The 112136-nt window shown below is 71.0% G+C and carries 111 protein-coding genes, 3 tRNA genes, 4 pseudogenes and 2 riboswitches (2 of these 120 cut by a window edge); of the genes and pseudogenes, 76 read left to right on the top strand and 42 right to left on the bottom strand.

All coding sequences use genetic code 11. The features are described 5' to 3' along the window. The 8 genes from shc to OG331_RS10700 form a co-directional block, all read left to right on the top strand. Window positions 1-1009: the 3' portion of a squalene--hopene cyclase gene (shc, locus tag OG331_RS10735; protein ID WP_406194397.1), read on the top strand. It extends 1007 nt beyond the left edge of the window; only the last 1009 of its 2016 coding nucleotides appear in the window; its start codon lies beyond the left edge, outside the window; it ends in the stop codon at window positions 1007-1009. Continuing rightward, window positions 1009-1650, top strand: a complete 642-nt coding sequence (locus tag OG331_RS10730) for a 1-hydroxy-2-methyl-2-butenyl 4-diphosphate reductase (RefSeq protein ID WP_406194394.1) — start codon at window positions 1009-1011, stop codon at window positions 1648-1650. Before shc ends, OG331_RS10730 begins: the two co-directional genes overlap by 1 nt. A gap of 5 nt (window positions 1651-1655) precedes the next feature. After that, window positions 1656-2678, top strand: coding sequence for an adenosyl-hopene transferase HpnH (hpnH, locus tag OG331_RS10725; RefSeq protein WP_362381989.1), 1023 nt, complete (start codon window positions 1656-1658; stop codon window positions 2676-2678). A 4-nt stretch (window positions 2679-2682) separates the two neighbouring features. Continuing rightward, complete coding sequence (gene ispG / locus OG331_RS10720; protein ID WP_406194390.1) at window positions 2683-3864, top strand: flavodoxin-dependent (E)-4-hydroxy-3-methylbut-2-enyl-diphosphate synthase; 1182 nt, start codon at window positions 2683-2685, stop codon at window positions 3862-3864. A gap of 31 nt (window positions 3865-3895) precedes the next feature. Continuing rightward, entirely contained in the window at window positions 3896-5896 is a 2001-nt protein-coding gene (gene dxs / locus OG331_RS10715; protein WP_406194387.1) for a 1-deoxy-D-xylulose-5-phosphate synthase, read from the top strand. After that, window positions 5893-7278: an aspartate aminotransferase family protein gene (locus OG331_RS10710; RefSeq protein ID WP_406194384.1), complete on the top strand. Its 1386-nt coding sequence runs from the start codon at window positions 5893-5895 to the stop codon at window positions 7276-7278. Before dxs ends, OG331_RS10710 begins: the two co-directional genes overlap by 4 nt. Window positions 7279-7355: 77 nt before the next feature. Continuing rightward, on the top strand, window positions 7356-8012 hold the full coding sequence (locus OG331_RS10705) for a helix-turn-helix domain-containing protein (RefSeq protein ID WP_406194381.1): 657 nt from the start codon (window positions 7356-7358) through the stop codon (window positions 8010-8012). After that, window positions 8009-8131, top strand: a complete 123-nt coding sequence (locus OG331_RS10700; RefSeq protein WP_328420865.1) for a DUF6126 family protein — start codon at window positions 8009-8011, stop codon at window positions 8129-8131. The genes OG331_RS10705 and OG331_RS10700 overlap by 4 nt, the downstream gene beginning before the upstream one ends. 72 nt (window positions 8132-8203) lie before the next feature. Here OG331_RS10700 and OG331_RS10695 read toward each other — a convergent pair whose 3' ends face one another. Continuing rightward, on the bottom strand, window positions 8204-9001 hold the full coding sequence (locus tag OG331_RS10695) for a tyrosine-protein phosphatase (RefSeq protein WP_406194378.1): 798 nt from the start codon (window positions 8999-9001) through the stop codon (window positions 8204-8206). Window positions 9002-9207: 206 nt separating this feature from the next. On the opposite strand from OG331_RS10695, the pseudogene OG331_RS10690 reads away from it, so the two are divergent. From OG331_RS10690 to OG331_RS10680, 3 genes and pseudogenes are all read left to right on the top strand, one after another. Beyond that, window positions 9208-11089 (top strand): annotated as a pseudogene (locus tag OG331_RS10690) (alpha-galactosidase); the annotation flags it as partial. 307 nt (window positions 11090-11396) lie between these two features. Next, window positions 11397-11554: riboswitch (cyclic di-AMP (ydaO/yuaA leader) on the top strand. A 4-nt stretch (window positions 11555-11558) separates the two neighbouring features. Continuing rightward, window positions 11559-12506, top strand: a complete 948-nt coding sequence (locus tag OG331_RS10685; RefSeq protein ID WP_406194376.1) for a LysM peptidoglycan-binding domain-containing M23 family metallopeptidase — start codon at window positions 11559-11561, stop codon at window positions 12504-12506. A 263-nt stretch (window positions 12507-12769) separates the two neighbouring features. Continuing rightward, a complete protein-coding gene (locus OG331_RS10680; RefSeq protein WP_406209905.1) occupies window positions 12770-13555 on the top strand; it encodes an SGNH/GDSL hydrolase family protein in 786 nt (261 codons plus the stop codon). A gap of 97 nt (window positions 13556-13652) precedes the next feature. Here OG331_RS10680 and OG331_RS10675 read toward each other — a convergent pair whose 3' ends face one another. Both OG331_RS10675 and OG331_RS10670 read right to left on the bottom strand, forming a co-directional pair. Then, window positions 13653-14273, bottom strand: coding sequence for a TetR/AcrR family transcriptional regulator (locus tag OG331_RS10675; RefSeq protein ID WP_406194374.1), 621 nt, complete (start codon window positions 14271-14273; stop codon window positions 13653-13655). A gap of 71 nt (window positions 14274-14344) precedes the next feature. Further along, entirely contained in the window at window positions 14345-15523 is a 1179-nt protein-coding gene (locus tag OG331_RS10670) for a Glu/Leu/Phe/Val dehydrogenase dimerization domain-containing protein (protein WP_406194372.1), read from the bottom strand. Between the two features lie 194 nt (window positions 15524-15717). On the opposite strand from OG331_RS10670, the gene OG331_RS10665 reads away from it, so the two are divergent. From OG331_RS10665 to OG331_RS10640, 6 genes are all read left to right on the top strand, one after another. Then, a complete protein-coding gene (locus OG331_RS10665; RefSeq protein WP_406194369.1) occupies window positions 15718-16893 on the top strand; it encodes an MBL fold metallo-hydrolase in 1176 nt (391 codons plus the stop codon). Between the two features lie 644 nt (window positions 16894-17537). Continuing rightward, window positions 17538-19754, top strand: a complete 2217-nt coding sequence (locus OG331_RS10660) for a sensor histidine kinase (protein ID WP_406194368.1) — start codon at window positions 17538-17540, stop codon at window positions 19752-19754. 92 nt (window positions 19755-19846) lie between these two features. Continuing rightward, on the top strand, window positions 19847-20281 hold the full coding sequence (locus OG331_RS10655) for a roadblock/LC7 domain-containing protein (protein WP_328877892.1): 435 nt from the start codon (window positions 19847-19849) through the stop codon (window positions 20279-20281). 2 nt (window positions 20282-20283) lie between these two features. Beyond that, on the top strand, window positions 20284-20655 hold the full coding sequence (locus OG331_RS10650) for a DUF742 domain-containing protein (RefSeq protein ID WP_328430358.1): 372 nt from the start codon (window positions 20284-20286) through the stop codon (window positions 20653-20655). Beyond that, entirely contained in the window at window positions 20633-21232 is a 600-nt protein-coding gene (locus OG331_RS10645) for an ATP/GTP-binding protein (protein ID WP_369274774.1), read from the top strand. Before OG331_RS10650 ends, OG331_RS10645 begins: the two co-directional genes overlap by 23 nt. Before the next feature lie 62 nt (window positions 21233-21294). Then, entirely contained in the window at window positions 21295-21873 is a 579-nt protein-coding gene (locus tag OG331_RS10640) for a GAF domain-containing protein (protein WP_406194363.1), read from the top strand. A 24-nt stretch (window positions 21874-21897) separates the two neighbouring features. Here OG331_RS10640 and OG331_RS10635 read toward each other — a convergent pair whose 3' ends face one another. Further along, the gene (locus tag OG331_RS10635; RefSeq protein ID WP_406194361.1) at window positions 21898-22506 is read right to left on the bottom strand and encodes a GPP34 family phosphoprotein; all 609 of its coding nucleotides are present in this window, start codon (window positions 22504-22506) and stop codon (window positions 21898-21900) included. A 270-nt stretch (window positions 22507-22776) separates the two neighbouring features. Between OG331_RS10635 and tdh the strand changes: the two genes are divergently transcribed. From tdh to OG331_RS10590, 9 genes are all read left to right on the top strand, one after another. Then, window positions 22777-23805, top strand: a complete 1029-nt coding sequence (tdh, locus tag OG331_RS10630; RefSeq protein WP_406194359.1) for an L-threonine 3-dehydrogenase — start codon at window positions 22777-22779, stop codon at window positions 23803-23805. A gap of 38 nt (window positions 23806-23843) precedes the next feature. Then, window positions 23844-25037: a glycine C-acetyltransferase gene (locus tag OG331_RS10625; protein ID WP_406194356.1), complete on the top strand. Its 1194-nt coding sequence runs from the start codon at window positions 23844-23846 to the stop codon at window positions 25035-25037. Window positions 25038-25074: 37 nt separating this feature from the next. Then, window positions 25075-25977, top strand: a complete 903-nt coding sequence (locus tag OG331_RS10620; protein ID WP_406194353.1) for a LysR family transcriptional regulator — start codon at window positions 25075-25077, stop codon at window positions 25975-25977. Between the two features lie 46 nt (window positions 25978-26023). Beyond that, window positions 26024-26662 carry a helix-turn-helix domain-containing protein gene (locus OG331_RS10615; protein WP_406194351.1) on the top strand — a complete coding sequence of 213 codons (639 nt, stop codon included), beginning with the start codon at window positions 26024-26026 and terminating at the stop codon, window positions 26660-26662. After that, window positions 26659-27171 carry a GNAT family N-acetyltransferase gene (locus OG331_RS10610; protein WP_406194348.1) on the top strand — a complete coding sequence of 171 codons (513 nt, stop codon included), beginning with the start codon at window positions 26659-26661 and terminating at the stop codon, window positions 27169-27171. The genes OG331_RS10615 and OG331_RS10610 overlap by 4 nt, the downstream gene beginning before the upstream one ends. A 116-nt stretch (window positions 27172-27287) precedes the next feature. After that, complete coding sequence (locus tag OG331_RS10605) at window positions 27288-27770, top strand: DUF1877 family protein (protein ID WP_406194346.1); 483 nt, start codon at window positions 27288-27290, stop codon at window positions 27768-27770. A 69-nt stretch (window positions 27771-27839) separates the two neighbouring features. Further along, window positions 27840-28199, top strand: a complete 360-nt coding sequence (locus OG331_RS10600) for an MmcQ/YjbR family DNA-binding protein (protein WP_406194344.1) — start codon at window positions 27840-27842, stop codon at window positions 28197-28199. Window positions 28200-28230: 31 nt separating this feature from the next. Next, window positions 28231-29553: an MFS transporter gene (locus OG331_RS10595; RefSeq protein ID WP_406194342.1), complete on the top strand. Its 1323-nt coding sequence runs from the start codon at window positions 28231-28233 to the stop codon at window positions 29551-29553. A gap of 99 nt (window positions 29554-29652) precedes the next feature. After that, window positions 29653-29726: transfer RNA gene (locus OG331_RS10590), tRNA-Pro, on the top strand. 77 nt (window positions 29727-29803) lie between these two features. Here the strand turns inward: OG331_RS10590 and rox are convergent. The 6 genes from rox to OG331_RS10560 all read right to left on the bottom strand — a co-directional run bounded on the left by rox (window position 29804) and on the right by OG331_RS10560 (window position 36356). Then, the gene (gene rox / locus OG331_RS10585; protein WP_406194340.1) at window positions 29804-31231 is read right to left on the bottom strand and encodes a rifampin monooxygenase; all 1428 of its coding nucleotides are present in this window, start codon (window positions 31229-31231) and stop codon (window positions 29804-29806) included. A gap of 64 nt (window positions 31232-31295) precedes the next feature. Then, the gene (locus OG331_RS10580; protein ID WP_406209902.1) at window positions 31296-31823 is read right to left on the bottom strand and encodes an NUDIX hydrolase family protein; all 528 of its coding nucleotides are present in this window, start codon (window positions 31821-31823) and stop codon (window positions 31296-31298) included. Between the two features lie 42 nt (window positions 31824-31865). Continuing rightward, the gene (locus tag OG331_RS10575) at window positions 31866-33038 is read right to left on the bottom strand and encodes an amidohydrolase family protein (protein ID WP_406194338.1); all 1173 of its coding nucleotides are present in this window, start codon (window positions 33036-33038) and stop codon (window positions 31866-31868) included. A gap of 1 nt (window position 33039) precedes the next feature. Then, window positions 33040-34443: a glutamine synthetase gene (locus OG331_RS10570; RefSeq protein WP_406194336.1), complete on the bottom strand. Its 1404-nt coding sequence runs from the start codon at window positions 34441-34443 to the stop codon at window positions 33040-33042. A 78-nt stretch (window positions 34444-34521) separates the two neighbouring features. Then, entirely contained in the window at window positions 34522-35331 is an 810-nt protein-coding gene (locus tag OG331_RS10565) for an SAM-dependent methyltransferase (RefSeq protein ID WP_406194334.1), read from the bottom strand. 158 nt (window positions 35332-35489) lie between these two features. Next, a complete protein-coding gene (locus OG331_RS10560; protein ID WP_406194331.1) occupies window positions 35490-36356 on the bottom strand; it encodes a hypothetical protein in 867 nt (288 codons plus the stop codon). A gap of 237 nt (window positions 36357-36593) precedes the next feature. On the opposite strand from OG331_RS10560, the gene OG331_RS10555 reads away from it, so the two are divergent. The 7 genes from OG331_RS10555 to OG331_RS10525 are packed head-to-tail and all read left to right on the top strand — an operon-like array spanning window position 36594 to window position 43547. After that, window positions 36594-37235, top strand: a complete 642-nt coding sequence (locus OG331_RS10555; protein WP_406194329.1) for a helix-turn-helix domain-containing protein — start codon at window positions 36594-36596, stop codon at window positions 37233-37235. A 52-nt stretch (window positions 37236-37287) separates the two neighbouring features. After that, entirely contained in the window at window positions 37288-38652 is a 1365-nt protein-coding gene (locus OG331_RS10550) for a M24 family metallopeptidase (protein ID WP_406194327.1), read from the top strand. After that, window positions 38652-39629: a thiamine pyrophosphate-dependent dehydrogenase E1 component subunit alpha gene (locus OG331_RS10545; RefSeq protein WP_406194324.1), complete on the top strand. Its 978-nt coding sequence runs from the start codon at window positions 38652-38654 to the stop codon at window positions 39627-39629. Before OG331_RS10550 ends, OG331_RS10545 begins: the two co-directional genes overlap by 1 nt. Continuing rightward, entirely contained in the window at window positions 39617-40597 is a 981-nt protein-coding gene (locus OG331_RS10540) for an alpha-ketoacid dehydrogenase subunit beta (protein WP_406194322.1), read from the top strand. Before OG331_RS10545 ends, OG331_RS10540 begins: the two co-directional genes overlap by 13 nt. A gap of 36 nt (window positions 40598-40633) precedes the next feature. Then, window positions 40634-41986, top strand: coding sequence for an amidohydrolase family protein (locus tag OG331_RS10535; RefSeq protein ID WP_406194319.1), 1353 nt, complete (start codon window positions 40634-40636; stop codon window positions 41984-41986). Beyond that, window positions 41983-42858 (top strand): cupin domain-containing protein, encoded by an 876-nt coding sequence (locus OG331_RS10530; protein WP_406194316.1) that lies wholly within the window; start codon window positions 41983-41985, stop codon window positions 42856-42858. Before OG331_RS10535 ends, OG331_RS10530 begins: the two co-directional genes overlap by 4 nt. Further along, a complete protein-coding gene (locus OG331_RS10525; protein ID WP_406194313.1) occupies window positions 42855-43547 on the top strand; it encodes an SDR family oxidoreductase in 693 nt (230 codons plus the stop codon). Before OG331_RS10530 ends, OG331_RS10525 begins: the two co-directional genes overlap by 4 nt. Before the next feature lie 39 nt (window positions 43548-43586). Here the strand turns inward: OG331_RS10525 and OG331_RS10520 are convergent, their stop codons facing one another. From OG331_RS10520 to OG331_RS10500, 5 genes are all read right to left on the bottom strand, one after another. Next, complete coding sequence (locus OG331_RS10520) at window positions 43587-44405, bottom strand: SAM-dependent methyltransferase (RefSeq protein ID WP_406194311.1); 819 nt, start codon at window positions 44403-44405, stop codon at window positions 43587-43589. Between the two features lie 50 nt (window positions 44406-44455). Beyond that, window positions 44456-45103, bottom strand: coding sequence for an endonuclease (locus OG331_RS10515; protein ID WP_406194309.1), 648 nt, complete (start codon window positions 45101-45103; stop codon window positions 44456-44458). Further along, window positions 45100-45432: a DUF3140 domain-containing protein gene (locus OG331_RS10510; protein ID WP_406194307.1), complete on the bottom strand. Its 333-nt coding sequence runs from the start codon at window positions 45430-45432 to the stop codon at window positions 45100-45102. Before OG331_RS10510 ends, OG331_RS10515 begins: the two co-directional genes overlap by 4 nt. A gap of 67 nt (window positions 45433-45499) precedes the next feature. Beyond that, window positions 45500-45982 carry a Dps family protein gene (locus OG331_RS10505; protein ID WP_406194304.1) on the bottom strand — a complete coding sequence of 161 codons (483 nt, stop codon included), beginning with the start codon at window positions 45980-45982 and terminating at the stop codon, window positions 45500-45502. A gap of 126 nt (window positions 45983-46108) precedes the next feature. After that, on the bottom strand, window positions 46109-46927 hold the full coding sequence (locus OG331_RS10500) for an alpha/beta fold hydrolase (RefSeq protein WP_406194301.1): 819 nt from the start codon (window positions 46925-46927) through the stop codon (window positions 46109-46111). A gap of 132 nt (window positions 46928-47059) precedes the next feature. Here OG331_RS10500 and OG331_RS10495 point away from each other — a divergent pair, with 132 nt between their 5' ends. Continuing rightward, window positions 47060-48247 (top strand): thiolase family protein, encoded by a 1188-nt coding sequence (locus OG331_RS10495; RefSeq protein WP_406194299.1) that lies wholly within the window; start codon window positions 47060-47062, stop codon window positions 48245-48247. A gap of 66 nt (window positions 48248-48313) precedes the next feature. Next, window positions 48314-49087, top strand: coding sequence for a sulfite exporter TauE/SafE family protein (locus OG331_RS10490; RefSeq protein WP_406194296.1), 774 nt, complete (start codon window positions 48314-48316; stop codon window positions 49085-49087). A gap of 11 nt (window positions 49088-49098) precedes the next feature. Here OG331_RS10490 and OG331_RS10485 read toward each other — a convergent pair. Further along, window positions 49099-49908: pseudogene (locus OG331_RS10485) on the bottom strand (HAD-IIA family hydrolase); the annotation flags it as partial. A 53-nt stretch (window positions 49909-49961) separates the two neighbouring features. After that, window positions 49962-51413 carry a hypothetical protein gene (locus OG331_RS10480; RefSeq protein WP_406209899.1) on the bottom strand — a complete coding sequence of 484 codons (1452 nt, stop codon included), beginning with the start codon at window positions 51411-51413 and terminating at the stop codon, window positions 49962-49964. Window positions 51414-51615: 202 nt separating this feature from the next. Here OG331_RS10480 and OG331_RS10475 point away from each other — a divergent pair, with 202 nt between their 5' ends. Continuing rightward, entirely contained in the window at window positions 51616-52362 is a 747-nt protein-coding gene (locus OG331_RS10475; protein ID WP_406194294.1) for a cobalt-precorrin-6A reductase, read from the top strand. On the opposite strand, the pseudogene OG331_RS10470 reads toward OG331_RS10475, so the two are convergent. The 3 genes and pseudogenes from OG331_RS10470 to OG331_RS10460 all read right to left on the bottom strand — a co-directional run. Then, a pseudogene (locus OG331_RS10470) lies at window positions 52352-52588 on the bottom strand (hypothetical protein); the annotation flags it as partial. The gene OG331_RS10475 and the pseudogene OG331_RS10470 sit on opposite strands and share 11 nt — an antisense overlap. A gap of 85 nt (window positions 52589-52673) precedes the next feature. Then, on the bottom strand, window positions 52674-53447 hold the full coding sequence (gene cobF, locus OG331_RS10465; RefSeq protein ID WP_406194291.1) for a precorrin-6A synthase (deacetylating): 774 nt from the start codon (window positions 53445-53447) through the stop codon (window positions 52674-52676). An 83-nt stretch (window positions 53448-53530) separates the two neighbouring features. Continuing rightward, window positions 53531-54052 (bottom strand): DUF309 domain-containing protein, encoded by a 522-nt coding sequence (locus tag OG331_RS10460; protein ID WP_406194289.1) that lies wholly within the window; start codon window positions 54050-54052, stop codon window positions 53531-53533. A gap of 112 nt (window positions 54053-54164) precedes the next feature. Here OG331_RS10460 and OG331_RS10455 point away from each other — a divergent pair. The 6 genes from OG331_RS10455 (at window position 54165) to OG331_RS10430 (ending at window position 58377) form a co-directional block, all read left to right on the top strand. Then, a tRNA-Pro gene (locus tag OG331_RS10455) sits at window positions 54165-54238 on the top strand. Window positions 54239-54378: 140 nt separating this feature from the next. Next, on the top strand, window positions 54379-54810 hold the full coding sequence (locus OG331_RS10450; protein ID WP_406194287.1) for an HIT family protein: 432 nt from the start codon (window positions 54379-54381) through the stop codon (window positions 54808-54810). A 144-nt stretch (window positions 54811-54954) separates the two neighbouring features. After that, window positions 54955-55662, top strand: coding sequence for a hypothetical protein (locus OG331_RS10445; protein WP_406194284.1), 708 nt, complete (start codon window positions 54955-54957; stop codon window positions 55660-55662). A gap of 104 nt (window positions 55663-55766) precedes the next feature. Beyond that, window positions 55767-56429, top strand: coding sequence for an NUDIX domain-containing protein (locus tag OG331_RS10440; RefSeq protein WP_406194281.1), 663 nt, complete (start codon window positions 55767-55769; stop codon window positions 56427-56429). Between the two features lie 112 nt (window positions 56430-56541). After that, complete coding sequence (locus tag OG331_RS10435; RefSeq protein ID WP_406194278.1) at window positions 56542-57528, top strand: aldo/keto reductase; 987 nt, start codon at window positions 56542-56544, stop codon at window positions 57526-57528. Window positions 57529-57573: 45 nt separating this feature from the next. Beyond that, on the top strand, window positions 57574-58377 hold the full coding sequence (locus tag OG331_RS10430; RefSeq protein WP_406194276.1) for a DUF427 domain-containing protein: 804 nt from the start codon (window positions 57574-57576) through the stop codon (window positions 58375-58377). Here OG331_RS10430 and OG331_RS10425 read toward each other — a convergent pair. The 6 genes from OG331_RS10425 to iolC are packed head-to-tail and all read right to left on the bottom strand — an operon-like array spanning window position 58367 to window position 65375. After that, window positions 58367-59152 carry a GntR family transcriptional regulator gene (locus OG331_RS10425; RefSeq protein WP_406194274.1) on the bottom strand — a complete coding sequence of 262 codons (786 nt, stop codon included), beginning with the start codon at window positions 59150-59152 and terminating at the stop codon, window positions 58367-58369. The genes OG331_RS10430 and OG331_RS10425 overlap by 11 nt on opposite strands. Window positions 59153-59175: 23 nt before the next feature. Continuing rightward, a complete protein-coding gene (locus tag OG331_RS10420) occupies window positions 59176-60669 on the bottom strand; it encodes a CoA-acylating methylmalonate-semialdehyde dehydrogenase (RefSeq protein ID WP_406194272.1) in 1494 nt (497 codons plus the stop codon). Between the two features lie 42 nt (window positions 60670-60711). Beyond that, window positions 60712-62589: a 3D-(3,5/4)-trihydroxycyclohexane-1,2-dione acylhydrolase (decyclizing) gene (gene iolD, locus OG331_RS10415; RefSeq protein ID WP_406194269.1), complete on the bottom strand. Its 1878-nt coding sequence runs from the start codon at window positions 62587-62589 to the stop codon at window positions 60712-60714. 11 nt (window positions 62590-62600) lie between these two features. Further along, on the bottom strand, window positions 62601-63488 hold the full coding sequence (gene iolB, locus OG331_RS10410) for a 5-deoxy-glucuronate isomerase (RefSeq protein WP_406194267.1): 888 nt from the start codon (window positions 63486-63488) through the stop codon (window positions 62601-62603). Between the two features lie 14 nt (window positions 63489-63502). Beyond that, window positions 63503-64381, bottom strand: a complete 879-nt coding sequence (locus OG331_RS10405; protein WP_406194265.1) for a deoxyribose-phosphate aldolase — start codon at window positions 64379-64381, stop codon at window positions 63503-63505. Window positions 64382-64415: 34 nt separating this feature from the next. Beyond that, window positions 64416-65375: a 5-dehydro-2-deoxygluconokinase gene (gene iolC / locus OG331_RS10400; RefSeq protein WP_406194263.1), complete on the bottom strand. Its 960-nt coding sequence runs from the start codon at window positions 65373-65375 to the stop codon at window positions 64416-64418. Window positions 65376-65672: 297 nt separating this feature from the next. Here iolC and OG331_RS10395 point away from each other — a divergent pair, with 297 nt between their 5' ends. The 5 genes from OG331_RS10395 to OG331_RS10375 are packed head-to-tail and all read left to right on the top strand — an operon-like array spanning window position 65673 to window position 70634. Beyond that, window positions 65673-66689, top strand: a complete 1017-nt coding sequence (locus OG331_RS10395; protein ID WP_362383238.1) for a sugar ABC transporter substrate-binding protein — start codon at window positions 65673-65675, stop codon at window positions 66687-66689. Next, on the top strand, window positions 66689-67768 hold the full coding sequence (locus tag OG331_RS10390; RefSeq protein ID WP_406194261.1) for an ABC transporter permease: 1080 nt from the start codon (window positions 66689-66691) through the stop codon (window positions 67766-67768). Before OG331_RS10395 ends, OG331_RS10390 begins: the two co-directional genes overlap by 1 nt. A gap of 5 nt (window positions 67769-67773) precedes the next feature. After that, window positions 67774-68682, top strand: coding sequence for an ATP-binding cassette domain-containing protein (locus OG331_RS10385; protein ID WP_406194258.1), 909 nt, complete (start codon window positions 67774-67776; stop codon window positions 68680-68682). Between the two features lies 1 nt (window position 68683). After that, window positions 68684-69586, top strand: a complete 903-nt coding sequence (locus OG331_RS10380) for a sugar phosphate isomerase/epimerase family protein (protein WP_406194254.1) — start codon at window positions 68684-68686, stop codon at window positions 69584-69586. Between the two features lie 25 nt (window positions 69587-69611). Then, window positions 69612-70634 (top strand): Gfo/Idh/MocA family protein, encoded by a 1023-nt coding sequence (locus OG331_RS10375; RefSeq protein WP_406194251.1) that lies wholly within the window; start codon window positions 69612-69614, stop codon window positions 70632-70634. Between the two features lie 54 nt (window positions 70635-70688). Here OG331_RS10375 and OG331_RS10370 read toward each other — a convergent pair whose 3' ends face one another. Genes OG331_RS10370 through OG331_RS10355 form a run of 4 tightly spaced genes read right to left on the bottom strand, consistent with a single transcriptional unit; the run spans window position 70689 to window position 74724 of the window. Continuing rightward, window positions 70689-71711, bottom strand: coding sequence for a Gfo/Idh/MocA family protein (locus OG331_RS10370; RefSeq protein ID WP_406194248.1), 1023 nt, complete (start codon window positions 71709-71711; stop codon window positions 70689-70691). Continuing rightward, window positions 71708-72712, bottom strand: a complete 1005-nt coding sequence (locus OG331_RS10365; RefSeq protein ID WP_406194246.1) for a Gfo/Idh/MocA family oxidoreductase — start codon at window positions 72710-72712, stop codon at window positions 71708-71710. The genes OG331_RS10370 and OG331_RS10365 overlap by 4 nt, the downstream gene beginning before the upstream one ends. Before the next feature lie 58 nt (window positions 72713-72770). After that, window positions 72771-73547 carry an SDR family oxidoreductase gene (locus OG331_RS10360; protein WP_406194244.1) on the bottom strand — a complete coding sequence of 259 codons (777 nt, stop codon included), beginning with the start codon at window positions 73545-73547 and terminating at the stop codon, window positions 72771-72773. A gap of 16 nt (window positions 73548-73563) precedes the next feature. Then, the gene (locus tag OG331_RS10355; RefSeq protein WP_406194241.1) at window positions 73564-74724 is read right to left on the bottom strand and encodes a phytanoyl-CoA dioxygenase family protein; all 1161 of its coding nucleotides are present in this window, start codon (window positions 74722-74724) and stop codon (window positions 73564-73566) included. Between the two features lie 107 nt (window positions 74725-74831). Here OG331_RS10355 and OG331_RS10350 point away from each other — a divergent pair, with 107 nt between their 5' ends. Both OG331_RS10350 and OG331_RS10345 read left to right on the top strand, forming a co-directional pair. Further along, a complete protein-coding gene (locus tag OG331_RS10350; RefSeq protein WP_406209896.1) occupies window positions 74832-75860 on the top strand; it encodes a LacI family DNA-binding transcriptional regulator in 1029 nt (342 codons plus the stop codon). Window positions 75861-75926: 66 nt separating this feature from the next. Then, on the top strand, window positions 75927-76544 hold the full coding sequence (locus OG331_RS10345) for a TMEM175 family protein (protein ID WP_406194239.1): 618 nt from the start codon (window positions 75927-75929) through the stop codon (window positions 76542-76544). Window positions 76545-76553: 9 nt separating this feature from the next. Here OG331_RS10345 and OG331_RS10340 read toward each other — a convergent pair whose 3' ends face one another. Then, window positions 76554-77711, bottom strand: coding sequence for a Gfo/Idh/MocA family protein (locus tag OG331_RS10340; protein WP_406194236.1), 1158 nt, complete (start codon window positions 77709-77711; stop codon window positions 76554-76556). Between the two features lie 133 nt (window positions 77712-77844). On the opposite strand from OG331_RS10340, the gene OG331_RS10335 reads away from it, so the two are divergent. After that, window positions 77845-78849, top strand: a complete 1005-nt coding sequence (locus tag OG331_RS10335) for a LacI family DNA-binding transcriptional regulator (protein ID WP_406209893.1) — start codon at window positions 77845-77847, stop codon at window positions 78847-78849. Here the strand turns inward: OG331_RS10335 and OG331_RS10330 are convergent. Then, window positions 78839-79183, bottom strand: a complete 345-nt coding sequence (locus OG331_RS10330; protein WP_406194233.1) for a cupin domain-containing protein — start codon at window positions 79181-79183, stop codon at window positions 78839-78841. The genes OG331_RS10335 and OG331_RS10330 overlap by 11 nt on opposite strands. Before the next feature lie 201 nt (window positions 79184-79384). On the opposite strand from OG331_RS10330, the gene OG331_RS10325 reads away from it, so the two are divergent. The 7 genes from OG331_RS10325 to OG331_RS10295 all read left to right on the top strand — a co-directional run bounded on the left by OG331_RS10325 (window position 79385) and on the right by OG331_RS10295 (window position 85626). After that, the gene (locus OG331_RS10325) at window positions 79385-80035 is read left to right on the top strand and encodes a GntR family transcriptional regulator (RefSeq protein WP_406194231.1); all 651 of its coding nucleotides are present in this window, start codon (window positions 79385-79387) and stop codon (window positions 80033-80035) included. A gap of 72 nt (window positions 80036-80107) precedes the next feature. Further along, the gene (locus OG331_RS10320) at window positions 80108-80860 is read left to right on the top strand and encodes a PIG-L deacetylase family protein (RefSeq protein ID WP_406194228.1); all 753 of its coding nucleotides are present in this window, start codon (window positions 80108-80110) and stop codon (window positions 80858-80860) included. Beyond that, window positions 80857-81567 (top strand): 4-carboxy-4-hydroxy-2-oxoadipate aldolase/oxaloacetate decarboxylase, encoded by a 711-nt coding sequence (locus OG331_RS10315; RefSeq protein WP_406194225.1) that lies wholly within the window; start codon window positions 80857-80859, stop codon window positions 81565-81567. Before OG331_RS10320 ends, OG331_RS10315 begins: the two co-directional genes overlap by 4 nt. Beyond that, on the top strand, window positions 81564-82673 hold the full coding sequence (locus tag OG331_RS10310) for a 4-oxalomesaconate tautomerase (protein ID WP_406194222.1): 1110 nt from the start codon (window positions 81564-81566) through the stop codon (window positions 82671-82673). Before OG331_RS10315 ends, OG331_RS10310 begins: the two co-directional genes overlap by 4 nt. Beyond that, window positions 82670-83620, top strand: a complete 951-nt coding sequence (locus OG331_RS10305; protein ID WP_406194220.1) for a catechol 2,3-dioxygenase — start codon at window positions 82670-82672, stop codon at window positions 83618-83620. Before OG331_RS10310 ends, OG331_RS10305 begins: the two co-directional genes overlap by 4 nt. A gap of 129 nt (window positions 83621-83749) precedes the next feature. Then, window positions 83750-85117 carry an MFS transporter gene (locus OG331_RS10300; protein WP_406194218.1) on the top strand — a complete coding sequence of 456 codons (1368 nt, stop codon included), beginning with the start codon at window positions 83750-83752 and terminating at the stop codon, window positions 85115-85117. 158 nt (window positions 85118-85275) lie between these two features. Then, the gene (locus OG331_RS10295) at window positions 85276-85626 is read left to right on the top strand and encodes a hypothetical protein (RefSeq protein WP_406194216.1); all 351 of its coding nucleotides are present in this window, start codon (window positions 85276-85278) and stop codon (window positions 85624-85626) included. A 40-nt stretch (window positions 85627-85666) separates the two neighbouring features. Here OG331_RS10295 and OG331_RS10290 read toward each other — a convergent pair whose 3' ends face one another. Further along, window positions 85667-86599, bottom strand: a complete 933-nt coding sequence (locus OG331_RS10290; protein WP_406194214.1) for an alpha/beta hydrolase — start codon at window positions 86597-86599, stop codon at window positions 85667-85669. A 175-nt stretch (window positions 86600-86774) separates the two neighbouring features. On the opposite strand from OG331_RS10290, the gene OG331_RS10285 reads away from it, so the two are divergent. Continuing rightward, window positions 86775-86848: transfer RNA gene (locus OG331_RS10285), tRNA-Pro, on the top strand. Window positions 86849-86933: 85 nt separating this feature from the next. On the opposite strand, the pseudogene OG331_RS10280 reads toward OG331_RS10285, so the two are convergent. From OG331_RS10280 to OG331_RS10250, 7 genes and pseudogenes are all read right to left on the bottom strand, one after another. Next, window positions 86934-87062, bottom strand: a pseudogene (locus OG331_RS10280) (site-specific integrase); the annotation flags it as partial. Between the two features lie 231 nt (window positions 87063-87293). Then, window positions 87294-88232, bottom strand: a complete 939-nt coding sequence (locus tag OG331_RS10275) for an ABC transporter permease (RefSeq protein ID WP_406194212.1) — start codon at window positions 88230-88232, stop codon at window positions 87294-87296. After that, complete coding sequence (locus tag OG331_RS10270; RefSeq protein WP_406194210.1) at window positions 88219-89016, bottom strand: ABC transporter ATP-binding protein; 798 nt, start codon at window positions 89014-89016, stop codon at window positions 88219-88221. The genes OG331_RS10275 and OG331_RS10270 overlap by 14 nt, the downstream gene beginning before the upstream one ends. A 36-nt stretch (window positions 89017-89052) precedes the next feature. Then, a complete protein-coding gene (locus tag OG331_RS10265; protein ID WP_406194208.1) occupies window positions 89053-90159 on the bottom strand; it encodes an ABC transporter substrate-binding protein in 1107 nt (368 codons plus the stop codon). 108 nt (window positions 90160-90267) lie between these two features. Further along, window positions 90268-90369 carry a putative leader peptide gene (locus tag OG331_RS10260; RefSeq protein ID WP_363034319.1) on the bottom strand — a complete coding sequence of 34 codons (102 nt, stop codon included), beginning with the start codon at window positions 90367-90369 and terminating at the stop codon, window positions 90268-90270. 86 nt (window positions 90370-90455) lie between these two features. Further along, window positions 90456-92417 carry an FAD/NAD(P)-binding protein gene (locus OG331_RS10255; RefSeq protein ID WP_406194205.1) on the bottom strand — a complete coding sequence of 654 codons (1962 nt, stop codon included), beginning with the start codon at window positions 92415-92417 and terminating at the stop codon, window positions 90456-90458. Then, window positions 92414-93412 carry an amino acid ABC transporter permease gene (locus tag OG331_RS10250; RefSeq protein WP_406194202.1) on the bottom strand — a complete coding sequence of 333 codons (999 nt, stop codon included), beginning with the start codon at window positions 93410-93412 and terminating at the stop codon, window positions 92414-92416. The genes OG331_RS10255 and OG331_RS10250 overlap by 4 nt, the downstream gene beginning before the upstream one ends. 547 nt (window positions 93413-93959) lie before the next feature. Between OG331_RS10250 and OG331_RS10245 the strand changes: the two genes are divergently transcribed. The 5 genes from OG331_RS10245 to OG331_RS10225 all read left to right on the top strand — a co-directional run bounded on the left by OG331_RS10245 (window position 93960) and on the right by OG331_RS10225 (window position 98932). After that, window positions 93960-95096: an LLM class flavin-dependent oxidoreductase gene (locus tag OG331_RS10245; RefSeq protein ID WP_406194199.1), complete on the top strand. Its 1137-nt coding sequence runs from the start codon at window positions 93960-93962 to the stop codon at window positions 95094-95096. Beyond that, the gene (locus OG331_RS10240; protein ID WP_406194196.1) at window positions 95093-95608 is read left to right on the top strand and encodes a GNAT family N-acetyltransferase; all 516 of its coding nucleotides are present in this window, start codon (window positions 95093-95095) and stop codon (window positions 95606-95608) included. The genes OG331_RS10245 and OG331_RS10240 overlap by 4 nt, the downstream gene beginning before the upstream one ends. Further along, complete coding sequence (locus OG331_RS10235) at window positions 95605-96561, top strand: ABC transporter substrate-binding protein (protein ID WP_406194194.1); 957 nt, start codon at window positions 95605-95607, stop codon at window positions 96559-96561. The genes OG331_RS10240 and OG331_RS10235 overlap by 4 nt, the downstream gene beginning before the upstream one ends. A 19-nt stretch (window positions 96562-96580) precedes the next feature. Continuing rightward, complete coding sequence (locus OG331_RS10230; protein ID WP_406194192.1) at window positions 96581-97345, top strand: amino acid ABC transporter ATP-binding protein; 765 nt, start codon at window positions 96581-96583, stop codon at window positions 97343-97345. A 294-nt stretch (window positions 97346-97639) separates the two neighbouring features. Beyond that, window positions 97640-98932 carry a sulfite oxidase gene (locus OG331_RS10225; RefSeq protein WP_406194189.1) on the top strand — a complete coding sequence of 431 codons (1293 nt, stop codon included), beginning with the start codon at window positions 97640-97642 and terminating at the stop codon, window positions 98930-98932. A gap of 40 nt (window positions 98933-98972) precedes the next feature. On the opposite strand, the gene OG331_RS10220 is transcribed toward OG331_RS10225, so the two are convergent. After that, window positions 98973-99917, bottom strand: coding sequence for a LysR family transcriptional regulator (locus OG331_RS10220; RefSeq protein ID WP_406194187.1), 945 nt, complete (start codon window positions 99915-99917; stop codon window positions 98973-98975). 137 nt (window positions 99918-100054) lie between these two features. Here OG331_RS10220 and OG331_RS10215 point away from each other — a divergent pair, with 137 nt between their 5' ends. The 8 genes from OG331_RS10215 to OG331_RS10180 all read left to right on the top strand — a co-directional run bounded on the left by OG331_RS10215 (window position 100055) and on the right by OG331_RS10180 (window position 107537). Beyond that, window positions 100055-100135, top strand: coding sequence for a putative leader peptide (locus OG331_RS10215; protein WP_351078001.1), 81 nt, complete (start codon window positions 100055-100057; stop codon window positions 100133-100135). Between the two features lie 185 nt (window positions 100136-100320). Next, on the top strand, window positions 100321-101451 hold the full coding sequence (gene sfnG / locus OG331_RS10210) for a dimethylsulfone monooxygenase SfnG (protein WP_406194184.1): 1131 nt from the start codon (window positions 100321-100323) through the stop codon (window positions 101449-101451). A 46-nt stretch (window positions 101452-101497) separates the two neighbouring features. Continuing rightward, entirely contained in the window at window positions 101498-102715 is a 1218-nt protein-coding gene (locus OG331_RS10205) for an acyl-CoA dehydrogenase family protein (protein WP_406194181.1), read from the top strand. A gap of 11 nt (window positions 102716-102726) precedes the next feature. After that, complete coding sequence (gene ssuE, locus OG331_RS10200; RefSeq protein ID WP_406194179.1) at window positions 102727-103284, top strand: NADPH-dependent FMN reductase; 558 nt, start codon at window positions 102727-102729, stop codon at window positions 103282-103284. Continuing rightward, window positions 103281-104477, top strand: coding sequence for an SfnB family sulfur acquisition oxidoreductase (locus tag OG331_RS10195; RefSeq protein WP_406194176.1), 1197 nt, complete (start codon window positions 103281-103283; stop codon window positions 104475-104477). Before ssuE ends, OG331_RS10195 begins: the two co-directional genes overlap by 4 nt. Before the next feature lie 41 nt (window positions 104478-104518). After that, window positions 104519-105670 (top strand): LLM class flavin-dependent oxidoreductase, encoded by a 1152-nt coding sequence (locus tag OG331_RS10190; RefSeq protein WP_406194173.1) that lies wholly within the window; start codon window positions 104519-104521, stop codon window positions 105668-105670. Between the two features lie 150 nt (window positions 105671-105820). Then, window positions 105821-107026 (top strand): acyl-CoA dehydrogenase family protein, encoded by a 1206-nt coding sequence (locus OG331_RS10185; protein ID WP_406194171.1) that lies wholly within the window; start codon window positions 105821-105823, stop codon window positions 107024-107026. Between the two features lie 52 nt (window positions 107027-107078). After that, entirely contained in the window at window positions 107079-107537 is a 459-nt protein-coding gene (locus tag OG331_RS10180; RefSeq protein WP_062713929.1) for an Rrf2 family transcriptional regulator, read from the top strand. A 75-nt stretch (window positions 107538-107612) separates the two neighbouring features. On the opposite strand, the gene OG331_RS10175 is transcribed toward OG331_RS10180, so the two are convergent. Continuing rightward, window positions 107613-108353 carry a class I SAM-dependent DNA methyltransferase gene (locus OG331_RS10175; protein WP_406194167.1) on the bottom strand — a complete coding sequence of 247 codons (741 nt, stop codon included), beginning with the start codon at window positions 108351-108353 and terminating at the stop codon, window positions 107613-107615. Window positions 108354-108532: 179 nt separating this feature from the next. Here OG331_RS10175 and OG331_RS10170 point away from each other — a divergent pair, with 179 nt between their 5' ends. From OG331_RS10170 to OG331_RS10150, 5 genes are all read left to right on the top strand, one after another. Further along, window positions 108533-110134, top strand: a complete 1602-nt coding sequence (locus OG331_RS10170) for an FAD-binding oxidoreductase (RefSeq protein WP_406194165.1) — start codon at window positions 108533-108535, stop codon at window positions 110132-110134. Window positions 110135-110226: 92 nt separating this feature from the next. Beyond that, window positions 110227-110325, top strand: coding sequence for a putative leader peptide (locus OG331_RS10165; protein WP_406194162.1), 99 nt, complete (start codon window positions 110227-110229; stop codon window positions 110323-110325). A gap of 72 nt (window positions 110326-110397) precedes the next feature. Beyond that, window positions 110398-111297 carry a glutathione S-transferase C-terminal domain-containing protein gene (locus OG331_RS10160; RefSeq protein ID WP_406194160.1) on the top strand — a complete coding sequence of 300 codons (900 nt, stop codon included), beginning with the start codon at window positions 110398-110400 and terminating at the stop codon, window positions 111295-111297. 66 nt (window positions 111298-111363) lie between these two features. Next, a riboswitch (SAM riboswitch) is annotated at window positions 111364-111471 on the top strand. 30 nt (window positions 111472-111501) lie between these two features. Next, a complete protein-coding gene (locus tag OG331_RS10155; protein ID WP_187284659.1) occupies window positions 111502-111651 on the top strand; it encodes a hypothetical protein in 150 nt (49 codons plus the stop codon). Between the two features lie 176 nt (window positions 111652-111827). After that, on the top strand, window positions 111828-112136 hold the start of the coding sequence (locus OG331_RS10150; protein WP_406194157.1) for an amino acid ABC transporter permease. It continues 675 nt past the right edge of the window; the window shows 309 of its 984 coding nt (coding positions 1-309); it begins with the start codon at window positions 111828-111830; its stop codon lies beyond the right edge, outside the window.

Below are 112136 nucleotides of genomic sequence, written 5' to 3'. Positions count from 1 at the left end.
CCCGGTCTGGGACACCTGCCTCGCGACCATCGCGCTGGCCGACGCGGGTGTGCCCGCCGACCATCCGCAGCTCGTCAAGGCCGCCGACTGGATGCTGGGCGAGGAGATCGTCCGGCCCGGCGACTGGGCGGTCAAGCGTCCCCAACTTCCCCCGGGCGGCTGGGCGTTCGAGTTCCACAACGACAACTACCCCGACATCGACGACACCGCCGAGGTGGTCCTGGCGCTGCGCCGGGTCAAGCACCACGACCCGGAGCGGATGGAGCGGGCGATCGGGCGCGGGGTGCGCTGGAACCTCGGGATGCAGTCGAGGAACGGAGCGTGGGGCGCGTTCGACGTCGACAACACCAGCCCGTTCCCCAACCGGCTGCCGTTCTGCGACTTCGGGGAGGTCATCGACCCGCCGTCGGCGGACGTCACGGCCCACGTGGTGGAGATGCTGGCCGTCGAGGGCCTCGCCCACGACCCGCGCACCCGGCGCGGCATCGAGTGGCTGCTCGCCGAGCAGGAACCGGACGGCTCGTGGTTCGGGCGCTGGGGCGTCAACTACGTCTACGGCACCGGATCCGTCGTACCCGCCCTGGTGGCGGCCGGCTTCCCGGGCTCGCACCCGGCGATCCGCCGCGCGGTGAGCTGGCTGGAGTCCGTCCAGAACGACGACGGCGGCTGGGGCGAGGACCTGCGCTCCTACAAGTACGTCAAGGAGTGGAGCGGCAAGGGCGCCTCCACGGCCTCGCAGACCGCGTGGGCGCTGATGGCGCTGCTGGCGGCGGGGGAGAAGGACTCCAAGGCCGTCGAGCGCGGCATCGAGTGGCTCGCCGCCACCCAGCGGGAGGACGGTTCCTGGGACGAGCCGTACTTCACCGGCACCGGCTTCCCCTGGGACTTCTCGATCAACTATCACCTCTACCGGCAGGTCTTCCCGCTCACCGCACTCGGCCGGTACGTCCACGGGGAGCCCTTCGCCGAGAAGCCCAAGGCATCTCTCGCCGAGGTCAAGGTGAGCTGATGACCCCACAGCCCGCCCCGGCCCCGCTGCTGATCGCCTGCGCGCTCGGCATCGAGCAGTTCGCCCTGCGCACGAGCGACCGCGGCGGTGCCGGCGGGCCCGTCACCGTGCTGCGGACCGGCATGGGCCCCCGGGCGGCCGAACGCTCCGTCACCAGGATCCTGGCCGACCCGGCCCTCAGCGATGCCGCCGTGCTCGCCACGGGGTTCTGCGCGGGGCTCGCCCCCGGTATGCACCCCGGCGATCTGGTCGTCGCCGAGGAGACCCGGGATCCGGGTGGAACCATTCCGTGCGTCGGGACCGACCTACTCGTCAAAGAGCTCGCGCGGACCATTCCGGGCCGCACCGTCCACACCGGACCCCTCACCGGCTCCGATCACATCATCCGTGGTCAGGAACGGTCCGATCTGCTCTCGACCGGCGCAATCGCGGTCGACATGGAATCGGCGGCCACGCTCCTGAGCGCCGTGCGCGCGGGCGAGCGCCCGGTTGCGGCCGTCCGGGTGGTCGTGGACGCTCCAGAACATGAACTCGTCCGGATCGGCACGTTGCGCGGTGGAATATCGGCTTTCCGCGTCCTTCGTTCCGTTCTACCCGCATTCTTTGAATGGCACCGTTCTTTGCTGCTCCCCAGGAGGTGAGCCAGATGGCCATGCCGCTGCGTCAGTCCATCAAGGTCGCTACTTATTTGGCCGAACAAAAGCTCCGCCGGCGGGACAAGTTCCCGCTGATCGTCGAACTGGAACCGCTCTTCGCCTGCAACCTCAAGTGCGAGGGCTGCGGCAAGATCCAGCACCCGGCCGGAGTACTCAAGCAGCGCATGCCGGTGGCCCAGGCCGTAGGGGCCGTGCTCGAATCCGGTGCGCCGATGGTGTCCATCGCCGGCGGTGAGCCGCTGATGCATCCGCAGATCGACGAGATCGTGCGGCAGCTGGTGGCCAAGCGGAAGTACGTCTTCCTGTGCACCAACGCCCTGCTGATGCGCAAGAAGATGGACAAGTTCAAGCCCTCGCCCTATTTCGCCTTCGCCGTGCACATCGACGGCCTGCGCGAGCGCCACGACGAGTCCGTGGCCAAGGAAGGCGTCTTCGACGAGGCCGTGGAGGCGATCAAGGAGGCCAAGCGGCGCGGCTTCCGGGTCACCACCAACTCGACCTTCTTCAACACCGACACCCCGCAGACCATCATCGAGGTGCTCAACTTCCTCAACGACGACCTCAAGGTCGACGAGATGATGATCTCGCCCGCCTACGCCTACGAGAAGGCCCCCGACCAGGAGCACTTCCTCGGCGTCGAGCAGACCCGCGAGCTGTTCAAGAAGGCCTTCGCGGGCGGCAACCGCAGGAAGTGGCGGCTCAACCACTCGCCGCTGTTCCTCGACTTCCTCGAGGGCAAGGTCGACTTCCCGTGCACCGCGTGGGCGATCCCGAACTACTCGCTGTTCGGCTGGCAGCGCCCCTGCTACCTGATGAGCGACGGGTACGTCCCGACGTACCGCGAGCTGATCGAGGACACCGACTGGGACAAGTACGGCCGCGGCAAGGACCCGCGCTGCGCCAACTGCATGGCGCACTGCGGCTACGAGCCCACCGCCGTCCTCGCCACCATGGGCTCGCTCAAGGAGTCGCTGCGCGCCATGCGCGAGACGGTCTCCGGAAACCGGGAGTGACGCCATGACCGCCATCTCCTTGGGCGTTCCCGAGGTACCCGTCCGGCCGATCGCCGAGCGGCGTGTGTCGCGGCAGATCCAGGTCGGCCCGGTGGCGGTCGGGGGCGGTGCCCCTGTGTCGGTGCAGTCGATGACGACGACGCGTACGTCGGACATCGGCGCCACTCTCCAGCAGATCGCGGAGCTCACGGCTTCCGGTTGCCAGATCGTGCGCGTGGCGTGTCCGACGCAGGACGACGCGGACGCGCTCGCCACGATCGCCCGCAAGTCCCAGATCCCGGTGATCGCGGACATCCACTTCCAGCCGAAGTACGTGTTCGCGGCGATCGAGGCCGGCTGTGCGGCGGTCCGCGTGAACCCCGGCAACATCAAGCAGTTCGACGACAAGGTCAAGGAGATCGCGCGGGCGGCCAAAGTCCACGGCACGCCGATCCGCATCGGCGTGAACGCCGGCTCGCTGGACCGCCGTCTGCTCCAGAAGTACGGCAAGGCGACGCCGGAGGCCCTGGTCGAGTCGGCGCTGTGGGAGGCGTCGCTCTTCGAGGAGCACGATTTCCGGGACATCAAGATCTCGGTGAAGCACAACGACCCGGTCGTGATGGTCGAGGCGTACCGGCAGCTCGCCGCGCAGTCCGACTATCCGCTGCACCTCGGCGTGACGGAGGCGGGCCCGGCGTTCCAGGGCACGATCAAGTCGGCCGTGGCCTTCGGGGCGCTGCTGTCCCAGGGCATCGGCGACACCATCCGCGTGTCCCTCTCGGCCCCGCCGGCCGAGGAGGTCAAGGTGGGCATCCAGATCCTGGAGTCCCTGAATCTCAGGCAGCGGCGGCTGGAGATCGTGTCCTGCCCGTCGTGCGGGCGTGCGCAGGTCGACGTCTACAAGCTGGCCGACGAGGTCACGGCGGGCCTGGAGGGCATGGAAGTGCCGTTGCGGGTCGCCGTCATGGGGTGTGTGGTGAACGGCCCCGGTGAGGCGCGGGAGGCGGACCTGGGGGTCGCCTCCGGCAACGGCAAGGGCCAGATCTTCGTCAAGGGCGAGGTCATCAAGACCGTCCCCGAGTCCAGGATCGTCGAGACGCTGATCGAAGAGGCGATGAAGATCGCCGAGCAGATGGAGCAGGAGCAGGACGGGGCCGCATCGGGCGCCCCCACCGTCACGGGGAAACCGGCAGTGACGGTGAGTTGAAGCTAGGCACGGACCGAGAGGGGGCCCGAGCGTGACGATTCTGGAGAGCATCCGGGGACCACGCGACCTGAAGGCGCTGTCCGAGGCGGAACTCGGTGACCTGTCCGACGAGATCAGGGAGTTCCTGGTGCACGCGGTCGCCAGGACCGGTGGACATCTCGGGCCCAATCTGGGGGTGGTGGAACTAACCATCGCGCTCCACCGGGTCTTCGAGTCACCGGTCGACCGCATCGTCTGGGACACCGGTCACCAGAGCTACGTACACAAGCTTTTGACGGGGCGTCAGGACTTCTCCAAGCTGCGCGGCAAGGGCGGCCTGTCCGGCTACCCGTCACGCGAGGAGTCCGAGCACGACATCGTCGAGAACAGCCACGCCTCCACCGCGCTCGGCTGGGCCGACGGCCTCGCCAAGGCACGCCATGTGCAGGGCGAGAAGGGGCACGTCGTCGCGGTGATCGGCGACGGGGCGCTGACCGGCGGCATGGCCTGGGAGGCGCTCAACAACATCGCGGCCGCCAAGGACCGGCCGCTGATCATCGTCGTCAACGACAACGAGCGCTCGTACGCGCCCACCATCGGGGGCCTCGCCAACCACCTGGCCACCCTGCGCACGACCGACAGCTACGAGAAGGTCCTGGCCTGGGGCAAGGACGTACTGCTACGGACACCGCTGGTGGGCAACACGATCTACGAGTCGCTGCACGGCGCGAAGAAGGGCTTCAAGGACGCCTTCGCACCGCAGGGCATGTTCGAGGACCTGGGTCTGAAGTACGTCGGCCCGATCGACGGGCACGACATCGGCGCCGTCGAGTCCGCGCTGCGGCGGGCCAAGCGCTTCCACGGGCCCGTGCTGATCCACTGCCTCACGGAGAAGGGGCGCGGCTACGAACCCGCCCTCGCCCACGAGGAGGACCACTTCCACACCGTCGGGGTGATGGACCCGCTGACGTGCGAGCCGCTCGCGGCGTCCAACGGACCGTCCTGGACGTCGGTGTTCGGCGACGAGATCGTGCGGATCGGCGAGGAGCGCGAGGACGTCGTGGCGATCACGGCGGCCATGCTGCATCCCGTCGGGCTCGGCAAGTTCGCGGAGCGGTTCCCGGACCGGGTCTGGGACGTCGGGATCGCCGAGCAGCACGCGGCCGTGTCGGCGGCGGGGCTCGCGACGGGCGGGCTGCACCCGGTCGTCGCCGTCTACGCGACCTTCCTGAACCGCGCCTTCGACCAGCTGCTGATGGACGTCGCGCTGCACGGGTGCGGGGTGACCTTCGTACTGGACCGGGCCGGCGTCACGGGCGCCGACGGGCCGTCCCACAACGGCATGTGGGACATGTCGATCCTCCAGGTCGTGCCGGGGCTGCGGATCGCCGCGCCGCGCGACGCCGACCAGCTGCGGGCGCAGCTGCGGGAGGCGGTGGCCGTCGACGACGCGCCCACGCTGGTGCGGTTCCCCAAGGAGTCGGTCGGACCGTCGATCCCGGCGGTCGACCGGGTGGGCGGCCTGGACGTGCTGCACCGGGACGAGGGCGAGCCGGAGGTCCTCCTGGTTGCCGTCGGCGTGATGGCGCCGGTGTGCCTCCAGGCCGCCGAACTGCTCCAGGCACGCGGCATCAACTGCACCGTCGTCGACCCGCGTTGGGTCAAGCCGGTCGACCCCGCTCTCGCGCCGCTCGCCGCCGAGCACCGGTTGGTGGCCGTGGTCGAGGACAACAGCCGCTCGTCCGGAGTCGGCTCCGCCGTGGCGCTCGCGCTGGGCGACGCCGAAGTCGACGTGCCCGTAAGGCGGTTCGGCATCCCGGAGCAGTTCCTCGCGCACGCCAAGCGGGGCGAGGTGCTCGCCGACATCGGGCTCACGCCCGTGGAGGTCGCCGGACGGATCAGCGCGAGCCTCGCGCTCAAGGAGGCCGAGGGCGGCCACGGCGGTCGTACCGGCAGCGACCGGGGTCGTGCCGGCGGTCATGACGGTCGTGCCGTCGTACCGGCCAAGAAGAAGGCAGCCAAGGGGAAAGCAGTCAAGGAGAAAGCCGAATGACCACGGAGTTCGACCTCGGCCGCCTCCTCGCCGAGCGCGGAGCCGAGCGCTACGAGCTGCACTCCAAGTACCTCAACCACCAGCTCCCGCGCATGCTGCACACCATCGGCTTCGACAAGGTCTACGAGCGGGCCGAAGGCGCGTACTTCTGGGACGCGGACGGCGACGACCACCTGGACATGCTCGCCGGGTTCGGGGTGATGGGCCTGGGGCGCCACCACCCCGTCGTCCGCAAGGCGCTGCACGACGTCCTCGACGCCCAGCTCGCCGACCTCACCCGGTTCGACTGCCAGCCGCTGCCCGGGCTGCTGGCCGAGAAGCTGCTCGCACACAGCCCGCATCTGGACCGGGTGTTCTTCGGCAACAGCGGTACGGAGGCGGTGGAGACCGCGCTGAAGTTCGCGCGGTTCGTCACCGGCAAGCCGCGCATCCTGTACTGCGACCACGCCTTCCACGGGCTGACCACCGGCTCGCTGTCGGTCAACGGCGAGTCCGGCTTCCGGGACGGCTTCGCCCCGCTGCTGCCCGACACGGCCGTACCGCTCGGCGATCTCGACGCCCTGGCAAGGGAGTTGAAGAAGGGCGACGTGGCCGCCCTGATCGTCGAGCCGATCCAGGGCAAGGGCGTGCACGAGGCCCCGCCCGGCTATCTGCGGGCCGCCCAGGAGCTGCTGCACCAGCACAAGGCGCTGCTCATCGCCGACGAGGTGCAGACGGGGCTCGGCCGGACCGGCGACTTCTACGCCTATCAGCACGAGGACGGTGTCGAGCCGGACCTGGTGTGCGTGGCCAAGGCGCTCTCCGGCGGATATGTACCGGTGGGCGCCACCCTCGGCAAGGACTGGATCTTCAAGAAGGTCTACTCGTCCATGGACCGCGTGCTGGTCCACTCGGCGAGCTTCGGGTCCAACGCACAGGCCATGGCCGCCGGGCTCGCCGTGCTGTCCGTCATCGAGGACGAGCAGATCGTCGCGAACGCGCGGGCGACCGGGGAGCAGCTGAGGTCCCGGCTCGCGGCACTGACCGACAAGTACGAGCTGCTCGCCGACGTCCGCGGCCGGGGCCTGATGATCGGCATCGAGTTCGGCAGGCCCGACTCGCTGAAGCTGCGGAGCCGCTGGACCATGCTGCAGGCCGCGCGCAAGGGCCTGTTCGCGCAGATGGTCGTCGTACCGCTGCTGCGGCGGCACCGGATCCTCACCCAGGTCTCCGGGGACCACCTGGAGGTGATCAAGCTGATCCCGCCGCTCATCATCGGCGAGCGCGAGGTGGACCGGTTCGTCGACGCCTTCACGGACGTGATGGATGATGCCCACAGTGGGGGCGGGCTGATGTGGGACTTCGGCAAGACCCTGATCAAGCAGGCGGTCGCCAACCGCTGACACCCGGGGCCACGGGCATTTTTGCCTCTGAGACAAGAAGTTTGCCATAGAGGCAATACTCCGGCTGAATGGAGAGCATGAGCTCTCCCGAGACCGAGCCAGAGCCCGACAGTGGGGTCGCGGCCAAGGCTGATGCGACCGGGCTGGTCGATGCCCTGCCCGCCGTCGCGCCCCAGCTGCGCGCGCTGCGCCGCCGTGCCTCCCTCACGCTGGAGGCCGCGGCCCGCTCGGCCGGCCTGTCGCCCGCGCACCTCTCCCGCCTGGAGACCGGGCAGCGTCAGCCCTCGCTGCCGATGCTGCTCGCGCTCGCACGCATCTACGGTACGACCGTCTCCGAGCTGCTCGGCGAGACGGTCGCCGACCGGGACGCCGTGGTGCGTGCCGCCGACATGGAGCCGACCGCGGCCGGCGGCTGGACGTACTGGCAGGCGGGCGCGTCAGGGCGTGGGATGCAGGCTCTGCGCGTCCACGTGCCGTACGGCTCGCAGGGCGACATCGTGCGCGTGCATCCCGGCGAGGAGTGGCTGCACGTCCTCAAGGGGCGGTTGCGGCTGCGCCTCGGGGACGCCACGCACCGGCTCGCGCCCGGCGACAGCGCGCACTTCGACTCGCTCACCCCGCACCGGATCGCCGCCCTCGACCAGGACGGGGTCGAGCTCCTGTTCGTCCACACCCTGCTGCAGAGCCCCACGGCCACGCTGTGTCTGGGCCCCACCCCTGGAGAGACGCCATGAGCGACATGGAGGAGAAGTTCCCGCGAGCCCTGTGGGTGCGGCTCATCATCTACATCGCGGTGGGGCACGTCTTCGCGGCGTTCATCTACCTGCTCTTCGAGATGGGCGCGCAGCAGTAACCGGGCGGAAGCAGCCGGGGCGGAGGCCGCGCGGCGTGTTCACACAGCGCGTGCGCCGCCGGCCGCCCGGCGTCAGTCGAGCAGACGTTCCCGCAGCCGCTCCCGGGTCTCCGGGGTGAGCCCGAGGCCCTGCTCCAGGTAGGTGTCGACGCCGCCCCACGCCTCGTCGATCGTGTCGAAGGCCGCCGTCAGATACTCGGCCCGCGCGTCGAACAGTGGGCTGAGCAGCTCCATGACCTCCGGCGAGTACGCCGAGGCGTCGCTGCCGCTGCGGCGCACCTTGTAGCGGCGGTGCTTGGCGTTGGACTCCAGATAGTCGGCGACGACCGCCTCGCGCTCGACGCCGAGGGCGAGCAGCGTCACGGCGATGGACAGGCCGGCGCGGTCCTTGCCGGCCGCGCAGTGCATCAGGGCGGGGACGCTGTCCTGCGCGAGTGAGTGCAGCACCTGGGAGTGCTCGGCGGTGCGCTCCTTGATGATCATGCGGTAGGAGGCGATCATCCGGTCGGCGCCCTTGCCGTCGGCCAGGATCTCGCGGAGCTGGTCCAGGTTGCCGTCCCGGACCATCTTCCAGAACTCGGCGCCGTCCGCGGGGTCCGACAGCGGCAGGTTCACATTGCGCACGCCCCGCAGCTCCACATCGGCGCCTTCCAGCTTCTGGTCGGCCGCGTTGCGGAAGTCGAAGATCGTGTGCAGCCCCAGGGTGTCGAGGAAGGCCGCGTCGTCCTCGGTCGCGTGCGCGAGGTGGCCGCTGCGGAACAGAACCCCGTGCCGCACCCGCCGTCCGTCCACCGTCGGCAGTCCGCCCACATCACGAAAGTTGCGAACTCCGGCCAGCTCGGGCTCGGTCGACGGGATCTGCTGCGTCACGGGGGCTCCTCCCAGTCGGCCCCGTCGACGCGGCTCGGCGATGCGGCCGACGGGGTGCGCACTCGACGATACGACATGCCTTCCTGGGCCAATGAGTTGTCCACAGGCGTTGCCCCGGGGCCGCTCGAACCTTGATGATGTTGGTACTTGGTGGCACCTGTTCGTATCTGTTTTAGATCTGTGAGGGCTTGATGCTGGAGATCTCCGACGGTCGCGAGGAGTATCCGGTCGAGGGCGGCCCCGCTTCGTACGGCCCGCCCTGTCCATGCGTACCGACGGGCGGCGTGGCACCGAGTGGGGTTTCGAGCGGTACGAGACCGAGGGCGACGAGCTGCGGTTGCGCTTTCGTGACGGCGGGCTGGACGTCACCCTGCACTACCGGATGCGCGCAGACGTCGTGGAGCGCTGGGTCACCCTGGACAACCAGGGGCCCGCCCTGGAGCTGCTGCGCGCCGACTCGGCCGCCTGGACGCTGCCCGACGGGAGAGCGGGCGGTTGTCCCAGCTGCACGGCCGCTGGGGTGCCGAGTCCCGGCTTGCGCAGGGTCCCCTCACCTGCGGCGAGAAGGTCATCGGCAGCCGCCGCGGACACACCGGGCATCAGCATCTGCCCTGGGTCGCGCTCGACACGGACGCCACCGAGGAGCGCGGCGAGGTCTACGGCTGCGCTCTCGGCTGGTCGGGATCCTGGCGCATCGCCGTGGCGCAACTCCCCGACGCGCGCGTGCAGATCACCGGCGGCGTCGGATACGACGACTCCGGCTTGCTGCGCCTCGCGGCGGGGGAGTCCTTCACGACGCCCGTCTTCGCCGGCGTGTGGAGCGACGGCGGCTTCGGCGGGGCCAGCCGCGCCTGGCACGCGTACCAGCGCGCGTACGTGGTCCCGGACGCGGACCAGGACCGGCCGGTGCTGTTCAACTCCTGGGAGGCGACGGAGTTCGACATCTCCGAGGAGCAGCAGAGTCTGCTCGCGCGGCGGGCCGCGGCCGTCGGCGTCGAGCTGTTCGTCGTCGACGACGGCTGGTTCGGGAAGCGCACCAGCGACCGCGCCGGGCTCGGCGACTGGACCCCCAACCCCGACCGCTTCCCGTCCGGGCTCAAGCCGCTCGCCGAGTACGTGCACGCACTCGGCATGCAGTTCGGCATCTGGGTCGAACCAGAAATGGTCAATCCGGACAGTGAGTTGTATCGAGCCCATCCCGAATGGGTTCAGTACTAAACGGGACGAAAGCGGACGGAACTTCGCAATCAACTCGTACTGAACCTCGCGCGCGACGACGTCCAGGAGTACCTCTGGGAGCAGCTCGACGGGCTCCTCTCCAGCGCCCCGATCGACTATGTGAAGTGGGACTTCAACCGCTGCTTCGCCGACGCCGGCTGGCCCGGTGAGGCATACCCGCAGCACCTGTGGGTCGACCATGTGCGGGCCTTGTACGGTCTGCTGGACCGGCTGCGCGCCGCTCACCCCGGCGTCGCCTTCGAGTCCTGCTCGGGCGGTGGAGGACGGATCGACCTCGGCGTACTCAGCCGTACCGACCAGGTGTGGACCTCGGACAACACCGACCCCCTCGACAGGCTCGCGATCCAGCACGGCTTCAGCCAGATCCACCCGGCGAGGGTCATGGCCGCGTGGGTCACCGACAGCCCGAACGCCATGCTCAACCACCGGGCCGCCTCCCTGCGCTTCCGGTTCGTGAGCGCCATGGCTTGCGTGCTCGGCGTCGGCGGCGACCTCACCCGGTGGACCGAGGAGGAGCTCGCCGAGGCGCGGGAGTGGGTGACGCTCTACAAGGAGATCCGGCCCCTGGTGCAGCGCGGCGACCTGTATCGGCTGCGGCCTCCGAAGGGCGGACTGAGTGCGGTGCAGTACGTGCTCGGTGACGAGACGGTCGTCCTGGCCCGGCTCCAGGCCCAGAGCTACGGCGAACCCGCCCCGGCCCTGCGGCTGCGCGCCCTCGACTCGGCAGCATCGTACGAATGCCTTGAAACGGGCGAAGTTCACCGAGGGGCGGTATTGGTGCATCACGGACTTCATACCGGCCTGCGGGGCGACCTTGATGCGACGGTTATCCGACTGCGTCGCATCTAGGGGTTCTGTCCGAATTGGCGCCTTCATTCCAACTCGCTCTGGAGTAAAGGGAGCTGGAGAAGTGTCACGTGAGGAGCGTCATATTCGTGACCGTGCGTCGCTCGTCATGTTCACGTAATTCACATGCTTTTCGAGGGGTTTTGAGTCCGGAGACGTCCCCATAATTTACGGAGTGTGACCGGTAATTCCCAGAAGGGATCAACAGGAACGCATTCGGGCGGAACCCCTCACTTGTTCCCGTGCGTCTTCCTCGCTTACGTTCCACACCAATCCGGACGGACGCCTAATCCTGCCGCCGACCGGATCCCGCGCTAACTCACCCGTACCCGGCAGGAGCGGGGGACCCACAGGTACAACCGCCTGTTCCGGTCTCCGGAACGGCTTGGGGTCAAGTCGCGTCCCGACGCGACCGGGCATCTCCAGCCCGCACCCGACAGCTCACCTCGCAGGCGCCGGAGAGGAATTCGCCATGCCCGCGAAGGGTAAGCATCGCCGCCCGAAGTCCCTGCGCTTCACCCGCTCCATCGCCGTCGCCGGAACCGGTGGCGCCGCTCTCGCTCTCCCGTTCATCGGGGCCGCCGGCGCCCACGCCGCTCCCTCTCAGCCCGTTTCGGAAAAGGCCGTTCAGTCCGCTCCGGTCGCCGAGAAGAAGGCCGAGAAGAAGTCCACCGACAAGAAGGCGGACGCGCGGACCTATTCGGTGAAGGTCGGCGACTACCTTGCGAAGATCGCCGACGACCAGAACGTCAGCGGTGGCTGGAAGAAGCTCTACGCCGACAACCGTGAGGCCGTCGGCGCGGACCCGGCGCTGATCCACCCGGGTCTCAAGCTCACCATCGGCGGCAAGAAGGCCGAGACGAGCGCCCCCAAGCCGTCGTCCGCGCCGTCCTCCTCCGCGCCTTCGAAGTCGTCCTCGGACACGACCGCCTCGAAGTCCTCGGCGTCCAAGTCCGCCGCGTCGAAGACCACCACGACCGCGCAGAGCGCCGAGAACACCAGCGCCTCCAGCGGCTTCTCCGCCCCCCTCGACGGCGCCACCCTCGGCACCGCCTACAAGGTGGCGGGCAGCATGTGGTCCAGCGGCTACCACACCGGCGTCGACTTCTCCGCCCCCACCGGCACCCCCCTGAAGGCGGTCGGCGCGGGCACCGTCGTCTCGGCCGGCTGGGGCGGCGCGTACGGCAACCAGGTCGTCATCCAGCTCGCCGACGGCCACTACGCCCAGTATGCCCACCTGTCCTCGCTGTCCGTCTCCAGCGGCCAGTCCGTGACGGCGGGCCAGCAGATCGGGCTCTCCGGCGCGACCGGCAACGTCACCGGCCCGCACCTCCACTTCGAGATCCGCACCACCCCGGACTACGGCTCGGACCTGGACCCGGTCGCCTACCTGCGCTCGAAGGGCGTCTCCATCGGCTGACGCCCGCCGCGGAACCCCCTGCCTGACACGCTGCCGAAGGCCGGACCCAGATCCCCGGGTCCGGCCTTCGGTCTGCGCGCACACGGCTGTATGGCGGTTGCGCCCACAACAGCCCTGATCGGAGGGTTATTCCACCTTTGGTGAACACTTTAGGAGTGGCTTATCTCACCGCTCGTCAACCCCGTCCTACGGTCGCGTAGGTCACATTCGAAGGTGAATCATGGGCCGATGTGGCAGACGATTCGAAGAGTGACAGCAGATCAGTGATCGGGTCGTACGTTGCGGTGGGGGACAGCTTCACCGAGGGCGTCGGCGACCCCGGCCCCGACGGGGCGTTCGTCGGTTGGGCCGACCGGTTCGCGGTCCTGCTCGCGGACCGACGACCCGAGGGCGACTTCAACTACACGAACCTCGCCGTGCGCGGCAAACTGCTCGACCAGGTAGTCGAGGACCAGCTTCCGAAGGCCGTCGAACTGGCCCCGGACCTGGTCTCGTTCTGCGCGGGCGGCAACGACATCATCCGGCCCGGCACCGACCCCGACGAGGTCGCCGAGCGCTTCGAGCGGGCGATCGCCCGGCTCACCTCCGAGGTCGGCACCGTCATGGTGACGACCGGGTTCGACACCCGTGGCGTGCCCGTGCTGAAGCATCTGCGCGGCAAGATCGCCACGTACAACGGTCATGTGCGGGCCATTGCCGACCGGTACGGCTGTCCGGTGCTCGACCTGTGGTCCCTGAAGACCGTTCAGGACCGCCGGGCCTGGGACCACGACCGGCTCCACCTGTCTCCCGAGGGGCACACGCGTGTGGCGCTCCGCGCCGGCCAGGTACTCGGCCTGGAGGTCCCGGCGGACCCGGACCAGCCCTGGCCGCCGCTCCCGCCCCGCGGCACGCTCGACATCCGCCGCGACGACGTCCAATGGGCCCGCGAGTACCTGGTGCCCTGGATCGGGCGGCGCCTGCGGGGCGAGTCGTCGGGGGACCACGTCACGGCCAAGGGCGCGCTGTCCCCGGACGACATCAAGATGCGGATCGAATCAGTGGCTTGAGAGCGGTTCGCAAGCGACCTGTCAGCGGGTTCGCGGGTGACGTGCCGGTGTGGGCCGTACCGACGTGTGATCGGTACGGCCCACACCTACGCCGGCGTCAGCGTGACGACGCCGTCAACGCCTCCCGCTCCAGCCCCAGTTCCCGGGCGAGCGCCTCGTCCACCCACTCCTGGGCACGCGCGCGTGAGACCGCGCCGCGGTACGACGTCATCTGCACGGCGAGCCCGTCGAGGAGAGCCGTCAGGCGCAGGGCCGCGCCCATGGGGTCCGGGCAGCGGAACTCGTCCGCGGCCACACCCTCCGCGATGACCTCGGCGAGGGCCGCCTTCCACTGCCGGTCGAGGTCCCGCGTGACCTGCTGCAGCGCGGGCTCGCGCAGCGCCGCCGCCCAGCCCTCGATCCACAGCCGCCAGCCCTTGGCCTGGCCGGTCGGCGCGTACCAGCGCACGGCCGCCCGCAGCCGGCGCAGCGCTGTCGTACGACGTCCGAGGACCCGTCGCAGACGGGCCAGGTCGTCCTGCGCCGCGTGCGTGAACGCGGCGGCGACCAGCTTCTCCTTCGTGGCGAAGTGATAGAGCACCAGCGCGTTGCTCACCCCGAGCGCCGCGGCCACGTCGGCGATCCTGACCGCCGCGACGCCCCGCGCCTCTATCTGCTCCACGGCGGCACGCAGCAACTCCTCACGCCGCTCCGCCACGCTCAACCGCACTCTTGCCACCCGGCCACCCTAAAGCCTTGCCGCCGGCAGCTCCCGGGCCGCGGTCGAGTCGGGTCCCGGGGCCCTTGCCGTCACCGGAGTTGGCCGAACCGCTCGGCGATCACCGGCAACCGGTCCTCAGCGATGGCGTGCGCGGCGGCCCGAGGTGTCGTCCCGTCGGTCTCCGCGCGGGCCAGGGTGAGGTCGGTCAGGGCGCGCATCGAGCGCCGCGTGTGGGCGAACGCCTCGTCCGCGTCCGGGCCGACGTCGCCGAACAGCGTCCACCACCACCAGGCGTTCGTGGCCGAGTTGACCACGACGTCCGGCAGCACGGTGACGCCCCGCACGGCCAGCAGCTCCTCCGCCTCCGGCCGTACGGGCATGTTGGCCGCCTCGGCGATCCAGCGAGCGGTGATCCGCCCCTGGTTGGCGGCGTCGATCACATAGGAGACGGCTGCCGGGACCAGCACCTCCGTCTCGGCCGACAGCCAGGCGTCGCCCGGCAGTTCGCGGTCGCCGGGCCGCAGCGCCGCGCGGTCGACCGTGCCGTACGCGTCCCGTGCCGCCAGCAGCGCCTCGATGTCGAGGCCCGCCGGGTTGGCGATCGTGCCCTTGATGTCGGCGACGGCCACGACGGTGAGCCCCGCGCGCGTGAGGAAGCGCGCAGTGGCCCCGCCCATGGTCCCGAGCCCCTGCACGGCGGCGCGCGTCCTCCAGTACGGCACACCGGCCCGGTCCAGGGCGGTGAGCACCGCCTCGGCGACTCCGCAGCCGCCGACCAGCTCGTCGAGCCCGATGCCGTCCACCTCGACCGCGAACGCGTCCGCGAGCCGCGTACGGGCGCCGGCCTCGTCGCCGAGCAGCGGATACACGGCCTGGACGGACGACACGAGCCCCGCCTCGGCGGCCGCCCGGTCCACCACGTCCTGGGAGAGCCCGAGGTCCTCGCCCGTGGTCCAGAGGTTCTCGATGTAGGGCCGCATGGTCCGCAGATAGCGCACCAGAACCCCGTACGCCTCCGGATCGCGCGGATCGCAGTCGATGCCGCCCTTGGCGCCGCCCAGGGGGATGTACCGGGCCTCGGGGTCGTAGTGCAGGGCTTCCTTCATGCTCATGCCGCGGGCGAGCCCGGTGACCTCGTCGAGCGTGCAGCCCGGCCGCATGCGCAGCCCGCCGCTGGACACGCCACGCACCAGCCGGTCGATGACCAGGAAGCCCTGACGGCCGGTGACGTGGTCGGTCCAGGTGAGCGACAGCAAGGGCGTGGTCATGAGGTCTCCGAGGTGGGGGAGGGAGGGCGAGCCAGGGCCGCGTGCCGCGCGCGGCTACTGAACGAGGGGTCAGTATCCGAGAGTGGGTGAGGACATGTCAATGTGGGGTGCCCGGGATTAGGACCGGGGGCGTCCTGGGTTGTCGGAGGGGCCGACCATAATGGAATTTCTCACCGACTCCACCTGGAGGTACCGTGGCCGGTTTCCGTTTCCCGAGCTCCGGGCTGCGTGCCCTGCGGCCCGAGGCCTTCGGGGTGGACCCGAGCGGTGAGCGCATGGCGCGCATCCGCAGATCACCGAACTTCCGGGACGGGGTCTTCCAGAACCCCGGTGGCGCCGCCCGGACCAGACCGTCCGGTTCGATGCTGGAGTTCGCCAAGGTCTTCTTCGACCGGGACACCCGGCCCCACCGCGTCCCCAAGGGCACGGTGCCGGTGCACCCCACCACCTACGCCGACCTGGCGAAACCGCCCGTCGACGGGCTGCGCCTGACCTGGATGGGGCACTCCAGCGTCCTCGCGGAGATCGACGGCCACCGCGTGCTCATCGACCCCGTGTGGGGCGAGCGCTGCTCACCGTTCCCCTTCGCCGGGCCCAAGCGGCTGCACCCCGTGCCGCTGCCGCTCGCCCAGCTCGGCCCTGTCGACGTCGTCGTCATCTCCCACGACCACTACGACCACCTCGACCTGCCCACGATCAAGGCACTGGTCGGCACGGACACACTCTTCGCCGTACCGCTCGGCGTCGGCGCCCACCTCGAACACTGGGGCGTCTCGGCCGACCGCGTGCGTGAGCTGGACTGGCACGAGACGACGAAGGTCGGCGGACTCAGCCTGACGGCCACCCCCGCACGCCACTTCTGCGGCCGGGGGCTGCGCAACACGCAGCACACGCTCTGGGCGTCCTGGGTCATCGCCTCGGACGAGCACCGGATCTACCACAGTGGGGACACCGGCTACTTCGACGGCTTCACGGACATCGGCACCGAGTACGGCCCGTTCGACGCGACGATGATCCAGATCGGCGCCTACTCGGACTTCTGGCCCGACATCCACATGACGCCGGACGAGGGCGTCCGCGCCCACCTCGACCTTCAGGGCGGGGACCCGACCGTGGGCGTCATGCTGCCGATCCACTGGGGCACCTTCAACCTGGCGCCGCACGCATGGGCGGAGCCGGGGGAGTGGACGATGCGGGCCACGCACAAGGCCGGGGTCACGATGGCGGCACCGCGCTGCGGCGAGCCGTTCGAACCGGCCTCGATGCCGCCCCTGACTCCGTGGTGGCGCGAGGTGGCCGAGACGCCCGCCGAGGGATGGCCGACGTGGCCGCCGGTCGCTTCGGGGCCGGACGGGGCGGCGGTCGTCTAGCGCGGCTTCTGTCCAGGGCCGGCCGCCCTGTCGCAGCGCCCGCCGCAGTGCCGGGCGCCGCAGTGCCGGGCGCCGCAGTGCCGGGCGCCGCTGCGGCGTCCGGCGAGACGGTGCGGGCGGTCAATGGCTCCGTGCGCTCTTGCGGGACGGTTCGCGCGGGGCGTGCGTGAGTGCGGTGGGGCGCCCGCGGAGCTTTGTGCGCCGCTACTGCCCGTGACGCTTTGGGGGGTGGACGTGCGGGCGCGCGGGGTGCCGAATCGTCCCGGCCAGGGGGGCCGGGGCGGGCAAGGGCGTGGGAATCGGGTGTCGGCGCGGCGTCCGGCGTACGCAGTGCCCCGCAGTCCGGCTTTTTATCGTGACCACTTCTGACCAGGTCCGATCGTTCGATTTCCGCTTGTGGGCGAACGGTGGGGCCGGTTATCGGTCTGTCGTACGAGACCTCATACCAGAGCGGGACGCTGCCTGCGGGACTTTGTCAACTGCCCACCGCACTTGATGCGGAGGCGACTACTGTCAGTGTCCGTCGGGCGACGCGGAGCCGAATTCGTCGGTTCTGTCGACCGACATCGCGATGGCGCACGCCCCGGGCCGCGCAGACCGCGCGCATCCCAGGCCCCGACCGACGGACCAGTACGAGGACCCCGATGTCTCATCTCCGCGCCCCGGCCGCACGCGCTGACCGCCGTGAGGGCGGGCGGCACGGGCGCCCGGCCGCCCGCACCGCAACCGCGCTGCCCGAGACCCACATACGGCCCCAACTGCTGCGTCTGGCCGTGCTTCCGCCGGTCGCGGTGACCCTCAGCGCCCTCGCGGCCGTGCTGTTCGTCGTGCGGTCCACCGGAGTGAGGCCGAGCCTCACCCTGTGGTGCGTGCTCGCCGGAGCGGTCTCGGTGACCCTGGCGGGCATCCTGATCGCCGCGGTGGCCGCCAACCGCACCGCCAGGTCCGTGAACGACCGCATCGGTGCACTGCGCCGCAGGAGCGCGCGCGGCGAGGCCGATCTGCGGGCCCTCGTCGAGACCCTGCGGCGTGGCGAGGCGCCGCCGAAGCGCAGGCAGCGCAGCGGACCGCCCGACGGCGCCGACGACTTCGAACTGCTCGCCGCCGATCTGGCCCGCGCCCAGGACGGGGCCGTCACCGCCGTCGTCCAGGCCTCCCAGCTCTCCAGCCAGGCGGGCAGCGAACAGAAGCTCGAGGTCTTCGTCAACCTCGCCCGGCGTCTTCAGTCCCTCGTGCACCGCGAGATCTCCATCCTCGACGAGCTGGAGAACGAGATCGAGGACCCCGATCTCCTCAAGGGCCTCTTCCACGTGGACCACCTCGCCACGCGCATCCGCCGCCACGCCGAGAACCTCGCCGTGCTCGGCGGAGCCGTCTCCCGTCGGCAGTGGAGCAACCCGGTCTCCATGACCGAGGTGCTGCGCTCCGCCATCGCCGAGGTGGAGCAGTACTCGCGGGTCAAGCTCGTGCCGCCGATCGACGGCACCCTGCGCGGGCACGCCGTGGCCGACGTCATCCACCTGCTGGCCGAACTGGTCGAGAACGCCACGGTGTTCTCCGCCCCGCACACCCAAGTGCTGCTCCGCGCCAACCTCGTGACCTCGGGGCTGGCCGTCGAGGTCGAGGACCGCGGGCTCGGCATGCCGGTCGGCGAGCAGAACCGGATGAACGCCCTGCTCGCCGACCCCGACCAGGTCAACGTCGCCAGCTTGCTGGCGGACGGGCGCATCGGGCTGTTCGTCGTCTCGCAGCTCGCCAAGCGGCACGGCATCCATGTGCGCCTGCAGACCAACATCTACGGCGGTGTCCAGGCCGTAATCGTCGTGCCGCAGGGGTTGTTGGGGGCGGAACCGGGGGCTCGCGGAGTCGCGGAGCGGGCGCCGGAGCCGCAGGCGGTGGCGGTGCCGGGCACAGCCGTACCGCCGCATGCCCCGTCGCCGGCACGCCCGCAGCAGCCGCGTCCGCCACAGACGCCGGTGCCACCGCAGCAGTACGGGCAGCATGCGTCGGCCGCGTCGGAGGGCGGGCAGCGAGGTGCGGCCGAGGCGTCAACGGGCGCTCCGCGTCGGCGGCAGCCGCACGCCGGCGGGGTGGGCGCGGCCTCCGGAACGAACGGCACCGGGCCGGCACCGCTGCCCGTCCGCGGCGCCCATGCGGAGCGGGCCAACCCCGCGGAGGCCCTGCCCGGCATCAGGCCCGACGAGCGTGGCCGCGTCGAGGAGAACTCGGCCGCGCCTCTGGCTCCGCGCACCGGACCCGTCCGCGGCACCATGGGCAAGCCCCAACTGCCCCGACGCCGCGCCCAGGAACACATCGCCCCGCAACTGCGTGACGGCCCCACACCGCGCCAGGAGTCCGACCAGCTCGCCGGACACGACCCGGGGCTGATGGCGGCCTTCCAACGGGGTGTCGGGCTCGCGGAGACACAGCAGCACATGGAGTCGGCACACATGGAGTCGGCACACGTGGAGGCGCCGCACATGGAGTCGGCCCACACCGCCGTCACACAGGGCACCACGTCCGCCTACACCCCCTCTCCGCACCACGCCTCCGACACGACGTCGTCCGACCCGGACCCCACAACCGGGGCTCACACGTCCCCCGAGCACACCCGCCTGGAGTCCGTGCGCCCGGTGCCGATCCACCTGGAGCCGACGAGCCTCGACGCGGGGCGGCCGCAGTCCACACACCTGCGCCCGCCGGGCCTGGATGGACTGCACGAAGACGTGACACCCATGACCCCCCGTCCCTCCATGGACGTATCGCCCATGGACCCGGCCCACACCACCGAGAGGCAGCCCGGGTCCGCGCCCGGCGCCGACCACACCCCCTGGCACGACGGGAGCGCACCAGCCGGATGACCACGTTCATGACCAGTTCGACGTCCGCCTGGAAGTCCACCCCCACCCCCAGCGCTCCCGCTGACCTTCGTACCTCAAGGAGTCGATCCATCATGGCGAGCGAAGCGCAGACCGCCCATGTGTCCGATCTCGACTGGCTGATGAGCGGCCTCGTGCAGCGCGTACCGCACACCACCAGTGCGGTCCTCCTCTCCTGCGACGGGCTCGTGAAGTCGGTTCACGGCCTCGACCCGGACAGCGCGGACCACATGGCCGCCCTCGCGTCCGGCCTGTACTCCCTCGGCCGTAGCGCCGGCGTCCGCTTCGGCGACGGCGGAGAGGTGCGCCAGGTCGTCGTCGAGCTCGACTCGACCCTGCTCTTCGTGACCACGGCCGGCTCCGGCACCTGTCTCGCCGTGCTGGCCGGCCGCGAGGCCGACGCGGCCGTGCTGGGCTACGAGATGGCGATGCTCGTCAAGAGCGTCCGCCCCTACCTGGTCACCGCTCCCCGGCAGCACTCCGTCGAACCCTCGGCGTTGAGGCCTTGAACGTGACGGCGGCCGGTGACGGGCCCTGGCTCGACGACGCGGCCGGACGGCTGGTGCGCCCTTTCACGGTCAGCAACGGCCGTACCCGACCCACCATCGCGCTCGACCTCATGTCGCAGGTCATGGCCACCGGGGCGACCCCCCTCGGCTACCTCGGCCCCGAGCACGAGCAGGCGCTCGACCTGTGCCGCGGCCCGGTGTCGGTCGCCGAGGTCGCCGCCCATCTGAAGCTGCCGGCGGTGGTCACCAAGGTGCTGCTGTCGGACCTCGTCGACTGCGGGGCGGTCACCACCAAGCCCCCCGAGTTCCACCACAACCCGACTGACCGGGCCCTTCTGGAGGCAGTGCTCGATGGACTACGACGACAGCTCTGACCCCTTCCCCACCGCGCTGAAGATCTTGGTGGCGGGAGGGTTCGGGGTAGGGAAGACGACCTTCGTCGGCGCGGTGAGCGAGATCGCGCCGCTCAGTACGGAGGAGCTGCTCACCACGGTCAGCGCCGCGACCGACAGCCTTGAAGGGATCGAGAACAAGGTCGAGACGACGGTGGCCATGGACTTCGGCCGCATCACGCTCGATCCGGAACACGTCCTGTATCTCTTCGGCACGCCCGGACAGGAGCGGTTCTGGTTCATGTGGGACGAACTCTCCGAGGGTGCGCTCGGCGCGGTCATCCTCGCCGACACCAGGCGACTGGAGGAATGTTTTGCCGCCGTCGACTTCTTCGAACAGCGGGGCCTCGGATTCATCGTCGCGATCAACGAGTTCGACGGCGGCTACCGGTACGACCCGGAGGAGGTCCGAGCCGCGATCGACCTCGACCCGCAGGTCCCCGTCGTCCGTTGTGACGCCCGGATCTCCAGCTCCGGTGTCCAGACCCTGCTGACCCTGGTCCGGCACCTCATCGCTCACACGCCGGCACCCGCGCCGAGCCACGGCGCCCACATGTGACAGCCGCAACACACCAGCACGGAGCCGCATATGACGTACGCCCACAGCGACGGAATCCGCCCATGAGCTACGGCCCACCCCATCCGGTCGCTCGCCTGCTGCTCACCCCCGAGGACAAGGAGGCCCCCGCCCGCGCGCAGCGGTTGCTTCGCATGGGCCTGGGGGAACACCCCGATCCGGCCCTTGACGTCTTCGCGGACCATCTGGCCGAGCACACCGGGGCGCCGTACGCCATGGTCAACTTCATCGGCGAGAACCGTCAGTTCTTCGCCGGCCTGCATGTGCGGCATGCCGTGAACCTTGCCCGCGCCGACGAGAACAAGCCCCAGCTGGGCCGCCATATGGAGCGCGACCATGGGTTCTGCCCCCATGTGGTCGTCCGACGCAAGGCGCTGGTCCTGGAGGACGTCCGCGACTACCCGCGATTCGCCGGGAACCCGATCGTGGACGAGTTCGGCATCCGCTCCTATCTGGGCGCCCCGCTCATCGACAGCACGGGGATGGTGATCGGCACGGTGTGCGTCGTCGACGTGGAGCCGCGGCCGTGGGGGAGAGCCGGACTGGAGAGCATCAAGGCGTCGGCGGCGGACCTGGTCACCCGGCTGGAGCGGCGGGAGGCCGACGGGCTCCCGCTGCTGTGACTGCTCCCGGTCCGGGAGGGGCGGCTAGAAACCCCGCCACACGTTGTCGAACGCGGCATCCTCGATCCCCCGCCGCTGCCGTACGGCCTCCAGCTCCACGACCGCGTTGCCGACGGCGGCCAGCACGGTCGTGACCGTCTCGTCGGTGAGGTCGTCAGCGGCGTCGGCCGGCATCTCGTGCACCCCGGCGGCGGCAGCCAGGGCCGCGAGGACGGGATCGCCCGACGCCCAGCGCTCCTCGGCCTGCTGCCGGGCCGCCGAGTCGACCGGCACCGATCGCCCGGCCCGCAGCGAGATCCGGTGGCCCCGCGGCCGGGCCGTGAGCCCCAAGCTCTCCAGTTCCGCGCCATAGGCCGAGGAAAGCCCGCGCCCCCGGCGCCACAGCCAGTCCTCGACCGACTCGTACGGCTCCTGCCGTACGAGTGACGAGGCGGCCTCGTCCAGCAGCCGGTCGCCCGTCGGGGCCTGCGCGCTCGGCGCGATGCGTTCGTCGCCGTCGAGGACGAGAGCCCCGGCATCGAGGAGGTCGAACACTTCGGCCGCCGCGAGCGCGAGCGACAGTTCGCCCTGCTCCACGGGGTGGTCGGGTGCCATGTCCAGCGCGACGATCGCGAGGTCACGTGCGGTGTTCATGAGCGACTCCAGGTCAGTCGGCCGAGTACGGGCGTGAGCACCGGGACCGGCCGCGACGGCGGCCCGGGGCACTACCTCGATTGTCACCGCCCGGAGGGTGTCAGGGGCCGCGAGTGGCGGGTGTGAAGGAAAGCTGTGACGCTGCTTAAGAAATCCTCGATGGACCGAGGCGCCGCCGTACGGCAGATTGCTAGGCGATTCCACCCCCCTCCCCGCCCGCGGGTGCCTTCGGCATGTCCGCGGCCGGGACTCACCGTCAGGAGCCGTTGCGTGAAGGCGCTGGTCAAGGAGAAGGCGGAGCCCGGGCTGTGGCTCGCGGACGTCCCGGAGCCGGCCGTCGGACCGGGCGACGTACTGATCAAGGTGCTGCGCACCGGCATCTGCGGCACCGATCTGCACATCCGGTCCTGGGACGGCTGGGCGCAGCAGGCGATCCGCACCCCGCTCGTGCTCGGGCACGAGTTCGTCGGCGAGGTCGTGGAGACCGGCCGCGACGTCACGGACATCGCCATCGGCGACCGGGTCAGCGGTGAGGGCCATCTGGTGTGCGGCAAGTGCCGCAACTGCCTGGCCGGCCGCCGCCATCTGTGTCGTGCCACGGTCGGCCTCGGCGTCGGACGCGACGGCGCTTTCGCCGAGTACGTCGCCCTGCCCGCCACCAACGTGTGGGTGCACCGCGCACCCGTCGACCTCGACGTGGCCGCGATCTTCGACCCGTTCGGCAACGCCGTGCACACCGCGCTGTCGTTCCCGCTGGTCGGTGAGGACGTCCTGATCACCGGTGCGGGCCCCATCGGCCTGATGGCGGCGGCCGTGGCCCGGCACGCGGGTGCGCGCAATGTCGTGATCACCGACGTGAGCGAGGAACGGCTGGAGCTGGCCCGCAAGGTGGGCGTGAGCCTCGCGCTGAACGTGGCGGAGGAGACCATCGCCGACGGACAGCGCGAACTCGGGCTGCGCGAGGGCTTCGACATCGGCCTGGAGATGTCCGGCCGGCCCGAGGCCATGCGCGACATGATCGCCAACATGACGCACGGCGGCCGTATCGCCATGCTCGGCCTGCCGGCGCAGGAGTTCCCGGTCGACTGGGCCCGCATCGTCACCTCGATGATCACCATCAAGGGCATCTACGGCCGTGAGATGTTCGAGACCTGGTACGCCATGTCCGTTCTGCTGGAGGGCGGCCTCGACCTGGCCCCCGTGATCACCGGCCGGTACGGCTACCGCGACTTCGAGGCGGCGTTCGCCGACGCGGCGAGCGGCCGCGGCGGCAAGGTCATCCTCGACTGGACCTCGTAACTCCCTTTCGGCGAAGGCATTTTAGGAGAGCTTCCCTCATGTTCGACTCCGTGCGCGACGACCTGCGCGCCACCCTCGACGAGATCCGCGCCGCCGGCCTGCACAAGCCCGAGCGCGTCATCGACACCCCGCAGTCCGCGACCGTGAACGTCGCCGCGGGCGGCCGTCCCGGCGAGGTCCTCAACTTCTGCGCCAACAACTACCTCGGCCTCGCCGACCACCCCGAGGTGATCGCCGCCGCGCACGAGGCCCTCGACCGCTGGGGCTACGGCATGGCGTCGGTGCGCTTCATCTGCGGCACGCAGGAGGTGCACAAGGAGCTGGAGGCGCGGCTCTCCGCGTTCCTCGGCCAGGAGGACACGATCCTGTACTCCTCCTGCTTCGATGCCAACGGCGGCGTGTTCGAGACGGTCCTCGGCCCGGAGGACGCGGTGATCTCCGACGCCCTCAACCACGCGTCGATCATCGACGGCATCCGGCTGTCCAAGGCCCGCCGCTTCCGGTACGCCAACCGCGATCTGGCGGACCTCGAGCGGCAGTTGAAGGACGCGTCGGACGCCCGGCGCCGGCTGATCGTCACCGACGGCGTCTTCTCCATGGACGGCTATGTGGCACCGCTGCGCGAGATCTGCGACCTCGCCGACCGCTACGACGCCATGGTCATGGTCGACGACTCGCACGCGGTCGGCTTCGTCGGCCCCGGTGGCCGCGGCACGCCCGAGCTGCACGGCGTCATGGACCGCGTCGACATCATCACCGGCACCCTCGGCAAGGCCCTCGGCGGCGCGTCCGGCGGCTACGTCGCGGCCCGCGCCGAGATCGTCGCCCTGCTGCGTCAGCGCTCACGCCCGTACCTCTTCTCCAACACCCTGGCCCCCGTGATCGCGGCGGCCTCCCTCAAGGTCCTCGACCTGCTGGAGTCCGCGGACGACCTGCGCGTCCGGCTCACCGAGAACACGGCGCTGTTCCGGCGCCGGATGACGGAGGAGGGCTTCGATATCCTCCCCGGCGACCACGCCATCGCGCCCGTGATGATCGGCGACGCGTCCAAGGCCGGCCGGCTGGCGGAGCTGCTGCTGGAACGTGGCGTGTACGTGATCGGCTTCTCGTACCCGGTCGTGCCCCAGGGTCAGGCCCGCATCCGCGTCCAGCTGTCCGCCGCGCACTCGACGGACGACGTCAACCGTGCCGTGGACGCCTTCGTAGCGGCCCGGGCGGAACTGGAAGGCTGACCTCCGGTCCACTCCGGACCTTGCGATAATCGATCCCATGATCGAAGCGCGGCGGCTCCACATCCTCCGTGCGGTGGCCGACCACCGCACCGTGACGGCGGCTGCCGCCGCGCTGTATCTCACGCCCTCCGCGGTCTCCCAGCAGCTCGCGGCCCTGGAGCAGGAGACGGGCCACCGGCTGGTGGAGCGCGGCGCGAAGGGCGTACGGCTGACGCCGGCCGGTGAGATCCTGCTCAGCCACACCAACGCCGTCCTGGCCCAGCTGGAGCGCGCGGAGGCCGAGCTCGCGGCATACAGCTCGGGCGCGGCCGGCACGGTCACCGTCGCCTCCTTCGCGACCGGCATCGCCCTGGTCGTCGCGCCCGCGGTGGCCCGCCTCGCCGGGACGGCCCCCGGCATCCGCATCCGCGTCCAGGACGCCGAGGGCGACGCCAGCCTGCCGATGGTGCTGGACCGGCAGGTCGACATCGCGGTGGCCGTCGAGTACCGGGGGGCGCCGCCCGCCGACGACCCCCGCCTCGCGCACGTACCGCTGTACGCCGAGCCCTTCGACGCGGTCGTCCCGGTGAGCCACCGGTTGGCCGGCGCGGCCGAGGTCCCGCTCGCGGAGCTGGCGAAGGACTCGTGGATCGGCCAGTACCCCGGCAATCCCTGCCACGACGTGGTCGTCCTGGCCTGCGAGAACGCCGGTTTCCAGCCCCGTCTCGAACACTCCTCGGACGACTTCCGCGCGGTCGTCGCCCTCGCCTCGGCCGACGCGGGCGTCGCGCTCGTACCGCGCTCGGCGCTGCGCGGCATGGACCTCACGGGGGTCGTCGTGCGGCCCGTGGACGGAGTGGCGCCCACGCGCCGGGTGTTCGCGGCAGTGCGCCGGGGCGCGGAGGAGCACCCGTTGATCAAGCCGGTGCTGGACGCGCTCGGGGAGGTCGCGGGGGAGTGAGGCTCCCGCAACACCGCTGTTTCATATCTGGGATAGCGTCCCGGATATGAAACGGAAGAGTTCCGGCGGTGGTGCAGCCCAGGGCACGGCTGAAGCCCCGGGCACGGTCGAAGCCCAGGACACCGCCTTGGACGCGGTCGACGCCCGCCTCGGTGCCCGTCTGGCCGAGCTGCGGGCCGAACGCAACTGGTCCCTCGGTGAGTTGGCGGAGCGCAGCGGCATCAGCCGCTCTACCCTGTCCCGCGCCGAGCGGGCGGAGATCAGCCCCACCGCCTCGCTGCTGAACCGCCTGTGCCACGTCTACGGCCGGACCATGTCCCAGCTGCTCAGCGAGGTCGAGTCCGAGCCCGCGCTGCTGATGCGGGCGGCCGAGCAGCCGGTGTGGGAGGACCGTTCCTCCGGGTTCGTACGACGGTCCGTGTCGCCGCCGCACGCCGGGCTGCGCGCCGAACTCGTCGAGGGCCGGCTCACCGAGGGTGCCGACATCGCGTACGACCGGCCGCCCGTACCGGGACTGGAGCAGCACATCTGGGTGCTGGAGGGGGCCCTCGATGTGACGGTTCAGGAGGCCGAGCACCATCTCGACGCCGGGGACTGTCTGCGGATGCGGGTGTGGGGGCCCACGCGGTTCCGGTGCGCGGGGCCCGGAGCGGTGCGGTACGTGCTGGCGGTGGTGCTGCCGTGATCGTGACACGCCTGGACGAAGGCCAACTGCTGGGCCAGGTAGGGGACTTGGCCGACCTGCTGGTGGACACCGTGGAGGACGGGGCATCCGTCGGGTTCCTGGCCCCTCTTGGCCGTACGGCCGCCATGGGCTGGTGGAAGGAGCGCGCGGCCGCCGTGGCCGCCGGGCAGTGGGCGGCGTGGGTGGCACGCGAGGGCGAGCGAACCGTCGGCACGGTCAGCCTGGCCTTCCCCGACAAGCCCAACAGCCGCCACCGGGCCGAGCTCGTCAAGCTGATGGTGCACCGGGACGCACGGGGCCAGGGGCTCGGCCGCAGACTCCTGACGACCGCGGAGGAGGCGGCGATCCGGGCCGGGATCACCCTCCTCCACCTGGACACGGAGACCGACAGCCTCGCCGAGCGGTTGTACGGCGCGGCCGGCTGGACCCGGGCCGGGGTGATCCCGGACTACGCGGCGAACCCGGACGGAGCGCTGCGGCCGACGACGATCTACTTCAAGCACCTCTGACCGATCGCCCCGTTGTCAGTGCCGCGTGGAACACTCCCCCTCGTTGATCGACCACGGGGCGATCAATGGTTTCGAAAGCGGCCGAACAAGCAGTGCACCAAGGGGGATTGCCTGTCATGGGCGTCAGCATTTCATTCATCAGCGCAACGACCGAGGAGCTGGACCGGGCGGCGAAGGACCCGGATTGGGCAGATCAATGCCTGTCCGAGCTGTACGGCGAGAACTTCCCGATGCCGGACCGTCCCTACGGAGGCCCGGACAAGGCGTTCGGCGGGCTCCAGTTCCTGTTCGACGAGGCCGAGGTGGGACTGGAGTTCGTGATGGACGGGTTCCAGATCCGGGACGACGGCAGCCTGTTCGGGTGGGACGCGGAGCAGATCGACAGCGTGGCACGGGAGCTGCGGGCCACCCCGTGGGAACGGCTGGCGGCCCACTACGACCCGGAGCGGATGGCGCAGGAGAATGCGTACCCCAACATGTGGAAGTTCGACCCCGAGGGGCAGCTGGAGTGGCTGGAGGGGGCCTACGAGGAGCTTGTCGCGTTCTTCGGAGCGGCGGCCGACCGCGGCCTCGGAGCGTTCATGACCTTCAGCTTCTAGGGCCTCCTGACGGTCGGACCGACCCCGCTCACCAGGTGGTTGTCAGTGGCAGCCGCTACCGTGCCTGTCATGCCGGATGCCGAAGACGTACGCCGTATCGCCCTGTCCCTGCCGGATACGACGGAGAAGATCGCCTGGAGCATGCCCACGTTCCGGGTCGCGGGCAAGATGTTCGCCACGCTGCCCGAGGACGAGACCTCCATCGCCGTGCGCTGTCCCAAGGAGGAGCGCGACGAACTGGTGCTGGCCGAGCCGGACAAGTTCTGGATCGCCGACCACGAGGCGCAGTTCGCCTGGGTGAGGGCTTGGCTGTCCGCCCTGGACGACGAGGGCGAACTGCGCGACATCCTCGCCGACTCCTGGCGCCAGGCGGCACCGTCGAGCCTGCTGGAGGCGCACCCCGAGTTGGGGCCGCCGACAGGAGAGTGAGACCAGTGAGGCATTGTCCGTGCCCCATGTCATGACCGGAAGGCGCAAGCGGATGAAAGGGCGGGCCGGATCACATCCGGTGTGGTCGCGGGACTTCGGCCTGTTCTTCGTCGCCCGGGCCGTCGCCCAACTCGGCGACACCATGCTGCCGGTGGCCCTCGCCGCGGGCCTGCTGCAGCACGGGTACGGCGCCGGAGCCGTCGGCCTCGCCCTGGCCGCGACGTCCGCCGCCTTCGCAGGGCTCATCGTCTTCGGCGGGGTCATCGCCGACCGTTTCAGCACCCGCAAGCTGATGATCGGCGCCGACCTGGTCCGCCTCGGCACCCAGTCCCTGGCCGCCGTGCTGTTCTTCACCGGGCACGTCGTGCTGTGGCAGATCTGCGCGATCGGCTTCGTCAACGGCGCGGCGGGCGCCGTGTTCCAGCCCGGCGTCGCCGGCACAGTGCCCCGGCTCGCCGCCGACGTCCAGGGCGCGAACGGCGCCATACGCGTCGCCGAGGCCGTGGCCCAACTCGCCGGACCGGCCCTCGCGGGTGTGCTCGTCGGTTTTGCGTCACCCGGCGGCGTGTTCGCGGCCCACGCGACCACGTACGCGGTGAGCGCCCTGTGCCTCCTGCTGCTCCGCCTGCCCCCACTGGTCCGCCCGCCCGGCCATCGCGCAGGCCGCGGACCCGGAGCCTTCCGGGCGGATCTGGCGGAAGGCTGGCGGGAGTTCAGATCCCGCACCTGGCTCTGGGGCGTCATCGTCATCTGGTGCGTCTACATGATCGCCGTATGGGGCCCGACCGTCCCGCTCGTGGCGACGGAGGTCGTCCAGCAGCACGGACCGCGCGCCTACGGCCTGATCAACTCGGCCCTCGGTGCGGGGACCGTCGTGGGCGGCCTGCTCGCGCTGCGGCTGCGCCCGCGCCGCATGCTCCGCGCCGGCGCGATCGCGCTCTTCGCCTTCGCCGGCTTCCCCATGACGGTCGGCGCCGGCCTCGGCGTTGCGGCCATGGCGGCCGGAGCCGCTGTCGCCGGGGCGGGCATGGCCTTCTGGAGCGTGATGTGGGCGACCAGCGTCCAGACCCAGGTCCCGGCCGACGTCCTCAACCGCATCCACGCGTACGACGTGGCGGGCTCCCTGGCGATGATGCCGGTCGGCCAGGCCCTCGCGGGCCCGGCCGCGGCGACCATCGGCACGGACCACGTGCTCCTGGTCGCCGGAGGCATGAGCCTCGTCGTCGTGGCCGCCCTGCTCACCGTGCGTCCGATCCGTGACCTGGTGAGGGCCGACACCCCGACGACGATGGGGCCGGCCCCGTCTCCAGCCCCGGCCGCGACGGGCGAGGGCGTGTGCCCCGAGCGGATCTGAAGCGGCCGGACGCGCGGAAACGAGTGCGCGACCACCGACCCGAGTGCGGTATTGTTTCCATGCACGTTCGGCCGGGGGAAACCCCAGGTCAGACGGCACCGGGACGTGGCGCAGCTTGGTAGCGCACTTGACTGGGGGTCAAGGGGTCGCAGGTTCAAATCCTGTCGTCCCGACGGTGCGAAGGGTCTTCGCAGGCGAGAGCCTGCGGGGGCCCTTTTTCGCTGGGTTTCCCGGTGGCCCGGCCGGGCACTCAGCCGGCGGCGGCGCCGAACCACCTCGGCAGATGGCCGAGCAGCTCCTGCTGATCTTCGCCGGCCCAGGCCACATGGCCGTCCGGCCGCAGCAGCACCGCGGGCACGTCCAGTTCCTCGCAGGCGTCGACGACGTGGTCGACGCGATCCGACCAGCCCGCCAGTGAGAGCCGGCCCGTCCGGTCGAGCAGGAGTCCGCGGCCGCCGCGCATCAGCTCGTAGAGGCGGCCCTGCTCCAGCTTCACGTCCCGCAGCCGTCGGCCGAGCAGTTCGTGGCCCTCGCCGAAGTCGTAGTGGACGCCGATCGCGGTGATCTTCTCGATCAGGTAGCGGTTCACGTCCTCGAAGTCCATCAGCTGCGACACCAGCCGGCGCACCGACTGCGGACCCGGTTCGGTGGACATCAGGTGCATCTGCGCGCGGGTGTTGTCCAGCACGTCGGCCGCCACCGGGTGCCGTTCGCTGTGGTAGCTGTCCAGCAGCCCGTCCGGTGCCCGGCCGCCCAGCTCGGCGGCCAGCTTCCAGCCGAGGTTGAACGCGTCCTGGATGCCCAGGTTGAGGCCCTGACCGCCGGTCGGCGGGTGGATGTGCGCCGCGTCGCCGGCCAGCAGCACACGGCCGGACCGGTAGCGCTCGGCCTGCCGGGTGGCGTCGCCGAAGCGGGACAGCCAGCGCGGTGAGTGCACGCCGAAGTCGGTGCCGGCGACCGCCCTCAGCTGTTGCCGGACCTCCTCGAAGGCCGGCGGGACCGACCGGTCCTCGGCCAGCCCCTCGGCGGGCACGACGACGCGGTACACACCGTCCCCGAGAGGCATGAAGCCGAACCGCTTCTGGGTCTTGCGGACTTCGGTCATCACGGAGACCAGCGTCTCCTGGGGTACGGCCACCTCCATCTCGCCCAGCAGCGTCTCCACCGTGGCGGGCTCGCCCGGGAAGCCGATGCCGAGCAGCTTGCGCACCGAGCTGCGGCCGCCGTCACAGCCGACGAGGTAGCGCGAGCACAGCCGGGTGCCGTCGGCCGACTCGACGGTCACACCGTCGTCGTCCTGGCTCAGCCCGACCAGCTCCCAGCCGCGGCGGACCTCGGCGCCGGCCGCGGTCGCGTGCTCGGCCAGCAGACGGTCGGTGATGGTCTGCGGGATCCCGAGGGTGTACGGATGCGCGGTGTCCAGCCCGTCGGGCCAGGGCTTGTCGATGCCGGCGAAGAAACCGCCGACCTGGTACTGCCGCCCGTGCGCGAGGAACCGCTCCAGCAGACCGCGCTGGTCCATCACCTCGATGCTGCGCATGTGCAGCCCGAGCGAGCGGACCACCCTGGTCGGCTCCGCCTCCTTCTCCAGCACGAGCACGTGCACGCCGTGCAGCCGCAGCTCGCCGGCCAGCATCATGCCGGTCGGTCCGCCGCCCACAATGATCACGTCGATCATCACAACACTCATTTCCGCAGGTACTGGCTTCGGCCGGAGGTTCTGCGGTGGGCGCACGCCGGGGTCAGATCACGCAGCCCACATGCGCCAGCGCCTGCTTCAGCAGCACCCCGTGTCCGCCCGGCATCTCGCTCTGCACCGCCGGGGACAGTGCCTCCTGCGGGCTGAACCAGACCAGGTCGAGCGCGTCCTGGCGGGGGCGGCAGTCGCCGGTGACCGGGACGAGGTAGGCGAGCGAGACCGCGTGCTGGCGCGGGTCGTGGTACGGCGTGACGCCGTGCGTCGGGAAGTACTCCGCGACGGTGAAGGGCTGGAGGGACGTCGGGACCCGGGGGAGGGCCACCGGGCCGAGGTCCTTCTCCAGGTGCCGCAGGAGGGCGTCGCGGACGCGCTCGTGGTGCAGCACGCGGCCGGAGACGAGGGTCCGGCTGACCGTTCCGTCCGGTCCGATGCGCAGCAGCAGGCCGATGCTGGTGACCTCACCGCTGTCGTCGACCCGCACCGGCACGGCCTCGACGTACAGGATCGGCATGCGCGCGCGTGCCATCTCCAGCTCGTCGGAGGACAGCCAGCCGGGCGTGGTCTCGGTCATGTCAGACATTGCTTGATCATACTTTCCGGGAATTGCGAACGCTCAGTCGCGATGCGGGCGGGGCTCGTGGGCGGGGTCGGGGTCGGGGGCGGGAAGTCCGTAGAGGCGGCGGGCGTTGTCGCCGGCTGCCCACGCCGCGATCCGCAGCGCGTCCGGCAGGCTCAGTTCGTCGGCGTCCACCCGGTCCTGGAGCAGTTCGCCCAGGCCGCGACGGAACGCCAGCGCGCCGAGCTGGTAGAACTCCGCCAGACCATACGCGTCGGAGCTGTACAGCAGCTTGCGGAACGGGGTGATCTCCAGCGCCTCCGCCAGGATCGCCCGGGACCGCGCGGGGCCGACGTGGTGCAGGGTGAGGCCCACGTCGAGATACACCTCCTCGAAGACAGCCGCCAGAAAGGCGGCCTGGCGCTGGTAGGGCCAGCAGTGCAGGAGCAGCACGGGAATGGTGCCCTTGATCAGGTGCAGCCAGTCCGTCAGGTGCGTCGGGTCCACGCGGTGCAGCCGGATGTCGGTGTCGCCGAACCCGGTGTGGAGCTGGAGGGGGCGCCCCAGGTCGACCGCCGTCCACAGCAGATGGCGTACCAGGACCGGGTCGGCCAGCCGGCCGCCGTTCTCCAGCCACTGCCGGGCCGCCGCGTTGACCAGCGTGTCCGAGGGGCGCGCCGGGTTCAGGTCGAAGCCGGTCCGGTAGGCGGCCACCGACTTCACTGCCACCACGCCCGGACGCCGTACGGCCTCCTCGGCGGCCGTACAAAAGGCGGTGGCGTAGGCGTCCGGTTCCACTCCCTGTGCCGCCACCGCCTCGGCGACCGCCTCCAGCCGTACGACCTCGTACGCGGTCGCGTCGGCGGTCTCCGCCAGCTCCCGGGGCGTGGTGAGTGGCTGCGGGGTGTAGCCCGTGTCGACGCAGAACATCTCCGTTCCGGCGGCGGCCAGCAGCCGTCGGTCCACCTCGCGCCGGCCCAGCTCCGCACGCCGGGCCAGATACGCGTCGGCGGGGGCGTGCCGCGGCAGATCCAGCAGGGGCGCGCAGTGGCGGCGTACGGCCACGCCGGCCGGGGTGTCGAAGGAGGAGATGCCGGGCCAGGGCTCGGCCTCGGTGAGCAGGGACTCGAAGCCGTCCCGGTCCAGGTCGGCGGTGACGATCCCGTGGCAGTGGTGGTCCACCAGCGGCAGCGCCGCGAGCGCCTCGTGGACCGGCCCTGTGGCGCCCACGTCAGTACTTCCAGCGGTACGCGGCCGCGACCTGGTCGTCGTCCAGCCCGGCGACGGCATCGACCTCGCCTCGCCGTACGGCGATCACGGCGTCGGCGAGGACCGGGCCCAGCGCGGCCCGCAGCGGCTCGTTCGTACGGAACTCCTCCACGGCCTCCGCGAGCGAGGTCGGCAGCCTGCGGACACCTCGGGCGGCCGCGTCCCGAGCGCCCAGATGTGCCGGATCGCCGGTGATCTCCTGCGGCAGCCGCGCGCCGGACGTCAGTCCGTCCAGCCCGGCGGCGATCAGGCAGCCCAGGGCGAGGTACGGGTTGGCGGCCAGGTCCACCGGCTTGACCTCCAGGTTGGCGGCCTCGGCGCGATGGCCTGCCGTGCCGGTGACGACGCGCAGCCCGGCCTCCCGTGTCTCCCGGCCCCACGCGGTGAACACGCCGGCCCACTGCGAGGGCCTGAGCCGCAGATGGCTCGCCGGGCTCGGCGCGGTCACGGCCGTGAGGGCGGGGAGGTGGGCGAGGATGCCGGCCGCGAAGGACTCGGCCTCGGGCCGCATGCCGTGGCGGCGGTCACCGCCCGCGTGCAGATTGACCCCCTCGCGCCAGGCGGAGAGGTGGACGTGGCCGCCGTTGCCGACGCCCTGCCCGAGGACCGCCGGGGCGAAGGACACCGCGAGGCCGTGGCGCCGCGTCACCGCCCGGATGGTCTGCCGCACCAGCACACTGCGGTCGGCCGCCGCCACCGGATCGAGCGCGGCCACCGACAGCTCGAACTGCCCGGCCGCGTACTCCGGATGGAACTGGTCGACCTCCACGCCCTGCCGCGCGAGCGCCGCCAGCAGTTCGGCGGCGCAGTCGCTCAACTCGACCTGGCGGGCGGCGCTGTATGCCGGCCCTGAGGCCGCCGGCACGAACTCACCCTCGGGACCCGGGGGTTGGGCGACCGCCCACTCGATCTCGATGCTCGCCTTGAAGGTGACGTCGTGCTGCTCGGCGGCCTCCAGGACCGTTCTTCGCAGGAACGTACGGCTGCACGCGGGATGCCGCTCGCCCTCCTGCGTGATTCGGTCGACCGGCGCCCACGCCCAGCCGGGCTGCGCGGACAACTCCACCAGCAGGTCGAGGTCGGGGTAGAGGCGCAGGTCGCCGTCCGGGGAGCCGAGGACGTCCGTGGTGACGATGGAGTCGCCCGCCAGGAAGGTGTCGAACACCGGCGACATCCCGACGCCCCAGGCCGCCGCGGAGGCGAGCTTCGCCGTCGGGATCGTCTTCACCCGGGCGATGCCCGCCGTGTCGACGTAGGACAGGACGATCCCGTGCACGCCCCGCCCGGACAGCTCGTCGCTCAGCGCGCCCGCCCGCTCGACGTCACCCGGACGCCCGCCCGGGACGGGATCGGCAAGGGTGGTCATACGGTCTCCTCGACGAGCTCGGCCGGTCCGTGCCGATCCGTTCCGGTCCGGGTCGGCACGTGTGGTCCCTGCTGGGCGTCAGGGTTTCACGGCGACCCCGCCGTACTGCGGCACCGCGGCGGGAGCGTCGGGGGCGCGCCACTGCGAGCAGGACACCATGCCCGGCTCCAGCAGCTCCAGCCCTTCGAAGAAGGCGGCGATGTCCGAGCCGCTGCGGGCCGTGATCGGCGGCGTGGCGTTCTCGTTCCAGAACTTCATCGCCGGGATCTGGCCCTCGCCGCCGAGCTCGGAGTCGAACGTCGGGTGCGTCAGGACCAGGTGGCTGCCGGAGGGAACCGCGGCCAGGACGCGCCGTACGATCTCGCGGGCCTTGTCGTAGTCCAGGACGAAGTTGAGGATGCCCAGCATCATCACCGCGACCGGTTCGGTGAAGTCCAGGGTCTGCGAGGCGCGTTCGACGATGGCGTCGGGGTCGTGCACATCGGCGTCGATGTAGGCGGTGACGCCCTCGTGGGTGCCGGTCAGCAGCGTGCGGGCGTGCACGAGCACGATCGGGTCGTTGTCGACGTACACGATCCGTGAGTCGGGGGCGACGCGCTGGGCGATCTCGTGGGTGTTGTCCGCCGTCGGCAGTCCGGTTCCGATGTCCAGGAACTGCCGCACGCCCTGCTCCTCGGCCAGGCAACGCACCGCCCGGCCGAGGAAGTCGCGGTCCGCGCGGGCGATGTCCCGGATGATCGGGAACATCCCCGCGACATGCTCGCCGACCTGCTGGTCGACCTCGTAGTTGTCCTTGCCGCCGATCCAGTAGTTCCACACGCGCGCGTTGTGCGCCACACCGGTGTTCAGCCTCGCCGACCCGCCCGACGGGGTGTGGCCATCACTCACGACTCGTCCTCTCCTCGCACGCACGACCGAAACCGGCCATCGCCGCCATTGTGCCGCTCCGTTGATCACGCTGTCCCGTGAATCGGCAGAGCCGGGAGGGCGGTTGGGGCGGGCGGTGCCAGTGCGGCCGGGGGGGGGAGAGGGCGGCGCCGGCTGAGCTACTCGATCTCGCTGGGGCTCGCGGCCGGTGACTTCCCGGCCAGGACGTCCTTCAGGCGCTGGGTGCCGAGCTTGACCGCCTGCTCCACGGAGTCGTGCTCGTTCCCGTCGAGGCCGCCCGCCGTGACGGTGATCGCGTCGTTGCCGACACGTACGGCGGCGACGTCCAGGGTCAGCGTGGCCTGCTCGCCGCCGGTCGTGCCCTGCACCGTCACGCGCAGGCCCGCACGAGCGTCACCCACATTGGGCAGCGAGGTCTCGATGACCTGGACGGTGCGCTCCTCGCCGTTCTCGGTCATCGTGAACTGGTCGCACTCGTCCGGCAGCTTCGCCATCCAGTTCAGGGAGTCCTGCGGGTCGCTGCGGTCGTAGGACGCGACCTGGTACAGCAGCCGCGAGTCGTCCTGCGTGAAGCCGCGCAGCGCGTTCGCTCCCGACGGCTTGCCCAGCAGGTCGTCGTCGTAGAGCGAGTCCATGAGCCGCTGGCAGTCGGCGGCGTCGGCCTTGGCGGTGAGGAAGTCCGAGACGTCCACCGTGCCGATGAGCAGGCTGTCGTGCCAGTTCTCGGCCTCGGTGTCCTTGACCTGGGTCCAGTCGTCCTCGATGTCCGCCTCGGTGATCAGCGCGGTCTGTGCGCCGGACTCGGTGAGGGCGGCGCCCCCGGTGGGCGAACCGGTCGTGGTGGGCGAGCCGGGCGCGGTGGGGGAGCCGGTCGGCTGCTTCCTGGCGGCGGGGGACGCCGTGACACCGGAGGCCCGCGAGCCGTCCTTGTCGCCGTCGTCCGAGCAGGCGGCGGTGGCCAACAGCGTTCCTGCCGCCAGGGCCGAGGAGAGGACGCGGACGAGTCGGGACGTACGACGGGTCATCGGGGTGCCTCCTGAGAACGTGACGAGTGTGCTCAGCGCACCACCGGAACCCTCGGCACACCACCGGCACCGGCCCGTTCGAGTGACCGCCCCCGGGAGCGCACCGACGCCTCAGCCGCTGGTTGTTCGTGGTTGGGCGCGCACTTCTCCCCCGCCTCTTGAGCCCTTGCAGTACCGCAGGTGCTCCGCTCGCTGTTCAATGAGAGCGAACAGCCCTGCCCTGTGAGAGGAACCCTCATGCCCCCCGCCGACGTCCCGCCGGTAGGCACCCGCATCCGGCAGGCCCGCCTGGCGCGCGGGACGAGCCTGCGGGCGCTCGCCCGGGAGGTCGGCGTATCGGCGAGCCTCGTCTCGCAGATCGAGAACGGCAAGAGCCAGCCGTCGGTCAGCACCCTCTACGCCATCACGACAGCCCTCGGCATCTCCATCGAAGCCCTCTTCGAGGCGGGCGAGGTGACAACGGCCTCCCCGGCGGCGGCAGCCCCCGGCACCGTCCTGCACGCCCTCGCCGCCTTCGCCGCCGACCCCGGCCGCCGGATCGGCCCGCTGGTCACGCCGGACGAGCGGGAGGCGCTGGAACTGGACTCGGGCGTCGTGTGGGAGCGTCTCGGCCATGTTCCCGGCAGCGACGTCGACTTCCTGCTCGTGACGTACCGGCCCGGCGGGGCCTCCTCCAGCTCCGGTGGCCTCATGCGCCACACCGGCACCGAGTACGGCTGCCTGACCTCGGGCGAGCTGATCCTCACCCTCGGTTTCGACGAGTACACGCTGCGTCCCGGCGACGCCGTCTGCTTCGAGTCGACGACCCCGCACCGCTACCGCAATGATGGGGACGTACCGGCTACGGGCATCTGGTTCGTGTCCAGCGTTGTTCAGTGACACTTGACACCCGCGGCGTACAGTCGTTGACTCCCAAGCGGGGGTGGTCGCCATGGCGATCCGCACTTTCGGACCCAATGCCGTCGACTGGGAAGAACGCGTCGACCTGGACCGGCTGCGCAAACAGCGGCTGGCCCGCCTGGGCGAGACCCTGAACCGCTCCGATCTCGGCGCGGTGCTCAGCTTCGACTTCGCCAACATCCGCTACATGACGGCCACGCACATCGGCACCTGGGCGATGGACAAGCTGATCCGCTTCGCCCTGCTGGTGCGCGGCGGCGAGCCGATCGTCTGGGACTTCGGCTCCGCAGCCCGGCACCACCAGCTCTACAACCCGTGGCTCGACTACAGCGACGGGAAGGAAGGCAGCCCGCCCACCGGCGCCCGCGCCGGCATCTCCACGCTGCGCGGTGCCTTCCACCCGCAGGCCGGGATCGACGCGGACGTCGCCGCGAAGATCGCCGGCGAGCTGCGCGCACACGGTCTGGCCGACGAACCGCTCGGCATCGACGTCGTCGAGATGCCGGTTCTCACCGCCCTGCGCGCCGAGGGCATCGAGGTCGTCGACGGACAGCAGGTCTTCCTGGAGGCCCGCCGCATCAAGACACCGGACGAGATCTCCCTGCTCACCCAGGCCTGCGCGATGGTCGACGCCGCGTACGAGGAGCTGTACGGCTACTTGCGTCCCGGCGTGCGCGAGAACGAGTGCGTCGGGGTGGTGAGCAAGGTGCTGTACGACCTCGGCAGCGAGTACGTCGAGGGCGTCAACGCGATCTCCGGCGAGCGCTGCTCACCCCACCCGCACGTCTACAGCGACCGCCTGATCCGTCCCGGAGACCCCGCCTTCTTCGACATCCTGCACAGCCACCTCGGATACCGAACCTGCTACTACCGCACCTTCGCCGTCGGCAGCGCCTCCCGCGCCCAGCGCGACGCCTATGTGCGCTGCCGTGAGTACATGGACCAGGCCATCGACCTCGTCCGCCCGGGCGCCACCACCGCCGACATCGTGCAGGTCTGGCCGCGCGCGGAGGAGTTCGGCTTCGCCGACGAGACCGCCGCGTTCGCCCTCCAGTACGGCCACGGCGTCGGACTGTCGATCTGGGAGAAGCCGATCTTCAGCCGGCTGGTGTCCCTGGACCATCCCGAGGTCCTCGAGGAGGGCATGGTGTTCGCGCTGGAGACCTACTGGCCCGCCGCCGACGGCTGGTCCGCCGCCCGCATCGAGGAGGAAGTGGTCGTCACCGCCGACGGCTGCGAGGTCATCACCAAGTTCCCGGCGGAGGAACTGCTGGTGGCGGGTCGCAAGTACTGGACGGTCGGCGGCGAGCTGAACACCCGGCGCGAGTCGCAGTCCCACCTCAACACGTCCCGCGACTCCTCCCGCGGCACATCCCGTGACGACGGGGCGGGCTGATGGAACCGGCCGAACTCCTCGCCGCCTACGAGCGGATGGCCGTCATCCGCCGCACGGAGAAGGCCGCCCACGACCTGTTCCTGCAGGGCCTGGTCAAGGGCACCACCCACCTCGCCGCCGGGCACGAGGCCATCGCCGTGGGCGCGAGCGCCGCCCTGCGCCCCGACGACTATGTCTTCGCCACCTACCGCGGACACCATCACGCGATGGCACGCGGCGCCACACCCGAGGAGTGCCTCGCCGAACTCATGAGCCGGGCCACGGGGTTGTGCGGGGCCAAGGGCGGTTCCATGCACATCACCAAGGCGTCCACGGGCATGCTCGGCTCGTACGCCATCGTCGGCTCCCACCTCCCGATGGCGGCCGGCGCCGCCTGGTCGGCCCGGCTGCGCGGCACCGATCAGATCGCGGTCGCCTTCTTCGGCGACGGCGCCACCAACATCGGCGCCTTCCACGAGGCACTCAACCTGGCCGCCGTATGGAAGCTGCCGGTGCTGTTCGTCTGCGAGAACAACCTCTACATGGAGTACACGCCGATCGCCGACGTCACGGCGGTGCCCCGGCCCGCCGCCGACCGGGCGCCCGCCTACGGCATCCCGGGCGAGGTGGTGGACGGCAACGACGTCCTCGCGGTCGAGGAGTCGGTGGCCCGGCTCGCGGCTCGGGCCCGGGCAGGAGACGGGCCCGCGCTGCTGGAGGCGCTGACCTACCGCCACTTCGGGCACAGCCGCTCCGATCCGGCCACCTACCGCCCGGCCGAGGAGGTCGAACGCTGGCTGAAGCACGACCCGTTGGACCTGGCGCGGGGACGGCTCGTCGAGATGGGGGTGTCGGAGGCGGTGATCGGCGAGGCGGACGGCCGGGCGACCTCCCTCGTCCAGAAGGCCGTCGAGGCCGCGAAGGCGGCGCCCGCGCCCGATCCGGACGAGGCGCTCACCGACGTATGGGCGGACGGGGGTGCGGCGTGGCGGACCTGATCAGCTACCGGGAGGCGGTCGCCGAGGGCATCGCGCGGGAGATGCGGCGCGATCCGTCCGTCGTGTGTCTGGGCGAGGACATCGGCGCGGCGGGCGGGGTGTTCAAGACGACCGTCGGGCTGTTCAAGGAGTTCGGACCCGAGCGGGTGTGGGACACGCCGATCTCCGAACAGGCCATCGTGGGGGTCGCCATGGGCGCCGCGATGACCGGGATGCGGCCGGTCGCCGAGATCATGTTCTCCGACTTCCTGGCCTGTTGCTGGGACTACCTCGCCAACGAGATCCCCAAGGTGCGGTACATGACGGGCGGCCAGGTCACCGTCCCGCTCGTGGTGCGCACCGCCAACGGCGGCGGGCTCGGCTTCGGCGCGCAGCACTCCCAGGCCACCGAGAGCTGGGCGCTCACCGTGCCGGGTCTGAAGATCGCCGCACCGGCGACCCCCGCCGACGTGATCGGCATGATGGCGGCCGCGATCCGCAGCGACGACCCGGTCGTCTTCTTCGAGCACAAGGCGCTGCTCGCCGCCAAGGGCGCGCCCGCACCGCCGGACCACGTCGTCGAGCTGGGCCGCGCCGCAGTCGTCCGCGAGGGCGCCGACGTGACCCTCGTCGCCCTCGCCTCCATGGTGCCGCTCGCGCTGCAGGCCGCCGACCTGCTGTCCGGCGAGGGCATCGAGTCGGAGGTCATCGACCTGCGCTGTCTGGTGCCGCTGGACATGAGCACCGTGCTCGCGTCGCTCGTGCGGACCTCGCGGCTCGTCACCGTCGAGGAGAACCCGTATCAGGGGGGCTGGGGCGCGACGGTCGTCTCCGTCGTCGCGGACGAGGGGTTCGGCCTGCTGGACGCGCCGGTGAGGCGGGTGGCGGGGGAGTGCGTCCCGCTGCCGTTCGCCGACGCGCTGGAGGAGCAGGTGATCCCCACCGTCGACAAGGTCGTCACGGCCGTGAGGACCCTCACCGCCTATTGAACGTCCCGTCCGAAACACCGCATGGGAGGAAGAGCGATGCCCGATCGGATACTCCTGCGAGCCGGTCACGTGCTGTCGATGGACCCCGCTGTCGGGGACCTCCCACAGGGGGACGTCCTCATCGAGGACGGGAAGATCACGGCGGTGGAGCCGGACATCGGCGCCGACGCGGAAGTGCTCGACATGACCGGCCGTATCGTCATCCCCGGCTTCGTCGACACCCACCGCCACACCTGGGAGGCGTCGATCCGCAACGTCGCCCCCGACGCCACCCTGGACGACTACTTCGTCGACATCCTCGACTCCTTCGCACCGCTCTACACCCCCGAGGACGTGTACGCGGCCAACCTCGCGGGATCGCTGGAGTGCCTGAGCGCCGGCATCACGACCCTCGTCGACTGGTCCCACATCAACAACACACCCGCGCATCCCGACGCCGCGATCCAGGCGCTCACGGAGACCGGCATCCGCGCGCAGTACGCGTACGGCAGCGCCAACACCTCACTCGCCGACTACTGGTTCGACAGCAAGATCGCGGTCCCGGGCGACGACGTACGACGCATCCGCAGCGCCTACTTCTCCTCCGACGACGGCCTGCTGACCATGGGACTGGCCACCCGCGGCCCCGGATTCTGCACCAACGACGTCGTCACCGCCGAGTGGGCCCTCGCCCGCGAGCTGGGCATCCCGATCACCGTGCACGTGGCGATGGGCCGCCTGGCGGGCCGTTTCGGCATGGTCAAGCAGCTGCAGGGCCTGGGGCTGCTCGGCCCCGACACCACCTATGTGCACTGCTGCTACTTCAGCGAGGAGGAGTGGCAGCTGGTCGCCGACAGCGGCGGCACGGTGTCGATCGCGCCGCAGGTCGAGGAGCAGATGGGGCACGGCTGGCCGCCCGTGATGAAGGCCATCGAGTACGGACTGCGGCCCTCTCTCAGCATCGACGTCGTCACCACCGTGCCCGGCGACATGTTCACCCAGATCCGCGCGGCCTTCGGCGCCGAGCGCGCCCGCGTCAACGCCGACTGCTGGAAGGCCAACCTGCCCGTCCCCGAAACGATGTTGACGGCACGTCAGATGCTGGAGATCGCGACACGCAACGGCGCCCACGTCGCGGGCGTCGAGGACCGCACCGGCTCCCTGACCCCCGGCAAGCGCGCCGACGTCGTCGCGATCGACGCCACCGCGCTGAACGTCGCCCCGGTGCACGACGCGGCTGCCGCGGTGACGCTGTCGGCGGACGTCTCCAACGTCGACACGGTCATCGTCGACGGCGTGATCCACAAGCGCGCCGGCCGGCTCGTGGCCGACGTCGACCGGGCCCGGCGACTGGTCCAGGAGTCCCGCGACCGGCTCCTGGCCGCGAAGGAGGCGAAGAGCGCCGCATGACCCGACACCTGGTGCGCCGGGCCGCCGACGTCCCGGTGCCGCCCTACGACGAACTCGGCCACTGGCGACGGGAGTTGGTCGGCGAGGGCGACGGCAGCGTGCACACCGGCTTCGGCCTGTGCGAGATACGGCCCGACGGCCGGGTCGGCGCGCATGTGCACTCGTACGAGGAGAGCTTCCATGTGCTCGACGGGGCAGTGATCCTCGATACGCCCGACGGGTCGTACCTCCTCGAAGAGGGCGACTACGGCCTCCTCCCGACCGGCGTCCCGCACGCCTGGCGCGGCGCCGGGGACATCGCCGGACGCTGGGCCGACATGCTCGCGCCGGTGCCGCGGGCCCGCTACGGCCACGACACCCAGGCGGTGCCCGCGCTGCCGGACCGCGACCCCGTCCGCATCGACGTCCGCGACCCGCGCACCCGGTCCTTCGGCCACTTCGAGCCCGCGCAGATGGACCCCGGCAAGCAGGCGCAGGACCTGCTCGCGGTGTCGGCGAGCATGCGCACCGCCTTGCTCGTGTACAGCGGGATCACCGTGAAGATGATGGTCGACAGCGATCTCGGCGCGGTCGCCTCGACCATGTTCATGGTGCAGTACGCCCCGGACGGGGTGGCCGGCACGCACGACCATCCCTTCGAGGAGACGTACCTGTTCCTGGAGGGGGTCGCGCACGCCACCTTCGACGGCGAGCGGTACCGGCTCGGGCCCGGCGACCTCGCGTGGGCGGGCGCCGGTTGTGTGCACGGGTTCGCCAACGCGGGGGAGGGGCCGCTGCGTTGGCTGGAGACACAGGCGCCGCAGCCGCCGCCGCGGCACTCCTACCGGTTCACGCGGGACTGGGAGTATCTGAGGGAGGCGCTGGGGTCATGAGCAGTGTGCTCGTCGTGGGCGGCACCTCCGGGATCGGCCGCGAGTTCGCCCGCTCCCGCGCACAGCGGGGTGACGAGGTGGTCCTCACCGGCCGCGACGCCCATCGCGCCGACACGGTGGCCAAGGAGATCGGCGCTGCTCAGGGCCTCGCCCTGGATCTGTCGCAGCCCCGGGAGATCGCCGCGGCGCTGGCCGGCGTCGGGCGTCTGGACCACCTGGTGATCGCGGGCGTCTCCCGGGACGACAACCGGGTCACCGACTACGACATCGACGCCGCCGTGCGTCTCGTCACGCTCAAGCTCGTCGGCTACACCGAGGTCGTGCACGCCCTGCGTCCACGGCTGCACGACGACAGCGCGATCGTGCTGTTCGGCGGACAGGCCAAGGAGCGCCCGTACGTCGGCGCGACGACGGTGGCGACCGTCAACGCGGGCGTGGGCGGCCTGGTGAACACCCTCGCCGTCGAGCTGGCGCCCGTACGGGTCAACGCCGTGCATCCCGGGGTCGTGGGGGACAGCCCGTACTGGCTGGCCAAGCCCGGGGAGGTGCTGGCGGGGCTGCGCGCCAGAACGCCTACGGCGCGGCTCGCCACGATGGCGGACGTCGTGGACGCGGTGGACTTCCTGCTGCGCAACCGGTCGGTCAACGCGGTCGAACTCGCGGTGGACGGCGGGTGGTTGCTCGGGTGAGCGGATTCGAGCCGGGGGCTGGGGCAGGGCTTCTTGTCTTCAGGGCTTCAGGCCGACCGCGCCGTACAGCGACACGGGGATTTCGTTCGCCCCGAGCTCGCCCGCGCCCGGCCGCCAGTCCGACAGGGAGACGATCCCCGGCTCCAGCAGCTCAAGTCCCTTGAAGAGGCGGCCCATTTCGGCGTGGGAACGCGCCACGAGCGTCACCCCGCTCGCGTTGTACGCCTCGATGCCGCGGCGGACGTTCTGCGGTTCGAAGTCCGCCGTCATCGCCGACAGCACCAGACAGCTGCCCGGCGCCAGCGCGCCGACCAGAGTGTCCAGGAGCCGGTGGGCGCCGTCGTCGTCCGCGATGAAGTGCAGCAGCGCGATCAGGGACAGGGCGACGGGCCGGTCGAGGTCGAGGACGGAGGCGGCCTGTTCGAGAATCCGCTCCGGCTCGCGCGCGTCGGCCTGCACATAATCGGTCACACCCTCGGGAGTGCCGCGCAGCAGGGCCTGCGCGTGAGCGAGCACGATCGGGTCGTTGTCGACGTACACGACCCGTGCGTCCGGGACGACGGACTGGGCGATCTGGTGCAGGTTGGGCTCGGTCGGGATGCCGGAGCCGATGTCGAGGAACTGCCGGATTCCCGTCTCCTCGACGACCGCCCGGGTGGCCCGCTGCATGAACCGGCGGTTGGCCCGCGCATGCCGCGGAGCGTCGCCCTGCATCGCGGTGATCCGGCGCCCGAGCTCCTCGTCGACCGGGTAGTTGTCCTTGCCGCCGAGGAACCAGTCGTACACCCGGGCCGGATGCGGTCTGCTCGTGTCGATACGGGATATGGCCGACTGGGTTCCCGATTCGGTCCCCGTCACGCAGGCCTCCTGTACTCGACAACGGGTGTGTTGCGAGCAGTCTTCCACGATCATGCGGCCCGGCGGAGACTGTCTTCGGCCACCTCCTTGTCGAGCGAGGCCCGCACCAACGCGGCGGCGAGTACGGCTGGTTCGGCGTTCCCGGCCAGGCCGGCCACCCGTTCCGGGTCCTTGGGCAGACCGAGCCGCTCGGCACCCGAGAGCGCCTTGGCGTCCAGGTAGGGCGCCACTTCGGGCCAGACCCGCTGGGCCTCGCGCAGAAAGATGTCGGCGCCGGCCGGGCCCATGCCGGGGAACTCCCGCAGCAGGCTGCGCAGTTCGGCGACGTCGCCGTCCGCCTCCTTGCGCAGCCGCCGCAGGTCGCCGCCCCACCGGTCGTTCAACAGCTCGGCGCCTTCGCCGAGTTGGGTGGCCGTGCGCTCGTCGTAGCGCCGGTAGCCGCCCCGGCCCAGCGCATCGACCCGCTCCTGCCAGTCGGCGCCGGCCATCCGGCGCGGATCGCGCAGCCCCGCGTCATACAGGGCGCGGGCGGTGTCGACGGCGATCGAGCCGCGGATGCGGGCACTGAGCAGGTGCGCGAGTACCAGCAGCCGGTACAGCGGCTGCGGGGTGTTCCGCAGCGGGATGCCGGCCTCCTCGGCGAACGTCTGCCCGTGTGCGCGGAGGAGTTCCCGTACGACCCGCTTGTCGTTGCTCACGGCCTCAGCGGGTCGTGGCCGATGGTCATCAGCTGATGGCGACGGCGGGTCTGTTCGGGCTCGGGCTCATTCTCGATGTCCGCCTCTTCGGTGACGGTGTCCACGACGTCGTACATGATCCGGACATCGTCGTCCGTGAGGTCCGTGCGACGCTTCTGGAGGATCGCGAGGACGTGCTGACCGGTCGGCGTGCCCGCCTGGTCCGGCAGCGGCTCGGTCTCCTCGTCCGCGTCACTGACCCGCAGCCAGGTGGCCAGTTCCTGCGAGGTCATGTTCACGACGCGGTGGAACTCCTGCCACAGCACGTCGAGTTCGAGGGCGTCGGTCACGGTGTGCCCCTTCCTTCCGGGTACGTCTCTGTGCGATGCGTCTCTGTGCGATGGGCGGATCGCGAGGTCACTCGTCGCGCGGCCAGTTCTCGGCGTCGAACATCCAGCGCTGCTTCTCCAGCTCGCTCGTGATGCCGATCAGCAGGTCCTGCGTCACCGGGTCCGGCTCGGCGGTCGCGTCGATTCGGGCGCGCAGCCGCTCTATGGCCGTCGCCAGGGAGTCCACGACGAGCTGGACGACCTCGTTGTCGCGCACCCAGCCCTCCTTGGGGCCGGGCAGCGTGTAGGCCGCGGCGATGGTCTCCGGCCGGCCGTCGGGCGGCAGGCCGAGTGCCGCGGAGCGTTCGGCGACCGTGTCGGAGAACGAGCGGGCCACCGAGACGACCTCGTCGAGCTGCAGATGGATCGAGCGGAACCGCGGGCCCACGATGTTCCAGTGCGCCTGCTTACCGATCAGTGAGAGTCCCAGAAGATCGACGAGAGTGCTCTGCAGGGCCTCGCCGGCGATCCGGCGAGCCGGTTCGGGAAGCGTGCTCTTGACGACAGTCATACCGAGCTCCTCCATTTTCTGGCGTGGTCTTGGCCAGTACGGAGCGATGCGACGCAGGCGCGACGCTGGTACCGCCCCATGCGGGCGCGGGTGCCCAGGGCGAACCGGTGCAAAACGCGTCGCGTCTCAGCGCGCGAACACACCGTCCAGGAAGTGGACCAGGTCCGCGAAGACGTCCGCCTTGTTCGTCTCGTTGAACACCTCGTGCCGGGCTTCCGGATAGATGTGCTCGGCATGGGGCGCCTCGCCCCCGCGCAGCTCCTCGATGCCGACGCGGCTGCCGGCGAGCGGGACCAGCCGGTCGTCGGCACCGTGCAGCCACAGCAGGGGCAGGCCTCCGATGTCGCCGCCCTTGGACACGGTGTCCAGCATCCGCGCGAACGCCTCCACCGTCGGCCGCTTCATCGGGCCGTGCCAGACCAGCGGATCCGCCACGTACGCCGCGCCCACCCCGGGATCGCGGGAGAGCGCGCCCGGGCTGATGGGCGTGTCGGGGATCTCGTCGAGGGCGAGCAGCCGGCGGGGCAGCTCCCAGTCGCCGATCACTGGCCCGGACAGCACCAGGGCGGCGAGCCCGTCGCCGTGGAGCTGGGCGTAGCGGGCCGCGATCAGGCCGCCCATGGAGTGCCCGACCATGACGACCGGCACATCCGGATGCGCGGCCCGGGCCAGTGCGGCGACCGCGTGCACATCGGCGACCACGTCCTCGAAGTCCTCGATCACGACACGCTCACCCGCCGACCTGCCGTGCCCGACGTGATCGGGTCCGAACACGGCCGCACCGTGTTCGACCAGGACGTCCGCCAGCTCGGCGTACCGGCCGGCGTGCTCGCCGTAGCCGTGGATCACGAGGGCGAGGCAGCGGGGCCGGTCGCGGCCCGGCCACTCGCGTACGACGATCGATCCCCGGCTGCCGTCGAGTACGTGCTCGCGGGCGTCGGCCATGGCTCCTCCGGCTGCATCGGTGGCGGGTTTCCAGGGGATCTTCCCAGCGGGCGGCAACCCGGTCTATAGTCCAAAACTAGCGGTGCTAATTAACAGGGTGCCGATCCATCCGGCCCGGTCAGGAGTCCTGTCGTGCGTCCCGTCCACTTCGCGGCCGCCCGCCGCACCCCCATCGGCAAACTGCGCGGAGCACTGTCGTCGGTACGGCCCGACGACCTCGCCGCGACCGTGATCCGGGGCCTCGTCGCCGAGGTGCCCGCACTCGACCCGGCGCGCATCGACGACGTCTACTGGGGCGCCGCCAACCAGGCAGGCGAGGACAACCGCAACGTGGCCCGTATGGCCGCGCTCCTCGCCGGGCTGCCCGAGTCGGTCCCGGGCGCCACGGTCAACCGCCTGTGCGCGTCCGGCCTGGAGGCGGTGACGTCGGCCGCCCGGACCATCGCGGCGGGCGAGGCCGACATCGTGCTCGCCGGCGGCTCCGAGTCGATGAGCCGCGCCCCCTTCGTCCTGCCCCGCCCCGACGAGGCGCTGCCCCACCGCATCGAGACCGTCGACACCCGGCTGGGCTGGCGCCTGGTCAACCCGGCGATGAAGGAGCTGCACGGCCTGCTGGCCATGGGCGAGACGGCCGAGGAGGTCGCCGAGCGATACGGCATCCCGCGCGAACGGCAGGACGACTTCGCGCTGCGCAGCCACCAACGGGCCGCCGAGGCCCGCAAGAACGGCCACTTCGACGACGAACTCCTGCCGGTCGAGCGCCCGGACGGCGTGCTGGTCGACAGCGACGAGTGCATCCGCGAGGACACGTCGTACGAGAAGCTGGCACGGTTGAAGCCGGCCTTCCGGCAGGGCGGCACGGTCACCGCGGGCAACGCCTCACCGATGAACGACGGCGCCGCCGGACTGCTCCTCGTCAGCGAGGAAGCCCTCAACGAACTCGGCCTGGAGTCCCTGGGCCACTACGTCGCCGGCGGCTCGGCGGGCGTCCACCCCGACGTGATGGGCATCGGCCCGGTCCCCGCCACCCGCAAGGTCCTGGCCCGCGCCGACTGGACGATCGGCGACATCCAGGAGGCCGAGTTCAACGAGGCGTTCGCGGCGCAGGCCCTCGCGTGCGTCGACGAGCTCGGCATCGAACCCGAGCTGGTCAACGCGAGCGGCGGCGCGATCGCGCTGGGGCATCCGCTGGGCTGCTCGGGTGCACGGATCCTCACGACGCTGCTGCACCGGATGCGGCGGACGGGGGCCGAGCGGGGACTGGCGACCATGTGTGTCGGTGTCGGGCAGGGAAGTGCGGTGCTGGTGGAGAGGCATTAGCAATCTCCCAACTGGCGAGACGGTCCTTACCAGTACCTGTTGAATGCACATACCATCGGTCTCCGCATGGACACGATGACGCTTTGGCACATAACAGGCTGGGAGTTCGCCGCGCTCGCCTTCGCGGCCCTGCTCGTCGGCTTCTCGAAGACGGCAGTGAGCGGGGCCAACACGGTCAGCCTCGCGATCTTCGCCGCCGTACTCCCCGCCCGCGCCTCCACCGGCGTGCTGCTGCCGATCCTGATCGCCGGGGACGTCCTCGCCGTCCTCACCTACCGACGGCACGCCCACTGGCCCACGCTGTGGCGGCTGTTCCCCGCAGTCGCGGCCGGCGTCGTCCTCGGCACGCTGTTCCTCGTCTGGGCCGACGACGGCATCGTCCGTACGTCGATCGGCGCGATCCTGCTGATGATGGCCGGCGTGACGGTGTGGCGCCGCCGTACGGCCGAGCAGGAGGCGGAGCCGGACTCGGTCACCAGCCGGGCCGGCCGGGTCAAGGCCCGCTCGTACGGCGTCCTCGGCGGCTTCACCACGATGGTCGCCAACGCGGGCGGCCCGGTGATGTCGATGTACCTGCTGTCGGCCGGCTTCCGCAAGCTCGGCTTCCTCGGGACGTCCGCCTTCTTCTTCCTGATCGTCAACGTCTCCAAGGTGCCCTTCAGCGCCGGGCTCGGCCTGATCGACGGCTCCTCGCTCCTGCTCGACGCGGCGCTGGTGCTCTTCGTCGTGCCGGGTGCGTTCCTCGGCAAATGGGCGGTGAACCGGATCAACCAGCGGCTGTTCGAGCAACTGGTGATCGCGGCGACGGTCGTCGGCGGGCTCCAGCTACTGCTGCGCTGACCCCGCAGTTCCCTCAGCAGGGCGGGCAGATCGGCGAAGGAGTCGATCACATGGTCGGGCGTGCCGCTCGCGGCCCGGTGCGTCTCAGGCAGATACTTCCCGGTCCTGACCAGCACGCCCCGCACCCCGGCCCGCTGCGCCGCCAGCACATCGGACTCGACGTCGTCCCCGACCATCACCGCCTCGCCCGCGCCGGCTCCCACATGTGCAAGGGCCGCCTCGAAGAACGCGGCCGACGGCTTCCCCGTGATCTCCGCCTCGACCCGCGCCGCCTTCTCCAGGCCGGCCAGGAACGCGCCGGTGTCCAGCTGCAACCCGTCGTCGGTACGCCAGTACAGATTCCGGTGCATGGCCACCAGCCGCGCCCCGCGCTGCAGATGCCCGAAGGCCCGGTTCAGCGCCGCATAGCCGAACTCGGGCCCGGCGCCCCCGACGACCACGACGTCCGGAACGGACTGGCCGCCCGGGCCCGCGCCTTCGTTCCCGTCCTCGTCATCTCCGACGAGAGCGACTCCTTCCAGGTCCTCCCCGATGTCCCCGCTGTTCAGCAGCACACACCGCGCCCCCGGACAGTGCTCCGCCAGATACGCGGCGGTGACGGCGGGTGCGGTCAGGATGTCCTCGGCGGACACCGGGAACCCGGCGTCCGCCAGCGTCCGCGCGATCGACGCCCGGGTCCGCGAGGTCGTGTTCGTGACCAGCGCGACACCGAGCCCGGCCTCGCGGATCTCCCGCAGCGCCTCGACGGCACCCGGCAGCGGCTGCCACGAGACGGTGAGGACCCCGTCGATGTCGATCAGGACGGCACGCAGGGACTCCACGCCACGTACGGATTCCATGCCAGGACCATAGCCATCGATCCTCCCGGCACAGGTCAGGGCGCGATCCCGACACCCTCGATCCTGCTCCACGCCCGCTCCTGCGCCGACGTCATGGCGGGCCACCGCAGGCCGCCCGGACGCGGCTCGACGCGCGTGGCGTACGGGGCGGGGCGGGACGCCGGGTCGTAGAAGCAGCCGGTGCCGTACGTGCGGTCGAACGCCGCGCACGACGCCGCCACCGACCCGGCCGTCGGCTTCCGACCGCTGCGTACCCACTTGTCCAGGGCGGCAATGGAGTTGGCGTACTCGGCGTCGCTCAGCTCACTGTGCTCGGCCTCCCGCGTGAACGTCTGCACCAGGTGCCCGTCCCGCCGGGCCCCGTGCAGGGTGGCCCGGTAGGCGGCCTCGTGCTCGATGAACGCCGTCGGGTCGTCGATCGCGTGCATCGTCAGCACCGGGATCGAGACCTTGCCCGTGAGATCGCTGTCGTAGGACAGATCGCGTACGGCCGTGGGGTCGGGGGCGAAACGCTCGACACCGGCGTTGAGTGCCTTGTCGTCATGCGAACCGGAGTACCGGACGCCCTGGTTGCCGAACGGGTTCCGGTCCCCGAGGCGGTCGTGCACGATGTCCCGGAACGTGAAGGTCGCGAACCGCAGATGCGACTCCAGCGTGCGCTCCGGGATCCGCGTCACGGCGAGGATGTCGTCGAGGTTGCGCTGCTGGAGCGCGGTGCGCTCCTCGGGCGCCGACGCGTAGCCCGTGCACTCCTGCAGCCGGGCGCGCAGCCCGGCGCTGGTCATGGTCGAGCCGGCGCGCAGGCCCTGCCACAGCGGGTACTGCGGCTCGGTCGGGCGCGGGTGGTTGCCGCAGTAGTACTGGTAGACGACGCGCAGGTCGACGCGGTAGTCGTAGCCGCGCGAGCCCCCGCCGAGGACGCCGTTGGTGAGCAGCGCCCCGTCGTACGCCCCGCGCCGGTTGCCGTACGTCTCCACGACCTTCGCGGCGACGTTTCCGCCCCACGACTGGCCGTGCACAAACGTCCGCCGGGGCTTGCCGAACTCACCGACGAACAGTCGGCGCACGCTCTCCGTGTCCGCGGCGGCCATCCGCGTCCCGTAGCCGCCCCGTCGGTACGACGAACCCGCCCAGGCGTAGCCCTCCTTCACCATCACCGACCAGCGGCCCAGATCGTCGAGACTGCGGACGGGATCGGACTCCACACCGAGGTCGGGGCCGCCGTGGGCGTGCACGACGAGGGAGCCGTTCCAGTCGTTGGGCACGGCTATCGCGTAGTAGGCGCCGTTGGGGTCCCGGCCGGTGTAGCAGGTGGCCTTGTCGGCGACGGCTGCGGGGCATTCGGCGCGAGCCGGGCCCGCCGTCCCGCCTGTCTCTCCCCGAGCGTTCGACGCGCCGACGAGGAAGCCGGCGGCGAGGGCGCCTGCCAGCAGGGCGCTCAGCGTCGTACGCCGGTGGGGGGTCGGTGGGACAGATCCGCGGATCACTGCGTTGGTTCTCGTCCAGTCCAAGACGCTGCTCCTCGTTCCTCGTCGGCGCGTCGTCGAGCCGTGCGCCGCGATGCTAGGGAGCGGCGGGGCGAGGAACCACGGGTCTGATCGTTGTGTTCATAGTGTTCGCGGTGCACGCGCCGTTCGTGGCGCTCAGGGCGCCGGCATCGCGGCGGCAGGCACGACGTACGCTCGCCCCATGTCCCCCCGCCACGTCCTGATCCTCGGCGGCACCACCGAGGCCCGCGAGCTCGCCGCCGCGCTGGCGGCGCACCCCGGCGTCCGCGTCACCACCTCGCTCGCGGGGCGCGTGGCACGGCCGGGCGCGGTCGCCGGCGACGTACGCATCGGGGGCTTCGGCGGCGCGGAGGGGCTGGCCGACTGGCTGCGCGCCGAGCACGTGGACACCGTCGTCGACGCCACTCATCCCTTCGCCGAGTCGATCACCGCGAACGCGGTCCGCGCCGCCACGGCGACCGGCGTACCGGCGGTGGTCCTGCGCCGGCCCGGCTGGCGCCCCGGCCCCGGGGACCGCTGGCACGAGGTCGCGTCGCTGGACGGGGCCGCGGCCCTCCTGCCCGGCCTCGCTCACCGCGTCTTCCTGACCACCGGCCGCCTGGGCCTCGCGGCCTTCGCCCACCTGACGGACCTGCATTTCGTCGTACGCTCCGTCGACCCGCCCGAGCCACCGATGCCCCCGCACACCGAAGTACTCCTGTCCCGCGGCCCGTTCGCGCTCCCCGAAGAGTCGGCCCTCCTGCGCGACCACCGCATCGACACCCTCGTGACAAAGGACAGCGGCGGCACGGCAACCGCGGCCAAGCTCACAGCCGCCCGCCAACTCGCCCTGCCCGTCGTGCTCGTACGCCGCCCGCCGCTCCCGGAGGGTGTGGAGACGGTGCCGGATGTGGCGGGGGCGCTGGAGCGGCTCGGCCTCAGCCTGTGACGACGGAGGCGCGGAGACCGTCGATGGCGCGCAGGACCTCGTCGCGGTTCTTCGCGCGCTTGATCCAGGCGGGCAGGCGCCCGATGTAGGTCATCTTCCGCCCGTGCTCGTACCAGGGCGGCCGTTCCCGCAGCCAAGCCGCCACGAACCGCCTCAGCAGATCCAGATGTTCCAGGTTGTAGGCCCACACCACTCCGTGCCTGGTCCTGGTCTGCAACCACAGATCCGGCCGGGCACACCTCCCGCTTTTCGGCGCGGCGGGCTGAAGCCGGTGGTCGGCTGTGGTCCCAGTGGCACGGGGGGCGTAGCGCCTACTGCCCCTTCGGATTCCGGCGCAGCAAATACGTGTCCATGATCCAACCCTTGCGCTCCCGCGCCTCCGCGCGCAGGCTCTCGATGCGAGGTGCGGTCTCCGCGATCGGGCCCGAGGCGAGGATCTCGTCGGGGGTGCCGATGTAGGCGCCCCAGTAGATGTCGATGTCCTGGTCGGCGTACTGCCGGAAGGTCTGCTGGGCGTCCAGCATCACGACGACGTCGTCCACGCCGTCGGGGAAGCCTTCGGCAAGGCGGCGGCCGGTGGTGATCTGTACGGGGCGGGCGACCCGGTTGAGTCCCGTCCGGTGGCGGGCGACCAGCGCGGAGACGCTGCTGATGCCGGGGACGACGTCGTACTCGAAGGCCACGGCGCCCTTGGCCAGTACCTCCTCCAGGATCCCGAGCGTGCTGTCGTACAGCGCGGGGTCGCCCCACACCAGGAACGCCCCGGTCTCGTCCTCGCCCAGCTCCTCGGCGATCAGCTGCTCGTAGATCCCGGCGCGCGCACTGCGCCAGTCACCGACGGCGGGGGAGTAGGCGGTACCGCCGGCGGACCGGTCCCGCTCGGGGTCCCGGGCCTCGACCACCCGGTACGTCCCCTCCGGTATGTGCGCGTCCAGCATGTCCCGGCGCACCTGCGTGAGGTCCGACTTCACCTCGCCCTTGTCGAGGATGAAGAACACGTCCGTACTCCGCAGCGCCCTGACCGCCTGCAACGTCAGCTGCTCAGGGTCGCCCGCGCCGATACCGATGACATGAATCTTTCGCACACCCCGAGTCTGCCCCACGCCACTGACACCACCGACACCGCGTCCGGCGGGCAGGGGTGAGGCCCGCAGACACCCGCCCGCCCCTACGCCCCGCCCCGCAGCCTCGGCGCCCGCCCCCTCGCGTCCACGGCCTCCCCGCTCTCCTCCACGACGCCCGCCAGCTCCCGCGCCCACGCGCTCAGCCCCGCGAGATCCATCCCGTACGGCGTCCGCTCCCCGGCACCGGACGCCCAGTCCTCCACGGCCCCGGCGCCCCGCCGCAGCAGCCGCGGCCCGCCCGTCACGTTCCCCCGCGCCGAGTGCGTGAGCCCCACCGCGAGCTGCGCCAGCCCCCGCCACAGCGCCCGCTCTCCCTTCGGCCCCGCCTTCCACGCGTCCTCGAACACCTCATGCGCATGGAACGGCTTCCCCGCGTCCAGCAGCTCCTGCGCCTCGGCGACGGTCTGCTCCGGCGTGCGTACGACGCCCTCGGGCTGGCGGTCGACGCCGTCCGCGTCGTATGGCAGGGGGCGCCCGAGACCGTCCCGGGGCCGTGCGTTACGTGCCCGCCCCTCGCTGTCCCGGTCCCGCGCTTCGGCCTGGCGTCCTGACGATGTGCTGCCCATACACCGATTGTCCATCGCCCGGCCTCTCGCCGGATGCCCCCCTTCGGCGCACTCGTCCCCGTACGGTAAAGTGCTGTCCGCGCGATCACGCGGTTCACCGCGTGAGAGGCACCGGGACGTGGCGCAGCTTGGTAGCGCACTTGACTGGGGGTCAAGGGGTCGCAGGTTCAAATCCTGTCGTCCCGACGGTGCGAAGGGTCTTCGCGGGCGAGAGCCTGCGGGGGCCCTTTCTCATATGGCCGGTCGAAGGCCAACGGGACCCGGTGCACGCGCTGTTCGGAACGTAGGCTCGCTCCGAGAGGTCTTCCGCAGCGAAGGGGCCCGGCATGACCACCGTCTTCTCCCGCATCATCGGCGGAGAGCTTCCCGCCCGGTTCGTCTGGCAGGACCCGCATGCGACGGCGTTCCTGTCCATCGCGCCGCTGACGCCCGGCCACACCCTCGTCGTGCCCCGGCGTGAGGTCGACCAGTGGACGCAGGTCGACGGTGAACTGCTGTCCCACTGCATGCAGGTGGCCCAGGCCGTCGGCCAGGGCGTGCAGCGGGCCTGGGACGCTCCGCGGGCCGGGCTGCTCATCGCCGGATTCGAGGTGCCCCACCTGCACATTCATGTGGCGCCCATGTGGGGCCTGGGCGACCTGGACTTCGCCCACGCCAAGCCGGAGGAGGACATGTCGGCACTGGACGAGGCGGCCGACAAACTCCGCACCGCCCTGAGCGAACTCGGCTTCGAGCACGCCGTGCCGCCGGGGGCCTGAACAGGCCTGACGGCGGCCGACCAGGGCCCCGGACGGACTGCTCGGGGCTGGTAGGCTCCCGCTGCCGATCATGAACATGGTCATTTCGGTGACCGGGGAAACGGGAAACGAGAACCGGGAACCGGGAACGGAGCGGGGGGCTCGATGCGGATGATTCCCATGACAGCGGCGCTGGCGTGTCTGTTCACCGGAGCCGCGCTCACCGGGTGCGGGGCCGGTGACGGCGGCACGGAGAAGTCGGCGGCCGAGCTTCTCGACGAGGCCAACGACACGATGCGCGACCTGCGTTACGTGGCCGTCGAGATGACCAACACCGCGGCCGGCGGCAAGGTGACGATGCGCCTGCGGACCGATCTGAAGGACCGGTGCACGGCGAAGACCACCTGGGGCGGCAAGGGCAGCCTCGAACAGATCAGGATCGGTGAGACGGACTACGTCCGCCCGGACGAGACGTACCTCGAGAACTGGGGCGGCGGGCCGGTCGCCGACGTCCGTCCGAAACAGTGGGCGAAGGTACCCGCCGACGAGGCGCAGCCGGGCGACGGCCTGGCCGCGTGCACCTGGCCCTTCGAGTCGTTCGGCAAGGTGAAGAAGGGCGGGGCCACCCGCGTCGGCGACCGGGAAGCGATCGCACTGCACGTCACGGACAAGACCGACAAGACCGACAAGGCGGACACGGAAGGGATGTACACCTTCTACGTGGCCACCGAGGGCAAGCCGCACCTGCTGAAGACCGTCTACAAGGGCGGCGGGAACGTCACCACCACGTCGTTCAGCGCCTTCGACGAGCCGGTGGACGTCCGGCCTCCCGCGTCGGCGCAGGTCCTGGACAAGGAGGACGTCGCGGGCTGACGCCCGGATGCCCCGTCCCCCTCACCTTCGCGCGCGACGTACGCCATGCCGGGGTGGTAGAAGCGGGCCATGACCAACTTGCTCATCCACCCGGCCGGTGCCCGATGACCGCCGGCATCGACACCCCCGACCGCCGTGGCCGCACCGGACTCGACCAGGCGGGCCGGGACCTGACCGGCAATCCCCGCATCAAGGTGCGGGACGTGCGACTCCTGTCCAGCCACTGGTACGTCGAGCGCGCGACGACCTTCGACTTCCAGCACGCCGACGGCACCTGGAGCACCCAGCAGCGCGAGACGCACGACCGCGGCAACGGCGCGACCATGCTGCTCTACGACGCCGAACGCGAAACCGTCCTGCTCACCCGCCAGTTCCGCTTCCCGGTGTACGTCAACGGCCACCCCGACGGCATGCTCGTCGAGACGCCGGGCGGGCTGCTCGACGACGATGACGAACACCCGGAGATCGCGGTACGGCGCGAGGTCGTGGAGGAGACCGGGCACACCATCGGCGAGGTCCGGCACGTCTTCGACGTCTACATGAGCCCCGGCTCGGTCACCGAGCGCGTCAGTTTCTACGCCGCCGCCTACGGCCCCTCGACCCGCACCCACGAGGGCGGTGGCCTGGACGAGGAGGGCGAGGACATCGAGATCGTCGAGCTGCCGTTCCGCCGGGCCCTGGAGATGATCCGCAGCGGGGAGATCGCCGACGCCAAGACGATCATGCTGCTGCAATGGGCGGCGCTGGACGGTCCGTTCGCCAAGTGACGCCCAGGAACACCAAGTGCGCGTCCACGCCCTTGACTTGAAGTGCGCTTCAAGATGAACACTCCCGTTCGTGCCCCGAATTCCGGGCGCACGAACGGGAGGGAAGTCACCCATGAAGTACCGCACCATAGGCACCGCCCCGAACACCCGCCGCGAGGTGAGCGTCCTCGCACTCGGTGCGATGCTGTTCGGCTCCCGCACCGACGAGGAGACCTCCTTCGCCGTCCTCGACCGCTATGTCGAGGCCGGCGGTACCTTCATCGACACCTCCGACAACTACGCCTTCTGGGAGGACGGCGGCCAGGGCGGACAGAGCGAGGAACTGCTCGGCCGGTGGCGCCGCAGCCGAGGCGTCGGCGACGAGATCGTCATCGCGACCAAGCTCGGGGCGCGGCCGCTGGCCCCGGGCACCGGCTACGTCGACAACGCGGAAGGCCTGTCGGCGAAGGTGATCCGCGAGTCCGCCGAGCGCAGCCGCGACCGGCTCGGCGTGGCCAGGCTGGACCTGCTGTACGCCCACATCGAGGACCGGAAGGTCCCCCTCCAGGAGACCGTCGAAGGGTTCGCCGAACTGGTCGCCGAGGGCACGGTCGGTCTGCTCGGCGTCAGCAACCACGCCACCTGGCGGGTCGAGCGGGCCCGCACCCTCGCCGCCGCGGCAGGCCTCCCCGGCTACGAGGTGCTCCAGTACGCCCACAGCCACCTGCGGCCTCGCCTCGACGTCCCCGAGGGCCTGTTCCCCGACGGCAGCCTCGGCCACGCCGGCCCCGACCTGCTCGGCTACCTGCGTGCCGAGCCGGGCCTCACGCTGGTCGCCTACTCGCCGCTGCTGAAGGGCGCCTACACCCGCCCGGACGTCGCGCTGCCCGGCGACTTCGACCACCCGGGCACCCAGGCCCGCCTGAAGGTGCTCCGCGAGGTCGCGCAGGAGACCGGCGCCACCGTCAACCAGGTCGTCCTGGCCTGGCAGATCGGCGCCGAGCTGCCGATCGTCCCGCTGGTCGGAGCGTCCTCCGTGGCCCAGCTGGAGGAGAGTCTGGCCGCCGTGGACCTGGAGCTGACCGCCGACCAGCGGGCCCGGCTCGACGGGGCCCACTGACCCCTCCGGGAGTACGCTCCGAAGAGGAGCCGAAGGAGAGTGGCCATGCCTCTGTTCCCCACCGAGCGGAACGTCCGTACGACCCCCGAAGGCCTCCTGTGGGAGCCGAGCGAGCGCTGGGTGCGAGGCCTCAAGGGCGATGTCACCGTCGTCGACAGCCGGCATCCCGTCCTGGTCTGGGAGCCCGATCTGCCCGTGCCGTGCTACGCGTTCCCACGCGAGGAGGTCCGCACGGACCTCCTCCGCCCCGCCAAGAACCCGCAGCCGGGCAAGCACACCGGCTCGCAGATCTTCTACGACCTCGAGGTCGACGGCGAGCTGGTGGAGAACGCGGCGTGGACCTTCCCCGCCGCCGACCTCGCCGGACACATCGCCTTCGAGTGGTTCTGGCGCTGGGGTACCGGCCTCGACCACTGGTACGAGGAGGAGGAAGAGATCTTCATCCACCCCCGTGACCCGCACAAACGGGTGGACGCCATGCCCAGCGGCCGCCATGTCCAGGTCGAGATCGGCGGCACGGTCGTCGCGGACACACACCGCCCGGTGCTGCTGTTCGAGACCAGCCTGCCGACGCGGTACTACGTGCCCCGCGAGGACGTCCGGCTCGACCTGTTCGAGCCCACCGACCACAGCACAGGGTGCCCTTACAAGGGCACGGCCCAGTACTGGAACTGGCGCGGCGAAGGCGAGGTCCCGCGGAACATCCTCTGGAGTTACGCCGAGCCGCTGGCCGCGGTGGCTCCCGTCAAGGGGCTCCTGGCGTTCTACAACGAGGCGGTGGAGATCACCGTGGACGGCGAACGGCTGGAACGGCCGGTCACGCCGTTCACCGCGAGCCTCAAGGCCTGACCAGCAGCCGGAAGTCGAACGCGTACCGGGACGCACGGTAGATGTGCGTCCCGTACTCGACCGGCCGGCCCGTGTCGTCGTACGCCGTGCGCTGCATGGTCAGCAGCGCGGCACCCTCCTTCTCGTCGAGCCGCCCGGCCTCCTCGGCGGTGGCGCAGCGGGCGCCGATGGTCTGGCGGGCGCTGTGCAGGGTGATGCCGACGGCCCGCATCATCCGGTACAGGCCGGTCGACTCCAGCCGGGCCGTGTCGAGGTCGAGCAGGCTCGCGGGCAGGTAGTTGCAGAGGATCGCCACCGGCTGGCCGTGTGTGCAGCGCAGCCGTTCCAGGACCGTGACCTCGGCGCCCTCCGCGAGGCCGAGTGCGGCGGCGACGTCGGCAGCCGCCGGGACGCGCTCGTTGCGGACGACCTGCGTGGTCGGACCCTGCCCGGCCGCCTCCAGGTCGTCGTAGAGGCTGCTGAGCTCCAGCGGGCGCTTCACCTGGCTGTGCACCACCTGGGTGCCCACCCCGCGCCGCCGGACCAGCAGCCCCTTGTCGACGAGCGACTGGATGGCCTGCCGGACGGTGGGCCGGGACAGGCCCAGCCGCACCGACAGATCGACCTCGTTGCCCAGGAGGTTGCCCGGGGCGAGGGCTCCGTGCTCGATCGCCGCTTCCAGCTGCTGGGCGAGCTGGTAGTACAGCGGCACGGGACTGCCCCGGTCCAGGGCGAAGTCCACCGAGGCCAGCGCGGAGCCGGACCCGGCACGTGCCGAGCCGCGGGTCTTCGCCATGGGACGCCCTCCCTGTCAGGTTGTCAGGAGTTGCTGGGGAAACCGAGGTTGATGCCGCCGTCGGACGGGTCCGGCCAGCGCGTGGTGATGACCTTCCCCTGGGTGTAGAAGGCGATGCCGTCGTTGCCGTAGACGTGCAGATCGCCGAAGAGCGAGTCCTTCCAGCCACCGAAGGAGTGGTAGCCGACCGGCACCGGGATCGGCACGTTCACGCCGACCATGCCCGCCTTCACCTCCAGCTGGAAGCGGCGGGCGGCGCCGCCGTCCCGGGTGAAGATCGCGGTGCCGTTGCCCCAACGGGAGTCGTTGATCAGCTTGATGGCCTGTTCGTACGTCTCCGCACGCACCACCGCCAGCACGGGTCCGAAGATCTCGTCCCGGTACGCGTCCGCCGTCAGCGGCACCCGGTCCAGCAGCGAGACACCGAGGAAGAAGCCGTCCTCGTGGCCCTCGACCGAGTGGCCGGTGCCGTCGACGACGACCTCGGCGCCCTGCTCCGCGGCCGAAGCGACATAGGACGCCACCTTGTCGCGGTGCTCACGCGTGATCAGCGGGCCCATCTCGGAGGCGGGGTCGTTGCCGGGGCCGATGGTCAGGTTCTTCGCGCGCTCGGCGATCTTCCCGACCAGCTCGTCGCCCGTGTCGCCGACCGCGACCACGACCGACACGGCCATGCAGCGCTCGCCCGCGGAGCCGTAGGCGGCGTTGATCGCCTGGTCGGCGGCGAAGTCGAGGTCGGCGTCGGGCAGGACGAGCATGTGGTTCTTGGCGCCACCGAGGGCCTGCACGCGCTTGCCGTGCTCAACCGCCTTGAGCTGGATGTACTTCGCGATCGGCGTCGAGCCGACGAAGGACACCGCCTCGATGTCCGGGTGCTCCAACAGCCGGTCCACGGCGACCTTGTCGCCCTGTACGACGTTCAGCACACCCTCCGGCAGCCCGGCCTCGGTGGCCAGCTCGGCGAGCCGGAAGGACGCCGAGGGGTCCTTCTCGCTCGGCTTCAGCACGAAGGTGTTGCCGCACGCGATGGCCAGCGGGAACATCCACATCGGCACCATGGCCGGGAAGTTGAACGGCGTGATGCCGGCGACCACGCCCAGCGGCTGCCGGATCGAGGCCACGTCCACCCGGTTCGACACCTGCGTCGACAGCTCGCCCTTCAGCTGCACGCTGATCCCGCAGGCCAGCTCCACGATCTCCAGACCGCGCGCGACCTCACCGAGGGCGTCGGAGTGCACCTTGCCGTGCTCGGCGGTGATCAGCTCGGCGATCTCGTCGCGGTGGGCGTCCAGCAGTTCGCGGTACTTGAACAGGATCGCGGTGCGCTTGGCCAGGGAGGACTGACCCCAGCTCTCGAACGCGGCCTTGGCGGAGGCGACGGCGGCGTCCACCTCGTCGACGGTCGCGAAGGCGACCTGCTTCTCCTGGGCGCCGGTGGCCGGGTCGTAGACGGGGGCGAAGCGGCCGGAGCCGCCCTCCACGGGCTTGCCGTCGATCCAGTGGGTGATGGTCTTCATGGTGCGCAAGGGCCTTTCAAGTGCGGGACAGGTGCGGGGAGTTCAGAGGTGGCGGCGGCGGTCGGTGACGTGCTGGTCGTACCGTTCGCGGGCTTCGACGGCGGCCTCGCGGGAGGCGACCTCGGCCACGGGCACGTCCCACCAGGCCGCGGCGCCCGGCGCGTTCGGGTTCGTGATGTCGGTCTCGACGTAGACGCAGGTCGGCCGGTCGGAGGCGCGGGCGGTGGCCAGCGCCTCGCGCAGCTCGCCCACCGTCTTGGCGCGCAGCACGTCCATGCCGAGGCTGGCCGCGTTCGCGGCGAGGTCGACCGGCAGCGGGGCGCCGGTGAAGGTGCCGTCGGCGGCCCGGTAGCGGTAGTCGGTGCCGAAGCGTTCGCCGCCGGTCTCGGCGGAGAGCCCGCCGATGGAGGCGTAGCCGTGGTTCTGGATCAGGACGATGTTGACCGGCAGGCCCTCCTGGACCGCGGTCACGATCTCCGTCGGCATCATCAGATAGGTGCCGTCGCCGACCAGCGACCACACGGCCGTGTCCGGGGCGGCCTGCTGGATGCCGATCCCGGCCGGGATCTCGTAACCCATGCAGGAGTAGCCGTACTCCAGGTGGTACTGGCGCGGCGAGCGGGACCGCCACAGCTTGTGCAGGTCGCCCGGAAGTGAACCGGCCGCGTTGATGACGACGTCGTCGTCCCCGACGACCCCGTCCAGCGCGCCCAGCACCTGGGTCTGCGTAGGTACGGCGCTCTCGTCGTCGGCGCGGTAGGCGGCCTCGACGACGGCGTCCCAACGCTCCTTGCCGGCGCCGTACTCGGCCTCGTACGTGCTGTCCACGTGGTGACCGGAAAGCGCCTCCGTCAGGGCCGTGAGGCCGGCCCGCGCGTCGCACACCAGCGTCCGTGCGGCCAGCTTGTGCGCGTCGAAGCCGGTGATGTTGAGGTTCAGAAACCGCACGTCCGGGTTCTGGAAGAGCGTGCCGGAGGCGGTGGTGAAGTCGGTGTATCTCGTGCCCACGCCGATCACCAGATCGGCGCCGCGGGCGATGTCGTCGCTGATCGAAGTGCCGGTGTGGCCGATGCCCCCGAGGTCGGCGGGGTGGTCGTACCGCAGCGAGCCCTTGCCCGCCTGGGTGGAGGCGACCGGGATGCCGGTGGCCTCGACGAAGGCCTTCAGGGCCGCCTCGGCCTCGCTGTGGTGGACGCCGCCGCCCGCGACGATCAGCGGGCGCTCGGCGGCCCGGATCGCCGCCACGGCAGCCGTCAGCTCGACCGGGTCGGGCGCGGGACGCCGTACGTACCAGACGCGCTCGGCGAAGAACTCCACCGGCCAGTCGAACGCCTCCGCCTGGACGTCCTGGGGGAGGGCCAGCGTGACCGCGCCGGTCTCGGCGGGGTCGGCGAGGACGCGCATGGCGTTCAGCGCGGACGGGATCAGGGCCTCGGGGCGGGTGACCCGGTCGAAGTAGCGGGAGACCGGGCGCAGGGTGTCGTTGACCGACACGTCCGCCTCGGTCGGGTGCTCCAACTGCTGGAGCAGCGGGTCGGGGGCGTGCGAGGCGAAGTAGTCGCCGGGGAGCAGGAGGACGGGGAGTCGGTTGATCGTCGCCAGGGCCGCACCCGTCACCAGGTTCGTCGCGCCCGGTCCGATCGACGTCGTCACCGCCTGCGCGGAGAGCCGGTTGAGCTGCCGGGCGTGGCCGACGGCCGCGTGCACCATGGACTGCTCGTTGCGGCCCTGGTGGTACGGCATGACGTCCTCGCCCGCCTGGAGCAGGGCCTGGCCGATGCCGGCCACGTTGCCGTGGCCGAAGATGCCCCAGGTGCCGGCGATCAGCCGGTGCCGTACGCCGTCGCGCTCGGTGTACTGCACGGACAGGAACCGCACCAGCGCCTGGGCGACGGTCAGGCGGATCGTGGGCTGGCTCATCTCGGGGGACCTCACTGGGACTCAGCGGTGTAGAGGGGCAGACGGGGGTCGACGGGCTGGTCCGGCCATGTGCCGCGGATCCAGGCGTGGTCGGGGTGGTCGCAGATCAGCCAGGCGCGCTCGGCCTCGGGACCCGCCATGACGTTGAGGTAGTACATGTGGTGGCCGGGCACGGCCATGGACGGCCCGTGCCAGCCGTCGGGGATCAGCACGACGTCGCCGCCGCGCACCTCCGCCAGGACGTCGGTGTTCCGGCCGTGTCCGGAGGGGGAGACACGCTGGTAGCCGAGGCCGGGGGTGCCCTCGTGGTCGGCGAACTCGAAGTAGTAGATCTCTTCGAGGACCGACTCCTCGCCGGGCCGGTGCTCGTCGTGCTTGTGCGGCGGGAAGGACGACCAGTTGCCGCCCGGCGTGATGACCTCGACCGCGATGAGCTTGTCGCACTCGAAGACCCCGGCCGCACCGAAGTTGTTCACCTGGCGGCTGCTGTTGCCCGTGCCGCGCAGCTCCACCGGCACCGACGACGCCGGACCGTAGCGGGCGGGCAGCCGCCGGGAGCACCGTGCGCCGGTCAGCGCGAACCGTCCGCCGTCGGGCGACGAGACGGTCGTACGGGCGTCGCGCGGCATATAGGCGAAGTCGCTGACGGCGCTGAACACGCTGTCACGGCCGGTGAGTTGAAACGTGTCATGGCCGAAGTCGTCGGTGGCCTCGACCGTGCAGCCGCCGTTCAGCGGCAGCACGATCCACTCGCTGTCACCGGTGTCGAAGCTGTGCGAGCCGCCGGGCGGCAGCTCCAGGATCCGCAGGCTGGAGTAGCCCCAGCCGGCCTTCTCGGGCGTGACGTCCACGACGTACGGGCCGCCGAGCGCCTTTCCCGCGGGAAGGTGATACGTCATCGTGTTCCTCCGGGTCACAACAGGCCGACGGCCGTGTCCACCGCCGTCTCCACGCTGCCCTCGGCCGGGTAGAGCAGCGAGCGGCCGACGACCATGCCCTGGACGGTCGGGAGCCGGAGCGCCTTGCGCCAGCGCTCGTAGGCACCCTCCTGGTCGTCCCCGACCTCGCCGCCGAGCAGGACGACGGGCAGTGTGGACGTCTGAAGAACTTCGGCCATGTCGTCGGGGTCATGGGTGACGGGCAGTTTCAGCCATGTGTACGCCGAGGTGCCGCCCAGTCCCGACGCGATGGCGATCGACTTGGTGACGGCTTCGGCGGACAGGTCGTTGCGTACCTTGCCGTCGATCCGCCGGGATATGAACGGCTCGACGAACAGCGGCAGTTGGAGCGCGGCCATGGCGTCGATGGCGCGGGCCGTGGCCTCCAGGGTGGTGAGCGAGCCCGGGTCGTCGTAGTCGATACGGACCAGCAGCTTGCCCGCGTCGAAGCGCAGCCGGGCGATGTCCTCGGCGCGGTGGCCGGTGAAGCGGTCGTCCATCTCGAAGGACGCTCCGGCCAGGCCGCCGCGGTTCATGGAGCCCATGACAACCTTGTCGTCGAGGACGCCGAGCAGCAGCAGGTCCTCCAGGATGTCGGCGGTGGCCAGCACCCCGTCCACGCCGGGCCGGGACAGCGCGGTGCAGAGACGTTCCAGCAGATCGGCCCGGTCGGCCATGGCGAGCCGATGGTCGCCGACGCCCAGCGCGCCGCGTGCCGGATGGTCGGCGGCCACGATCAGCAGGCGGCCGCTGTCGCCGATCAGCGGGCGGCGCACCCGGCTTGCCGCCGCCTCCGCGATCGCCTCGGGGTGCCGGGCTCTGACCGCGGTGAGGTCGGGGATGGTGATGCTCAAGGAATGCTCCGTTCAGGGATGGCTCGGTCGGCCGTCATGACGCCTGGGCGAGGAGGCTCTCGACCTCGGACTCGGTGGGCATCGCGGAGGAGCAGGCGAGGCGGGAGGCGACGAGGGCGCCGGCGGCGTTGGCGAACCGCATGGTTTCGGTCAGGTCCCACCCGGACAGCAGCCCGTGGACCAGTGAGCCGCCGAAGGCGTCGCCCGCGCCGAGGCCGTTGGCCACCTCGACCGGCACCGGCGGCACCTCGGCCTGAGTGCCGTCGCGGTGGACCGCCAGCACGCCCTTGGGGCCCTGCTTGACCACCGCCAGCTCCACGCCGGCCGCCAGCAGCGCCTCGGCGCAGGCGCGCGGCTCGCGGACGCCGGTGGCGATCTCGCACTCGTCGAGGTTGCCGACGGCGACCGTCGCGTGCCGAAGGGCCTCGGCGTAGTACGGGCGGGCCTCGTCCGGGTCGCGCCAGAACATCGGCCGCCAGTCGAGGTCGAAGACCGTCGTGCCCGCCTTGTCGCGCGCCTTGAGGGCGGCGAGGGTGGCCGAGCGGCTCGGCTCCTCGCTCAGACCGGTGCCGGTGATCCAGAACACCCGGGCCGAGCGGATGGCCCAGTAGTCGAGTTCGTCGGAGTGTATCTCCAGGTCAGGGGCCTTAGGCTGCCGGTAGAAATACAGCGGGAAGTCGTCCGGCGGGAAGATCTCGCAGAACGTCACCGGCGTCGGATACGCCGCGACGGGCGTCACCCAACGGTCGTCGACGCCGAAGTCCTTCAGGGCTTCGTGCAGGTAGGCGCCGAACGGGTCGTCGCCGGTGCGCGTGATCACGGCGGTGTCCCGACCGAGCCGAGCGGCGGCCACCGCGACGTTCGCGGCGGAGCCTCCGAGGAATTTGCCGAACGTCTCCACCTGCGTCAGAGGTAGGCCAGACTGCAGGGGGTAGAGATCGACTCCTATCCTTCCCATCGTGATCAAGTCGAAGGACTTGGCTGACTCGGCCATGCGCGACGCTCCTACAGCTGGACTGGGGGTGCGGGTCCCATCGGGCCTGCCGCCTCCCAGGTGTAGGTCGTGGAGGCCGACGCTGTCAATAGTTTGTACTTACATTCGGACCTGAGCGTGAAATGATGTCTTAACAAAGTATTGACAGCGGGCGCATCCAGGGATTGGATCCCGTGTCAGCGAACCCGCCGTGTTCCACGACATACGACCCGGACTTCCCAAGGGTCCGGGTCTCGGATCCAGTGATCATCCCTTTCCCCCCGTCGCACACCCGTCGCACAGTGAGGTGCTGGAAAGATGGACCGCTACTACCCCCGCTCCCGCAAGCTGGCCCCTATGGTGGCTCTGGCTGCCGCGGCTGCGCTGACCCTCGCAGGCTGCTCCAGCAGCTCCGGTGGCAAGCAGGCCGAGGAGGGTGGGGAAAACGCTTCTGCGGGCAAGGCCACCACTCCCCGTATGACCGTCGCCCTGGTGACGCACCAGGCGCCCGGTGACACCTTCTGGGACATCGTCCGCAAGGGCGCCGAAGCGGCCGCCGCGAAGGACAACATCAAGCTGGTCTACTCCGCCGACCCGAACGCGGGCAACCAGGCCAACCTGGTGCAGAACGCGATCGACCAGAAGGTCGACGGCATCGCGATCACCCTCGCCAAGCCGGACGCCATGAAGGACGTCGTCAGCAAGGCGAAGGCCGCGAACATTCCTGTCGTCGGTCTCAACTCCGGTGTGAGCGACTGGCAGAAGCTCGGCCTGATGGAGTTCTTCGGCCAGGACGAGACGGTGGCCGGCGAGGCGCTCGGCAAGCGCCTGAACGAGGAGGGCGCCAAGAAGGCCGTCTGTGTCATCCAGGAACAGGGCAACATCGGCCTCACCCAGCGCTGTGACGGAGTGAAGAAGACCTTCGAGGGCACGATCGAGACCCTGAACGTCAACGGCACGGACATGCCGTCCGTGAAGTCCACGATCACCGCCAAGCTCAAGACGGACAGCGACATCGACTACGTCGTCGCCCTCGGCGCCCCGTTCGCGCTGACGGCCGCGCAGTCGGTGGACGAGACGGGCAGCAAGGCGAAGGTCGCCACCTTCGATCTCAACAAGCAGCTGACCGGAGCGATCAGCAAGGGCGACATCGAGTTCGCCGTCGACCAGCAGCCCTACCTCCAGGGCTACCTGGCCATCGACTCCCTGTGGCTCTACAAGAACAACGGCAACTACATGGGCGGCGGCGAGGCACCGGTGCTGACCGGACCTGCCTTCGTCGACAAGACGAATGTCGAGACGATCGACAAGTTCGCCGCGAAGGGCACCCGGTGATGAGCATGACCCGACAGGCTGAGCCGGCGGTGACCACACCGCCGGCCTCCGGCCCCGGCAAGGAATCCGACGGGCGGACCAAGGAGCGCCCCCTGGCGCTGCGCCTCCTCGCCCGTCCCGAGGTCGGTGTCTTCCTCGGCGCCGTCGCGGTGCTGATCTTCTTCCTCATCACGGCCCCGGCCGTGCGTGACGGCAGCTCGATGGCGAACATCCTGTACCAGTCGTCGACGATCGGGATCATGGCCCTGCCGGTCGCGCTGCTGATGATCGGCGGCGAGTTCGACCTCTCCGCCGGTGTCGCCGTGATCACCTCGGCCCTGACCGCGAGCATGGTCAGCTATCAGCTGACGATGAACGTCTGGGTCGGTGTGATCGTCGCCCTGATCGTGTCCCTCGGAGTCGGTCTGTTCAACGGCTGGCTGCTGGTCAAGACCGGGCTGCCGAGCTTCCTGGTCACCCTCGGCACGTTCCTGATCCTCCAGGGCGTGAACCTCGCGGTCACCAAGCTGATCACCAGCAACGTCGCCACCGACGACATCAGCGACATGGACGGCTTCGAACAGGCCAAGGCGCTGTTCGCCTCGTCGTTCGACGTCGGCGGTGTCCAGGTGAAGATCACCGTCGTGTGGTGGCTGGTCTTCGCGGCGCTCGCCACGTGGGTTCTGCTGCGTACCAAGTACGGCAACTGGATCTTCGCGGTCGGCGGCAACAAGGAATCCTCGCGGGCCGTCGGTGTGCCCGTGACGTTCACGAAGATCTCGCTGTTCATGCTGGTCGGCTTCGGCGCCTGGTTCGTCGGCATGCACCAGCTGTTCTCGTTCAACACCGTCCAGTCCGGTGAGGGCGTCGGCCAGGAGCTGATCTACATCGCTGCCGCGGTGATCGGTGGCTGTCTGCTGACCGGTGGCGCGGGCTCCGCGATCGGGCCGGTCTTCGGCGCGTTCATGTTCGGCCTGGTGCAGCAGGGCATCGTCTACGCCGGCTGGAACCCCGACTGGTTCAAGGCCTTCCTCGGCGTGATGCTCCTCGGCGCCGTCCTCATCAATCTGTGGGTCCAGCGCACGGCGACCCGGAGGTGACCCGAATGACAAGCAACGAAACCGGCACCCACGGTGCCGTCCTGCAGGACAAGACCCCGCAGCAGGACGCCCCGGTCGTCGAACTGCGTAACGCGGGCAAGTCCTACGGCAACATCCGCGCCCTGCACGGCGTCGACCTGAAGGTGTTCCCGAGCCAGGTCACCTGTGTCCTCGGCGACAATGGTGCGGGCAAGTCGACCCTCATCAAGATCATCTCGGGGTTGCACCAGCACACCGAGGGCGAGTTCCTCGTCGACGGCGAACCCGTGCGCTTCTCCACCCCCCGCGAGGCGTTGGACAAGGGCATCGCCACCGTCTACCAGGACCTCGCCGTCGTCCCGCTGATGCCGGTGTGGCGGAACTTCTTCCTCGGCTCCGAGATCACCAAGGGCCCCTGGCCCGTACGCCGTCTCGACATCGACAAGATGAAGAAGACCGCCGACGAGGAACTGCGCAACATGGGCATCGTCCTCGACGACCTGGAACAGCCCATCGGCACCCTCTCCGGCGGCCAGCGCCAGTGCGTGGCCATCGCCCGCGCCGTCTACTTCGGCGCCCGCGTCCTCATCCTGGACGAGCCCACCGCCGCCCTCGGCGTCAAGCAGTCCGGCGTCGTGCTGAAGTACATCGCCGCCGCCCGCGACCGCGGACTCGGCGTCATCTTCATCACCCACAACCCCCACCACGCCTACATGGTCGGCGACCACTTCAGCGTCCTGCGCCTCGGAACGATGGAGCTCAACGCCTCCCGCGACGACGTCAGCCTCGAAGAACTCACCAACCACATGGCCGGCGGCACCGAACTCGCCGCCCTCAAGCACGAACTCGCCCAGGTCCGCGGCGTCGACGTCGAGGAACTCCCCGAAGCCGCAGACCTCACCGCACCCGTGGCATCCTCCGAAGGGAAGTCCTGACATGCCCCCTGTGCTGGACCGCATCCGGGTCGGATCGGCCCCCGACTCCTGGGGCGTCTGGTTCCCCGACGACCCCGTCCAGGTGCCCTGGGAACGCTTCCTCGACGAGGTCACCGAGGCCGGCTACGCGTGGATCGAGCTGGGCCCGTACGGCTATCTGCCGACCGACCCGGCCCGCCTCACCGACGAGGTGAACAGGCGCAACCTCAAGGTGTCCGCTGGCACGATCTTCACCGGTCTGCACCGCGGCCCCGCCGTCTGGGAGTCCACCTGGGAGCACGTCAGCCAGGTCGCCGGTCTCACCCAGGCCATGGGCGCCAAGCACCTGGTCGTCATCCCGTCCTTCTGGCGGGACGACAAGACCGCCGAGATCCTGGAGCCGCCGGAGCTCACCGGCGAGCAGTGGGCCCACCTGACCAAGGGTATGGAGCGGCTCGGTCACGAGGTGAAGGAGCAGTTCGGGCTCGACATCGTCGTGCACCCGCACGCCGACACCCACATCGACACCGAGGCCCACGTCGAGCGCTTCCTCGACTCGACCGACTCCGACCTGGTCAACCTCTGCCTGGACACCGGCCACTACGCCTACTGCGGTGGCGACAGCGTCAAGCTGATAGAGACCTACGGCGAGCGCATCGGCTATCTGCACCTCAAGCAGGTCGACCCGGAGATCCTCGCGGACGTGGTGAAGAACGAGATCCCGTTCGGACCCGCCGTCCAGCGCGGCGTGATGTGCGAACCCCCGGCGGGCGTACCGGAATTGGGCCCGGTCCTGACGGCCGCGCAGAAGCTGAACGTGGACCTGTTCGCGATCGTCGAGCAGGACATGTACCCGTGCGAGCCGGACAAGCCCCTGCCCATCGCGGTCCGTACCCGCAAGTTCCTGAGGTCCTGCGGCGCCTGACGACCCGAAAGGACGGCCGATCACCATGACTCAGCGTCCGCACACGCTCGGAGTCGCAGTCATCGGTACCGGAAAGATGGGCGCGGACCACGTCCGCCGTGTCCAGGAGGTCATCAGCGGGGCACGGGTGACCGCCGTCGTGGACGTCGACGCGGAACGCGCCAAATCGGTCGCCGCCCGCGTCGACGGCTGCACCGCCCACACCGACCCGGCCGCCGCGATGGCGTCGGCCGACGTCGACGCGGTGCTCATCGCCTCGCCGGGGCCCGCCCACGAGGCGGCACTCCTCACGGCCTTCGAGCACGATCTGCCGGTGCTGTGCGAGAAACCCCTCACCCCGGACGCCGCGTCCGCGCTGCGCGTCCTGAAGGCCGAGCAGAAGCTGGGCCGGCGCCGGGTCCAGGTCGGCTTCATGCGGCGCTACGACGCCGAGTACACGAAGCTCAAGGCCCTGCTGGAGACAGGCCAGTTGGGCCGTCCCCTGATGCTCCACAACCGGCACCGCAATGTCGCCAGCCCGCCCGGCTGGACGTCCGAGATGCTGATCAACGACTCGGTGACGCACGAGATGGACGTGACCCGCTGGCTGCTCGGCCACGAGATCACGGCCGTCACCGTGCTGGCCCCGACCCCGTCCGCGAACGCGCCGGACGGCATCAGCGACCCGCAGTTCGTCGTCTTCGAGACCGCCGGCGGGGCCATCGTCGACGTCGAGATCTTCGTCAACTGCGGCTTCGGCTACCAGGTTCAGGCCGAGGTCGTCTGCGAACGCGGCACCGCCCGCGTCGGTGACGGCCACGCCATGGTCACCAACGCCGCCGGCCGCTGGGGCGGCATCATCGCCCAGGACTACATCGAGCGGTTCGCGGACGCCTACGACCGCGAGGTGCAGGCCTGGGTCGACGCCACCCGGCGCGGTGAGGTCACCGGGCCCAGCACGTGGGACGGGTACGCCGTGGCCGCGGTGTGCGAGGCGGCCGTACGGGCGCTGGAGGAGGGCGGCCGGGTTCCGGTGGAACTGGTCGAGCGGCCCCCGCTGTACCGCTGACAACGAACTGAAGGGCCGGGGAACCTCCCCGGCCCTTCAGTTCGGTCTGCGTACTCAGCGCGCGAGCGCGCTACGCGGCCGCGGCTCGAACCCGGCAGCCCGGTAGGCCTCGTCGATCAGCGACATCGTCGCCAGCGCGTCGTCCGCGTCCAGCGCGAGCGGGGCGTCCCGGCGGATGTGCGCGGCGAGCGCCTCCAGTTGGTAGGTGTACGACGAGCGCGTGCCCAGCCGCTCCGTCCGCTCGCCCTGCGCCGTACGCACCACGACCCGGTCGTCGCGGTGCGGCAGCACGAAGTTCGGCGCGAACGCCTCGCCGTGCGAGCCGACGATCCGGCAGCTCATCTCCAGCTCGCCGAACGCCATATGACACCGCGCTGACGCGGTCGCCCCGCCGGGGAACTCCAGCTCGGCGTCCAGCCACTCGTCGACGCCCGGAGCCCCGGCCCGCTCCCCGCCGCGCGCGGAGACGAGGCGCGGCGCACCGCCGGCCCAGGGCGCGAGCATCCGCACCGCGTGCAGGCTGTAGCAGCCGAGGTCCATCACGGCGCCGCCCGCGAGGGGCAGCGACCAGCGCGGGTCCGGATCGCCCGGTGCCGGGATCGCGACGAGCGTCTCCACCCGCTGCAACTCGCCCAGTTCACCGCCGGCCACGATCTCGTGCAGGCGCCGGGTGACCGGGTGGAAGAGGTAGTGGAACGCCTCCATGAAGACGCTCCCGGACTTGGCGACCGCCTCCCGTACCTCGGCCGCCTCCTCGGCGTTGCTCGCCGACGGCTTCTCCGTCAGGACGTGCTTGCCGGCCGCGAGCGCGGCGAGATTCCAGGGCCCGTGCAGGCCGTTGGCGAGCGGGTTGTAGACGACCTCGACCTCGGGGTCGGCGAGCAGGTCGGCGTAGGAGTCCACCACCCGCTCCACGTCGTGCTCGTCGGCGAACGCCGCGGCGCGGGCCCGGTCGCGCGCGGCCACCGCCACGAGGCGGTGGCCGGTCGTCCGGGCCGGACCGACGAGGGAGAGCTCGGTGATGCGTGCCGCGCCCAGCACCCCGATGCGCAGCGGTTCCCGGCCCGAATCGTTCATCCCTGCCGTACCTCCTCGATCGTCACCGGACGGTGCTCGTGCAGCGACAGTGTGCAGGCGTCGGCGATCCAGCCCGCCTCCAGGGCGTCCTCGATCGTGCACGGCGAGGGCCGGGTACCCGCCACGACCTCGGTGAACGCGGTGAGTTCGGCGCGGTAGGCGGCGCTGAAGCGGTCCATGAAGAAGTCGTGCGGGGTGCCCGCCGGGAAGGTCACGCCCGGCTCGACCGAGCGCAGCGGCAGCTTGTCCTCCAGGCCGACCGCGATGGAGTCCGTGAAGCCGTGGATCTCCATGCGGACGTCGTGACCCCGGGCGTTGTGGCGGGAGTTGGAGACGACCGCGATCGTGCCGTCGTCCAGGGTGAGGATCGCGCCGGTGGTGTCGGCGTCACCCGCCTCCTTGATGTAGTCGGCGCCCCTGTTGCCGCCGACGGCGTACACCTCCCTCACCTCGCGGCCGGTCACCCAGCGGATGATGTCGAAGTCGTGCACCGAGCAGTCCCGGAAGATGCCACCGGAGGCGGCGATGTACGCGGCGGGCGGCGGCGCCGGGTCCAGCGTGGTCGAGCGGACCGTGTGCAGCTTGCCGAGCTCGCCGTTCTGCACGGCGGCGCGGGCGTTGACGAACCCGGCGTCGAAGCGGCGGTTGTAGCCGATCTGGATCGGCACGTCCTTGCCCTGGACGGCCTTGAGGACCTCGACGCCCTCGGCCATGGTCCTGGCGACCGGCTTCTCGCAGAAGACGGGGATGCCGGCCTCGACGCCGGCCAGGATCAGCGCGGGGTGGGCGTCGGTCGCCGCTGCGACGACGATGCCGTCCACGCCGGCGGCCAGCAGGGCCTCGGGCGAGTCCACGACCTCGGCGCCGAACCGCTCCGCGGCGGCCTTGGCGGCGTCCGCGAACGGGTCGGTGACGACGAGGGAGTCGACCGCGTCGAGTCCGGAGAGGGTCTCGGCGTGGAAGGCGCCGATGCGGCCGAGGCCGAGGATTCCGATACGCATGGTTCTGCTTCCTTGGGTACGGGGCTTGCGGGGGAGAGGTCGGAGCGCTGACGAAGATCTAGTCGAGGCCGCCCAGGACGTTCTGGTCCCAGTCGATCACCGATCCCGTGACCACCCCGGACCGCTCCGACAGCAGGAACACCACGAAGTCGGCGATCTCGTCCGGTTGTCCGAGCTTTCCCATCGGCAGCCCGGCGGCAGCCGACTCGCGCCAGCCGTCGTCGGCAGCGTGGAAGGCCTTCTGTGTGGCGTCCTCGCCCTCGGTGGCCGTCCAGCCGATGTTCAGGCCGTTGATGCGGACCCGGTCCCAGCGGTGGGCGTGCGCGGCGTTGCGGGTCAGGCCGATGAGGCCGGCCTTGGCGGAGACGTACGGGGCGAGGAACGGCTGCCCGCCGTGTGCCGAGGACGTGATGATGTTGACGATCGTGCCGGGCGCCTTGCGGGCGACCATGTCCTGGACGGCGGCCTGCATGGCGAAGAACGGCGCCTTGAGGTTGATCGCGATGTGCTGGTCGAACAGCTCGGGCGTGGTGTCGAGCAGGGTGCCGCGGGACGTCAGCCCCGCCGAGTTGACCAGGCAGTCGATCCGGCCGTACGCGTCGACGACCTCGGCGACGGAGGCCTTCGCCTGCTCGGCGTCCGACAGGTCGGCCCGCACGAACAGCGCCTTGCCCCCGGCGGCGGCCAGCTCGGCCACCAGGGCTTCACCGGGTTCGGTGCGCCGCCCGGTGACGGCCACGACCGCCCCCTCGCGCACGGCAGCCCGCGCGATGGCGGCACCCACGCCCTGGCTTCCGCCGTTGACGAGGACGACCTTGTCGTCGAGAAGTCCCATGTCTTTCCGGGTCCTTTCAGCTCTGGCGCCGCTCGGCGCCGGCCCGTAGCTCGTCCCGCAGAGCTTCGGGAGTCCATGCCTCGCGCAGCGCGCGCCGTACGGCGTCCGCCTGGGAGGGCGGGGCCAGGCCGTCGACCGGCGGGTCGCTGTCGAGGTTCGTGGGGAAGGGGTAGCCCTCGGCGCTCGCGGCGATGACGTTCGCCGCCCACGCCTCGTCCACGCCCGCGCGCGCCAGCAGCACGGGGTAGACGGCGTTCGTGACGGCCTCGCGGTCCACCGTCTCCATCGCCCGTCCGAACGCGGAGGACACCTGGAGGAGGTTCGCCATCCGCCGGATGTCCGCCGACCGGTTGGTGCCGGCCGCGTGGAACAGCGCCGGGTTGAAGAAGGCCGCGTCGCCCTGGGCGAGCGGGAGCTGGACGTGGTGCGCCTCGAAGTACTCCTGGAACTCGGGCAGTCGCCAGGCCAGGTAGCCCGGCTCGTACCTCTGCGAGTACGGCAGGTACATCGTCGGCCCGGACTCCACCGGCATGTCGCAGTGCGCGACGGCGCCCTGGAGGGTGAGCACGGGGGAGAGGACGTGGACATGGGCCGGGAAGGCGGCCGCGACCTCGTTGGGGAGGAAGCCCAGGTGGTAGTCGCGGTGCACGGTCTGCGCCGCGCCGCCCGGGTTGACGACGTTCACCTGCGAGGTCACCTGGTAGCCGGGGCCGAGCCAGGCGCGGGAGACCAGCGCGAGGATGTCGTTGGCGTAGTAGTCGGCGAACGCCTCGGGGTCGTAGAGGGCCGCCTTCTCCAGCGCGTTCCAGACCCGGTCGTTGGCGCCCGGCTTGGCGAAGTGGTCCCCGGCGCTCGCACCCGAGGCGCGCTGCTCGGCGATCAGGGCGTCGAACACGGCGCTCAGCCGGTCGGCGATCTCGGGGTTCGGGAAGGCGCCCCGGAAGACCACGATGCCCGGCCCGTCGGTGAGGGCGCGCACCAGCTCGGCCCGCACCGCCCTGCTGTCCTCGGCCTCGCGGAGGCGGTCGCTGTCGTAGATCAGGACGTTGCGCTCCACAGAGGAGGCGTACGGGTGGTCGGCGAGGTCCGTGGTCCGCTCGACCACCTCACGGAAGTCGGCGAGGTCGCAGTCGTGCTCGGACAGCCAGGCCCGGTGGTGTACGGGGGTGAAGGACATCGGTGTCCTCTCGGTGACAGGGGCGACTCAGCGATGCCATTCTTGTCATGACAATCCCCTCGAACAACCAGCAGGCGACCATCAAAAACCCCTCAAGGAGCCGTCGCATGGGCCACCCGTTCCCGATCCGTGAGATCGCCCGTCAGGCGGGCCTGAGCGAGGCCACGGTCGACCGGGTTCTGAACGGGCGGGGAGGGGTGCGGGAGAGCACCGCGCGCGAGGTCAGCCAGGCGATAGCCGACCTGGACCGGCAGCGCACACAGGTCCGGCTGGTGGGCCGTACCTTCATGATCGACATAGTGATGCAGACGCCGGAGCGGTTCTCCACGGCCGTACGGGCCGCCCTGGAGGCCGAACTGCCGGCCCTGCATCCGGCCGTCGTGCGTTCGCGTTTCCACTTCCGCGAGACGGGCCCGGTGGAGGAGCTGACGAGGACTCTGGACCGGATCGGCCGGCGCGGTTCGCAGGGCGTGATCCTGAAGGCCCCGGACGTCCCCGGGATCACCGCCGCCGTCGCGCGGCTCGCGGAGTCCGGCATCCCCGTGGTGACCCTCGTGACGGACCTGCCGTCCACTCCCCGCCTCGCGTACGTCGGCATAGACAACCGGGCCGCCGGGGCGACCGCCGCGTACCTCATGGACCAGTGGATCGGCGACCGTCCCGGCCATGTCCTCACGAGCCTCAGCAGCGGCTTCTTCCGCAACGAGGAGGAGCGCGAGATGGGCTTCCGCAGCGCCATGCGCGCCCGGCACCCCCAGCGCACGCTGGTCGAACTCGCCGAGGGACAGGGCCTGGACGCCACCCAGTACGACCTGGTGAGGGCCGCCTTGGAGCGCGACCCGGAGATCCGCGCGGTCTACTCGATCGGCGGCGGCAACATCGCCACGCTGCGGGCCTTCGAGGACCTCGGCCGACGGTGCGCGGTGTTCGTCGCGCACGACCTCGACCACGACAACACCCGCCTGCTGCGCGAGCACCGCCTGTCCGCCGTCCTCCATCACGACCTGCGCCAGGACATGCGCGAGGCCTGCCACATCGTCATGCGGGCCCACGGCGCGCTGCCGCCCGCGGGGCCCACGCTGCCGTCGGCGATCCAGGTGGTGACCCCGTACAACATGCCCACGCCCATCGGATGACGATCGCGGCCGCGCCCCTGGCGTGTACGCCCGCTCGACGCGCCCTGGCTCCCTACCGTCATGCGCATGTGGAAATCGAACCCGGACGGTGGGCCCGAACGGCTGCTGGCGCTCGCCGACGGCGTGTTCGCCATCGCCATCACCCTGCTCGTCCTTGACCTCACCGTGCCGCGGGAGCTGACCGAGCGGGAGTACCACGACGCGTTGCGCGACGTGCTCCCGGACTTCGGCGCCTACGCCCTCAGCGTGGTGGTGCTGGGCAGCTTCTGGCGCGACCACCGCAGCATCTTCCGCACCGTGCGCGAGGTCGACGGACAGCTCATCACCCTGTCCGTCTTCGGCCTGGGCATCGCGGCGCTGCTGCCGTTCCCCACCAGGCTGATCTCCGAGTACGGCCGGGACCCCGTCTCGGTCGCCATCTATGCCGCGTCGGTCGCGGCGCTCGGAGCCGCCCACCTCGCCATGGTCGCCGTACTGGCCCGGCGCCCGTGGCTGCGCGGCGACGTCACCCCGGTGGGCGGCTTCGGGCTCTACGCCCTCGATCTCGCCGTGACCGTGACGGTGTTCCTCCTCACCATCCCGCTCACGCTGGTCGCCGGGGCCGCCGCCGCGTGGTGGTGGCTCGTCCTGATCCCGCTCAAGTTCTTCGTCGGTCGGCGCGCCCGCCGGCGCGCCGACCCCTGACCGCCCCGGCTACGCGTCCACGGACACCCACGCGCGGCTCTCGGCCGACCGCGCCATCGCGTCCAGTACGGCGGCGCTGCGCACCGCGTCCTGAAGGGTGGCCCCGTGCGGGACGCCCTCGGCGACCGAGCGCAGGAAGCGGTACGCCTCGATGACCTTCAGGTCGTCGTAGCCCATGGCGTTCGCAGCGCCCGGCTGGAAGGCGCCGAACTCGCCGTCGCCCGGGCCGACGTACACCGTGCTGACCGGCTGGTCCTGGTAGGTCGTACCGCGGCTGATGCCGAGTTCGTTCATCCGGCGGAAGTCCCAGAAGACCGCGCCCTCGGTGCCGTGCACCTCGAAGCCGTAGTTGTTCTGCTCGCCGACCGAGACCCGGCATGCCTCCAGCACGCCGCGGGCGCCGGAGGCGAAGCGCAGCAGGCAGTTGACGTAGTCCTCGTTCTCGACCGGGCCGAGCTCGCCCCCGGTGGCGCGGCTGTGGCCGGCCGTGGCGCCGGTGGGGCGGGCCCGCTCCGGCAGGAAGATCGCCGTGTCGGCGGTCAGGGAGGCGATGTCGCCGAGCAGATGGCGGGCCAGGTCCGCGCCGTGCGAAGCGAGGTCGCCCAGCACCCCGCTGCCGCCGCGCTCCTTCTCGTACCGCCAGGTCAGGGCGCCGTCGGGGTGGGCGGCGTAGTCGCTGAAGAGGCGGACGCGGACGTGGGTGACGGTGCCGATCTCGCCGGCCGCGATGAGGTCGCGGGCCGCCTCCACGGCGGGTGCGTTGCGGTAGTTGAAGCCGACCGCGCCCTGGACGCCGGCCTTGGCGACGGCGTCGGCGACCGCCTGGGCGTCCGCGACGGTCAGGCCCACCGGCTTCTCGATCCAGATGTGCTTGCCGGCCGCCGCCATCGCGACGCCGATCTCGCGGTGCAGGAAGTTCGGCGCGGTGATGCTGACGGCCCGCACACGCGGGTCGGCGGCCACCTCGCGCCAGTCACGGGTCGTCGACGCGAACCCGAACTGTGCGGCGGCCTCCTCGGCCCGGCCCGGCACCTCCTCGGCGACGGTCACGAGCTGCGGACGCAGGGCCAGCTGCGGGTAGTGGTGCGGGACACGGGCGTACGCCTGCGTGTGCACCCGCCCCATCCAGCCGAATCCGACGACGGCGACACCGAGCGTATCCACCATTGCAGCCCTTCTCTGGCTTCCTTTGGACCGGTCCATCTACTGTCCAAATCACCTTGGGTGCGGCTCGGCGCCGGTGTCAACCCTTTCCCGGTCCCTTTGACAAGGTGAGCACCGCATGGAACGGTCCATGTTCATGAGAGCGCCGACGATCCGTGATGTGGCCGACCGGGCCGGCGTCTCCAAGTCGCTGGTCTCGCTGGTGCTGCGCGGTTCGGACCAGGTGCGCCCGGAGAAGCGGGAGGCCGTCCTGCGGGCGGTGCGCGAGCTCGGCTACCGCCCGAACGCCGCCGCGCGCAGCCTCAGTGAGCAGCGCACCCGCACGGTCGGCGTCCTCCTGAACGACCTGCGCAACCCCTGGTTCGTCGACATGCTCGACGGTCTGAACTCGCTCCTGCACGACAACGGCCTGCACATGCTGCTGGCCGACGCCCGGCTCAACCGCCGTACCGGACAGGACCCGACCGGTCCCTTCCTGGACCTCGGGGTCGACGGCCTGATCGTCGTCGGCACACTGCCGGACCCGGCCGCGCTCGGAACTGTCGCCGAGCGCCTCCCGGTGGTGGTGGCGGGCGCGCGGGAGCCGCGGCTGCCCGGCGTGGACGTCGTCTCCAACGACGACGAACGGGGCGCCCGCCTGGTCACCGAGCACCTCATCGGCCTCGGACACCGGCGCGTCGCGCACATCGCGGGGTACGGCGCGGTCGGTGAACTGCGCCGGCGCAGCTTCGAGGCGACCATGCGGGAGCACGGCCTCGCGGCCGAGGCGGTCGTCGAGGCGAGCGACATGACCGAGGAGGGCGGCTACCGCACCACGATCCGTCTGCTGAGCCGGGCGGACCGGCCGACGGCCGTCTTCGCCGTCAACGACATCGCCGCCATCGGCGCCCTGTCGGCGGCCGACGAGTCGGGCCTGCGGGTGCCGCGCGACCTGTCCGTCGTCGGCTACGACAACACGAGCATCGCCCGCCTGCGCCACGTCTGGCTCACCAGCGTCGACAACGCCAGCCACGAGGTCGGCCGGCGTGCGGCCCGCTGTCTGCTCGAACGGTTCGAGGGCGCCGGCGGAGCGGGCGAAGTCCGGCTCGCGGCACCGACGTTGGAGATCCGGGGCTCGACGGCGCCCCCGCTCACTGGTTGATCGCGTAGGCCTTGCGCAGTGTCTCGTGCACCGTCCACGTCGTACGGTCGCCCTCGCGCAGTACGGCCATGTCGCCGGGCCCCACCGTCAGCGTCGCCCCGCCCTCGACCTCGATGGTTGCCGACCCGCTGATGACGACGAACAGCTCGTCGGCCTCCGTGTCGGTGACCACGCCGGGCGTGATCTGCCAGATGCCCCGGATCTGACGCCCGTCCTCCGACTCCCAGACCACCTTGCCGGTCACCTCGGGCGTGCCGGCGACGATCTGCTCGGGGTCGAGGGGCTCGGGTTCGAGCTCGGCGTCGGGGATGTGCAGTACGAAGCTGTGCGTCATGCGGCGACCCTAGCCGGGGTGAGCGGGACGGAGGCGTGGACAGGGTGTGGGGTGTCGGCGGCCCCGGGCAGACACTCCGTCGTCACCGCGGACCTCCCGACTGCGCTCGGGACGGCCTTGCGCCCAATACGGCGGACAAAATTGTTGACAATTCTGTTTGGCTAGATTTACGTTCGACAGGCACTCACTCAGGGAGGGCACATGCCGAAGGAAGCCCGTCCGAGCACCGGAGAGCAGGCCAAGCAGCATGCGCTCGCGCAGCTGCGGCAGGCGATCCTGCACGGCGAGATGGCACCGGCGCAGCGGCTGGTGGAGAACGAACTCGCCGAGCAGTTCGGTGTGACACGGGCCAGCATCCGCGCGGCACTCATCGATCTGGAGGCACAGGGACTGGTCGAGCGCATCCGCAACCGCGGCTCGCGGGTGCGGGTGGTGACCGTGGAGGAAGCGGTCGCCATCACCGAGTGCCGCATGGTCCTGGAAGGGCTGTGCGCGGCCAAGGCGGCCGTCGCGGCCGGCGACGAGCAGCTGACCCAACTGGCGGACCTCGGCGCGGCGATGACCAAGGCCGTGGCCGACGGCGAGCCGATGACGTACTCGGAGCTGAACCAGGAACTGCACGCCAGAATCCGGGAGTTCTCCGGCCAGCGCACGGCCGTGGAACTGCTGGAGCGGCTCAACGCACAACTGGTGCGCCACCGCTTCCAGTTGGCGCTCAGGCCGGGGCGTCCGCAGCACTCCCTGAACGAGCACCTGGCCATGATCGAGGCGATCCGGGCCAGGGACCCGCAGGCGGCCGAGGCGGCCGTCCGCGCCCACCTCGCCAGCGTGATCGAGGCGCTGCGCGACTGAGTCGTACACGTCGCAGCACGACGGCGCGTCAGGGGGCGGGCGCACACCTGTCACCCAAGGAGAAGACCCGCAATGACGCACGCCGATGCGCCCCCGACCCCATCACGCTCGACCCTCGTCATCACCGCTCACGCCGGCGACTTCGTGTGGCGGGCGGGCGGAGCCATCGCCCTGGCCGCCTCCCGCGGCGAGAAGGTCACCATCGCCTGTCTGACCTTCGGTGAGCGCGGCGAGTCCGCCAAGGCATGGCGCGAGGGCAGGAAACTGGAGGAGATCAAGGCGATACGCCAGGGCGAGGCCGAACGTGCCGCCGCCACCCTCGGCGCCGAGGTCCGCTTCTTCGACGCCGGCGACTATCCGCTGCTCGCCACCGCCGAGCTGACCGACCGGCTCGTCGCCGTCCATCGCGAGACGCAGCCCGACGTGGTGCTCACCCACCCGGCCGAGGACCCCTACAACGGCGACCACCCGGCCGCCAACCGCATGGCCCTCGAAGCCCGGATCCTCGCGCAGGCCATCGGCTACCCGGGGGACGGCGGCATCATCGGCGCCCCGCCGGTCTTCTACTTCGAGCCGCACCAGCCCGAGATGAGCGGCTTCCGCCCCGAGGTCCTGCTCGACATCACCGAGGTGTGGGAGACCAAGCGGGCGGCCATGGAGTGCCTCGGCGCCCAGCAGCACCTCTGGGACTACTACACCGACCTCGCCGTCCGCCGCGGCGTCCAGCTCAGGCGCAACGCGGGACCCAACCTGGGACTGGCCCACGGGACCATGGCCGAGGCCTACATGCGCCCCTTCCCGCAGATCGCGAAGGAGCTGGCATGAGCGGCGTGATCGTCACCAACCCGCCCAGGGCTGAGCGTAGGGACGTCGACGCGCTGGCCGGCTTCGGCGTGGCGACGGTGAGCGAGGCGATGGGCCGAACCGGCTTGCTGGGACCGGGGATCCGCCCCGTCCAGCAGGGCGTACGGGTCGCCGGCACGGCCGTCACGGTGCTGAGCTGGCCCGGCGACAACCTCATGATCCACGCCGCCGTGGAGCAGTGCGGCGAGGGCGACATCCTGGTCGTCACGACGACCTCGCCCTGCACGGACGGTCTGTTCGGAGAGCTGTTCGCGACCGCCCTCCAGCAGCGCGGCGCGCGTGGTGTCGTGCTCAGCACAGGCATCCGCGACACCCAGGAGCTGCGGGACATGGGCTTCGCCGCCTGGTCCCGGGCGGTGTCCTCGCAGGGCACGGTCAAGGCCACCGGCGGCTCCGTGAACGTGCCGATCGCCATCGACGGCCAGGCCGTCCGCCCCGGCGACGTGATCCTCGCCGACGACGACGGCGTCGTGGTCGTACCCCGCGAGAGCGCTCGGGAGACGGCCGCGAGGGCCGAGGCACGCGAGGCCAAGGAGGCCGCGACCCGCGCCGCCTTCCTGAGCGGCCAACTGGGCCTGGACCGCTACGGGTTGCGGGAGACGCTCGTACGGCTCGGCGTGACGTACAAGTCCTATGACGAGTACGTCCGTGGGGAGGCACAGCCGTGACCGGGCCGGCGGCGGTCCGCTGCATGCTGATGCGCGGCGGCACCTCCAAGGGTGCCTACTTCCTTGCCACGGACCTGCCCGCCGACCCCGGCGCCCGCGACGAGCTGCTGCTGCGCATCATGGGCAGCCCCGACGAGCGGCAGATCGACGGCCTGGGCGGTGCGCACCCGCTCACGAGCAAGGTCGCCGTGGTGTCGCCTTCGTCGGACCCGGGAGCCGATGTCGACTACCTCTTCCTCCAAGTGACCGTCACCAAGCCGGAGGTGAGTGCTCGTCAGAACTGCGGGAACATCCTCGCGGGCATCGGGCCGTTCGCCGTCGAACGCGGTCTCGTCGCAGCGGGGGAGGAGCGGACCTCCGTACGCATCCGCATGGTCAACACCGGCGACTTCGCCACCGTGACCTTCCCGACCCCGGGTGGCCGCGTGGACTACACGGGGGATGCCGAGATCTCGGGCGTGCCCGGCACGGCAGCCCCCGTGTTGATCGAATTCCCGCCCGGCACAAGGCAGTTGCTCCCCACCGAGAACGCCCGTGACGAGATCGACGGCATCCCCGTGACCTGTGTGGACAACGGCATGCCGACCGTCCTCGTCCGGGCCACCGCGCTCAAGGTCACTGGCTACGAGACGCCCAAGGAGCTGGAGGAGGACCTGGCTCTCGCCGCCCGGCTGAGGAAACTCCGGCTGGCCGCAGGCAAGTTGATGGGCCTCGGTGACGTCTCGGACGCCACCGTCCCCAAGGTCACGCTCCTCGCCTCGCCCCGCAACGGCGGCGCGGTCACCACCCGCACCTTCATCCCGGTCCGCTGCCACACGTCGATCGGCGTGCTCGGCGCGGCCGGTGTCGCCGCCGGACTGCGCCTCGAAGGAGGCGTCGGCGCGGAGCTCGCGGAACTGTCTCCCGAGGGCGATTGGGTCCGCATCGAACACCCCACGGGCTACCTGGACATCGAGAGCAGCCTCGGCACCGACTCGGCGGGCCTGCCCACAGCCCGCCGTACGGCCGTTGTCCGCACCGCCCGCAAGATCCTCGACGGCACCGTCTTCCCCCGGTCCGCCGGGACGGCCCCACTCCCCGAACCCACCCCCGGAGGCCCCCGATGACCCCGCCGCTCGGCGACATCGCCCACATCGGCCACGCCCAGCTGTTCACCCCGGACCTGGACGCCAGCGTCGCCTTCTTCACCGACTACCTGGGCCTCACCGTCAACGGGCAGCACGGCGACAGCGCCTACCTGCGGACCTACGACGACTACGAGCACCACAGCCTGGTCCTCACCGCCCGCGACCAGCCGGGCCTCGGCCGGCTCGCCCTGCGCACCTCCAGCGAGGAGGCTCTGCACCGCCGTATCAAGGCGATCGAGGCCGCGGGCGGCTCCGGCAAGTGGGTCGAGGACGAGCCCGGCATCGGCAGGCTGTACCTGACCACCGACCCCGACGGGCACGAACACGCCCTCTATTGGGAGAGCGAGCACTACCGGGCACCGGCGGAGCTGAAGCCCGCGCTGAAGAACCAGCCGCAGGCCAAGCCCAACCGGGGCGTGGGCGTACGGCGGCTGGACCACGTCAACTTCCTGGCCGCCGACGTGCTCGCCAACGCCGAGTTCCAGGAACAGGTGCTGGGCGCCCGGCCCACCGAGCAGATCCGGCTCGACTCCGGGACCATCGCGGCCCGTTGGCTGACCTTCACCGACAAGTCGTACGACGTCGTCTACACCTCGGACTGGACCGGCTCCACCGGCCGGCTGCACCACATCGCCTTCGCGGCCGACACCCGCGAGGACATCCTGCGCGCCGCCGACCTCGCCGTCGACACCGGCGTGTTCATCGAGACGGGCCCGCACAAGCACGCCATCCAGCAGACGTTCTTCCTGTACGTCTACGAGCCCGGCGGCAACCGCATCGAGCTGTGCAACCCGCTCACGCGGCTGGTGCTGGCCCCGGACTGGCCGCTGATCACCTGGACCGAGGCCGAGCGGGCCAAGGGGCAGGCGTGGGGCCTGAAGACGATCGAGTCCTTCCACACGCACGGGACGCCGCCGGTCGCCTGAGAAGGCGCTCCGCGCCGGACGCTTACTTGAGCAGCCCTGAATTGTCGCTGAGATTGTTGACAAAAATGTTGACTCTCTCGCTCCCCGCTCCTTAGCGTCTGGCGCACAACGCACGAGAGGAAAACAAGGATGTCCTCCTCCCCCTCCCCAACCGCTCGCGTCGGCAGACTGGCCGTCCTCGCCGTCGGCCTGTGCTGGCTGGCCGTCCTCTTCGACGGCCTGGACATGTTCATCTACGGCTCGGTGCTGCCCCACATGCTGGAGCAGAAGGCCCTCGGCCTCACCCCGGACCAGGCCGGCGACCTGGGCAGTTACGCCACGTTCGGCATGCTGGTCGGTGCCCTGACCGCGGGCACGGTCGCCGACCGGATCGGCCGCAAGAAGCTGATGGTCGCCTGCGTCGCGCTGTTCTCGCTCGCCTCTGCTCTGTGCGCGACGGCGGGCAGCGTCGGGGTGTTCGGCCTCGGCCGCACGCTCGCCGGCATCGGCCTGGGCGGTCTGCTGCCGACCGCGATCAGCATGGTCTCCGACTACGCCCCGCGCGGCCGCGGCGCTCTCACCATCGGCATGCTGATGACCGGACACCACGCCGGCGGAATCCTCTCCGCATATGTCGCCCTCTGGGTCGTCGAACCCCTGGGCTGGCGGGCCGCGTTCTGGTTCTGCGTGCTCCCACTGCTGTTCGTGCCGGTCCTGGTCGGGTTCCTGCCGGAGTCGCTGAGCTTCCTGGTCGCCAAGGGTCGCGGCGAGGAGGCCGGCGAGCTGGCGCGGCGCTACGAGGTCGCGTTGCCGACCGCCCCCGCCCCCGCCGCCTCCGCCGCCGCCTCCGCCTCCGCCTCCGCCGACAGTCAGGTCGCCGCCGGCCGCTGGAACTCCCTGGCCGGCCTGTTCCGCGGCGGTGAGTGGAGCCAGACCCTGCTGTACTGGCTGGCCTCCTTCGGCGGGCTCCTCCTCGTCTACGGCGTCGCCACCTGGCTGCCCACCCTGATGCGAGGTGAGGGCTACAACCTCGGCTCCGCACTGACCTTCGTGGTCCTGTTCAACCTCGGCGGCATCGTCGGCATGCTCGTCGCCGGCCGCGCCGCCGACCGGTTCGGCGCCCCGCGGATCTCGGCGATCTGGTTCGCGCTGACCGCCGCCGGCGTCTTCCTGCTCAGCGTGCACATGCCGCTGGCGCTCACCTTCGCGGTGGTGTTCCTCACCGGGGTGTTCCTGAACAGCGCGCAGACCATGATCTACGCGACCGTCTCGATCCGCTCTCGCCCCGACAACCGCGCCACCGCCGTCGGCTGGACCTCCGGCATGGGCCGCTTCGGTGCCGTCTTCGGGCCGTGGCTGGGCGGCCAGTTGCTCGCCGCGAACAAGGGCGACTGGGGCTTCACCGCGTTCGCCCTGGCCGGCCTGTCGTCGATGGTCTTCATCGGGATCGCCGCACTGCGCGGCTCGCAACGGACCGCTGGGAGTGACAGCGAGCAGAAACTCGTAGGAGCACACTGACCGCCCGTCATATGTACTGACGAACCATATGTACAGATGAGCCGAACTGGGTTATACGACGGTCTCGCGTATTGTTGCGTCATATGCCCGTAGTGATGGAGGGCACCTCTCGGTGCGCCCGGGGCTGTTGAGTTGTTCGGTAAAGGGGGAGCAGGGACGTGACGGCACTTCTCGCGCTGGCAGCCGTCGTCGCGTTCATGGCCAAGGCGGGCCTGCCGTGGTGGGTGGTCGTGGCCGTGGCCCTGCTGATGTCGGGGTTCGGCGTAGGGAGGTCCGGGGGCCCGGGGCGAGGCTCCCGGACCACCCCGACGTCCGGCCCGGCGGCTCAGCCCATCTGGCCCTCGGCCGACCGGAGTTCGGTTGTTGTGCCGGTGGTCCCGGTGGTCCCGGTGAACGTGCGCGTCCCGTCCCCGGACGAGTACGGCATGCCAGTGGCGAGGGCCGGGACCCGCGTGGCCGAGGAGAGGCAACCAGTGGTCGCCAACGGGCAGAGCGGGCTGGGCTCTTAGGTCCCGCACTGCCCCGCCGCCCCGCCGCCTCGCCGTCCCGTCAGGCCTCGACGGCCTCCCGGATCCGCCGCGCGATGATCGTGTAAACGTCCCGCGCCTTCTCGTCGTCGATCCCGTCGTACCCGTGATCGGCGCCGCGCACCTCATGGTGGTCGACCAGCGCACCGACGCCCCGGAGCCGCTCCGCGTAACGCTCGCCCTCGGCCCGGAGCAGGTCGTACTCGGCGGTGATCACCAGGGCGGGCGCGATGCCTTTCAGAGCGGCGGTGTCCGAAGGGTGCGCCGGGGACACGAGCGGATCGAGGCGCCGCCGGACATCCGGGACGTACGACGTGTCGAAGACGTCGCCCATCCAGGGCCGCAGCAGCGGCTTGGCTATGGCGGCGCGCTTGTTCCGGACGCCCGTCGCCAGGTCGAGCGGCGGATAGTGCAGCACCTGGAGCGCGATCGACGGCCCGCCCTCCTCGAAGGCCTGCCGCGCCACGGCCGCCGCGAGCCCGCCGCCGGCGCTCTGCCCGCCCACGGTGAGCCGCCCGCCGTCCCACCCCTCCTCGGCCCCGTGCGCCGCGACCCACCGAACGATCTCGTACGCCTGCCGGGGCGGCGCCGGGAACGGATGCTGCGGCGCGACGACATAGTCCACGTTGATCACGACGGCCCCCGCCTCGGCGGCTAGGAACCGGCACAGCGGATCGTCCAGCTCGGTCAGCGTCATCACGTAGCCGCCACCGTGGAAGTTGACGTGCACGGGCGGGGCCGGCTCGTCATGGGCGGGCAGATACACCGTGGCCCGGGCGGGAGCGATCGACGTTGGGATCGTCAACTCGCGTATCCTGCGCGGACATTCGGGGAAGCGGGCGTGCGAGGCGGCGGCGGAGCCCCGGCCGCCGGAACGCCGGTCCGCCATGACGGTCACCCGCTGCATGACCTTGGCGACGAGGCCGGCCACCGCAGGCCGGGTCAGGAGGGACATATGGCTTCCGTTCGGTCGCGGCCCGGGGGCCTGCCCCGCAGCGGACCGGCCCTCCTTGAGTTAAGCAATTATAGGTAGCAGCAATAATGGGTCAAGAGGTCGGACCGGCTGGGGCGGGGCGCCCATGAGGTAGGGTTGACCTGCATGATCACGCGGTTCACCGCGCGGCAGGCATCGGGACGTGGCGCAGCTTGGTAGCGCACTTGACTGGGGGTCAAGGGGTCGCAGGTTCAAATCCTGTCGTCCCGACTGGAGACAGTCACAGGTCAGGGCCGGTTTCGGAGGTATCCGAAACCGGCCCTTGATCATTTCGCGAGCGCGGTGCGCGCAGCACAATCCTGCGCAGGACGTGGAGTTGGACTCCGGCGTCGGCCAACCAGGTGAGTCCGGTGTGCAGGAGGTCGTGGCGGCGCAGGTGTTCGTGGCCGAGCTTGGCGACGACGTCGTCCCAAGGTGTGGCGTCCCACTGTGTGGCGTTGCGCAGCGTGTGCTTGCGCGCCGCTGAGCTGCAGTGTTCTGGTCAGGGTTTCGCGATCGAGTCGGTCGAGATGCCGTGGTAGCCCGTCCGTGCGAACTCGGTGACGGCGGCTCAGCTTGGCTCGGCTCATCCCGGCCCGCCCAGGGCCCGCCGCACTGCGGCACCCCCCGAGCGGCCGCCGCCCCGGTCCCGGGACCGGCCCCATCCCGCCCCCCCTCAGCGAGCAGCCAACAACCCCCGCCCCCGCAGCACCCGCCGCTCCAGCGGGCTGAAGATCAGCAGGTCGATGGCGATTCCGACAAGGAGGATCAGGAAGATGGCCAGGAACACCTGAGGCATGCTGCTGTTGTTGCGGCCGTTCTCCAGCAACTGGCCGAGGCCGACGCCGAGATCGGGGGAGGAGGCGATGATCTCGGCGGCCATCAGTGACCGCCAGGAGAACGCCCAGCCCTGCTTCAGGCCGGCGAGATAGCCCGGGAGCGCCCCCGGCATCACGATGTGCCAGGCCTCGCGCAGCCCGGTCGCGCCCAGGGTCCGCCCGGCGCGCAGGAACAGCGGGGGGATCTGGTCGATGCCCGCGACGAGGCCGTTGGCGATGGACGGGACCGCGCCGAGCAGGATCACGGCGTACATCATCGAGTTGTTGAGGCCCAGCCAGAGCACGGCCGGCGGCACCCAGGCCACCGACGGCAGCGACTGAAGGCCCGACAGGATGGGACCGATGGCCGCCCGGACGAACCTCACCCGGGCGACCAGCAGACCGAGCGGCGTACCGATGGCGAGGGCCAGGAGGAATCCGAGGAGGCCGCGAGAGACGGATGTCCAGATGTAGTCGAGCAACGTGCCCTGGAGCCAGGCCTCGCGGACCTCGCCCCACACGTCGGACGGCGAGGCCAGCTTGTAGTCGGGGGCGACCTCGGCCCACACCAGCAACTGCCAGACCACCAGCACCAAAGCGACAGCGGTGACGGGCGGCAGCACTTTGCGGACCAGGGTCTCGCGCAACGGCGTACGGCCCACCTGCACCGCATCCAGCGCGTCGAGCCCGGCTTCAAGTCCCGCCAGATCGTTGGGATCCTGCGGCGCCCCGGCCGTCTCGGAGCCGTCCTTGGTGACGTCGACCTTGATGTCGACGCGGTTGTCAGTGCCGGCCATGGCGGCGGATCTCCCCACGCAGTTCTTCGGTGATCTCGACGGACAGCTCGGCGACTTCGGTGTCCTCGATACGACGCGGATGCGGGATGTCGACCGTCCACTCCCGGGCGATGCGGCCGGGGCGGGAGGACAGCAGCACCACGCGCTGGGCCAGGCGGACCGCCTCGCGGACGTTGTGCGTCACGAACAGCACGGACACCCCCGTCTCCCGCCAGATACGGGTCAGTTCGTCGTGCAGCACGTCCCGCGTGATCGCATCCAGCGCCGCGAACGGCTCGTCCATCAGCAGCAGCCGGCTGTCCTGGGCCAGCGCCCGCGCCAGGGCAACCCGCTGCCGCATACCGCCCGACAGCTCGTGCACCCGCTTGCCGTACGCCCCCTGCAGCCGGACGAGTTCGAGCAGCCGCTCCGCCTCGGGGCGGCGTTCCGTCTTGGCGACCCCGCGCAGCTTGAGCGCGAGCTCGATGTTCTTTCCGGCGGTCAGCCAGGGGAACAACGCGTGTTCCTGGAACATCAGGGCGGGCCTGCCGTCGGTGCCGATCGAACCGGCGGACGGCAGATCCAGCCCCGCGACCAGGTTCAGCAGCGTCGACTTGCCGCAGCCGGAGGCCCCCAGGAGGGTGACGAACTCGCCGGGTGCGACATCGAGGGTGATGTCGTCGAGGACGAGTTGCTGCCCGGCGGGGCCGGCGAAGGACTTCGAGACATGCGCGACACGCGCGGCATACGTCACCGTCGCGGCGTCCTCGGCGACCTTCGCGGTCGTGGCCGTCGGGGTGGCCATGGTCGTCACCTCCTGGGAACTGGGCGGATGCGGTGGTTACTTGACGCCGAGACCGGCGTCGTCGACCTCGTCCTTGCCGTCGGCCTTGAGGACCTTGTTGAGTGAGGTGAGGTCGTAGATGCCCTTGAGGTCGGGCTCCTCCAGCAGGCCGGCCTTCACCGCGTGCTCCGCCTCGCTGTCGAGGGTCGCGGCCAGCGGGTCGTCGAGGAAGGTGATCGACTTCCACGCCGGGTCGATGACCTCGGCGGGCAGGGCCTTTCCGGAGAGCTCTTCCAGGGCCTTGTTCGCGGAGGCCTTGGCCTTGTCCGGGTTGGCGTTGATCCACTCGTTGGTCTTCACCGAACCGCGCAGCACGGCCTCGACGACGTCCGGGTGCTCCTTGAGGAAGTCCTGCCGCACGATGATGTTCGTGATCACGAACTTCTTGTCCGGCCACAGGTCGGCCTCGTCCAGGAGCACCTTGCCGCCCTCGGCGACCAGCTTGGACGCGGTCGGCTCCGGCACCCAGGCACCGTCGATGGAGCCGGACTTGTAGGCGTCCGGCGTGATCTTGTTGTCGGTGCGGACGACCGAGACGTCACCCTTGCCGCTCTCCGCGTCGACCTTCCAGCCCTGCTCGGAGATCCAGTTGAGCAGCGCCACGTCCTGCGTGTTGCCGTGCTGTGGCGTGGCGATCTTCTTGCCCTTGACGTCCTTGAGGGACTTGATCTTCTCCGGGTTGACGACGAGCTTCACCCCGCCCGAGGCCGACCCCGAGATGATCCGCAGGTTCTTCCCGGCCGCCTTGGTGTAGCCGTTGATCGCGGGCGACGGGCCGATCCAGCCGATGTCGATGGAGCCGGAGTTCAGCGCCTCGATCTCCGACGGCCCGGCGTTGAACGTCGAGGGCTTGATCGTGGTGCCGCCGAGCTCCTTCTGGAACAGGCCCTCCTGGACGCCCACCAGCGCGGTGGCATGCGTGAGGTTGGGGAAGTAGCCGATCTTCACCTCGTCGACGGAGAGCTTCTTGGCGTCCGCCGCGACCTCGGCCTGCTTGCCGTCGTCGGTGGAGTCGGCGCCGTAGCCGCAGGCGGTCAGCAGCAGGGGGAGCGCCGCTATGGCGGCGAGGGTGCGCAGGGTGGTGAGCGGTCTTGCGGCAGACACGGAGGTGTCCTCTCGGAGGTGAGTGGCAGGTGAGTGACAGGGGGGTGCGGGAGTACGTCGGAGAACGGCGGCGCTTGCGCGGAGCACGGGCAGGCTCCGCGAACGGCTTCAGACGAGCCGACAGATGGCGCTGGACGTACGCGCGAAATCGATGTGGCGACGCGAGGTCAGAAGGGGCCGGACGAGGCCTGCGTGATCGCGCACAGTCATGGCCACCCCCACCCCACCGATTCCTAGTTTTCCTACCTGATTGATGGGGATCGTGGCAGAAGGCGGCGCTCACCCCAAGAGGGATTTCACATAGTGGACGTTGCCATCTCTCCCTTTGGGAACTGCGAGCTCAGGGCACACAGCAGTGCACGCGCCACCGCGTCGTTCTGGCGGAAGGCGGGGGCGTTCGTGCGCGGGCGGGCGAACGCGGCGACGGCCCGGCTGTTGGTGGGGGCGCCGAGGGCGATGCGGCGTGGGTGCGTGCCGCCGAGGGACGGGTCGAGGACGCGGCCGTCCGCGGCGGAGACGGCCAGCAGGCCGGAGCGGTGGGTGTGGGTGGGGTCGGCGATGACCTCCTCGGTGAGGGCGCCGGCCCGGTGCAGGTCACGCAGGAGGGGGTCCTCGGTGCGGTCGAGGGAGGGGCGGGGCAGATACGCCTCGATCAGGGCGGTGGCGTGGAGCGTGTGCCCGGGGACGGTGGAGCCGGCCGCGGTGAAGGTGCCGGTCGCCTCGTCGGTACCGATCCGGATGCCGGCGCCCAGGAAGCGGACGACCCCGGCCCGGGACAGGGCGAGCAGCTGGCGCAGCCGGAAGCCGGGCGGCCCGGAGGCCAGGAAGCTGAAGAACCCGTGCCACCAGCCGTCGAGCTGCTCGGCGACGGACCGGGCGGTCAGCCGTCCGCCGGCCACCAGGCGGGGCAGCTGCCCGTAGACGGAGAGCAGCGCGAGGAACGCCCCGAGGTCGGCACTGAACTCCGGGTCCTCGCGGCGGGCGACGTCCCGGGCGATCCGCTCCCGCAAGTGCGCCTGGAAGGCGTCCGGCGCGGGGAAGGCGAGACCGTCCAGGGGGTGGTCAAGTGTCTCGAAGTCCAGCCGGTCCGCCGGGTCGGGTACGGCCGCGGCGACGAGGCCGGCCATGTCGTCGGCGTACCAGTCCAGACGGTCGTAGGCGGCGACGAAGTCCGGCCAGGGGACGGTGGTGCGCTCGGGGTGGGCGTGGAAGAGCTCGTGGTAGTGGCCGAAGCCGATCTCCTTGGCCATCAGCGGCCACACATCGCGCCGCAGATCCAGCGGGCGCCCCTCGGCGAGCAGCGCATCGACCGCTTCGGGACCGAAGTGCCGGGGCAGCGGTGGCCTGGGGCCCTGGAGCTGGTAGCGGGTCTTGGAGTGGTACGGCACTCCCCGCCGCGATCCGACGTGGAGTACGGGCTCACGACCCGACGGCAGGTAGGTGAGGCTGCCGTCGGCCTCGGTGCGGTAGGTGCCGCCGCGGCCCTCGGTGAGCAGGGCCATCAGGTCGATGAAGGCGAGCCCGAAGCCGCGCAGGACGACGTGTTCGCCGGGCCGCAGTGCGGACAGGTCGGCGTCGGCGGAGAACTCGGGCGGCAGGTGGAAGCGGTGGTGGCGGCGGGCGAAGGCGGCGTGGGCGCGGTGTTCCGCGGCCGGGGTGGAGCCGATGTGTCCCTGGGCCAGGACCACGAGGTCGGCGGTGAGGGGTGTGGCGCGGCCGGCCAGGTGCACGTACTGCGGGCCGTCCGGGGAACCGGTGACCGCGGTCGCGGTCGTGCGGTGCCACTCGACCGTGACGGTGGGCGGCAGCTGGGCCAGCGCCCTGCGGAACACCCAGTCCAGATAGGCGCTCTGGGCCCGGCGGGTGGGGAAGTCCGTCCCGCCGAGCGAGCGCAGTTCGGCGAGCACCTCCGGGTCGGCGGGCTCGGCGTACGGCGCGTGGCGCGGACCCCGGCCGGAGAACTGGGCGGCCCACTCGGCGAGCGACGGTCCGGGCCGTACCGGACCGTCGATGGTGGACGACTCGTCGGTGAACATCGTGACGTCCTCCGCCATCGAGTTCATCCGCAGCAACGCGGACTGTTCGTCCCGCCATACCCGACCCGGCCCGGGCGGATGCGGGTCGATCAGATGGATGCGCAACTCCCCTTTCCCGTCCCACAGTTCGGGGGCGTTGGCGCCGATGCGCTCCAGCAGGCCCGTGGCACGCGGGCCCGCGCCCACGACGGCCAGGACCGCGGTGGCAGGGCTGCCGCTCACCGGTCACCGCCGATCGCCGGGCGGGCGTCCGCCGCCGTCGCCGCCCGCAGCCGAAGGCGCACAGCGGTCAGGTGGCCGCGCAGTCGCTGGAGCGGAGTGGGCGGCAGGGTGCGGGAGTTGCCGCGCGCGTAGTACCGCTCGACGTAGAACTGGCCCGCGCTCAGCACCGTGGTGACCGCGATGTACCACAGGGTGGCGACCATCAGCAGCGGGATGATCTGGTACGTCTGGTTGTAGATCAACTGCACCGAGTACAGCAGGTCGTGCACGGCCAGCACGCTGACGATGCTGGTGCCCTTGAGGGTGCCGATCAGCATGTTCCCGGCCGTCGGCACGATCGAGCGCATCGCCTGCGGCACGACGATCCGGCGCAGGGTGCGGCGTCTGCTCAGCCCGAGTGCCTGGGCGGCCTCGGTCTGCCCGGCGTCCACGGAGAGGATGCCGCCGCGCACCACCTCGGCGGCGTAGGCGGTCTCGTGCAGGGTCAGGCCGATGACGGCGGTGAGGGTGGGCCCGAGCAGATTGACCGTCTTGAAGGTGATGAATTCCGGGCCGAACGGGATGCCGAGGCCGAGCGTCGGATACAGGGCCCCGATGTTGAACCAGAACAGCAGCTGCACCAGCAGGGGCGTGGACCGGAAGATCCACACATAGCCCCAACTCAGGGTGCGCAGCACCGGGTTGGCGGAGAGCCGCATCACCGCGAGCAGGGTGCCCAGCAGAAAGCCGAGCACCATCACCACAGCGGTCAGCCACAGTGAGAGCAGCAGTCCGTCGAGCACGGCGGCGGTGGTGAAGTACCGGCCCACCACATCCCACTGGAAGGCGTCGTTGCGGATCACGGAGTTGAGCACCATCGCGAAGAACAGCAGCGCGACGGCGGCGGCCAGCCACCGGCCCGCGTGCCGGCGCGGGACGATCCGAGGCGGGTCGACGTCGACCGGCGGGGGACTCTTCGTGGCGGGACTGGACGTGAGATCGGGCGACGTGACCATGAGGAGGCTCTCCGGGAGAGGGAACGCAGGCGTGGGTGACCCCAGGGGCACTGGGTGCGGCCGGGGGCCGGCGTCATCACGCTCGCCACGTCCCTCAACGCGGCCGGATAGGCTGCCGCGCAACGCGGAGCCGATCCGCCGTCGATCGTATGTGCCCATGCCATCGATGTGTCAACAGCGGGCCGGGACGCGGATGTCCAGGCGTTCCGGTATCCGGGAGCTGCTTGACGGGGAGCACGATGTACTGCTCAATTGGTCGCATGACTGCCCAGCAGCGCTTGGTCTCGCGCGATTACATCGACTTCGGTCGAGTGTGGTCCGCGGCGTGTTGCGCCTGACTCGGCAGCGGGCCCTCTGACCGGCCCTTCCCTCCCTCGGTGACCCCGTCGCGGGCCGAGTTCTCCTTTCTGCGCGCGCTGCCGCAGCACCACTTTCCGACGCTTTGCGTCGTCACGTTCGCATTGAATTCACTCGCCCCATTCACCTTTGCGTACCAGGCAGTTCAGTCATGCCTGCCCGCCCGCGCATTACCCGAGAGGTCATTCCCATGCCCGTGGAGTTCCTCGGTATAGCCGCCACGAACAACGGCTCCGAAACCACGCCGCGCTCCGGCGCCGCCTTCGACAAGGACTACACGCTCCGCCTCGCACGGGCGCACGAGGACCACGACTGGGACCGGGTGCTGTTCGCCTACGGCTCGGGATCGCCGGACCCCGCACCGGCCGCCGCATACATCGCCAGCCGGCTGGACCGCCTCCAGATCCTGCTCGCCCACCGGCCCAACGTCTCGTACCCCACCTTCGCCGCGAAGACGTTCGCCACCCTCGACCAGATCAGCGACGGCCGGCTGACCGTGCACTTCATCACCGGCGGCAGCGACCACGAGCAGGGCCGCGAGGGCGACACGCTCACCAAGGACGAGCGCTACTCCCGCACCAGCGAGTACATCCGTATCGTCAAGAAGATCTGGACCACCCACGAGCCGTTCGACCACGAGGGCGAGCACTACCGCTTCCGCGACTTCGTCAGCGACGTCTTCCCGGTCCAGCAGCCCCGCCCCAACGTGTCGTTCGGCGGTTCGTCGCCCGCCGCGCTGGCCGCCGGAGGCGCCGAGGCCGACATCTACTGCCTCTGGGGCGAACCCCTGGCGAAGACCGCCGAGCAGATCGAGAACGTGCAGGCCGCCGCGAAGGCCGCGGGCCGTACCGACGTGCCCCGCATCCAGGTCGCCTTCCGCCCGATCATCGCCCCGACCGAGGAACTGGCCTGGGAGAAGGCGCACCGCACGGTCGGTGCGATCAAGGCCCGCAGGGAGCGGGGCGAGGCGATCACCAAGCGCCACAACGGACACGTGCAGCCGCAGAACACGGGCTCGCAGCGCCTGATCGCCATCGCCGAGGCCGGGGAGCGGTACGACCGCGCCCTGTGGACCCCGACCGCCGCCGCGACCGGCGGCGCGGGCAACTCCAACGCCTTGGTCGGCACCCCGGAGACGGTCGCCCAGGCGCTCCTCGACTACTACGACCTCGGCGTCGACATCCTCTCCGCCCGCGGCTACGACCTGCTGGGCGACGCCATCGACTTCGGCCGGCACGTGATCCCGATCGTCCGCGAGGAGGTCGCCAAGCGCGACGCCGAGCGGGCGGCGCGCGGGACGCGGACCCCGGTGGCGGTGAACGCATGACCTCCGCACCGGAGTTGACGGTCATTGAAGTGCCCGTCTCCGACACCAGGGTCGAGCCGCTGCTGCGCGAACTCGGCGACGAATACTCCAGACGCTACGGCCGGGACGCCCACGCCGAGCTCGCACGCTACCCCGACGAGGAGTTCACGGCGCCGCACGGCGGCGTCCTGCTGCTCCTCGTCGAGGCCGGAGAGCCGGTCGCGGGCGGCGCCTTCCGCCGGTACGACCCGACCACCGCGGAACTGAAGCGGATCTGGACGCACTCCGCCCACCGCCGACGTGGCCTCGCCCGCCGCGTCGTGGCCGAACTGGAACGCGAGGCGAGCGACCGGGGATATCGCCGCGTGTACCTGACCACCGGACCACGCCAGCCCGAGGCCCGCGGCCTGTACCTGGCCACCGGCTACACACCGCTGTTCGACACGGAGGCCGACCCGGAGACCATCGGCCCGCTGCCCTTCGAGAAGCACCTCGCAGTGCAGGAACGCACGGGAAAGGCCCCCGCCCAGTGAACATCCGCACGCTCGGAACCCGGCTGCGCGGCACCGCCGCCCTCGCTCTGCTGCCCCTGCTCGCGCTGACGGCCTGCGGCTCCGGCGACACCAGCGGCACGGCGGCAGCCGGTGCGGAGGCCTCTCCCGCACCGACCGACGACCCGGTGGCCACCGTCCCCAAGGTGGACTCCGCCGCCGCCCTGCTCCCCGCAGACGTACGCAAGGCGGGCAAGCTGCGCGTCGGCAGCTCGGTCGGATTCCCGCCCGGGGCCTACTACCCGAACGGCACGGACAAGGCGCCCGCCGGCCAGGACATCGACCTCGCCGACGCGGTGGCCAAGGTGCTCGGCGTCGGGCTGGAGCGTCAGGACGCCTCCTTCGAGACGATCCTGCCCGCCCTCGGCAGCGGCAAGTACGACTTCGGCACGGGCAACTTCGGCGTCACCGGCGAGCGCCTGAAGACCATCGACTTCGTCACCTACATCAACGACGGCCAGGGTTTCGCGGTGAAGAAGGGCAACACCGCCCTCAAGGCGAAGGTCACCGACCTCACCCAGCTGTGCGGGCTGACCATCGGCACGGGCGCCGGCACCACCTTCGAGGCGACCCTCACCGCGCAGAAGGGGGTGTGCGCGAAGGCCGGCAAGAAGCCCTACGACGTCAAGGTCTACTCGGAGAACGCGGCCACGCTCACCGCGCTCCAGCAGGGCCGTATCGACGTGATCATGTCGACCATCAACGGCCTGCGCTACCAGGCGGCACAGCCCGCGTCGCAGACGGCCTTCCTCGGGGAGTTCCACCGCCTCGACGTCGGCTTCGCGTTCAAGAAGGGCTCCCCGCTCACCGAGGCCTTCCGGGCAGCCGTCAACGAGCTGATCGAGAACGGCACCTACGCCCGGATCCTCAAGAAGTGGGGCACCTCCGCCTCCGCGATCGACACGTCGCGGATCAACCCGCCCGAGCACGTGTGACAAGACCTATGGAGAAGACATGAGCGACGTCATGGTCGACGTCCACGGCGTCCACAAGAGCTTCGGCCCGCTGGAGGTGCTGCGCGGCGTCGACCTGCAGGTCCGCGCCGGCCAGGTCACCGTGATCCTCGGCCCGTCCGGCTCCGGGAAGTCCACGCTGCTGCGCGCCATCAACCACCTGGAGAAGGTCAACCGTGGCTGGGTCAGCATCGACGGGGAGCTCATCGGCTACCGCCGCTCCGGGAACAAGCTGCATGAGCTGAAGGAGAAGGAGGTCCTGAAGCAGCGCACCAACATCGGGTTCGTCTTCCAGAACTTCAACCTCTTCCCGCATCTGACCGTCCTGGAGAACATCGTCGAGGCTCCTGTCTCCGCACTGCGCCGCCCGCGCAAGGAGGCGGAAGCGACCGCCCTCCGGCTCCTCGACCGGGTCGGACTCGCGGACAGGGCCGACACCTACCCACGCCGGCTCTCCGGCGGCCAGCAGCAGCGCGTGGCCATCGCCCGTGCGCTCGCCCTGGAACCGAAGGTGCTGCTCTTCGACGAGCCCACCTCCGCCCTGGACCCGGAGCTGGTCGGCGAAGTCCTCGACGTCATCAAGGACCTGGCGGGCAGCGGCACCACCATGATCGTCGTGACCCACGAGATCGGCTTCGCCCGCGAGGTCGCCGACACCGTGCTGTTCATGGACGGCGGAGTCGTCGTGGAGCAGGGACCGCCCGCGGAGGTCCTGGACAACCCGCGTCAGGAGCGCACCCGCACCTTCCTCGCCAAGGTCCTCTGAAGGCGCGCGTACCTCAACTCCGCGCCGAATACGCTCCGTTGACACCGCAACACTGGGCGTGTTTGCATCGCGCCATGCCGCCGCTGGAGTCTCTGACGCGCCGCCGTGCCGTGGACCTCGTACGCGTGGCCGCCGCGCTGTGTCGGTTCCCCGGGTGACACACCCTCTCCCGGCCACGCCTCCCACAGTCGTACCCGCTGGTGTCGTTGGCTGGCAGCCCGACCCGCGCCGCGCCGCTACGCCCTCACGCCCGGTCTCACCCTCCGGCCTGACCATCGATGACGAGGACCCGTCATGCCCGCATCCCCTGCACCCTCATCACCCCGTCCCGCGTCCCGCGTCGACGAGACCGCCTACGACCGCCGCAGACTGCGCCAGTGGCTCGCCGGCGATGCCCGGGCGGACGGGGTCAGCCGCCGCCGGCTGCTCACTCTGCTCGCCGCCACAGCGGCCGCGACCGCGCTGCCCGCGCCGCGTCCGGCGCACGCGGCCGACACCCCGATCGTCAAACCGCTGCCGCCCGAGTGGTTCATCCAGCGCGGCACCAACGCGGAGACCCGCTGGGAGGCGCTGCGCGGAACGGGCCATCACACCCCCAACGAACTGTTCTTCGTACGCAACCACACGGCGACACCCGTGCTGGATGCCGCCGACTGGCGGCTGAGACTCTGGGGTGACGGGCTGCGCGGCAAGCCCTCCGAGGGCCGCCCGGTCGAGTTCGGGTACGACGATCTGCGCGCCCTGCCCGCCGTCTCCCGGACCGCGTTCGTCGAGTGCGCCGGAAACGGCCGCACCTACTACACCACCCAGCAGCAGGAAGCGGTCACCGGAACCTCGTGGACGCTGGGCGCGGTCGGCGTGGCGCGTTGGCGCGGCGTGCGCCTCGCCGACGTACTGCGCAAGGCCGGGCTGTCCCCGTATGCCGTGGATCTGCAGCCGCGCGGGCTGGACGCCGAGTACGTCAGCGGTGGCGAGAGCCTCGGCCGGGTGCGCCGGCCGCTGCCGTTGGCCAAGGCGCTGGACGACGTCCTGCTCGCCTACGAGATGAACGGCGAGCCGCTCCCGTACGACCACGGGTATCCGGTGCGGGTGCTGGTGCCCTCGTGGGTGGGGATCGCGTCGATCAAGTGGGTCGGCGACATCGAGGTGTCCGCACAGCCGCTGTTCTCGCCGTGGAACACCACCTTCTACCGGCTGTTCGGCTCCGCCCACCCGGCGGAGGGCAGCGCGCCGGTGACCCGGCAGACCCTCAAGAGCGTCTTCGAGCTGGCGAGCGGCGCGACCTTCCCGGTGGGACGGGGGCAGGTGCTGCACGGTCGCTCCTGGTCGGGCGCGGGCGCCGTCGCGCGGGTCGATGTCAGCACCGACGGCGGTGCGAGCTGGCGCACGGCCCGGCTGCACGACCGGCCCCGAGCCGACACCTGGACCCGCTGGTCCGTCACCTGGAAGCCCGACGCGACCGGTGCCACCCACCTCCTGGCCCGTGCCACCGACACGGCCGGTCGCCGCCAGCCGGACGTCGCCGTGCCCAACACTCAGGGCTATCTGTTCGACGCGGTGGTCCGGCATCCGGTGACCGTGATCTGATCGGACAGCTGCACGGCGGGGCGCTTCACGAAGGGCCGGTTCACGAAGGGGCGCCGTGCGCCCGCGCGTTGCGCACGAACAGCCCGTGCAGATCGCGGACGGCCCGGGGAACCGGGCCGGCCGGACGGCTCTGCAGAACCAGAAGCACGTCGGTCGCGTCGCCGGCGAGCGGCCGTACGGTGATCGCGCCCCGCCGCGAGCGCAGCGAATGGGGGTCCCCCCGGCCGAAGGCTGGGGGAGGGTCCCCGATGACACTGAAGTCGGGCAGCACGGTCGCCCCCAGTCCCTCGGCGACCATCAGCTTGCCCATCTCGGCGCCGTCGGTGGAGTACGAGAAGGACGGCGTACGACCGCCGAGCAGCCGGTGCACGAAGCGGTGCATGACATAGCCGGACCGCATCACCACCAGCGGTTCGGCGAGCATGCTGTCCGCGTCCACCGCCTCCAGGGCGGCCAGCGGACTGTCCGGACGCACGCACACCACCGGCCGGCCGCGCAGCAGTTCGGTGGTCTCGAAGCCCGGCGGCATGTCGTCGCCCCCGAGGTAGTTCACCAGCCCCAGATCGAACGCACCCTCCAGCAGCCCGCGCTGGATCTCGGACTGCCGTGCGCCGACCAGTTCGACCTGGGTGGCCTGGTGCGAGGCCCGGAACTCCCGCACCGTCGGAATGACCAGCGAGACGGTGGCCGTGTTGACGGTGCCGAGCCGGACCATCCGGCTGATGCGGTGCTGGTCGCCGGCCGCGCCGCGCAGCCGGTCCACCGCGTCCAGCACGCTCATGATGTGCGGCAGCAGCTCCCGTCCCTCGTCGCTGACCTTCGCACCGGACCGCTTGCGCTCCAGCAGGTCCACGCCGAGCTCACGCTCCAGATTGCGCACGGTCTCGCTGAGCGCCGGCTGGGACAGATGGAGTTCCTCGGCGGCGCGCCGCAGCGAACCGAGTCGCGTGACGGCGGCGATGTATTCGAGCTGTTCGAGACGCACGCCAGGAGCGTGACCCGGGCCGCGCGCCGCGTTCAAGGGAAACCCTGTCACAACCTCGTGAATACCGACTCTCAGTATGTGGAATCCCAACCGGGCATTCTTGACCTCCCGGAGTAACCGCTGCTTTGATCGATGGCATGAAGCGACAGGACCTCACGCGGCGACGCCATGTCGACCTCGCGCGTGTCTCCAGCTCCTGCTGTCGCTGTCGGGTCTGAGCGCACCGAGGGAAACCCTCGCACTCGCGCCGCTCTCTTCGTACATTTCACTCCCGGCCGATTTCCGTGGTGATTTCGGCTTTCCCCGGGACGGCGATTCCGCACGCCTGAATCCCGATCACTGAACACGTTTCCCTGCCACGCACGCGCCCTTTTCGCGTGCGCAGTCATGCCAGGAGTTCCCCATGCCCGTACCGCCCGGATCCGACCCCCTGCGCTTCGCCTACTGGGTGCCGAACGTCAGCGGCGGCCTGGTCACCAGCACCATCGAGCAGCGCACCGACTGGGGCTACGACTACAACCGCGAGCTCGCCGTCCTCGCCGAGAACAACGGCTTCGACTACGCCCTCAGCCAGGTCCGCTACATGGCCAGCTACGGCGCCGAGTTCCAGCACGAGTCGACCAGCTTCAGCCTCGCCCTGCTCCTCGCCACCCAGCGCCTGAAGGTCATCGCCGCCGTACACCCCGGTCTGTGGCACCCCGGCGTCCTCGCCAAGCTCGGTGCCACCGCCGACCACCTGTCGAACGGCCGCTTCGCCGTCAACGTCGTCAGCGGCTGGTTCAAGGGCGAGTTCACCGCCCTCGGCGAACCCTGGCTGGAGCACGACGAGCGCTACCGGCGCGCCGAGGAGTTCATCAGCGCGCTGCGCAGCATCTGGACCGAGGACCACGCCGAACTCGCCGGGGACTTCTACCGGGTACGCGACTTCACCCTCAAGCCCAAGCCGCTCAACACCCCCGAGCGGCCGCACCCGGAGATCTTCCAGGGCGGCAATTCCACCGCCGCCCGCGCCATGGCCGGCCGTGTCTCCGACTGGTACTTCAGCAACGGCAAGGACTTCGACGGCGTCACCGAGCAGATCAACGACGTCCGCGCCTCCGCCGCCCGAGCGGGCCGCAGCGCACCGAGGTTCGGGCTCAACGGCTTCCTCATCGCCCGCGACACCGAGGCCGAGGCCCGCGAGACGCTCCGCGAGATCGTCGCCAAGGCCAACACCGAGGCCGTCCACGGTTTCCGCGACGCCGTCCAGCAGGCCGGTCCGTCCACCGCCGACGGCAAGGGCATGTGGCAGGACTCCAGCTTCGAGGACCTGGTCCAGTACAACGACGGCTTCCGCACGGGCCTGATCGGCACGCCCGAGCAGATCGCCGAGCGGATCGTCGCCTACAAGCGGCTCGGCGTCGACCTCTTCCTCCTCGGCTTCCTGCACTACCTGGAAGAGGTCGAGTACTTCGGCAAGCGGGTGTTGCCCCTTGTCCGCGAACTGGAGGCCCAGGAGGCCGAGTCGGAGCCCGTCGCCGCCGCCCACGTCTGACCGCCACCCACATCCGCGCCCCCACCCGAAACGAAAAGGGGTTCCCATGAGCACCGCCGCACCGGCCGACTGGAAGACCGCCCCCGCCCCGAAGGACACCGAGGGCTGGCTCGCCCGGGCCGCCGAGGTCGCCGCAGTCCTCGCCACCGACGCCGCCGCCCGAGACAAGGCCGCCGCCACCCCGTACGCCGAGGTCCAGCTGCTGAAGGACGCCGGCCTGGTCACCCTGCTCGGCCCCGTCGAGCACGGCGGCGCGGGCCAGGACTGGCCCACCGCCTACCGCGTCGTCCGCGAGGTCGCCAAGGCGGACGGCTCCATCGGCCAACTGCTCGGCTACCACTACCTGTGGAACTGGGCCGCCCGGCTGGTCGCCACCCGCGAACAGTGGGAGCACGTGGAGGCCGAGGCCGCCCGCAACCAGTGGTTCTTCGGAGGCGCGGTCAACCCGCGCGACGAGGACGTGGTGGTGAAGGACGAGGGCGACACCCTCACCTTCACCGGCCGCAAGTCCTTCTCCACCGGCAGCAAGGTCTCCGACGTCACCGTACTCGAAGGCGTCCTGGAGGGCACCGACGACCACGTCTTCGCCATCGTCCCGTCCGACAGCGAGGGCCTGGCCTTCCACGACGACTGGGACAACATCGGCCAGCGCCTCACCGAGAGCGGCGGCGTCACCCTCGACGCCGTACGCGTCCCCTGGTCGGCCGCCGCGGGCTACGTGGACAAGAGGTTCCGGCCGCGCGTCTACAACACCCTGAACGTGCCGACCATCCAGCTCGTCTTCGTCAGCTTCTACCTCGGCATCGCCGCAGGCGCCCTGGAGACCGCCGCCGGCTACACCCGGACCAAGTCCCGCGCCTGGCTGCACGGTGGCCATGAGCACGCCGTCGACGAGCCGTACGTCATCGACACCTATGGCGACCTCACCGCCAAGCTGTGGGCCGCCGAAGCGCTGGCCGACGCCGTGGCCGCCGAGGGCCAGAAGCTGCACGACGACCCGGACGCGGTCACCGAACGGGCCCGCGGCGAGTTCGAGGTACGGGTGGCCGCCGTGAAGGCCCGTGCCACCGATGTGGCCCTGGAGGTCACCAACCGCATCTTCGAGGTGACCGGCGCCCGCGCCACCGCCTCCGCCGAGGGCCTGGACCGCTTCTGGCGCAACGTCCGCACCCACACCCTCCACGACCCCGTCGCCTACAAGCGCCGCGAGATCGGCCGCCACGTCCTCACCGGCGAACTGCCGCAGCCCACCTGGTACTCCTGAAAGGTCCTCCCATGGCCACCATCCTCTCCGTCTCCGGCAGCCCCTCCGCCACCTCCCGCACCGCGCGCCTGCTGCGTCACCTGGACGACCGGATGATCGCCCAGGGACACGACGTGATCCCGCTCGACGTTCGCGCGCTCCCGCCGGAGGCCCTGCTGCACGCCCAGTTCCGGCACCCGGCCATCGTCGAGGCGACCGCCCTCTTCGAGCGGGCGGACGGCATCGTGATCGGCACGCCGGTCTACAAGGCCGCCTACTCCGGCCTGCTGAAGTCGCTGCTCGACCTGCTCCCGCAGTACGCGCTGGCGGGCAAGACGGTCCTGCCGCTGGCCACCGGCGGCACCACCGCCCACGTCCTGGCCATCGACTACGCCCTGCGCCCGGTCCTGAACTCCATGGGCCCCGCCCACATCACGCCGGGCTGGTTCACGCTCGACAAGGAAATCACCGTTGCCGACGACGGCACCCTGACCGTCGCGCCCGGCGCCGCCGAGGCCCTGGCCCAGGTCACCGACCAGTTCTCGCTCGCCCTCGGCGGCCGTCCGACGGTGCTGGCGGCCACCGGATGACCGCGGCGACCGTGCTCGCCGGCGACGCCGAGGCCCTCGGCGTCGCCGCCGACCTGGCCGCGGACTTCCGTAAGGACGCCGCCGAGCGGGACGCGCGGCGCCGGCTTCCGCACCCGGAACTGGAGCGGCTGTCCGCGTCCGGGCTGCTGGGTGTGACGGTGCCCGCGGAGTTCGGCGGCGCGGACGTCCGTACGGAGACCCTCGCCGAGATCTTCCGGCTGCTGGCCTCGGCCGACGCCAGCCTCGCCCAGATCCCGCAGAGCCACTTCGTGTACGTGGGCGTGCTGCGCCGGCAGGGGACGCGGGAGCAGCAGGAGTTCCTCTTCGGCGAGGTACTGGCGGGAAAGCGGTTCGGCAACGCCCAGTCCGAGGCGGGCACCAGCCACGTCCAGGACATCCGTACCCGGCTCAGGCGTCGCCCGGACGGTTCGTACGTCCTCGACGGCGTCAAGCACTACTCGACCGGCGCCCTGTTCGCCGACTGGATCCCCGTCCTCGCCCGCGCCGACGACGACAACCTGCACGTGGCGTACGTGCCGCGGAACGCACCCGGCCTCACGGTCGTGGACGACTGGGACGGCATGGGCCAGCGCACCACCGCCAGCGGCACCGTCCGCCTGGAGTCGGTGCCCGTGCCCGCCGACCGCGTGGTGCCGCACCACCTCACCTTCCGCGGACCCCAACTCCACGGCGCCGTGGCCCAGTTGCTGCACGCCGCCATCGATGCGGGGATCGCCTCCGGAGCGCTGGCCGAGGCCGTGGAGTTCGTCCGCACGAAGAGCCGCCCCTGGTTCGAGAGCGTCGACGAAGGCCACGCCACCGCAGCCGACGACCCGCTGCTGATCCAGCGCTTCGGCGAACTGGCGATCCGAGTGCGGGCCGCCGACGCGCTGCTCGTCACCGCGGCACGCTCCGTGGACGCCGCCCACGCCGCCCTGACCGACGACTCGGCAGCCGAGGCCTCGATCGCCGTGGCAGCCGCCAAGGTGACGGCGGCGGAGGCGGCCCTGGAGGCCGGCAGTGCCCTCTTCGAGGTGGCCGGCACCCGCTCCGCCCTCGACTCGCTCGGCCTGCACCGCCACTGGCGCGACGCCCGCACCCACACCCTGCACGACCCGGCCCGCTGGAAGGTCCAGCACATCGGCCGCTACGTGCTGAACGGCACCAGGCCGCCCCGGCACGGCCTGCTCTGACGACCGTTCCCCCCCACCCACCTTCCCGATCGGAGCCCCGCGTGTCCCTCACCTTCCACTGGTTCCTGCCCACCAACGGCGACAGCCGCCACGTCGTCGGCGGCGGGCACGGCACCCCCGCGTCGGCATCCGGCCGGGACCGGCCGCCGACGGTCGCCTACCTCAGCCAGATCGCGCGCGCGGCGGAGGACCTGGGCTTCGTCGGCGCGCTCACCCCCACCGGCGCCTGGTGCGAGGACGCGTGGCTGACCACCGCCATGGTCAGCCAGCACACCGAGCGCCTGAAGTTCCTGGTCGCCTTCCGGCCCGGCTTCGTCTCGCCGACCCTCGCGGCGCAGATGGCGGCCACCTTCCAGCGGCAGTCCGGCGGACGGCTCCTGCTGAACGTCGTCACGGGCGGCGAGAACCACGAGCAGCGCGCCTACGGCGACTTCCTCGACAAGGACGACCGGTACCGACGTACCGGTGAATTCCTGCAGATCGTGCGGGAGTTGTGGGAGGGCAAGACCGTCGACCTGGTCGGCGAGCACCTCCAGGTCGAGGACGCGAGGCTGGCCCGGGTGCCCGACCCGGTCCCGGAGGTGTACTTCGGCGGCTCCTCACCGATCGCCGGGGAGATCGCCGCCCGGCATGTCGACGTCTACCTCACCTGGGGAGAGCCGCCGGCCGCCGTCGCCGAGAAGATCGCCTGGGTCCGGGCGCTGGCCGAGAAGGAGGGCCGCAGCGTCCGCTTCGGCATCCGCCTGCACGTCATCACCCGGGACACCGCCGAGCAGGCGTGGGCGGAGGCCGGGCGGCTGCTGGCCGGCTTCGACACGGAGACCGTGCGGGCCGTACAGGCCGGCCTCGCCCGCAGCGAGTCCGAGGGGCAGCGGCGCATGCTCGCCCTGCATGGCGGCAGCAGCGACGGCCTGGAGATCTACCCGAACCTGTGGGCCGGCATCGGGCTGGTGCGTGGCGGGGCGGGCACCGCGCTCGTCGGCAGTCACGACGAGGTCGCCGAGCGGATCGCCGAGTACCACCGGCTGGGCATCGACGAGTTCGTGCTCTCCGGCTATCCGCACCTGGAGGAGGCGTACTCGTTCGGCGAGGGCGTGCTGCCGCGACTGGAGGCGCAGGGGCTGTGGAGCCACCCGTTCCGCAGCGCGACGGCACCTCGCCCCGAGGCCCAGATCCCCTTCGCTGAGCGGTAATCGGCCACGGGGGACACATATTCCCTAGATTTCCTATCGAATTACTAGGGAAGTGTTGACCCTGGTCGGTGGAGCGAGTGAGGATGACGCTGACCCGGTCGGCCGGGCAGCCAGGCACCGCGTTCTCTTCGGCCATGAAGGAAGTCCGCCATGACAACCGAAACAGGAACGAGGTGTGTCGACTGGCTGCACACGGCCCGTGAGCTGGCGGACGACCTCGCCACGGACGCGGTCGAACGCGAGCAGGCCGGCAAACCACCCCTCGACGAGGTCGCCCGGCTGCGCGAATCGGGCCTGCTCACGCTGCTCGTACCGGCCGAACGCGGCGGAGGCGGCGCGGACTGGCGCACCGCCTACACCGTCGTCCGGACCATCGCCGCTGCCGACGGGGCCATCGGACACCTGCTGGGCAGCCACTACTTCCTGTCCTTCTGCGCCCGGTTCTTCGCCGGCCCCGACCGCGCCGCACGGATCGAGCGGGCCTTCACGGCGGGGGAGTGGTACTGGGGCGGCGGTATCGCCTCGCAGGAACCGCCGCTCATGCTGACCCCCACGGCCAACGGCTATCTGCTGGACGGCCATCAGCGGTACGGCTCCGGAGTCGGCGTCGCCGACCGGCTGGTGGTCCGCGCCGCCGTGCCCGGCATCGGCGAGCCCCTCGCCGTCCTGGTCGACCCCGCCCACCCCGGCCTCGTGAGCGGCAGCGGCGGCGACACCTTCGGCCAGCGGCTGGCGGCCGCCGGCGATGTCGGGTTCGACGCCGTGCCGGTCGCGGCCGACGACGTGCTCGGCTCCCTCTCCTCCGACGAGGGCGCCCTGTCACCCTTCGCCGGCCTCGCCGCACCGACCGCACGGCTGGTCTCCGCCCACTTCTGCCTCGGCGTCGCCGAGGGGCTGCTCGGTGAAGTCCGCGAGCACGGACGGGCCGTGCGGTCCCCCTGGCAGCCGTTCTCCCCGCACCCCTGGCCGGGCCACCCGCCGCAGGACCCCTACGTGCTGACCGCGTTCGGTGAGCTCGCCGTCGGCGCACGCGCCGCCTCGGCCCTCGCCGACCAGGCGGTGGACGCCCTGAACCGCGGCCTGGCGCGGGGCGAGGACCTCGACGACGAGGAGTGCGCGGAGATCGCCGTCCTCGCGAGCGCGGCCGAGGCCGCCGCCTCCCGGGCCGCGCAGGAGATCACCGCCCGGGCCCTGGACGCCGTCGGCGCGCCCGCCGCCTTCGCCCGGCACGGCCTGGACCGCTTCTGGCGCGACACCCGCACGCACACCCTGCGTGAGCCGATCGCCCACAGACTGCGCGAGGTCGGGGACTACTTCCTCAACGGCGCGCACCCGCCGTTCAGCCTTCCCGCCTGATCCGACGGGTCGGCCGGTGGGGACGGGCGCGGCAGTGATGGATAATCTCAGCATGCGGATCTCGGCGAGAGCGGACTATGCGGTGCGGGCGGCGCTGGAGCTGGCCGCGGCCGGTGACGACACCTCACTCAAGGCCGAAGCGATCGCCGAGGCCCAGGGCATCCCGCACAAGTTCCTGGAGGGCATCCTCGGGGACCTGCGCCGCGGCGGACTCGTGGTCAGTCAGCGCGGCGGCAAAGGCGGCTACCGGCTCGCCCGCCCGGCCGACTCGATCCCCATCGCGGACGTGATCCGCGTGGCCGACGGCCCCCTGGTCTCGGTGCGCGGCGTACGCCCGCCCGACCTCTCCTACATCGGCCCCGCCGAGTCCCTGCTGCCGCTGTGGATCGCCGTACGCGCCAACGTCCGCAAGATCCTCGGCGAGGTCACTCTGGCCCACGTCGCCGCGGCCAAGCTGCCCGACGACGTCCTGAGCCTCGCGGACGACCCCGAGGCGTGGACGAACCCCTGACCGGCGTCGCCCAGCTCGTCGACCCTCTCTACCCCTCATCCACAGATCCAGGCGCTCCAGTCGCGCGGGCCCGCATCAGTCAGCCGGCTTCTCCCATACCGACACGTGCTTGCCGCTCTCGCCCGTGAAGGGCTCGCGCGTCCAGCTCTCCCACCGGTCGCGCAGCCGCAGACCGGCGAGCCGGGCCATCAGGTCCAGCTCGGCCGGCCAGACGTACCGGAACGGGATGGACCAGTGCTCGGCACGGCCGTCCACGATGGTGACGTAGTTGGAGCTCATCGCCTGGGTGGCGACGTCATAGGTGTCGAACGCCCACTGGGTGTCGCTGATGTGGAACGGTACGGCGCTCTGCCCGGGCGGCAGCCGGCGCAGATCGGGCACGCCCACCTCGATCACGAAGCAGCCACCGGGCCGCAGATGGGCGGCGGCGTTGCGGAAGCAGTCGACCTGGGCGTCCTGGGTCGTCAGATTGCCGATGGTGTTGAACACGAGGTAGGCGAGCGCGAACTCGCCCGGCACCCGCGTCGTCGCGAAGTCCCCGATCGTCACCTCGACGGCGTCACCGCCGGGCTTCGCACGCAGCCGGTCCACCATGGCGCGGGACAGGTCGATGCCGTGCACGGGGACACCGCGGCCGGCCAGTGGCAGCGCGATCCGGCCGGTGCCGACGCCGAGTTCGAGCGCCGGGCCGTCGCCGGCGAGTCCGGCCAGCAGGTCGACCGCGGGGCCCACCACGTCGGCGCGGAACATGTCCGCCGCTGACGTGTCGTAGGTGGCCGCGATGTTCTCTCCGAAGTAGCCGTCTTCATCGATCACACCGGGACCGTACTGCCGACCGCCGTCGCGAGGCACGTGAATTTGCCGTCGGCCGTCGCTCGGCCGGGGGGCTGGCACCACCGTGAACCGGGGGCTGGGACGACTGCCCTCGGCACCTTCTCCGCCTAGCTTCGTGGCAGGAGCAAGCCAGGCATTCCGAAGGAGCAGGAGGAGCGGTCATGGGGGCAGTGAGCAGGAGGAACGTGCTGCGCGGTGGCCTGGTCGCCACGACGGCGGGGGTCGTGGCGCCCGGGACGGTCGCGGAGGCGGTCGCGGCTGCGGACGAGGCGTCCTGCCCGCCGCCGCCAGGACCGGCCATGGTCGGGCAAGGCGATCCGCGGTACCGGTCCCTGGCGTCCCGGGGGTACAACCGACGGTTCGTGGGCGAGCCGGAGCACGTCTGGGTGGTCGGTACGACCGCGCACGTCGTCCGGGCCGTGCAGCAGGCGGTCGACAGCGGCCGCCGGATCACGGTCCGCAGCGGCGGCCACGGGTTCGAGAACTTCGTCGCCGACCCGGCCGTGGAGGTCGTCGTCGACATGTCCGCCATGACAGCCGTCTCCTACGACCCCGGCCGCCGAGCCTTCGCCGTCGAGGCCGGCGCCCTGCTGGGTGAGGTGTACCGGAGGCTGTATCTGGGCTGGGGAGTGACGGTTCCGGCCGGCTGGTGCGCCGACGTGGGCGTCGGCGGCCATGTCCTGGGCGGCGGCTACGGTCCGCTGTCGCGGCTGATGGGGCTGTCCGTCGATCACCTCTACGCGGTCGAGGTGGTCGTCGTGGACCGGGCGGGCAGGGCACGCAGTGTGGTGGCCACACGCGAACTCTCCGATCCCCACCGGGACTTGTGGTGGGCCCACACCGGCGGCGGACCCGGCACCTTCGGCGTCGTCACCCGCTACTGGTTCCGCACCCCCGGCGCCGCCGGCGACGACCCGTCCGGCCTGCTGCCCGCGCCGCCGTCGAGCGTGCTGAGCTTCTCCGTCTCCTGGGACTGGCAGAAGCTGGACAGGACGTCCTTCGCCCGGCTGGTCCGCAACCACGGGGAGTGGGCCGAGAAGCACAGCGCCCCGGACTCGCCGTACCTCGCGCTCTACAGCGAACTCGCCCTCACCCGCCGCCTGTCGGGAACGGTCCTCATGATCGGTCAGGTCGCCGCGGACTCCGGCGCCGAGCGGATGCTGGACGAGCACCTCGCCGCGATCAACCGGGGCGTGCCGGTCCAGCCCGTGCGCACCGTCCGGAACCAGGCCTGGTTGGCAGCCGCCCTGGCCGGCTCACCGGGTGACCCCGGGCCCCTCTACCGGCTGAAGGTCAAGTCCGGCTATCTGCGCCGCCGTTTCACCGACCGGCAGATCGACGCCCTGCACCACCACCTCACCCGGCCGGACTACGATCACCCGGCGGGCAGCGTGAGCCTGTACACCCACGGCGGCAAGGTCAACGCCGTGGCGCCGGACACGACCGCGACCCCGCACCGCGACGCGATCATCAAGATGTTCTACGTCAACGGATGGGAGGACGCCAGGGACGACGCCCGGCACATCGGCTGGCTGCGCGAGCTCTACGAGGACCTGTACGCCGACACCGGCGGCGCCCCCGCGGCGGCCGACGGCGCGTTCATCAACTACCCGGACACCGACCTCGCCGACCCCGCCCGGAACACCGGCGCTCCCTGGCAGACCCTGTACTTCGGCGACAACCACCGCCGCCTGCAGCGCGTCAAGGCGAAGTGGGACCCCCGTAACGTCTTCCACCACGCCCTTTCGGTACGCGCGGCGTGAACGTGACTGCTCGATCCTCGGACGCCCTCTTGACGTCGGCCGCGGACGGGCCGACACTCCAATGAAGTTTCCTAGTGAATTGGTAGGGAAGCATGGGGCGTCCTGAGTCGGTCACCGACCGAGTGAGCCGTACGCCCCTTCTCACGTCCCGCCGTCACATCGATCTGCTCCGCGTCTGCAGCGCGATCTGACCCCCGAGCCGAGCCCGCGTCCGCAAGAGCTTCAGCCACGCGTACGTCCTTCAGCCTGCCCCGGGGAGAGTCATGTCCGTCACACCGCTGGCCGCCCACTCCAACACGCAGCAGCCTGCCCCGGCCTTCCGGGGCCGGATCGGCCGCGACGAGCGCAGCGGCCACTACGCCGTGCCGCGCCGCTACCGCCTCCACCTGACGACCGCCTGTGCGGACGGCCTGCGCATCGCCGTCGCCCACAGCCTGCTGGGCCTCGACGACGTGTGTCCGGCGACCTTCCTGCCCGCGATCCCCGACTGCGCCGACGGCGGGCACGCAGCGCTGCGTCCGCTGTACGACGCCAGCGTCCACCGGTACGCCGGACCGGCCCTCGCGCCGGTCCTCAGTGACGACTGGTCCGGGCGCATCGTGAGCACGCACGCCCCCGACATCACCCGCGACCTCGCCCGGCGCTTCGGCGGCTGTCGCCTGGAGCTGTACCCGTGCGGCGCGGAGTCGGAGATCGAAGCAGTCGAGCGGATGTGTGCGCAGGACATCGAGGAGGCCGCACAGGCCGCGGGCGCGGCCGGCGTCGAGCGGGCGGAGCGGGACGAGGCGCTCGGGACACTGCTGCGTGCGCTGGGCGCGCTGGACCGGTGGCTGGACGGGCGTGAGTACCTGATCCGCGATCAGATCACGGCCGCCGACGTCGAGTTGTGGGTCACCCTCGTCCAACTCGACACCGTGCACCGGCACCACCTGGACGCCGCAGCGGTGCAGCGCGTCGCCGCGCACGCCACCCTGTGGGCCTACGCCCGCCGGCTCGCCGCGCACCCGGCCTTCGGCGCGCACCTCGACCTCGACGCCATCTCCCGCCGCCACCACGCCCGTTGCTGGGGCCTGGAGGACGCCGGAGCGGCCGTCCAGATCCTGGACTGGGCGGCCCACGCGGCAGCCGGAACCGGGACACGAGCGCAGGTCGAGCGGCCGTGAGCCGGTCCGCACAGTGGACCGGCGTTGACATCCGTTCGGGCAACTGTCTTACTTACGCCCCAGAACGGTCATGAGCGTCAGCGACAAGCCCTGGCTAGCTGACCGGCAACCCTCGCATCGCGGTGGGGTGCCCCAGGTGACGACCGGACCGGATGACTTCGGTAAGCGCGAAGGCCCCACGGGGCCGGAAGAGTGAGTGACGCCATGGACGCAGCTCCCAGGACGGCCGTACGCCGCCCCCAGAGCCGCGCCCTGGCGTACGCGACCCTGTTCGTCGCCGACCGGGCCGTCGATCTGCTCCGCGTCAACAGCGCACTGTGTACCGCACCGGGCTGTGCCCGCAGCCGCGGCTGACTTCCCCCGTCCGCTGCCCCGCACTCCCTGACATGCATCGCCTCGGCGATGTGCCGTCGTCCGCCCACCCCCCGGTGCCCGTGCGTCCTCCCGCGTCCTGACGAGCCGTAGTGCGTCTGTCGTCGCCGCGCCGTGCGTCACGTTCCGGGGGCATCCGACTCCTGCCGGAGCCCTCCATGAGTGAACCCCCTGGCGCCGTCGTCTCCCTCGCCGAGGCACCGCCGCCCGCCGACGCCCCGCCGAAACAGCTCGCCGCCCAGCGCGTGCTGCCGCTGCGGCGGCCCGGCCGCTGGATCGCCACCGCGGTGGTCCTGGTCCTGGCGGCCCAGTTCGTCCACGGTCTGGTGACCAACCCCTTCTACCAGTGGGACCGCTTCGGCTACTGGTTCCTGCGGCCCACCATCCTCGACGGGCTCCTCATCACCCTCGAAGTCACCGCCTACAGTGCGGTGTTGGGGCTCCTCGGCGGCATCCTGCTGGCACTG

This window comes from Streptomyces sp. NBC_01017, from assembly GCF_045162795.1.
GTDB lineage: Bacteria > Actinomycetota > Actinomycetes > Streptomycetales > Streptomycetaceae > Streptomyces > Streptomyces machairae.
The sequence above is the reverse complement of the archived record's forward strand: the minus strand, read 5'-3'. Positions and strand labels throughout refer to the sequence as shown.

Excerpts from the sequence above, each read along its gene's own strand:
- OG331_RS10730 (WP_406194394.1), top strand. The coding sequence starts at position 1,009 with ATGACCCCACAGCCCGCCCCGGCCCCGCTGCTGATCGCCTGCGCGCTC.
- hpnH (WP_362381989.1), top strand. The coding sequence starts at position 1,656 with ATGGCCATGCCGCTGCGTCAGTCCATCAAGGTCGCTACTTATTTGGCC.
- ispG (WP_406194390.1), top strand. The coding sequence starts at position 2,683 with ATGACCGCCATCTCCTTGGGCGTTCCCGAGGTACCCGTCCGGCCGATC.
- OG331_RS10710 (WP_406194384.1), top strand. The coding sequence starts at position 5,893 with ATGACCACGGAGTTCGACCTCGGCCGCCTCCTCGCCGAGCGCGGAGCC.
- OG331_RS10705 (WP_406194381.1), top strand. The coding sequence starts at position 7,356 with ATGAGCTCTCCCGAGACCGAGCCAGAGCCCGACAGTGGGGTCGCGGCC.
- OG331_RS10700 (WP_328420865.1), top strand. The coding sequence starts at position 8,009 with ATGAGCGACATGGAGGAGAAGTTCCCGCGAGCCCTGTGGGTGCGGCTC.
- OG331_RS10685 (WP_406194376.1), top strand. The coding sequence starts at position 11,559 with ATGCCCGCGAAGGGTAAGCATCGCCGCCCGAAGTCCCTGCGCTTCACC.
- OG331_RS10670 (WP_406194372.1), bottom strand. The coding sequence starts at position 15,523 with ATGACCACGCCCTTGCTGTCGCTCACCTGGACCGACCACGTCACCGGC.
- OG331_RS10660 (WP_406194368.1), top strand. The coding sequence starts at position 17,538 with ATGTCTCATCTCCGCGCCCCGGCCGCACGCGCTGACCGCCGTGAGGGC.
- OG331_RS10655 (WP_328877892.1), top strand. The coding sequence starts at position 19,847 with ATGGCGAGCGAAGCGCAGACCGCCCATGTGTCCGATCTCGACTGGCTG.
- OG331_RS10645 (WP_369274774.1), top strand. The coding sequence starts at position 20,633 with ATGGACTACGACGACAGCTCTGACCCCTTCCCCACCGCGCTGAAGATC.
- OG331_RS10640 (WP_406194363.1), top strand. The coding sequence starts at position 21,295 with ATGAGCTACGGCCCACCCCATCCGGTCGCTCGCCTGCTGCTCACCCCC.
- OG331_RS10635 (WP_406194361.1), bottom strand. The coding sequence starts at position 22,506 with ATGAACACCGCACGTGACCTCGCGATCGTCGCGCTGGACATGGCACCC.
- OG331_RS10625 (WP_406194356.1), top strand. The coding sequence starts at position 23,844 with ATGTTCGACTCCGTGCGCGACGACCTGCGCGCCACCCTCGACGAGATC.
- OG331_RS10620 (WP_406194353.1), top strand. The coding sequence starts at position 25,075 with ATGATCGAAGCGCGGCGGCTCCACATCCTCCGTGCGGTGGCCGACCAC.
- OG331_RS10615 (WP_406194351.1), top strand. The coding sequence starts at position 26,024 with ATGAAACGGAAGAGTTCCGGCGGTGGTGCAGCCCAGGGCACGGCTGAA.
- OG331_RS10605 (WP_406194346.1), top strand. The coding sequence starts at position 27,288 with ATGGGCGTCAGCATTTCATTCATCAGCGCAACGACCGAGGAGCTGGAC.
- OG331_RS10600 (WP_406194344.1), top strand. The coding sequence starts at position 27,840 with ATGCCGGATGCCGAAGACGTACGCCGTATCGCCCTGTCCCTGCCGGAT.
- OG331_RS10595 (WP_406194342.1), top strand. The coding sequence starts at position 28,231 with ATGACCGGAAGGCGCAAGCGGATGAAAGGGCGGGCCGGATCACATCCG.
- rox (WP_406194340.1), bottom strand. The coding sequence starts at position 31,231 with ATGATCGACGTGATCATTGTGGGCGGCGGACCGACCGGCATGATGCTG.
- OG331_RS10580 (WP_406209902.1), bottom strand. The coding sequence starts at position 31,823 with ATGACCGAGACCACGCCCGGCTGGCTGTCCTCCGACGAGCTGGAGATG.
- OG331_RS10570 (WP_406194336.1), bottom strand. The coding sequence starts at position 34,443 with ATGACCACCCTTGCCGATCCCGTCCCGGGCGGGCGTCCGGGTGACGTC.
- OG331_RS10560 (WP_406194331.1), bottom strand. The coding sequence starts at position 36,356 with ATGACCCGTCGTACGTCCCGACTCGTCCGCGTCCTCTCCTCGGCCCTG.
- OG331_RS10555 (WP_406194329.1), top strand. The coding sequence starts at position 36,594 with ATGCCCCCCGCCGACGTCCCGCCGGTAGGCACCCGCATCCGGCAGGCC.
- OG331_RS10550 (WP_406194327.1), top strand. The coding sequence starts at position 37,288 with ATGGCGATCCGCACTTTCGGACCCAATGCCGTCGACTGGGAAGAACGC.
- OG331_RS10545 (WP_406194324.1), top strand. The coding sequence starts at position 38,652 with ATGGAACCGGCCGAACTCCTCGCCGCCTACGAGCGGATGGCCGTCATC.
- OG331_RS10535 (WP_406194319.1), top strand. The coding sequence starts at position 40,634 with ATGCCCGATCGGATACTCCTGCGAGCCGGTCACGTGCTGTCGATGGAC.
- OG331_RS10530 (WP_406194316.1), top strand. The coding sequence starts at position 41,983 with ATGACCCGACACCTGGTGCGCCGGGCCGCCGACGTCCCGGTGCCGCCC.
- OG331_RS10525 (WP_406194313.1), top strand. The coding sequence starts at position 42,855 with ATGAGCAGTGTGCTCGTCGTGGGCGGCACCTCCGGGATCGGCCGCGAG.
- OG331_RS10505 (WP_406194304.1), bottom strand. The coding sequence starts at position 45,982 with ATGACTGTCGTCAAGAGCACGCTTCCCGAACCGGCTCGCCGGATCGCC.
- OG331_RS10500 (WP_406194301.1), bottom strand. The coding sequence starts at position 46,927 with ATGGCCGACGCCCGCGAGCACGTACTCGACGGCAGCCGGGGATCGATC.
- OG331_RS10490 (WP_406194296.1), top strand. The coding sequence starts at position 48,314 with ATGGACACGATGACGCTTTGGCACATAACAGGCTGGGAGTTCGCCGCG.
- OG331_RS10475 (WP_406194294.1), top strand. The coding sequence starts at position 51,616 with ATGTCCCCCCGCCACGTCCTGATCCTCGGCGGCACCACCGAGGCCCGC.
- OG331_RS10460 (WP_406194289.1), bottom strand. The coding sequence starts at position 54,052 with ATGGGCAGCACATCGTCAGGACGCCAGGCCGAAGCGCGGGACCGGGAC.
- OG331_RS10450 (WP_406194287.1), top strand. The coding sequence starts at position 54,379 with ATGACCACCGTCTTCTCCCGCATCATCGGCGGAGAGCTTCCCGCCCGG.
- OG331_RS10445 (WP_406194284.1), top strand. The coding sequence starts at position 54,955 with ATGCGGATGATTCCCATGACAGCGGCGCTGGCGTGTCTGTTCACCGGA.
- OG331_RS10440 (WP_406194281.1), top strand. The coding sequence starts at position 55,767 with ATGACCGCCGGCATCGACACCCCCGACCGCCGTGGCCGCACCGGACTC.
- OG331_RS10435 (WP_406194278.1), top strand. The coding sequence starts at position 56,542 with ATGAAGTACCGCACCATAGGCACCGCCCCGAACACCCGCCGCGAGGTG.
- OG331_RS10430 (WP_406194276.1), top strand. The coding sequence starts at position 57,574 with ATGCCTCTGTTCCCCACCGAGCGGAACGTCCGTACGACCCCCGAAGGC.
- OG331_RS10425 (WP_406194274.1), bottom strand. The coding sequence starts at position 59,152 with ATGGCGAAGACCCGCGGCTCGGCACGTGCCGGGTCCGGCTCCGCGCTG.
- OG331_RS10420 (WP_406194272.1), bottom strand. The coding sequence starts at position 60,669 with ATGAAGACCATCACCCACTGGATCGACGGCAAGCCCGTGGAGGGCGGC.
- iolD (WP_406194269.1), bottom strand. The coding sequence starts at position 62,589 with ATGAGCCAGCCCACGATCCGCCTGACCGTCGCCCAGGCGCTGGTGCGG.
- iolB (WP_406194267.1), bottom strand. The coding sequence starts at position 63,488 with ATGACGTATCACCTTCCCGCGGGAAAGGCGCTCGGCGGCCCGTACGTC.
- iolC (WP_406194263.1), bottom strand. The coding sequence starts at position 65,375 with ATGGCCGAGTCAGCCAAGTCCTTCGACTTGATCACGATGGGAAGGATA.
- OG331_RS10395 (WP_362383238.1), top strand. The coding sequence starts at position 65,673 with ATGGACCGCTACTACCCCCGCTCCCGCAAGCTGGCCCCTATGGTGGCT.
- OG331_RS10390 (WP_406194261.1), top strand. The coding sequence starts at position 66,689 with ATGAGCATGACCCGACAGGCTGAGCCGGCGGTGACCACACCGCCGGCC.
- OG331_RS10385 (WP_406194258.1), top strand. The coding sequence starts at position 67,774 with ATGACAAGCAACGAAACCGGCACCCACGGTGCCGTCCTGCAGGACAAG.
- OG331_RS10380 (WP_406194254.1), top strand. The coding sequence starts at position 68,684 with ATGCCCCCTGTGCTGGACCGCATCCGGGTCGGATCGGCCCCCGACTCC.
- OG331_RS10375 (WP_406194251.1), top strand. The coding sequence starts at position 69,612 with ATGACTCAGCGTCCGCACACGCTCGGAGTCGCAGTCATCGGTACCGGA.
- OG331_RS10370 (WP_406194248.1), bottom strand. The coding sequence starts at position 71,711 with ATGAACGATTCGGGCCGGGAACCGCTGCGCATCGGGGTGCTGGGCGCG.
- OG331_RS10365 (WP_406194246.1), bottom strand. The coding sequence starts at position 72,712 with ATGCGTATCGGAATCCTCGGCCTCGGCCGCATCGGCGCCTTCCACGCC.
- OG331_RS10360 (WP_406194244.1), bottom strand. The coding sequence starts at position 73,547 with ATGGGACTTCTCGACGACAAGGTCGTCCTCGTCAACGGCGGAAGCCAG.
- OG331_RS10355 (WP_406194241.1), bottom strand. The coding sequence starts at position 74,724 with ATGTCCTTCACCCCCGTACACCACCGGGCCTGGCTGTCCGAGCACGAC.
- OG331_RS10350 (WP_406209896.1), top strand. The coding sequence starts at position 74,832 with ATGGGCCACCCGTTCCCGATCCGTGAGATCGCCCGTCAGGCGGGCCTG.
- OG331_RS10345 (WP_406194239.1), top strand. The coding sequence starts at position 75,927 with ATGTGGAAATCGAACCCGGACGGTGGGCCCGAACGGCTGCTGGCGCTC.
- OG331_RS10340 (WP_406194236.1), bottom strand. The coding sequence starts at position 77,711 with ATGGTGGATACGCTCGGTGTCGCCGTCGTCGGATTCGGCTGGATGGGG.
- OG331_RS10335 (WP_406209893.1), top strand. The coding sequence starts at position 77,845 with ATGAGAGCGCCGACGATCCGTGATGTGGCCGACCGGGCCGGCGTCTCC.
- OG331_RS10330 (WP_406194233.1), bottom strand. The coding sequence starts at position 79,183 with ATGACGCACAGCTTCGTACTGCACATCCCCGACGCCGAGCTCGAACCC.
- OG331_RS10325 (WP_406194231.1), top strand. The coding sequence starts at position 79,385 with ATGCCGAAGGAAGCCCGTCCGAGCACCGGAGAGCAGGCCAAGCAGCAT.
- OG331_RS10320 (WP_406194228.1), top strand. The coding sequence starts at position 80,108 with ATGACGCACGCCGATGCGCCCCCGACCCCATCACGCTCGACCCTCGTC.
- OG331_RS10315 (WP_406194225.1), top strand. The coding sequence starts at position 80,857 with ATGAGCGGCGTGATCGTCACCAACCCGCCCAGGGCTGAGCGTAGGGAC.
- OG331_RS10305 (WP_406194220.1), top strand. The coding sequence starts at position 82,670 with ATGACCCCGCCGCTCGGCGACATCGCCCACATCGGCCACGCCCAGCTG.
- OG331_RS10300 (WP_406194218.1), top strand. The coding sequence starts at position 83,750 with ATGTCCTCCTCCCCCTCCCCAACCGCTCGCGTCGGCAGACTGGCCGTC.
- OG331_RS10290 (WP_406194214.1), bottom strand. The coding sequence starts at position 86,599 with ATGTCCCTCCTGACCCGGCCTGCGGTGGCCGGCCTCGTCGCCAAGGTC.
- OG331_RS10275 (WP_406194212.1), bottom strand. The coding sequence starts at position 88,232 with ATGGCCGGCACTGACAACCGCGTCGACATCAAGGTCGACGTCACCAAG.
- OG331_RS10270 (WP_406194210.1), bottom strand. The coding sequence starts at position 89,016 with ATGGCCACCCCGACGGCCACGACCGCGAAGGTCGCCGAGGACGCCGCG.
- OG331_RS10260 (WP_363034319.1), bottom strand. The coding sequence starts at position 90,369 with ATGACTGTGCGCGATCACGCAGGCCTCGTCCGGCCCCTTCTGACCTCG.
- OG331_RS10250 (WP_406194202.1), bottom strand. The coding sequence starts at position 93,412 with ATGGTCACGTCGCCCGATCTCACGTCCAGTCCCGCCACGAAGAGTCCC.
- OG331_RS10245 (WP_406194199.1), top strand. The coding sequence starts at position 93,960 with ATGCCCGTGGAGTTCCTCGGTATAGCCGCCACGAACAACGGCTCCGAA.
- OG331_RS10240 (WP_406194196.1), top strand. The coding sequence starts at position 95,093 with ATGACCTCCGCACCGGAGTTGACGGTCATTGAAGTGCCCGTCTCCGAC.
- OG331_RS10230 (WP_406194192.1), top strand. The coding sequence starts at position 96,581 with ATGAGCGACGTCATGGTCGACGTCCACGGCGTCCACAAGAGCTTCGGC.
- OG331_RS10225 (WP_406194189.1), top strand. The coding sequence starts at position 97,640 with ATGCCCGCATCCCCTGCACCCTCATCACCCCGTCCCGCGTCCCGCGTC.
- OG331_RS10215 (WP_351078001.1), top strand. The coding sequence starts at position 100,055 with ATGAAGCGACAGGACCTCACGCGGCGACGCCATGTCGACCTCGCGCGT.
- sfnG (WP_406194184.1), top strand. The coding sequence starts at position 100,321 with ATGCCCGTACCGCCCGGATCCGACCCCCTGCGCTTCGCCTACTGGGTG.
- OG331_RS10205 (WP_406194181.1), top strand. The coding sequence starts at position 101,498 with ATGAGCACCGCCGCACCGGCCGACTGGAAGACCGCCCCCGCCCCGAAG.
- ssuE (WP_406194179.1), top strand. The coding sequence starts at position 102,727 with ATGGCCACCATCCTCTCCGTCTCCGGCAGCCCCTCCGCCACCTCCCGC.
- OG331_RS10195 (WP_406194176.1), top strand. The coding sequence starts at position 103,281 with ATGACCGCGGCGACCGTGCTCGCCGGCGACGCCGAGGCCCTCGGCGTC.
- OG331_RS10185 (WP_406194171.1), top strand. The coding sequence starts at position 105,821 with ATGACAACCGAAACAGGAACGAGGTGTGTCGACTGGCTGCACACGGCC.
- OG331_RS10180 (WP_062713929.1), top strand. The coding sequence starts at position 107,079 with ATGCGGATCTCGGCGAGAGCGGACTATGCGGTGCGGGCGGCGCTGGAG.
- OG331_RS10170 (WP_406194165.1), top strand. The coding sequence starts at position 108,533 with ATGGGGGCAGTGAGCAGGAGGAACGTGCTGCGCGGTGGCCTGGTCGCC.
- OG331_RS10165 (WP_406194162.1), top strand. The coding sequence starts at position 110,227 with ATGGGGCGTCCTGAGTCGGTCACCGACCGAGTGAGCCGTACGCCCCTT.
- OG331_RS10160 (WP_406194160.1), top strand. The coding sequence starts at position 110,398 with ATGTCCGTCACACCGCTGGCCGCCCACTCCAACACGCAGCAGCCTGCC.
- OG331_RS10155 (WP_187284659.1), top strand. The coding sequence starts at position 111,502 with ATGGACGCAGCTCCCAGGACGGCCGTACGCCGCCCCCAGAGCCGCGCC.